We start from the raw sequence: 113,975 nt of genomic DNA on the forward strand, positions 1-113,975 counted from the left end.
ATCATGCTGCTCGGGCACTGGATCGAGATGCGCTCTCTCGCGCAGACGTCCTCGGCGCTGGACTCTCTCGCGGCGCTGCTGCCGGATGAGGCGGAGCGGGTGCGCGAGGGTGAGGTGGAGAAGGTGTCTCCCGCGGACCTGGTGCAGGGGGATGTCGTGGTCGTGCGTCCCGGCGGCCGGGTGCCGGCGGACGGCCGGGTGCTGGAGGGCACCGCGGACGTGGATGAGTCGATGATCACCGGGGAGTCCCGCCCGGTCAGTCGCGGCCCGGGATCGATGGTCGTGGCCGGCACGGTCGCCACGGACACGGCGTTGCGGGTGGAGGTGACGGCCGTCGGAGACGACACCGCTCTCGCCGGCATCCAGCGCCTGGTCACGGAGGCGCAGAACTCGTCCTCCCGGGCGCAGCGCATCGCTGATGTTGCCGCCGGGTGGTTGTTCTGGTTCGCGTTGGGCGCGGGAGTGATCACCGCGATCGTGTGGTCGCTGCTGGGCAGTCCCGACGAGGCGGTGATCCGCACCATCACGGTTCTGGTCATCGCGTGCCCGCACGCGCTGGGACTCGCGATCCCGCTGGTGGTGTCCATCGCGACCGAGCGGGCCGCGAAGGGCGGCGTCCTCGTCAAGGACCGTCTCGCGTTGGAGAGCATGCGCACGGTGACCACGGTCCTGTTCGACAAGACGGGCACCCTGACCAAGGGCGAGCCGACGCTCGCCGCCGTGCACACTGTCGACGGGGTGAACGAGGAGCAGCTGCTCGCGGTCGCTGCGGCGGTCGAGGCGGACAGTGAGCACCCTCTCGCTCGGGCGATCGTGGCAGCCGCGAACAGCCGCGGCGTGCGGGTGCCGGCAGCGACCGGTTTCCAGGCGTCGACCGCTGTCGGCGTCACGGCGCAGGTCGAGGGGCGTGCGGTGAGCGTGGGCGGTCCGTCGATGCTGCGCGCGCACGACGCTGCCGCGCTCGAGCAGACGCGCGCGTGGGAGGCGGAGGGGATGATCATCCTCCACGTCCTCGCCGGCGGTCGGGTCATCGGGGCTCTCGGGCTCGCGGATGAGGTGCGGGAGGAGTCCCGGCAGGCTGTCGACGCGCTGCACGCGATCGGCGTGCAGGTGGTCATGATCACCGGCGACGCGGAAGCGGTCGCCCGCACCGTGGGCGAGGAGCTCGGCATCGACCGGGTGTTCGCCGGCGTGAAGCCGGAGGACAAGGCCGCGAAGGTCATCGAGTTGCAGCGCGAGGGCCGACGGGTCGCGATGGTCGGTGACGGCGTCAACGACGCTCCCGCTCTCGCGCAGGCCGACGTGGGAATCGCGATCGGCGCAGGCACCGATGTCGCGATCGCATCCGCCGGGGTGATCCTGGCCTCCGATGACCCCCGGTCGGTGCTGTCCGTGATCGAGCTGTCCCGGGCCAGCTACCGGAAGATGAAGCAGAACCTGTGGTGGGCGGCCGGCTACAACCTCCTCTCCGTCCCCCTGGCCGCGGGAGTGCTCGCGCCGATCGGGTTCGTGCTGCCGATGTCGGTCGGGGCTCTGCTGATGTCCGCGTCCACGGTCGTCGTCGCCGTGAACGCGCAGCTGCTGCGCCGCCTGGACCTGTCCCCGCAGGCCAGCACCCGCGCCGCGCGCGAACGCGACACCAGCCCAGTCCGTCACGAGGAGGGCCGCAGTACCGTCCAGGTGCGCCCGTAGTCGCCGGAGGCGACCACTCCGCGCTCGTCGGCGGCAAGGACCCACTGTTCTTCGCCGTCGACGAGCGCGAACGCCTCCGGCTGCCCCTCGAGGGTTCCGTGGCTCTGCCAGGAGCCCTCGAGAGTTCCCGTCCACAACGTCCCGTCGACGTCGACACCGACCAGCTTCCCGCCGGCACTGCTGTCCACGAGGAACAGGGCGGGCGTGCCGGACACAGGCCGGAACGTGACCGCGGCGTCCTCGCTGACCTGTAGGCCCGTCTCGGTCGTCGCGAACACCCGGTCGGGCCGCTCGGGATCGGCGGTCAGATCGCGTAGCGGCATCTCTGCGGCCTGGGTCCAAGCGGCGCCGGAGTCGTCGCTGCGGAGGATCACGCCGCGGCTCGCGTCGTACCCGTAGACGCGGGTCGCCGTATCGGTGAGAGCGACGGTTGCGAGGTCGTGGAAATCCGTCTCCCCGCTCAGCGACAACGGTTCCCAGGTCGCGGCCGCGTCGGTGCTGCGGATCAGGCCCAGGTTGGGTCCCGGCGCGGAGCTGTCGGCGGGGTCGGGATGCCCAGAGGCGTAGAACGCTCCCTCCGGGGTGATCGTGAACCCTATCGTGTCCTGCGCCCGACCGGCGATCGGCCCTGCGCCCGCCCCTTCATCCGCAGGTGGGGTGGGGCTGGTGGGGTAGGTGTCCGGGAGGGTGTCGGTGGGGATCACCCACACTCCCGAGTGCGCAGCGGCGTACGTGAGCCCGGTCACCGGGTCCCAGCCCAGCCCGTGCACGTGCTCCAACCCTGTCGGCGCGGCCACGAGCGCTCCCGTCTCCTCGCGGTCTGACCAAGCGCAGCCGGTCAGCAGCGCTACCGTCACGGCGGCGCCGACGATGACGGCAAGACGGCGCGGGCGGTGTCCGGGATGCTCAGCCAAGGCCGACCCCCAGATCACTCATGAAGCCTTCCGGGTCCACCGGGCTGCCGTCCACGCGCGTTTCGAAGTGCAGGTGACAGCCGGAGGACGCGCCGGTCGAGCCCACGAGCGCGATCGGATCCCCGGCGGCGACCGTGTCGCCCACGTCCACGAGCAGGTCGCTGTTGTGCGCGTAGCCGGTCTGGATTCCGTCGCTGCTTGCCAGCAGGATCCAGTTGCCGTAGCTGCCGGCATAGCCGGCTTCCTCGACCGTGCCGCCGGTCGCCGCGACCACGGGAGTTCCGCAGGGGGCGGCGAGGTCGGTGCCCTTGTGGAACGTGCTCACACCCGAGACCGGAGCATCCGGGCGCGGACCGAACGTGCTCGAGATGCGCCCCGCGACCGGCACCCTCCATGCAGCAAATGCGACGTCACTGTCCTCGGTGGAGGCGGCAGATTCCACCGAGGCGTCGTTTACGAGTTCTGTGGCGACGGCGGCGGTCACCAGTACTTCGGGTTTGGCTTCCGCGCCGAACGCGTCGCGGGTGACGGTGCGCTGCACCGCGCCGGCCGCGACGAACGTCTGCGGCTGCACCTCGCTCGCGGCCAGGGTCGCGGTCGTGATCGGGGTGCCTTCGACGGCGAACGCGGGCATGGAGGAGGTCACCGCGATCATCGTGACGAGAGTCATCGCGGACACCCCGGCCAAGCGCGGCCGCCTCGTGGCGGTGCCCGGCGGGATCGCTCGCGGCCGGGCCGCGACGCGGGCCGCCCGCTGCAACGCGTGAGCGTCGGCCCGCAAGGGGGCCGTGTACGTGACCCGGCGTCCGAGCGTCAGCGCAGCCTGCCGCGGGGAGGCCTCACGGGTGCGGGTGCGGTGCACGTCGCGGCGGCGCGGGTCCGTTGTCGGCGTCGACGCGGCGCTCACCGGATAGCTCCCGAACGAATCGGACGCGGGTGAAGAGGAAGGTGGTGCATAGGGGGACGTTTCTGGTTCGAGCGCCCTCGGAGGGCGCGAAGAAGTAGGGGGTGGGGATCGCCAGGTACGGCGACCCCCACCGGAACGCGGCGGTATCGCGCGCGCCCGAGCACGGCGCAGCAGAGCTGCGCCTGCCCAGGAGGGGGAAGAGGCGTCAGGAGGACGGGTCAGCGGGAAGCGAGGAGGTCCTGCATCGTCGCGATCTCCTCGGTCTGCGTCTGCACGATCATCTCCGCCATCTCGATCGCGTCCGCGTTCTGGCCCTCATCGACCTCGGTCTGCGCCATCTCGACGGCGCCCTCGTGGTGCATCATCATCTGCTCGAGGAACAGCTTCTCCGCCTCAGCGCCAGTCGCGCCCTCCAGCGCAGACATGTCCTCGTCGGACATCATCCCGTCCATGCTGTGATCCATGCCCGACATCGACTCCTCAGCCCCCCACACGGTGAGCCACTCCTCGAGCTGAGCGATCTCCGGGCCCTGCGCTTCCTTGATCTGCGTCGCCAGGTCGGTGACCTCGGTGCTGATGCCGTCCTTCGCGAGGATCATGTCGGCCATCTCCACCGCCTGCTCGTGGTGGGGCTTCATCATCTGCGCGAACGTCACATCCTGATCGTTGAAGTCCTCCGCCGACGCAGCGGACGACGAAGACGGTGCGGCAGACGCGGAGGAGCTGCTGTCGCTCATCCCCTCCATGCCGCTCGTCCCAGAGGAGCTGTCCGAGCAGGCGGAGAGAGTGATCGCGGTCGCCAGAGCGAGAGTCGAGGCGAGAAGAGTGCGCTTGGTGTTCATGAGTGTCGTATCCATTCAGTCGGTGCCAGAGAGTCGCCGGAACCGCACCCTGCGGGCACGGTGATGAGGTCGCAGCGGACGCTGCGACGACAGGGCGAATCAGGTGCGACTGATCGACAACACCGTCAACGACGGCAAGTACACGTGGAACCTCGCGCGCGGCACCAGCCGCGCCAGACGAGGACCAGCGTCGAGTACGCGCGCGAACATCGCGGGCACCCGGGCCAGGAGGATCAGGGACGCGAGGACGAAGACGATGACACACGTCGCCGCCATCAGAGCGCACCCCATCAGGCAGCTGTCATCACACGGCACCATCGGTACGACCGCGCCGTGACCAGCGCCAGCCGCGAGAGCCATCCCACCGGACGGGTCGGCCACCGGGTCCACATGATCAGACTGCGTATGCGCATGCCCTGCGGACACAGACGCGTCGGCATGGCTGCCCATCATGGAGTGCATCGCGAACACGCCCAGCAGCAGAGACACCAACGTCAGCACCACGACCACCGCACGCGTCAGCGGCGTGGACAGCGAAGAAACGACCCTGCCGCTCAACATCCACACCTCCGAACCCGCACGTCACTCGTTCGAGGGCATCAGAAGGGACACCCGCGCATACCCCCCTAGAGTATGCAGAGAGCAGCCGGAGCGGCTGAAAACCCTCTCCGTACCCGTCCGCCCCGCGCAGCAGCGGACAAGCTACACCAGCACCCGGGGGACGAGGACACCGTGACCGAGCAGACGAGCGAGCAGGCCGACATCACCGGCGCCCACGGCTACATCTCCGACAAGGACCAGTACCTCCGCCGCCTTCGCCGCATCGAGGGACAGGCTCGCGGCCTGCAGAACATGGTTGAAGACGAGCAGTACTGCATCAAGATCCTCACCCAGATCTCCGCGATGACCAGCGCCCTCGAATCCGTCGCACTCGGCCTCCTGAACGACCACCTGAACCACTGCGTCCTCGAGGCCGCCACAGCCGGCGGCGACGAAGCGAAGATCAAACTGCAAGAAGCCTCCGACGCCATCGCGAGACTCGTCCGCTCCTGACGTTCAAGTGCCAACCCGCCCTAAACGACGCCGGCGGGTCCTCGACGCAGCGGGATACCGGCGCCGTGGCTAAGCCTTCCCGCTAGTCCTTCGACGGCTTCACTGCAGTTCGATCCGCTGCGGTCCGGGGGATGAGGCGAACGAACACGACCGCAGCAGCGCCGCAGCCTGGCGCAGGCGTGCCGAGGTGAGCGATGACATCGGCTTTCGGGGCAGCGGTTCGGTTCGTAGGGTCGGACTCATGGAACCGTCTCGACAGCTGCCCGCCATCGGCGCCCCGGCCTCCCGCGCGCTCGAGGAAGCGGGCGTGCACGATGCGGACGACCTGCGGCGGGTGGGCCTGGACCACCTCGCGACCCTCCATGGAGTAGGACCTAAGGCTCTCCGACTTCTCCAGCACACCCTCGACGCCGACGCGCGCAAGCGGTGACAGCCGATCGATCGGGTGCTCTCCATGCACCCCGAGCATGTGTGTTCCCGCGACATGCTCGCGACTTTGAGCTGTCCGGAGCGGCCCGTCCGGGCTGTTCTGCCGCCAGTGGTGGCGGGGGTCGCTGACATGATGACCGGGTGCTGATCGCGTACCTGGACGAGTCCTACACACAGGACTTCTACTTCATCGGCGCTGCCGTGACGACGCAGGAGAAGTGGGAGCAGCTCGAGCACGGCTACGCCGCTCTCCGGGAGCAGATCGCCGCGGATCACGGGGTGCCGGCGGATGTCGAGTTCCACGGGCACGAGCTGATGGGCGGCGCCGGCGAGTGGGCTCCTCTCCGGGGGAAGCATCGTGAGGCGGCGGGCATCTACGCGGCCGCGCTGCGCATCGCGCAGGAGGCCGAGGTCCGCTACCTGTTCCGTGGCGTGGACGTGAAGCGCCTGAACGCCCGATACCGATACCCGGAGCAGCCGCACAAGATCGTGCTGCAGCACCTGCTCGAGCGGGTGAACGAGTACCGCCGTGACGTCTTCTCCTTCGATACCGAGGAGGTAATCGTCGTAGCCGACGAGATCGCGACGCAGGAGGAACACCGGCGGCAGTTCGAGAGCTACCGGTCACTGGGCACGCCGGGCTACCTGACGAGCCGCCTTGACCTGATTTCCTCCCCGATCCAGTTCGCGTCCTCGAGGAACGCCGCCGGGGTACAGGCGGCCGACCTCGCGATCTACCTGCACCGGCGTCGGCAGACGGTGACGGAGACGCACCCAAAGTCCGCGGCGACGATGGCGCGCCTGGGCGCTCTGATCGACGCGTCGACGTCGCACGACTGGATCTGGACGCCTTAAAAACGAAGACCCCGCTAGGCGGGGTCTTCGGCTGGCAACGTTCCGGGAACCGGCCCGTTGTGACGATCACGATACACGCGGATCCTGGGCGAGTCACGGCGTCACGGGCGCCTTCGCTCGATGAGGATTGTGTCGCGCCAGCGGCCGGCCTCCGGCCCGTACGTCATCTGCGCGATGCGCTCCCGGATGCCCACGCGCCGGAATCCCGCGCGGTCGTGGAGGGCGAGACTGGCGGTGTTCTCGGGGAAGATGCTCGACTGGATCGTCCACAGGTCCGCGTCGTTCGCTGCGGCGATGAGCGCGGCTAGCAGCGTCGAACCGACGCCGCGGCCGCGTGCAGCGGCGGCGATGTAGACGGAGTGCTCGACCACGCCCCGGTAGACGGGGCGGGTCGAGACCTTCGACAACGCGGCCCAGCCGAGGATCTGTTCTCCGTCGACGGCGACCAGGCGCCCGACGTCGAGCTTTCCCGCGTCGAACGCCTCCCGCGTGGGCGGTTCGGCCTCGAAGGTGGCGTGCCCGGTCGCGATGCCCTCGCGGTAGATCGTCTCGACCGCCGCCCAGTCCTCGGGGGTCATCGGCCGGATCGCGGTCATGAGCAGCAGCTTCCTCCGGCGGATCCGATGTCGGTGGAGCAGACGCCGGTTTCGGGGAGCACGAGCTGCACCCGCCGGGCAGCGGCGTGATCGCCCGCGAGCTCGTCCGCGATCGAGCGGACCTGCTCGTAGCCGGTGACGAGCAGGAAGGTCGGCGCCCTGCCGTACGACTTCATCCCCGCGATGAAGAAGTTCGGCTCCGGGTGGGCGAGTTCCGCGACGCCGTGCGGGTCGACGGTGCCGCAGGAGTGCAAATTCGGGTCGATGAGCGAGGCGAGGGCGCGGGGCGCTTCCACAATCTCGTCCAACGAGACACGGATCTCGCGCAGCATGTCGAGGTCGGGGCGGAAGCCGGTGGCCTGAACCACGACGTCGACTTCCACACTCTCGCGCTCCTTCCGCCGCCGCCCCATCACCGTTACGCCCCCGGAGGGGGTCTTCTCGAGGCGGTCGATTTCGAAGCGGTCCAGGAGAGTGATCGCGCCGTCGCGGACGAGCTGGTGCACGGTGCCGCCGAGCTTGCCGCGCTCCTCGAGCTCATCGTCGCCCGAGGCGAAAACGCGCAGCGGGCTGGTGCCGCGAATCGCCCACGTGATCCTCGTCTCCGCTTCCTCGCGAGCGAGACGGGCGAGCTTGATCAGGGTGTTCGCGGCGGAGTGGCCGGCGCCGACGACGAGGACGCTCTTCCCGGCGAACTGGGCACGGTCGGCGCCGAGCACGTCCGGCAGCGCGTGACTGAGGTGCTCAGCGACATCAAGGGCACCGATTGGGTCCAGACCCGCGGAGGCGAGGGCGTTGGGCGTGGAGTACGTACCGGAGGTGTCGATGACAGCGCGGGCGGTGACGTCGACGGCGCCTTCGGGGGTGTCCATTCGCAGCAGGAACGGAGTGCCGGCGCGGCCGGTGGAGCGGGTGCGGTCCATGCCCTCACGGGACACAGCGGTCACGCGGGAGCGGTAGCGGATGACCGGGGCGAGCTGCGGAGTCGCAGCGAGAGGTGCGAGGTAGTCGCGGACGAACTCGTGCCCGGTGGGCAGTTTCTTCGCCGCGGGCGCCTCCCAGCCGGCGGCGTCGAGCAGGCGCCCGGCAGCCGCGTCGACCAGGTACTCCCACGGCGAGAACAGGCGGGTGTGGCCCCACTGCTGCACCGCGGCTCCGGCGCTCTCGCCAGCCTCGTAGACGATGACGTCGAGCCCGCGCTCGAGCAGCTGCGCGGCAGCGGCGAGACCAACGGGCCCGGCGCCGATGACGGCGACGGGCAGGCCGGTGAGGCGGCGCTCGTCGGTGCGGGGCGGGACGGTCAGCAGCATCGTCATCAGGTGCACTCCTCAACATCGACGGTCATCGATGGATTGAGTCTGCCCCGCTATATCGACGGCTGTCAATGTGTGGGAGGGTGGAGGCATGGCGACGACCGAGCTAACTCTCACCGCGGCGGCGGCCGCGTGCTGCGCGCCGCTCGCGCGCGAGCCGCTGAGCGCCGAGGGCGCGGAGCTGCTGGCGCGGGCGTTGAAGGCGATGGCGGATCCGGCGAGGCTCCGCCTGGTGTCGATCGTGGCGTCGAGCAGTTCGGGCGAGGTGTGCGTGTGCGACTTCACGGAGCCGGTTGGGCTGAGTCAGCCGACGGTGTCGCACCACTTGAAGATCCTCGTGGACGCAGGGATCCTGGCCCGCGAGAAGCGCGGCACGTGGGCGTACTTCTCCCTCGTCCCCGGCGCGCTCGACTCACTCGCGGGGATGCTCACCCGCGTCTGATCAGGCGGCCGTGACCCTCGCCGCGAGAGCGTCGACGCGCGCGGCGAGCTCGTCATAGGCCGCATCGAACGCGGCATCCGTGCCGGCAGGTACCGGGTCGGGGATCGACCAGTGCAGCGCGTCCGAGTCGAGTTCCTCGTGCGCGGCGTCGCAGACGGTGATCACGAGGTCTGTGTCGGCGGCGACGTCCGCGAGCTGCTGCGGGGCTCCTTCGGGTAGCGGGAGGCCGTGGCGTTCGGCGGTCGCAATCGCTCCGGCGGCCACCGCGGCGGCCGGGTGGGTGCCGGCGGAGGCGACGGGGATGGGGCTGCGCTGCGCCCAGAGCTGCGCGGCGAGCTGGGAGCGGGCGGAGTTCGCGGTGCACACGAACAGCACTCGCCGCGCTGCGGCGGTGGTCGAGGGCCCGAGCTGGTCGAACGCCCCGGGGATCAGATGGACGTAGCTGCGGCGCCGGTCCGCCTCCGAGCGGCGACGGAGGATCATGCCTTCGCGCTCGAGGACGGCGAGGTGGTGCGCGACGAGGTTCGAGGGCATCCCAAGACGGTCCTGCAGCTCCCGCGGCGCGAGGTCTCCGAGGGTGAGCAGGTCGGTGATCCGCAGGCGCGCGGGGTCGCTGAGGGCGGCGTGCCGGGCGGCGCGCGCTTCGAGTTCGGTTCGCTCGGTGTTCATTGACTCAATCTTGACTGAGTGATCGTGAGCGGTCAAGATGGCCGACGACATGGACACCACTTCCCCTCCTCCGCTCGCTCGTCGGGCCGCGGCCGAGTTCCTCGGCACCGGTCTGCTCGTGGCGATCGTCGTCGGCTCCGGCATCGCCGCTCAGACGCTCTCCCCGGACGACGTCGGTCTGCAACTGCTGGAGAGCTCCCTCGCGACCGCGCTGGGGCTGGCGGTGCTGATCCTCACTCTCGGCCCGGTGTCGGGGGCGCACTTCAATCCGCTCGTCTCCGCCGTGGACGCGGTCCTCGGTCGTCGCGACCGCACCGGCCTGCTGGGGCGGGAGCTGGCGGTGTTCGTGGGCGCGCAGCTGCTCGGAGGCATCGGCGGCGCGGTCCTCGCGAATGCGATGTTCGAAATCCCGTCCTCGATCGCGACGACGGAGCGGGTCACTGCCGGGCACCTGCTCGGGGAGGTCGTCGCCACCGCGGGCCTGGTCCTCGTGATCCTCTCCCTCGCCCGTACGCACCGCGGCCCGCTCGCGGCGGCCGCGGTCGGCGCGTACATCGGTGCCGCGTACTGGTTCACGTCCTCGACCTCGTTCGCGAATCCCGCCGTGACTCTCGGCCGCGTCTTCACCGACACCTTCGCCGGCATCGCCCCCGCCTCCGTCCTGCCGTTCGTCGCTGCGCAGCTCGTCGGCGCCGCGATCGGCGTCGGCATCGCCGTGTTCCTCTTCCCGGGCGCCGCCCGGGCCGCCGGGGACCTTGTGGTCCCGGCCACCTCGACCTCTTCACACGTCTGATTCGAAAGGCCCATCTGATGCATCTCGTCGCTATCGGCGGCAGCGACGCGGGGATCTCCGCCGCGCTGCGCGCCCGCGAGCTCGACCCGTCCGTCGACGTGACCGTCGTCGTCGCCGACTCCTACCCGAACTTCTCCATCTGCGGGATCCCGTACTACTTCTCCCGCGAGGTGCAGCCCTGGCAGTCGCTTGCGCACCGCAGCCACGCCGATCTCGAAGCCACCGGCATGACCCTGCGCCTGGACACCTTCGCGACGGACATCGACGTCGCCGGGCAGCAGCTCACCGTCCGCACCCCCGACGGCACGCTCGACCGGATCGGGTACGACGAGCTGATCGTCGGCACCGGCGCCCTCGCCTCCTCCGCCGGCATCGCCGGAGTGGACGCACTGGGGCCGGAGGACGGCGTGCACGTGCTGCACTCGATGGGCGACACCTTCGCGCTCGAGCGGTTCCTCGACAGTCGAGACCCGCAGACCGCGATCATCGTCGGCGCCGGCTACGTCGGCCTCGAGATGGCCGAAGCCCTCGCCGTCCGCGGCCTGCACGTCACCCAGCTCCAGCGCGGCCCCGAAGTGCTCTCCACCCTCGACCCCGAACTCGGCGCCCTCGTCCACACCGAACTGACCGAGCGCGGCGTCGAGGTGCTCACCCGCACCACCGTCGCCTCGATCGAGAAGACCGCCACCGGCCTCGCCGTGCACGCCGACCACGACGGCACACCTCTCACCCGCACCGCTGACGTCGTCCTCCTCGTCGTCGGCGTGAAGCCGAACACCGACCTGCTCGCCCGCGCCGGAGCGTCTCTCGGCGCCGGCCGCGCGGTCGTCGTCGACGAGGCGATGCGCACGGGCCTGCCGCACGTGTTCGCGGCAGGCGACGGAGTGACCACGCACCACCGTCTGCTCGGCAGCACCTACCTGCCGCTGGGCACCACGGCCCACAAGCAGGGACGGGTGGCCGGCGAGAACGCTCTCGGCGGCGATGCCCGGTTCGCCGGCTCGGTCGGCACGCAGGTCGTGAAGGTCTTCGACCTCGTCGCCTCCCGCACCGGCCTTCGCGAGCACGAGGCCCTCGCCGCGGGCTTCGCGCCGGCGACGACGAGCGCGGTCGCGGACGACCACAAGCGCTACTACCCGGGCGCGCAGCCCATCACGATCCGCATCACCGGCGACACCCGCGACGGACGTCTGCTCGGCGCGCAGCTCGTCGGACGCCTCGGCACCGAGACCGCCAAGCGCGTCGACACGTACGCGACCGCCCTGTTCGCCGGGCTCACCGTCGAGCAGGTCTCCGACCTCGACCTCTCCTACACACCCCCGCTCGGCTCCCCCTGGGACGCCGTGCAGATCGCCACCCAGACCTGGACCCGCACCACCACCGGAAGCAGCATCCCCGCATGACCGAGAAGCCCACCGTCCTCTTCCTCTGCCAGCACAACGCCGGCCGCTCCCAACTCGGCGCAGGCCTGCTCGAAGTCCTCGCCGGCGACCGCTACACCGCCACCTCCGCCGGTCTCTCCCCCGCCGAGACGGTGAACCCCGCGATCGCTGCGACCGTCGCCGAGCTCGGCCTCGACATCAGGAACCACATCCCCCGCGCCGTCACCGTCGAGGACCTCGAGAACGCGGACATCGTCATCACCATGAAGCCCGGCCTCACCCTCCCCGCAACGCCGACCGGCCGATTCCTGGAGTGGAAGTTCCCCGACCCGACCGACTGGAGCACCGAGAACGTCCGCCCCCTCCGCGAGGCCGTCGCCGCCCGGATCCAGACCGAACTCCTCACCTAGACGCGTCAGGCGGCCGCAAGGGCGATGGTGGGTCTGCTCCTCGATGGCGACTCTGGACCGTGCTGCAGAAGCGGGGTGACGGGATCGTTCGGCCGGGGCGGGGTGGGGTTGAAGGTCGTCTGGTCACGGAAGATCGCCCAGATGACGTTCATACGGCGCCGGGCGAGAGCGATCAGAGCCTGCTTGTGCGACTTCCCCTCCTGGCGTTTCCGATCGTAGAACGAGCGCGAGACCGGGCAGTTCCTCGACGCGATGAACGCCGCCTGGAAGCAGGCGTTCAACAGCCGCCGGTCATAGCGACGTGGCCGGTGATGGTTGCCGGAGATCTTCCCGGAGTCCCGCGGCACGGGAGCGAGACCCGCGAAGCTGGCCAACCGGTCGGGCGTCTCGAACGCGGCGAGGTCAGTACCTGTCGCGGCAAGGAAGTCCGCAGCGAGCCGGCGCCCGAACCCCGGAATCGACACCAGAAGATCCGCGGACTTGCTGTCTTGCAGAACGGCTTCGATCTCCGCATCGAGCTCGGCGACCTCGTCCCGTATGCGGAGCAGATCACGCGCGGAGCGGCTCACCAGCCGTGCCGCGGCCCCCTCCCCCACGACGACTGACGTCTGCTCGCGAGCAGCGTCGACCGCTTTCTTCGCGACCGCCGCGGACTTCCAGCAGCCCTGCCCCTTCAACCACGACGCCAGCCGGCTCTCCCCCATCCGCCGGATCGCGGACGGCGTCGCGTATCGGGTGAGTAGCACGAGAGGTCCCCTGGTCGTCGCGTAGTTGAACGCTCCCTCAAGCGACGGGAAGTAGTGGACGAGGATGGCGCGGAGCCGGTTCACGGCGCGGGTGCGATCGTGCACCAGGTCCTCCCGTCGCGCCGAGAGCAGGCGCAGCTCCGCGGTGACCTCGTCGGGCTGGCGCATCAGCGTCACGTCTCGCCGGGTCCGCGCCTGGTCGGCGATGATGACCGCGTCCTTCGCGTCCGTCTTCGCCTCGCCCCGGTAGGCGCCCGAGGCGTGATGCACGACGCGGCCCGAGATGTAGAACAGCGGCTGTTCATGGGAGCTGAGGAGCGACTGCAGCAGTCCGGTCCCGCCGTGGTTGAGGTCCGTCGCCCAGGCGACGTCGGTGCCGCCCGGCAGGGACGCGACATCTCCCATCAGGGTCAGGATCGCCGCTTCTCGGTTCTTGAACCGTTGCGAGAGCAGCTTGGTTCCGTTGCCGTCGATGACGACGCAGTGGTGTTCGGTCTTGCCGGCGTCGATACCGGCCCAGAGTTGGGGCACGCAGGGTCCTTCCGTTGAGGGGTGCGGTGCGCCGTGAACGACCGTGCCGGCATGTCCTTACGGGGCGATCTGGTCGCGTTTCTCAATGAGCGGTCCTGCCGTTGCGGGGTCCCGGGCGGCTAATCACGGCGTGCCATCAGGCGGCTGAAGGCGGTCAGCCATACCCGGGACCCCTGGCGCGTTCCGGAGCCTACAACTGCCCCGAATCCACGGAAATAACGGTAAGGAAGGCGGTTCTCCGCCTTAGCAACCGGAGGGTGTAGTGCAACCCGCAGGGCGGCGGTGGAGAGAGTTTCGGCGCGATGTGAGGGAGCAAAGCTCCCGCGTGCCGAAAGTCTCGGAGGAGCCGGTGGCGCAGCCACTTGAACGGAGCCCGCAGGTAGCTACGACCGCAGCGAAGCGGAGGGAGCCGCCGAAGGCTTCATGGCAAAAAGGGTGTGAGCCCGTAGGGCGACCGACGGCGGCCGGCGCAACCGGGCGACCTTCTGGTGGCGCTCCGTCGCCGCAGCACGAGCTCAGCTCGCGCCTCCCGGAACGGGATTCCCGGGGAGCGTGAGGGGCCCGCCCCTCACGGGCCGGCCCGCAGGCCGGCCCTCGCTCGATCAGCTCGCGGCGGCTGTCTCGGTGGCGGCAGCTCGGGCTGCCTCGACCTCGGCGGCGGTGTGGTGTCCCTGCACGTCGGCGTAGGCGACTTTGTAGGGGCGGGTTCCGTCGTTCCAGTCGAGCGCGACGGTCACGCTCTTGGGGTTCACGCGGGTAACGACGTGCCAGCCGAAGCGGTGCTTGATCATGTCGCCCTTGGCGATCGTGTCGCGGCTGTGGATCGTGACCTGTCCGGCGGCGGCCTGGGCCTCGCGGACGTCCGACCAGTAGTCGCGCTGGTCCTCGAGCTGCGCCCGCTGGGTGAGCAGCCGCTCCCGGTAAGCGCCGGTCGCGGGGGCGGTCGTCTCGACGTAGCCGCCGCCGAAGTTGTGCGAGCTGCCCTCGATCTTCCGCGTGTAGCCGCGAATATCTGTGTCGAGCCGGTCGATCCGGCGGGCGACCATCGCGGGCGCGTAGCGGGATTCGGTGGTGTGGGCGGCGACGTCGGCGCGGGCGCGGGCGCGGGTGGCTTCGCGGTCGGCCTCGACGCTGCGGCCCATCGCGTTGTGGGCCTTCTCGATCGCGTTACGGTGCCGCGTTTCGGAGTGGTGGCCGATCTTGATCGGCTCGCCACCCTCCGGGAGCCGGTCGAACGCGCGGCGCGCGGCCGCGTCGGCGGTGTCGGCGTCCGCGCTGAGGCGGTCGGCCTTCGCGTCGAGCGCGTCGACGCGGGCGGCCTGGCGCTCGATGGTCGCCGCCTCCGCCTCGATGGTCGGGCGGAACGTCTCTTCGGCTTCGATGGTGACCTCGTGTCCGGCGTCGCGCAGGGCGGTCGCGGCGCGGTTGATGGTCCACCACTTCGGCAGGCGGTCGCGGGACTGCGGGACGTACCAGGCGGCGATGGAGCGGCCCCAGCGCCAGCCGGATGCCTTCAGGATCTCGGCGGTGCCGTCACCGCGGCTGGTGCCTTCGATGATCGTTCCGGCTTCGGGGGTGTGGGTGATGGTGAGCATGTCGGTTCTCCTTATCGGTTCGGGGGGTCAGTCGTTGTCGCGGTAGTCGGCGGGCGTCTCGCTGCGGTCGTGCAGCGCGTACGCGGCCGGGAACAGGTCGAGCGCTCGCGCGACGTCGACCGGAACGACGACGTAGGCGCCGGAGGCCATGTAGCCGACGCGATCCGCAGGCAGCGCCTCCACGGGCTCGAAGTGCTGCAAAGTCACCCCGGCAACCCCCGCGCGGCCCTCGCGGGTGATGAGGTGCACGGCGGGGGTCTGCTCGGTCACCGGGTCGCGGCCGCCGGCGCCGACGATGACCACCTGACGGGCGGTCCGGCTGATGCCCTCCGCCCCTGGTCCGTGGTACTCGCTCTTGATGACCTCGGTACGGGTGCCGCGCTGCTGGCTCATGGTGTGTCTCCCTCTGGCTGATCGTTTTTCTTTGCCTCTCCGGCGGGAAAGACCGTTTGAGCGGAGGCGGCGGAGTGACGCCGATCACGAGCGATGTGAGGGAGCGCAGCGACCGCGTTCGGGATCGGTGGCACGCAGCCGATGGAGCGAAATAGGTTGAAACCGCGGAGAGGTGAAGAAAACGCGCCAGAACGGGCCGCGCAGCGGCCTCCGTCCCCCGGCTTCGCCGGTGCCGCATCTAGCGGCCCCGAAACGGGTAGAGGAAGAGCGCGAGCTGCTGACGTACGCCGCCGGCGTTGGGTCTAGCGGCTTCGGTCGCCTCGGTCCGGCACCTGCGCCGGCGTCGTGGGGAAGCTGCGGGTGACGGTCGCTCGTGCTTGCGCGAGGGCCGTGTCGATCAGGGGTTCTCCGAACGCGGTGCGCGACTTGTCGACGTCGAGAGTGCGCGGCTGCCCTTCGGCGGGGGTGCTGTAGCGCCGGTAGCGCATGACCGTCGAGCCGGTGTGGGCCAGCTGCTCGGCGGCGACCTCGGGGAGGGAACGTCCGTCCGGGCCGGCGTAGACGCCGCGGGCGTACTCGCTGGGCACCCATCGGCCGCCGAGCTCGTCGGCGCCGTCGAGGGCGCGTTCGTAGGACTGCTGCCAGCGGCCGGCGATCCGCGACTCCGACAGCTCGAACGGGACCTCCACGTCGATGACCTCGACGCTGTAGCCGACAGACCCGAGTCGCTGCCCCAGCTCGACGGCCTTCTCGGGCGAGGAGAGCACGGTGTCGATGACGACGTTCAGCCCGTCCCGCACCGCTTCGTTGCGGACGCGGATCGCGAGCTGGGAGGACTCCTCGTGCACGAGGGAGGCCAGCTCGAGCGGGAAGAACCGCTCCCCCGCAGCCTCGGCGGCGCGGACCTCGGGCGGCATGATCGCGCGGTCGTAGCTGCCGTCCTTGATCGCCTCGGTGAGCAGGGCGCGCTTGAACTCGTCCGCGTCGACGGTGATCCATGCAACGCGGTCGGCGCCGAGGACGTCCGCGAGGACGGTCGACTTCCCGGCCCCGGGCGGGCCGGCGAGGACGATCGCCTTCCGCTCTGCACGGACGTCGGGGAACTCGTCGCGGTAGGAGGCGACCAGGCGGTCGTGCAGCTGCCGGCGCGCAGCGCGCGGCCGGTCCACGCCGTCAGGGCCGCGGACAAACCAGTCTCGGTTGTTGACCGTCGCCCGCTCGCTGGCAGGGCTCAGCGGGCCGCCCGCCCGAGCCCACTCGCGCACCGTCTCGCGGTGCGCGGCGATCGCTGACGAGTCCTCGCCCGTCACCGACCTTGCTCGCTGTAGCGGGTCAGGATCTCGTCGTACATCTCCGCGTCGATCAGGTGCTCGCTGAAGGCGCGCTCGACGTCCTCGAACTCCCCCGCGTCCGCGGTCGTCCAGTCGAAGCCGTCGCTGGGCGATCCGGGCCGGTAGGACCAGCGGCCGAGCTCGTCGATGGTCTGCTCGCGTGTCAGCTCGCCGGCGTCGTAACGCTGGGCGATTTCGTATGTGGTGGCGCCGGAGAAGCCGGGGCGCACGTCCGGCACTGCGGCCGCGGACTTCAAGGCACTGTTCACGGAGGGCTGAGAGATGCCGATCAGACGCGCAAGCTGCCTCTGCGTGGTGTCCTGCGCGGCCCGGCGCAGCTCCCGCAGGTACGACACTCTCGTCACGACCTGACGGCTGCGTAGCCGGCGAACGGTGTCCCCATCGGGCCTCTGAGCGATCGCCATGGCAACCACCTCCTATAGATCATTCTATCGAAGGACCGTCACGGTCAGTGAAAATACCCGAGCGGAGGGCGTGCTCAAGGATGGTGGCCGTGGACGCCTCCCCCAAGTCTGTTAGTTACAGACCAACAGACTTTCGAATCTCGGCCTCCGACCCGCCCGCGATCTGATCGCTTCTCTCGAGAAGAAGATCGATCGCTACTCGGATGAGGGTGTTCTCCGTGATTCGCTCGGTCCCGGCGGGCCTGGTTCGCGTGAGTCGACGCGCGTGCGCAGTCAGCGCGGTGTACTGATCGTCTCGGATCTTCGCTTCTTTCCTGGCGAAGGACCGGTAGCCGGCTCCCTCAGCCGGGTCCTGTCGAGTTGCAGAGGCGTCGTCTTCCACCCCCGGCGACTTCGACGGTTGAAGAGGCTTCACCACCTCTGGGGATGCTTCGGGGGGAGTGAGAGACAGATCCGCCTGAGGCGGCGTGGACAGCATTGCGCTGAGGTCCTGGCGGGCCATTAGGAGCTCCTCGTGGTCGAGTGCGCCCAGATGGAGGTGAGCTCCAGGGCGACTGCGTTGTAGTCGTAGATCGCATTGGCGGTTTGCCTGGTGTCGGGGTACTGCGTCACAACGTCCCCGGTGAGCGGCGAATCGCTGATCGATTTGTACTGTCGGATGTGCTGCTTGAAGCGAGGGAGCTTGAGGCTTACATCCACGAGATTGACCCAGTCTTCGAGGAGGTTCGGTACACGCATGTCCACCTTGCCGAGCAGGACTCGGTACGGAACATCTCGCGGCTCGATGAGCTTGCTGATCGTGTTGCGCGTCGGATCGACAGCAAGCGCTTCTGGAACCATCGGCACGATCGCGAAGTCGGAGACATCAAGAACGGCACCGAGGATCGCCGTATCAGTCAGGTTTCCTGGTGTATCTACGAAGACCACGTCGTACGGCAGCTCCCGCAGGCGTGTGAGCGTGTTGGGGTCGGTGTTCTCCGCGAAGTCGAAGGGCAGCCGCTCCCCCGCCCGAGCCGCCCACATGGTGGTCGACTGTTGCGGGTCGACGTCGACCACGAGCACTCGCGCGTTCTTGGCGGCGACGGCCGCAAGGTTCATCAGACTCGTCGTCTTCCCGACCCCGCCCTTCTGATTTGCCAGGGACACGATGCGCATGGATGCTCCTCTCACTTCCGTAGTTACAAACTACCAAAGTTCGGCTACAGATCCCCAACTTTGGAAGTCTGTAACTTACGGAGTACGTGGTACCGCTACCCTCAACGACCCGAGTTGCACCTGGTCGCCCTCCGAGCAGCGCTGTGCCATCGACGGCGGAACTTACCCGCTGCCGCTACCGGCAACTTCGGCCGTCAGCGAAGCCTGTAACATACAGAACTACAAAGTCTGTAACTCTGTAGACGGCCCTCTTTCGCCTCTTTGACGCACTGGCTCCCGTCTTACGACGTGACTTACAGAGTTCGTGATTCTGAAACTTACAGACGACGGCGTGGCGACGCGGAAGCAAAGTTACAGACGTTGTAGTTCTGGATCTTCCGAAGTTTGGAACTCGCACCGCAACGTGGTTCACGTTTACGTACGCCTGCAGCTGCGGTCAGTGCGCGAACGCCGTCGCCAGTTCGCCCCAGTGGGTCTTGGAGCGTCGGGAGAACGAGCCGCGCTTCATCGTCCAGACGGGTCCCTTGCAGATCCCGACGAGTCCGAGGCCGACAGCGGAGCGGCCGTGGCGCTTGGTCACGGCATCGATGGTCGTGCCGAGGCCCTTGGTGTCGAAGGCGGTGTCGAAGACGTCGAGGAAGGCGTGGGAGTTCTTGGGGGAGAGGTTGGTGAGGATGACGCTTGCGCTGTTCAGAGCGCACGGTGGAGGTGGTGTAGGCAGACGGTGACGACGCCCCAAATCTGGAGGTCGCTGAGCTCGGGGACGAGGATCGGCGGGTACTCGGAGTTCTCGGCGCGCAGGATCACGCCGCCGGGGGAGAGCTCGAGGCATTTGACGGTGAGTTCGCCGTCGAGGATCGCGACGACGACGTTGCCGTGCTTGGGGAGAGGGAGCGATCGACCACCAGTTCGTCGCCGTCGCTGATGCCGGCGCCGGTCATGCTCTCCCCGGAGACGCGGACGATGAACGTCGACGTCCTGTCCCGGATCAGGTGGTCGTTGAGGTCGAGGGAGCCGTCGAAGTAGTCCTGCGCGGGGGAGGGGAACCCAGCAGCTACCGCCTCGCCGGCGACGCGGAAATCGATCGCCACGGCGTCCAGCACCGGAGTCGAGATCCGCTCCACAATCGTCACAGTCATCTCGATACCTCCTGGCCAGTTCGAACATACGTTCGATGAAGGTCGAGTGTAAGTCGGAGGGTCCGAAAGCGCTCCTGAGCACCAATGGTTCGGCCGCTGGGTGGAGCCGTCTCAGGCGCGTCGAGCTCGTCGGGGATCCGTGTCGACGTCGAGGGTCAGCATCGGAGGCTAGGCAGCGGTGGAGGACCACCAGAGTGAGCCGGGGGCGAGCATGCCGGTGCGTCCCCAGTGCAGCGCCTCGCGGTGATCGCCGCGGCCGGCGGCGTCGCGGGGGTAAAGCGGCCAGACGCGCTCACCGAGTGTGGTGTCCTCGAACAGGGGTCGGCTCGTGACGTGTCGGCGTCGAGGGCGTTGGCTGGGGGAGGAGGAGCGGTGGGTCAGCTCGGCTTGCCACCAGGCCCAGACTTCGCGCTCGACGTCGTAGCGGTGGGCTCGATCTGCGAGCGCTCCGTGAACGCCGAGGGTGCGAGCTGCGGCGGTGCGCAGGTCGCGCTTGGCGCGGGTCCACCCGGTCGTGTGCTTGATGATCAGCCGGTGTGTGCGCAGGCGGGAGAGGGCGGTGGCGGCGGTACGGCTGGTGACTCCGAGCAGCGTGGCGGCGGCGTCGAGGGCGAGGGTCCCTTCGCGGCGCAGCAGCGCGTAGGCCTTTCCTGCCAGGTGTCCCAGGCCGGCGCGGGTGAAGAGGTCGTGCCGGGTGTCGGTGAGGTCCGCTTCGAGCATGGTGAGGAGCATGGTTCGTTCGGTGAAGATCGGCCCGGGGGGGCGGGGGTTATTAGTGGTTGTGACCGGACCTTGCAGTGAGCCTGTGGAAAGGTGCTCGGACAGTCGCCATTCGCTGGCGTTCGAGCCGTCCGCGCGGACGGCGAGCTGCACGTAGCCGTCCTCGCGCAGCGTCCGCAGGGCGCTGGCCGCGGTCGTTCGGCCCAGGCCCGCGAGGAGGGCGAGGTCACGGATAGACGCGGCCACGGTGCGCTTGCCGGTGTGCAGGGTCAGGTAGGCCAGAGCGGTGAGGATCGTCTTCTCCGACGTCGCCCGCTCGGTCCGGCCCCACCGGCCCGGGCTCACCCGGAACCGCTCGAGGAGGGCGCTGACGGCGCCGACGAGACTCTCCAGCTCCACCAGGTCGCCCGGCTCGCGCTCGGACGGGAGAACGGCGTGCAGCGCCGCGTACTGGAGCGCCTTCTGCCACTGCCGCGTCAGGCGCTCCGCCGCTTCGTCGCGCGAGCGCAGACGGCGGTGGCCGCGGCCGGTGTTCTTGGTCCGGAAGTGCTCCATCCCGGGAGCGGTCCGAGCGGCGTGCTCGACGTCGGTCAGGGACCAGCCGGCGTGCGCCGCGGAGAGCAGACACATGAACGCCGTCCACGACGGGTTCGCACCGCCGCCCGCGGCCGCCATGTGTCCGGCGCCGGCAGCGCTGAGCTGGCGGTGTGCCCGATGCGTGGTGGTCGGGGCGGCCGGGGGAGCAGCGTCGATGGCGCGTGGCGGGCGGGAGGCTTGCAGCGCAGCGGTCACGGCCTCGATGGCGGCCGCGGTGACGGTCGCATCCAGCAGCTCCTCTGCGCGACCGCGCAGAACGCTCGAGAAGCTGCCGTCGCGGTGCGGGGACAGGGGAGGTCGAGCGGCGCCGGTGCGGGGGTTGCAGAGCATCCCGTGATCCAGCGTGCGGAAGTTCGCGCGAGCGGCGATCGCCAGCCGAGCCACCAACTCGGCCGGAGCACCCTCGGCGAGTGCGATCCACAGGTGCCGGCCGCCAGACCCGGAGGACTGGCACACGAGATGAGCGACCTGGTGCGCGTCCAGAACGGCGGAGAGAGCGTCACAGTCGTCCGCAGCCTGCTCCATGAGGTCCGCGTCGACGCCGTGGGAGTCCTTGCCGTCGAAGTCGAAGCAGAGCAGCCGGAACGCTCCGGCGTCGTCCGCAAGATAGACGGCCCAGGGAGTGCTCGGGGCGACTGGAGAGATCAGGAACGCCGTGGGATACGCGTTCTCGTCCAAGCGCCCGTAGGCATCGCCGCGCATCGTCCGGACAGTGCCGCGCGGGCTCAGCCGACGCGTCAGGGACCATGCGTCGCCGCCGAGCGTCGACGAGCTGCTACGGCGCGCCGAAAGATCCATCATTGAATCTCTCAGCCCGTCGTGTAATCTTTCGGGCATAGAGAAGCCTCCCGTGAGGGTGGTGACTTGATTAGCTCGGACCCGTTGCTTTGGTCGGTGTCGGGGTACGAGCTACGAAACTTGGTGAGGCCCGCTTCGGCGGGCCTCCTTCGTTTAAGCGGCGGAGATGTGCGCCTCCTGGTCGATATCGAATGTCGGTGCCAGCACGGGCAGGCGCCCGGTGGAGTCGCGGAGCTGATCTGCCAGAAGCTCGAAGTACAGCGAGCGGGAGACGCCTGAGGCCTTGGCGGCGCCGTCGACGTCGTCCTTCAGCACGTGAGGCATCTGAAACTCGACGGGCACGGTGACGGCGCCGTTGCGCGCGCGTCGCTTCTGCTTGATCGGAGCCATGCGTCCAGAGTGGTGATTTAACCCCGGGATTGTGCGCGCCACGCCGCGCGTAGGGCGGATCAATCCCGGGATTAAGCGCGATTGCTGCCGAGGGACAGGGGCGTCAGTCCAAGTCACGCCGTGACGGCCCCCACCCGCCGAGGCATGAGACTCCCGTCGAACAACCATGTCGGCACCCTACCAAAATAGGTGCCACTCCCGTACCGATTCAGGTACACCGCCCAGAGGGTCAGCCAGGACTCTGCAGCCACTCACGAACCGAGGATTCGAATGCGTCCGGCGCGACGTTGTACTCCCAGGCATGCGCAGCGGGCGGGAGCAGGGCTAGCGCGCTCCGCTCGACGTTCACGCTCACGAAGGCCCGTGACAACGAGGCAGGCACCTCCCGATCTCCGACTGAGTGGACGAGGAGGGTCGGAACGGTGAGTCTTGGTCCTCGGGTCCAGTCCAGGGCATCGAAATCGATGGGCCCGGGAAGTCCTACGAGGGTGCTGAGGGGGCGAGTGGAGAGCGCGAACGTCCCAAGCGCACCCACCACCGATGGCAGATGAGCGCGGCGCGCTCCAGCCCGAATGACCTGCCGCCAGTCGGTGGCGGGCGCGATGAGGACGAGGGCTGTGATGAGTTGGCGGTGTCGAGACCGCTCGGTGAGTTGAAGTGCGATGCCGCCACCGAGGGACCAGCCGAACAGAACGATGCTGTGCGCTCCGTGCTCCACGGCGTAGTTGATCGCAGCATCGACGTCAGCCCATTCGGTTTGACCGAGAGTCGACGCCCTGTTCTTCGTTGGTGGCCCATCTCCGTCACCTCGGAACGAAGGAACGAGCGACGTGTAGCCGAGCTTGCGTGCCGCCGGGACTGAGCGCAGCGCGGTGATGCGGGTGGTGCGTATGCCGTGCACGTGGATCGCCCAGGTTGTTTCGCCCTCGCCGCCGGTCGACGGGAAGAGCCACGCCGGACATGGGCCTGTTGGCGTGTCGACGTGGATCTCGCGCACGCGCGGGTCGATGTCCTCAGGACGCGCGAAGACGTGCCCGGTCCATCGGCCTTCGTGAGCGGTGGAGAGATCGCCGCCGGTGACTCGAAGAACCTCGCGCCGAACGGTTTGCTCGATCGCGTCGTGATGAAGGATCCGGCCGACGAGCGCGTGGCCCCGATCGGAGTCGAACCAGAAGCCGTACTCGCCGTCGTGAAGGGTTTCGGGCGTGGCGTGGAGAGTGAGGCTGTCCGGGGTCGCCGAGAGGACCTGCACGGTCCTCTTGCGCCCGGGCATCACGACTCGCCGCCCCAGGACGACACCGACGCCTGCCAGCAGGGAGAGGGCAGCCACAGCGGCTCCCGCTACTCCTACGACAGCTCTCACGCCGACTTGCCGGGCGCTCATCGAGTCCAAGCTCTTGTGGTCGCGGGGGAGGGGAGCTGTTCCATCACGATGGCCTCCGCCGCTGCAACGTGACGAGCGTCGGCTGGTGTCAGACGGCCGCGATGAGCGTTCTCGAAGTCGCGTAGCGCGATGACCAGGTCGTACACGACCGCGATCGATGATTCGTCTCGAGCGCGACTTGACCCGTTCGTAGTCGGCATCACCGCGAGTCTGCCGGCGAGGCGGCGAAGTCGCCGTGCATGCCGACTGAGTCGCGCCTCGCGCATGGCCTTCTGCAGAGTGAATGAGGCGATTCCGGTGACGATGAGGATCACGCCGCAGTAAAACAGGAAGTCGAACGCGTTCCGCAGGAGGACGCGGAAACCGAGGTCGGTGACCTCGAAGTGGTCGAGGGACAAGACGATGATCTCGTCGATGCAGGCGAGGATGACGAGGCTGCTGCCTGCGACGAAGAAGCCGTACGAGCGCGCTTTTCTGCGACGGAGACCGAGCAGGAGCATCGTCGAGATCGCGAGGATCGCCGTCATGTAGATGCTGGCGTAAAGCCAGGTACCTGTCTGGGAGATGTGCTCGGTGATGAAAGTTTTCGAGGTGGGTTCCTTGTCGGTGATGAACAGGAACGGCACGACGAAGGACACGAGCATGGCGGCAAGGATGAGCTTCCTCGTCCAGAATCGCGGGGTGCTGCGGGATTGAAGGAGGGCTGCTCTCATGACCAACCAGAACGCGGTGGTCGCTAGGACGTTCTGGGCGAGGTTGATGTAGTTCTCACCACCGAGAAACCGGTCCAATCCGGGGTGGACTCGGGTGAGGAGCGCGAGGGAGCCGACTCCGCTCGCGAGCCAGGACAACCGGCTCGAGGGCTGGGAGACAGCAGCGGGGATCCGGGCGACGAAGACGACGGCGAGGACCACAAGAGCGATCAGGGCTAGAGCCTGCATCTACCCGAAGACCTCCTCGTCCTCCCGGAAACGAGGACGCAGGAGTGAGCGGGAAAGAAGATGGGCGAGGTGCTCTGCTTCGCCTTCGAGGATGCGCCGGTCCCCATCAACGTTCTCGAGGTCCTCCAAGCCGCCTGCTTCTAGGAGCCGGCCGCGCACGACTCCGTTCGTCCCCCGATAGGAGGCGACGGAAGAGTCGTCCCCGAGGACGTTGCAGCCGGGGTGGCGGAGGGCGATATGAGCGAGTTCGTGCAGGATGCAGTGCATCTGGTAGAGCCGGGTATCGGTCGAGCGGTAGAGAATCTGGGCCTCGTCGGGAAAATCGACCCAGAGAGCTGTGAGCGTCTGCCAGTCATCGTCGTCGATGGCATCGACGTGGATCGGTTTGCCGTGCAGGTCAGAGACATGCTTGAGGAGGGCATCCAGGGTCTGATCGTCCTGGAACCGGTTCTCCTCGAACGTCTGCGTCGTGCGTGCGGCGACGTCGGCGTGTTCGAACCACAGGGCTTCGTTGCTCTGGGTGGTGCTCATTCGGTAGTGCCCTCCTTCGGAGTTCGCTCGATCGACAGAATCGCCTTGGTCACGGCGGCGAGCTGCTTCGCGTTCATGCCCCCCAGCGCTCGAGCACTGATCGAGGTGGCTCCGGTAGCCAGTAGCGCCCGGTGGAAGCGGATCTCCGCTTCGATGAGCTCGCTGGCTTCGTCTTCACGCCTTGCGGTCAGGTACTCGTAGCTGACGCCGAAGAACTCGCTGAGACCGACGAGCAGATCGACCGGGAGCCGCGTGGAGCCCTCCAGCTCAAGCAGCTCATCCCAGTCCTTCGGCTCGAAGCTGATGTCACGACCGCGGATGGACTGAACGAGGGTGTCGAGAGTGAAGATCTGAGCATCCGCACTCGTCGGCCCTTCGGCGAGGAATCGGAGTCGTCGAGCGAACTCCCTGCCGTCGATGCGCTCAGCAGTGAGCTCTCCGCCACCGTCTTCCGGGTTCGGAGAAGACGCGAGCTGCAGCACTTCGTACGGTTCGACGCCGAAGGCTCCAGCGAGCTTCTCGATGTCGTTGGTGGTGAACGGCGCTTCGCCGCGCAGACGGATGTAGAAGTAGTTCGCCGAGATGCCTGCAGCACGGATGAGTTCGGTGTTGGTCAGCCGTGCACGATCGCGGAGCGTCTCGACCGCGCGGACTACGCGTCGCGAAAAGTCGGTCGGTCCCGGCGCCGGTCGTCTAGCCACCTCTGGAATGTACCAAAGATGATATAAGCCCATTTCGGTAACCGAACCGGGTTGCATTAGCTACCGAAATCGGTATTTTTGTCGTGTGCCCGCTTCTTCGTCTCGGTACTCAACCGTCTTGTTCGCCCTCGTCGCCTCCCTCCTCGTGAGCGGCTGCTCGTCGACCTCGCCGAGTGAGGCGTCTCATGAGAACGAGCCACCGAAGACCGCCTCACCTCTCCCCAGCATCCGACTCTTATCGCCGACGCCGACTCCCGAGGACGTACAGCCGGTCGATGCGGAGCCGTCCCCAGAACCGTCTCCGGCGAGCAGACCCGTCGCGATTGCGACGGAAGCGGCGGTGGCGTTCTGCCGTCCAACGATCGGTTACGACACCTGGATCAGCGAGCTCTACCCGTTTTTGAGCCAGCGGGCAGCAGTGGCCTACGAGACGGTCGACCCGGCAAACGTGCCCTGCACGAGCCTCACGGGCGCTGCGACCGTCCGCGACGGTGACGGTGCGTTCACGATGCGCATCCTCGTCCCCACTGACGCGGGGGTGTACTCCGTGTACGTCCACCGCACCACGGAGAGCACTCCCTGGGCCGTGGAACAGATCACCCCTCTGGCCTTGGAGTAGCCGAGTGGAGAAGGGGGGACTGGGGGTGCTGGCGGCGGTCATGGTGCCCGTCGTGGCGGTCGCGACGCTGTTGTGGGTGCTGTTCTTCGGCGGTTCCGCTGCCGCAGCATGCCTGCCGGGCGGGGGACCCGTCAACGTCTCCGCGATCCCGGCGGACGCGAAGGTCGGCGCCTACGGGTATGACCAGCTCGTGAATGCGGCACTGATCGTGAACGCGGGAGCGGCGAAGCGGCTCGGCGCGGACGGGCAGACGCTGGGCGTGCAGACGGCGATCGGGGAGTCATCCCTGGTGAACATCGGCTACGGGGACGGTGCGATCAACCCGGGCGGGTCAGTTGCTGACTCGATCGGACTGTTCCAGCAGCAGTCGAGCTGGGGCACCGTTGAGCAGCGAATGGACCCGACGACCTCGGCGGGCTTCTTCTACGACCGCCTCGTCGCGGTCGAGGGCTGGCAGGCGATGGAGCCCTCGATCGCTATCAACAAGGTCCAGCGCAACGCCGACCCGAACCACTACACGAAGTACCGCGCCGACGCAGTGGCGATCATGACCTACCTCAACAGCCTCGGCAGCAGCACGACCGCACCCACGGCGACGACAGCGCTGATTAGTGTCCCGTCGACGCCGACCGGTACCGCACCCGCGACTCCTGCGCCGGCCAGTGGATGCGTCGCCGTGTCCGGTGACGCGCAGGCCCTCGCAGCCGCACTCGTGACGGCGATGGAGGAGGGCCGGCTGCGCCTGCTCGAGGACAGGTACGCGCAGCAGATCCGCGATATGGCCGCCGGGACCGCCAAGGAGAACTGCGGCATCGACGTGCGGATCCTCCAGATCATCACCATCGCGCTGAACACGTTCGGGAAGGTGGGCGTCTCCGACCTCAACCGCCAGTGCACCGGATCCCTCCTAGGCGCCGGCACCGGCTCTTCGCACTGGATGAACGGCGGCGGGAACGCGGTCGATTTCTTCTCCTTCGACGGCACGGCCACGACCGGCTGCGACGCGAACGCGCTCACGCTCCTCACCGTCCTGGACCCACAGGTTCCGGCGGGCTCGCGTGCCGGGCAGATCCAGTGCCGCTCGACCAGCTACCAGCACATCACCCAGTTCACGGACACCTCGAACCACCTGCACTTCGACGTCGCCTACGCCGACGGCCCCCTTACCACCGGATAGCCGGACCTTTTCGGCGCCCTAACCGGCGGTGCCGAACACCCCGCACCACCACCACACGAAACGGAGAACACCATGTCTGTACTCGCCCTCACCTCCGACCTGATCACAGCCGCTGGCAGCTTCGGGGCCGTCGTCCCCGACCCGGGCCCCGGGGGCATGCCGCCCGGATTCGAGGCCTTCACCACCGTCATGGGCTGGGCCAAGTGGGTCGGCCTCGGCGTCGCCGTCGTCGGCCTGATCATCCTCGGCGTCACCATGACCGTCTCCGCCCGCCGCGGCGAAGGCGGAGAGATCGGCGGCTGGCTCGGCCGACTCCTCGTCGGCGTGATCATCGTGTCCGCCGCGTTCACGATCGTCGGCTTCCTCATGGGCAGCTAGCGCACGAGGACACCGACCGGCATCACCAACGAGAGGCACGACGTCATGAGCGACACGCAGTCCCGCAACCCGTTCACCAGTCGAGGATTCATCTTCGGAGCGATCGTCTTCGGAATTCTCGTCCTGGCCGCGATCCTGCTCGCCGTCACGTCCCTGGACAGTGGTGGCGGGCAGGGCACCGCCGTGCCCGCCACCACTGCAACGCCCACCTCCCAGGCCTCAGAGCTCGACGCCGATGCTGCGAGCATCTGCGGCCTCCCTGGACTCGACGAGAGCGGCAGCCTCGCTGCCGCACCCGACGCGGAATGGACCATCGTCGGGACCATGGCAGCGCCCTCCTCGGACGATGCAGGACCTGGCGTCATCGACGCCGACGGAGTCCGCAGCTGCTACGCGCACACCGTGGAAGGCGCAGCCTTCGCGGTCGCGAACCTCTGGGCGATGGGAACGGACGGCCGTCTGAGCGACCTCGTCACCGAACGCCTCACCGTCCCCGGCCCCGGTCGAGACGCCGCGCTGGCCCGCGAGACCACTCAGAGCAACACCGGCCTGAGCTCCCAGATCGCCGGCGTGAAAGTCCTCGCCTACGACGGCCAGAACGCCACCATCGACATCGCCTTCCAGATCTCCGACGGACGTCTCATCAGCTTCCCCTACGCCCTCAGCTGGTCCGAGGGCGACTGGAAGTTCGTGCTCACCGATGACGGACTCCCCACCTTCCGCCCGGTCGCTCTGCAGAGCCTCGGCGGCTACCTCCCTTGGAGCGGCACCACATGACCCCAGTCCCCGACAAAGAGCCGTGCTCCGTCGTCGACGTTCTCTGCTGGACCGGAGAAGGCATCGGCAACGTCGTCTCGCAGGCGTCGAACGACGCTCTGCAGCAGTTCGTCAACAACATCCTGGAGGGCTTCGGCAAAGCGGTCGTCTCGCTCGGCACCCTCTGGGTGAATGTTCCCTCCCCGGTGACCGTCGTCGACCGGGGAGGCGGCGTTAACGGCGGCGGCACACCGCCTCTTCCCGAAGCGTTCGAGACGATCCTCGGCTACGTGACGTGGGTCGCGGCGGGCCTCGCGGTCATGTCGCTGATCATCGCGGGCGTCATGATGAGCACCCGTCGCCGCCACGGCGACGGCGAGGCTCACATGGGACGCATCGGCGTCATCATCTTCGCCGTCTTCCTGCTCTCCTCCGCCTCCGCGCTCGTGACAGGGTTCCTGCCCCTGGCGCTGCACCTGAACGAGTCCTCGAGCACCGTCGGCTGGGTGCAGGGGCAGCTCGAGTGGTACGCCGGCGGGCTCGCGATCCTCTCGATCCTCATCGCCGCCGGCCGCATGGTGTGGACGCAGCGCGCAGGCGAGCTGCGCACCCTCGCCCGGTCGGTGCTGACGCTGATCGCCGTGGCCGGAGCGGGACTGGTCGCGATCCGCCTCGCCACGCAGGCCGGGGACGCGTTCTCGGTCTGGATCCTCAACAACTCCACCGACTGCGACGTCACCAACGGTGAGAGCAACTGCTTCGGCACCAACGTCTTCGCGATGATCTCTCTCACCGCGACCGCTCCCATCGGCCTGATCGGCCTCTTCCTCCTCGGGATCCTCGCCGTGCTGATGACGTACGTCCAGGTCGCGCTGATGGTGTTCCGCGGCGCGATGCTCGTCGTCCTCGCCGGCATCTTCCCGATCGCCGCGGCCGCGACGAACACCGAGATCGGGCAGCAGTGGTTCAAGAAGACCCTCGCCTGGACCCTCGCCTTCATCCTCTACAAGCCCGCCGCGGCGATCGTCTACGCGATCGCCTTCCGGATGACCGGCACTGACCTGTTCAAGTCGGACGGCACCGGGCTGTTCCAGATCGTCACCGGCCTCGCGCTGATGCTCATCGCGCTCGTCGCACTGCCCGCCCTGATGCGCTTCCTCGTCCCCGCTGTCGCCTCGGTGGGCGGCGGTGGTGGCGGGGCCGGCCTCCTGCTCGGTGCGGCCGCGGCCGGTGGAGCGGCGGAGATTGCCAGCGGAGCGATCCGCTCGCGCAGCGGAGGCGACAGCGGCGGGGGCGGAGGAACGCCCGGCGGCGGCGGCTTCGGCTCCGCACCGTCCGGCAGCAGCGCCTCCGCAGGCAGCAAGGGGTCACCCGCTGCGACTCCGGCCGCCTCCGGCGCAGGCGGCGGCGCCGCTGGCGGAGCTGCGGCCGGCGGCGGCGCAGCTGCGGGCGGCGCGGCGGCAGCCGGTGGTGCCGCGGCCGCGGCGGGCGGCCCGATCGGTGTCGGCCTTGTGGTGGCCGGGAAGGCCGCCGAGGGCGCGAAGCACGCAGCACGAGCGGTCAAGGCCGCCACGGACGACGCCACTGGCGGCAACGGAAGCGGGAACTGATGAGCACGACAACCCCCACGCGAAGTGCTGAGGCGCCGCGCACGTACGGCAATTGGCGTCGCCCGCAGACCGCGGGACTCGGTGGCCTCGGGCAGCTCGCCACGGGCGTGCTGTTCGTCGGCATCCTCTCCTCGATCATCGCGTCGATGTTCTCCGGCCTCGGGGCCGCGCTCGTCGTCGCCGCGATCTTCGGCGGGATCTTGCTGACGGTTTCGGTGAAGGACAAGCACGGGCAGAGCGCCCTTGGAAGGACGGTGAATCGCGTGAACTGGATGCGCACGAAGGCCAAGGGGGCGAACGTCTACCGTTCCGGTCCCGCGGGTCGAGCGAAGTGGGGCACTTTTCAGCTCCCGGGCCTGGCTGCGGCGTCGCAGCTCTCCGAGCACGAGGACTCGCACGGGCGCCGGTTCGCTCTCGTGCACGTCCCCTCGACCAAGCACTACACCGTCGTGATCGCCACGGAGCCGGACGGGGCCGCGCTGGTGGATCAGGAGCAGGTCAACAACCAGGTCGCGGAGTACGGCATCTGGCTTTCCAATCTCGGAGACGAGCCCGGTATCGAGGCGGCCTCCGTCACCGTCGAGACGGCCCCCGATACCGGTACGCGCCTGCGCTCGGAGGTCGAGGGGTCGATGGACCCGGATGCGCCGGAGTTCGCTCGAGCGATGCTCTCGGAGGTCGTGAGCAGCTACCCGGTCGGGTCGGCCACGATCCGCGCCTACGTCGCGATCACCTTCTCTTCCCTGTCTCGCATCGGCGGGAAGCGCCGCAACGCGAAGGAGGTCGCTGCTGACCTCGCCGCCCGCCTGCCTGGCCTGACGACGAGCCTTGCCGCGACCGGGGCCGGCGCTGCGCGGCCGCTCGGTGCTCAGGAGCTGTGCGAGGTGATCCGGATCGCCTACGACCCCGGCGCCGCCGTCCTGATCGATGAGGCCCGCGCCTCGGGTGACGTGCCGGAGCTGTTTTGGACGGACGTCGGCCCCGCGGCCGCGGAGTCCCGGTGGGAGTCGTACCGGCACGACGGCGCCGTGTCCACGTCGTGGACGATGACCTCCCCGCCGCGCGGAGTCGTGCAGTCCGGGATCCTCGCCCGTCTGCTGGCTCCGCACCGTGACGTCGCTCGCAAGCGCGTCACCCTGCTCTACCGCCCCATCGACCCGGCCCGCGCCGCGGCGATCGTGGAGGCGGACCTGAACGCGGCGCAGTTCAACAGCTCCGCGTCGACCAAGCCCACTGCCCGCTCGACCCTCTCTACCCGCTCCGCCCAGGCGACCGCGGCGGAGGAGGCCTCCGGTGCTGGCCTGCTCAACTTCGGCCTGATCGTCACCGCGACGACTACTGACGCTGTGCACGAGGCGGACGCGCGCGCGGCGATCGACTCGCTGACCGCCGCGGCGCGTCTTCGGGTGCGGCCGGCGTTCGGGTCGCAGGACACCGTTTTCGCTGCGGGTCTGCCGCTGGGGCTCGTGCTCCCGCGTCACCTGCGCCTGCCCACCGAAGTGAGGGAGTCCCTGTGAGCCTGATCACCCGCCTGTTCTCCTCGAACAGCGACAACGAGCTCGAGCCCGGCGAGGACGTCCTGCCGGACGGAGCGGTCACCGCCGCCCACGGCGATACGACGGGGGAGGAGCTGACCGGCGACGGCCTGCCCACCGGTGCCGTGTCGTCCTCGGCAGAGCCCGGCACCGACACGGCCACACCCTCGCAGCGAGCAGCGCGCGGGCAGAGCGGACCTCCGGCCGCGGTGGTCGCGCAGCGGCCGACGCTGACTCGGGAGCGCAGGACCCCGCGCACCCGGCGCCGGGAGGGGAAAAAGGTCGAGATCCCGCACGGCGGGAAGAAGAAGGCCCAGGGGACCGCGCTGCGCCGTCCTCTGCGCCCGACGATCCGCGGGTGGCTCGGTCGCGGCGGTGGTGAAGCCGTCAACGTCACGGCCGCCGATGAGTTCCGCGGGACGACCGTGCAGGTGTGCGGGCTGTACCCGTTCTCGGTCGGGACGGGTACGCCGATGATCGGGGTGCCGTTGGGGAAGAACCTCTCCACCGGTGCCTCCGTCTGCTGCGACCCGATCAGCTGGTTCCAGCGTGCGAACCTCATCAGTAACCCGTCGATGTTCGTGCTCGGCAAGCCCGGCCTGGGGAAGTCCTCGCTGACCCGTCGCATGGCCGCCGGCCTCGCCGGGTACGGCACGATCCCCCTCGTACTGGGCGACCTCAAGCCCGACTACGTGGATCTGATCGAAGCCCTCGACGGGCAGGTCATCCCCCTCGGCCGTGGCCGCGGCTACCTGAACATCCTCGATCCCGGCGAGGCGTCGGAGGCAGCGCAGCGCCTCCGTGACGAGGCCGACCGCTCGCTCGAGCGGGCCGACGAGCTCGCGCACCAGGTCGACGCGCTCGGCGTCTCCGACGACACCGCGGCGACGATCGCAAAGGTCGGCCGGCTGCGCAAGCACGCCGCGAAGGTGCAGCGCCTCGCGCACCAGGTCCTCGCGGACGCCCACGGCCGCCGGCACACGATGGTCGCAGCGCTGCTGACGATCCTCCGCTCCCAGCCGCCGAGTGACCGTGAAGAGACGATCATCGACCGGGCACTGAAGTACCTGGACGAGCACCACCAGGGAGTGCCGGTCCTCGCGGACCTGCTGCGCGTGATCCAGGAGGCGCCGGACGAGATTCGTCAGGTCGCGTTGGACCGCGGCGACATCGAGAAGTACAAGGACGTCACCGAGAACCTCGAAGCCTCCCTCATCGGCCTCACCACCGGTGGACGCTTGGGCGAGGTGTTCTCGAAGCAGACCACCACGCCGATGCGCCGGGACCGGCCCGTCGTCTACGACGTGTCCTCGATCGATGACTCCGAAGGTGACCTTCAAGCCGCGATCCTCCTCGCCTGCTGGTCCGCCGGCTTCGGGACCGTCAACGTCGCGGCCGCCCTCGCGGACGCGGAGCTCGAACCGCAGCGGCACTACTTCGTGATCCTGGACGAGCTGTGGCGGGCGCTGCGCGCGGGCAAGGGCATGGTCGATCGCGTCGACGCCCTCACCCGCCTGAACCGTGCGCGCGGCGTCGGCCTGGCGATGATCAGCCACACGATGTCGGACCTCCTCGCACTGGCCTCCTCGGAGGATCAGATGAAGGCGAAGGGCTTCGTGGAGCGCTCAGGCATGGTCATCTGCGGCGGCCTCCCCGGCGCGGAGATGCCGCTGCTGACCTCGGCCGTGCCGATGTCGATCGCGGAACAGGGGATGCTCACCTCCTGGCAGGACCCGCCCGCCTGGGACCCCGTGTCCGGGCACGAGTCAGAGCCGCCCGGACGCGGCCGCTTCCTGATCAAGGTCGGCGGACGTCCCGGGATCCCGGTGCGCGTCGAGCTGACCGCGGCGGAGAAGGAGGTCAACGACACCAACAAGCTCTGGCACGCGACCTCCCGCGCCGGACGCGCAGCGGAGCCGCTGCCCACCGATCCCGTGAACGTCGAGATCCTGCCGTGAGCGTCCTCGTCGCCTTCGGCGCGAGCTGCGTCGCGGCCGGCGCCGCGATCGTCAGCGCGCTCCGCGCCCGTCAGCGGACGGCGGACCGCGACCGGTTCCTGCTTACCCTCTGCTGGGGTGGCGTCGGGCTCCTGGCGGGCTTCGTCGCCTGGGACCAGTGGGACCGGGTGATCGCGTGAGCTGTGCGTCGACGGTCGCGTTCGAGGGCTACCGCTGGACCTGCCAGCGGTCCGCTCCGGGGGAGCACGGCTTCCACACGACGGATCTTCCCGTCTCCTTCGTGGAGCGGGGCCTCGCGGTCCTCTCCTGGGGGACCTCGCACCAAGCACCCGCCGACGACTGCACCCCGCGGTGGGTTGGCCCGATCTACACAGAGGAGTCCGCATGAGCGCCACCGCCAACAACCGCCGCCGCGAGCCCGGCAAGGCAGGCAACGACGCCCTGATGCTCGGCGCAGCCCTCGCGGCGATCGCTGCGATCGGCATCGTCTGGGTGGCCGTCGCGGTCGGATCGCAGCTCGACGGCGTGAACGAGGGCCTGCCGTCCGATCCGTTCGAAATCATCTCGGGCCTGTTCCGCGGCCGAGTGGTGTGGTCGACGTCCGCAACGATGATCGCCGCGGCCGCCGTCGCCGTCATCGTCCTCGTCGGCCTCTGGCTCGTGTGGATGCGCTCGCTCGGACGGAAGAACCGCTCGAGCGTGGACCACGCCGCCCGATACATGGCGACGCCCCGCGATCTGGCACCGATGATGCGCAAGGAGGCGTTGAAGAAGTCCGCCCGCCTCGGCGTCGCTGAGAACCCCGGCGTCCCGGTGGGCCGGCTGCACCTGGGGAAGCAGATGCTCTACGCCTCGTTCGAGGACATGATGCTGCTGATCGCCGGCCCTCGCGTGGGCAAGTCGACCTCGCTCGTCATCCCCGCGATCATGGCCGCGCCCGGCGCCGTAGTCACGACCTCGAACAAGCGGGACGTGCTCGACGCAACCCGCGACGTGCGCGCCGCCAAGGGCCACGTGTGGGTGTTCGACCCGCAGCGGGTCGCGTTCGAGGACGCGACCTGGTGGTGGAACCCCCTCTCCTACGTCACCGACGACACCAAGGCCGCGAAGCTCGCGACGCACTTCGCCTCCGGCACCCGGGCGATGAACGCGAAGACCGACGCCTACTTCGACGGCAAAGGGCAAGAGCTGCTGTCCGATCTGCTGCTCGCGGCCGCGGCCGGGAACCGGCCGATCAGCGACGTGCTGCTCTGGCTGACCTCCGTCGAGGACGAAACCCCCGTCGAGCTCCTGCACGACAACGGCTACCCGACCAACGCGCGAGCTGTCCGCGGCATCATGAACACCGCCGACAAGGCCCGCGACGGGATCTACTCGACCGCGCAGGGCATGGCCGTGTGCTTGAAGAGCGCCGCGACCGCCGACTGGGTGAACGCCCGCCCGAACGACACCCGCCCGCAGTTCGTTCCCGAGACGTTCGTCACGTCGACCCAGACGCTGTACTCGCTGTCGAAGGAGGGCGCCGGCACCGCCGGCCCCCTCGTCACCGCCCTGACCGCCGCGACGATCGAGGCCGCGGAAGAGCACGCCGCGCGCTCACGCGGCGGGCGCCTCGCGACGCCCCTCGTCGCCGTCCTCGATGAGGCCGCGAACGTGTGCCGGTGGAAGGACCTCCCCGACCTGTACTCGCACTACGGCTCGCGCGGGATCCCGATCATGGCCGTGTTCCAGTCCTGGTCCCAGGGCGTCGGCGTGTTCGGCAAGGAGGGCATGCTCAAGCTGTGGTCCGCCGCGAACGTGAAGCTGTACGCCGGCGGAGTCGCGGAAGACGAGTTCCTGCGCACCCTTTCCGAGCTGATCGGCACCTACGACAAGGAGACCACCTCCGCCAGCTACAACAAGGGCGTCCGCTCGACCACCTCGGCGCTGCGCCGAGAGAAGATCCTCGAAGTCGCGGACCTCACCAGCATGGGCCGCGGCCGCGCGATCATGCTCTCCTCCGGCGCCCGCGCTGCCCTGGTCGACACGGTGCCCTGGTACAACGGGCCGAAAGAGCAGGTCGCCGCGATCAACGCCTCCATTGCCGCTCACGACGCCAGCAGCGGACCCGCGAACGCTGCACCCGTCTCGCCTGTCGTGACGGTGATGTCTCCGCTCGAGGAGCAGCCTGCGGCGGACGTCGACGCGGAGCAGAACGCGACTCTCCGGAGCGAGCGATGAGCGACGAGGATCTGTTCGACGTCGACACGGATCCCGTCACGCTGCACCCCGTCGAGGCGGAGGACGTGGACGAGGAGGAGGTGCCGGCGACGTACTTCGGATCCGCCGACGAGTGGGTCAGGGAGTTTCTCCGCCCCTCCTACCGACGCCGGGTGACAGCCAAGGGCCAGAGCGCCGGCGAACGATGGGCGGCCGAGTGGTGGAGCAGCGTCGAAGCGCTGACTCGCATCGAAGCCCTCTGGCGGATGTGGGAAGAGATCCGCACCAGCGCAGGCTCACTCAGCGCCTACTGGATCAACCACCTCGACCCGCACATGCGAGTCCTCCTCTCGCCCGGCGGCCCCTTTGCGACGTCGACGGACGAGAACCGGGCCGGCGACATGCTCCCCTACGCTGCCCCGCCGACAGGGATGTTTCCGCCAGACCGGCTCAGGTGACGAAGTAAGCGGCCGAGCTGAGGCGCTCGAAGGCGGCATCGACCAGCGCGCCGAGGTCGGCATTGTCCTCAACTGCCCAGTACTCCCAGGCGATGTCGACTGCTGCGAGTGCGGCGTTCGCGAGGACTCGTGCGGTGAATGCGTCGGGGATGCGCTCGGCGAGCGCGATGGCGAGCACGACGGCACTTTCTGCTCGGCGCTCCCTCAGCCGGGAGGTGAGCGCGGGCTCGCTCATGATCAAGCGGAGTCGGGCTCGGTACCCGTCGGGGTCCTCAGCGGCGATGACGATGACCGGTTCGATCGCTAGGCGCACCAGCTGCCAACCGGACATTCGAGTGCCGGCGGGCAGAGCCCGTAGCGCCGCCGCATGGTCGAGGCTGCTGCTCTCGACCGCAGCGATGACGACGTCCTCCTTGCTGCCGAAGTAGCGGAAGAAAGTCGCCCGCGACATTCCGGCCTCCCGTGCAGCGTCCTCGACCGTGACGGTGGAGTAGCCGCGCTCGAGGAACACCTCGAGCACCGCCGCGGCGAACTGCGCGCGCAAGAGGTCTCGCGCTCGATCCCTCACCCCCGCAGCCATGTTTCGAGCATAGGATGTGAGACGCGGTATCAGTGTGGATACTAAGTATCAAAGACACCGTTCGAGCCAGGAGAATCGATGACCGCGACCGCTGCCGAGCCACTAGCTACACGGAGGAAGCTCCGTCCAAATCTCGTGATCGCCGTCCTCGCCTTCGCGGGGATGGGGGCGTCGTTCATGCAGACGATCCTGATCCCGATCCAGGCGCAGCTCCCCGAGCTGCTCGACGCGAGCCGCGATGACACGGCCTGGGTGATCACGGTCACGCTGCTGGTGTCGGCGATCTGCACGCCCGTCTCGGGGAAGCTCGGCGACATGTACGGCAAGCGCCGCGTCGCGATCGTGCTGCTCTCCCTCCTGATCGCGGGATCCGTGATCTGCGCGCTCTCGCCGACGGTCGTGCCGCTGATCATCGGCCGAGGCCTCCAGGGCACTGGCATGGGGGTGATCCCGCTGGGCATCTCGATCCTCCGCGACATCCTGCCCAAGGAGCGACTGGGCTCGGCCATCGCCCTGGTCAGTGCGACTCTCGGCGTCGGCGGAGCGCTCGGCCTGCCGATCAGCGCCCTCGTCACCGAGAACTTCGACTGGTACGCCCTCTTCTGGGTGGCCGCCGCGATCGGCGCCGTCGCCCTCGCTCTCTTCGTCATCGTCATCCCGGGAGGCGTCTCGAACGCGCGAGGGAGGTTCGACTTCGGCGGCGCCGTCGGACTCGCGATCGGCCTCGTCGGCCTGCTCCTCGCGGTGTCCCGCGGCAACGAGTGGGGCTGGACGAGCGCGCCGACGCTGATCAGCGCCGGAATCGGAGTCGTGGCCCTGCTGCTGTGGGGCTGGTACGAGCTACGCCGCAGCAACCCGCTGGTCGACCTGCGGGTGAGCGCTCGCGGCCCCGTTCTGATGACGAACCTCGCGTCCGTCGCCATGGGATTCGCGCTGTTCTCCTCGAGCATCGTCTTCCCCCAGCTGCTGCAGCTCCCCGAGACCACGGGCGGCCTGGGCCTGCCCCTGCTCGAGGCGAGCCTGATCCTGATGCCCTCGGGCTTGGCGATGCTCGCGATGTCGCCCGTCGCAGGCCGGGTGGAGAAGCGGGTCGGCCCGAAGCCGCTGCTGGTGGCCGGGGCCGTCATCATCGCCCTCGCCTACCTCGCCGCCGTGGTGCTCGAGCCGACCGTCTGGCTCGTGCTCGTGATCAACGTCGTGATCGGCATCGGGATCGGCCTGGGCTACGCGGCCATGCCGACGCTGATCATGCGCGCGGTCCCGGTGAGCGAGAGCGGCGCGGCGAACGGGCTGAACACGCTGATGCGTGCCCTCGGCACGAGCATCGCCGCGGCCGTCGTCGCCGCCGTGCTCGCGAACTCGGCGGTCAGCGGTTCCGGAGGCTCGGTACCCTCGGAGTCGGGTTTCACCCTCGCGCTCCTCTTCGGCCTCGCTGCCGCGATCCTCTGCGCTGCCCTCGCGGTGTTCATCCCTAAGCCTCAAGTTCTCGCGGAGGAAGAGCCGGCCCTCCCTGGTGAAGTACTACCGGCCCTCGAGCCGGCTCATCGGTGACTTCTACTGCAAACGCAGTAGCTGCACCGCCGCGCCTGGACGACGCCGCCCGGACGGGGATCGGCGATTCTGAGAGAGCGTCGCGCCCCTCGCGGGGAACGACGTTCCCGAGACGAAGGAGAACGACATGCTCACCTCGAAGAACACCCTGCAGGAATGGCTCGATGACGCCGTCGGCGGCCCGCTCCTCCGGGAGATCCTCGCGCAGGGCGGCCAGTCGGCCGAGGACCTGCGCCCCGCGGCCGGCCTGAGCCTGCGAACGCTCGTCGAGCTCGGCGGCGGACGGTTCCCGCAGGAGCTGGTCGACACGCTCGTGAAGCAGGCCAACGGCGGCGTCATTCCCCTCGAGGAGACGCAGGAGGAGTCCGTCGGCGACGGCCGGTTCACCGGTCGGACGGTGATCGTCACCGGCGCCGGCTCGGGAATCGGCCGCGCCACCGCGCGCCGCATCCTCCGCGAGGGCGGCCGCGTGATCGCCGTCGACGTGGTGCCCAAGGGCATCGACGAGCTGGCCGCGTCGTCGCCCGAGGGCACAGTCGTCACCGTGACCGCCGACATCACCTCGACGGACGGGGTCGCCGAGATCCTCTCAGCGGCGGGGGAGCGGGTCGACGGTCTCGCGAACATCGCAGGGATCATGGACGGGATGACGCCCCTGCACGAGACCGAGGACGCCCTCTGGCGCCGAGTGTTCTCGGTGAACGTCGACGGCACCTTCGCGCTCAGCCGCGCGGTCCTGCCGCTGATGCTGGCGCAGGGCCGGGGCTCCGTGGTCAACATCGCGTCGGAGGCGTCACTGCGCGGTAACGCCGCCGGCACCGCCTACACCGCGTCCAAGCACGCGGTCGTCGGCATCACCAAGAGTGCCGCCTTCCTCTACGGACCCTCCGGCATCCGCACCAACGCCGTCGCGCCCGGTCCGACCGCTACGGCGATCGAGGGGAGCATGGCCTCCGACTTCGGACGCGAGCGTCTCGCGCCGTTCTTCACCCTCATCCCGCCGGTGGTGTCGGCGGACACGATGGCGGCCTCGATCACCTGGCTGCTGAGCGACGATTCCGCGAACGTCAACGGCATCGTGCTCGCCTCCGACGGCGGCTGGTCGGTCCAGTAGCGGTCAGGGGCGCGGTCCGCGCAGCTCCCGGCTGATCGCCCGGAGCCCGGTCTCGAGAGCCTCGAGCTCCTCCTGGCTGAGGCGGGAGAGGACATCCTCGCCCAGCTCCGGCCGGGCGGCCATGAGCTCGCGGACCACCGCTCTACCGAGGTCCGTCGCGTGGATGCGGCGAACCCGATGATCCACCTGGTCTTCCGCCCGGACGACCAGACCGGCCGCCGCGAGGCGGTCGACGAGCTTCGACATCGACGGCATCGACACGGCGAACGCCTGAGCGAGTCCGGCTCCGGTCGCGCCCTCCTCGGTCGTGACGACGACGGTCAGCGCCTTGAGCTGCTGAATCGTCAGGTCCGTCGTCATCAGTGGCTCGAGAACCCGCGGGATCGACCGCACGGTGATCGCAATGGACAGCGCCTCGATGCTCGACATCGTGCGTGCGCGGGCGTCATCGGTTCGCATCCGCTCACCGTAGATGTCAGCGGACACCCAGCACAATTACTTAGTTCGACGCTAACCTTTCTGCAGCAAGTGATCGATCCGGAGTCGTGTCGGCGCGTTCGCGGAGAAGACGGGGGAACCCTGCTTCTGCGCGGATGTCCGGGAAGACCGCGGACGTCGCGCCGCACGGCGCGACGAAAGCGAGAGACGATGACCGCCAGCACCGCCAGCACCGCCACCCTCGACCTCGAGGCCGCCCGCGAGAAGTACCGCCACGAACGGGACCGCCGCCTCCGACGCGACGGAGCCGGCCAGTACACACGAGCCGCCGGCGAATTCGGCTACTACGCGAAGGACCCCTACACCGAGCACGTCGGGCGTGAGCCGGTCGAGGACCGCGTGGAGGTCCTCGTGATCGGCGCCGGCTTCGGCGGCCTGCTCACTGCGGCGCGGCTGCGAGAGGCCGGAGTGGAGTCGATCAGGCTGATGGACGAGGCCGGCGACGTCGGCGGCACCTGGTACTGGAACCGCTACCCGGGGGTCCGCTGCGACATCGAGTCCTACGTCTACATGCCGCTGCTCGAAGAGGTCGGCACGATGCCGAGCGAGCGCTACGCACCGGGGGAGGAGATCCGCCGGCACTCCGTCGCGATCGCGGAGCACTACGGGCTCTACCGCGACGCGCTCTTCCAGACCCGGGCGACGTCACTCGATTGGGACGAGGAATGCGACGAGTGGATCGTCGGCACCGATCGCGGTGACCGCTTCCGCGCTCGTTTCGTCGTCACCTCCTCGGGCACGATGACGCAGGCGAAGCTCCCGGGCATTCCCGGGATCGAGAACTTCCGCGGCCATACCTTCCACACCAGCCGCTGGGACTACGGCTACACCGGAGGCTCGGCCGACGGCGGCCTGACGGGGCTCGCCGACAAGCGCGTCGCGGTGGTCGGCACCGGAGCGACAGGCCTCCAGGTCGTTCCGCACGTGGGCGCCGATGCTCGCGAGCTGGTCGTCTTCCAGCGGACTCCGTCGACGGTGGATGTCCGCGACAACCGGCCGACCGACCCCGAGTGGGCCGCGTCCCTCCAGCCCGGCTGGCAGCGCGAGCGGATGGAGAACTTCCTCGCGGTCCTCGCCGGCGAGCCCGTCGCGGAGAGCCTCGTCCAGGACGGCTGGACCGCGACGACGGCCCTGCAGCGGCAGATCCTCACCGGCGCGGTCGACGAGAGCCTCTCGCTCGAGGAGCGCGAGCGGCGCGACGAGCTCGACGACCTCGCGACGATGAACCGCCTCCGCGCGCGCATCGACGAGGTCGTGGAAGACCGCGCGACCGCCGAAGCCCTCAAGCCCTGGTACCGCTACATGTGCAAGCGGCCCGGCTTCAGCGACACGTACCTTCCGGCCTTCAACCGGTCGAACGTGACCCTCGTCGACACGGCGGACGCGGGCGGCATTACCCGGGTGACCGAGACCTCCGTCTTCGTCGGAGACGCCGCGTACGAAGTCGACTGCCTCATCTTCGCCACCGGCTTCGAAGTCGGGATCTCCGGGGTCATGTCGGGCACTCTGCCCGTCACCGGTCGCGGCGGGCGCACTCTGCTGGAGGCGTGGGCGCGAGGCCCGCGGACCCTGCACGGGTTCTCCTCGCACGGCTTCCCGAACCTCTTCCACCTCAGCGGCATCCAGAACGCGAACTCCGTGAACTTCGCGCACATCCTCCTCGAGCAGGCCGAGCACATCGCCGCCGTCATCGCCCGCGGTCGCGAGGTCGGCGCCCGCTACCTCGAGCCGTCGGCCGAGGCCGAGGAGGCGTGGGTGCGCACCGTCCACGAGACCGCCAGCGACACCCGGGCGTTCCAGGCCGAGTGCACGCCCGGCTACTACAACGGCGAGGGCACCCGCTCGATCGCCGGCGCCGCGTACAGCCCGGGACCGATCGCGTTCCACCGACTTCTGCGCGAGTGGCGCGAAGACGGCATGCGGGACGTACTCGTCGGCGCGACGGTCGGAGCCTCCCGATGAGGCGCGCGCTCGTCTCCCTGGCGGTGCCGTCCGTGCTGCTACTCACGGGGTGCACGGCGGCCGCAACCCCGGACGACACCGACGCGCCAATAGCAGCGGAACAGATCGCTGAACGCGTCATGCAGGTGACGGACGTCCATGAGGCAACCGGGATGACCCTCTTGGAGGGGCCGACCTTCGGCCCCGACGGGAGCCTGTATGTCGTTGACGTGGTGGCGCCGGCGGGGGAGGGCAAGGTTCTTCGCGTGGACGTCGAGGACGAGAGCGTCGAGACCGTCTATACCGATGACACGAGCGTGTTGACCTCCGCGCAGTTCGGCCCGGCGGACGGCCGCCTCTACGTGACCGACTTCGTCGGCGGCGCGGTGCGCAGCATGACCACCGATGGCACCGATGTCCGCGAAGTCTTCGCCGGCCCGGTCGACGGGGCGCCCATGCAGCCCGACGACATCGCGTTCGGTCGCGACGGCGCTCTATACGTCACCGATGCGGCAGATGCGACGGCGCCCTACTGGGAGGCGAGCGGTCGTGTCATCCACATCGATCCGGTGACAGCGCAGGCGACCGTGCTGGCCTCGGAGCTGCCCTCGCCGAACGGAATCGGCTTCTCACCCGAGTACGACGCACTCTGGGTGGGGCTGAACACCGGCAACCGCATCGATCGGCTGACACTGTCTCCTGGCGGGTTGGAGGTCGCTACTGCTCACCCCGCGATCTTTGCTTCCGCGGGCGTGGGCCAAGTCGATTCGATCGCGGTGGATTCGGACGGCAACCTCTACGTCGGGGTGCACAACCGTCCGGAGATCCTGATCTACAACATCGACGGAGCCCTCGTGACCACGGTGGTGGTGCCGGCGGAGGAGGCATCAGGCCTCAGCTCCGCGACCAACGTCGCTATCGCGCCCGGCACTACTGATGCCTACGCGTCGGTCAGCGGCTCCGATGGCGGCTTCGTCTACCGCTTCGACGCTCTTGCGGAGGGGATCCCTCAGTCGAACGGAGGCTGAGCAGAGAAAGGCTCATGCAGACCACCGCCGTGGTCGGCCAGCTGGCGCCGGGGTGCATCGACACGTTTCGGTTCGCGAAGGGCTAGTTCGTGGTGGCGTCGGGCGGCCGGCGCATACCCCGAGTAGAAGAAGGGTGACGGACAGGGGTCCCTCGCGCGCTTCAACTCTCCAACCCTCAGCGCTCGGTCTGACGAAGGACTTCGAGCCGACCGGCCCCGATCCGGCTGAGGAGACCAAGGCTCTCAAGCAGCGCTCCACTGATGATCGAGGCCGACGAGATCGCGATCAGGACGTGCTGAAGCGCAGCACGACCAAACGAAAGAGACCGTGCAGGAGCAGCGGGCGACGTGCTGGTGAAGGTGCGAATGACGAAAGGGCTGGAAATGGACATCGTGGCCTCCTGGGCGGCGGGGTCGGGCGCTCCGCGATGCCTTCACCCTCTCGCGGTCCGGCGGCCCGGTCGTCGTTCCGGTAGACCGTTCGCTGTCGTCTCGCTGCAGTAGAGCACGCGGACGGCGATCGACAAGAGGACGGGACTACTTCGGATGTAGTAGAGGTGACGGTCTCAGGGGACGACTCCTGGGAGAGCACTCAGCGGGACTCTGGATGCAGGCGGCGCCTCCGCCATCCTTCCCCGTCCTCTCTTCTCCCAGGAGCCACTATGTCCACATTTCTCGCCCGCCTCGGGCGGTACAGCGCACGTCACCGGTTGGTGGTCGTCGGAACCTGGATCGTGATCTTCGCGGCCCTGATCGGCACCCTGGTCATCGGTTCCCAGAATGGCGGGAGTGAGGCCGCCAAGACATCGGTCCCGAACTCGCCCGCCTCGCAAGCTCTCGACCGGATGAACGAGGAGTTCCCGGCCGCCGGCGACTCATCGGCCGCCGCGCTCCAGCTCGTCTTCCAGCCGGCCGGCGGGAACGTCGCGGACCCGGCGACATCGGCCGAGATCACCGCTTTCCTCGCTGAGGCCCGAACGCTGCCCGGAGTCGTGTCGGTAACAGACCCGTTCGACCCCGCCCAGCCCTACGTCTCCGCCGATCAGACCCTCGCCGTCGCCACGCTGGCCTACCCCGATCTCTCGGAGGACGACCAGAAGACCGACTACGAGGCGGCGCTCGCCCTGCAGGAGAACGCGCCCGCAGAGCTCGGCGTCCAGCTCGGCGGCAATCTCGTCCCGATCGGCGCCCCTGCGCCGGGTCTCGGCGAGCTCGTCGGCGTCGTCATCGCCTTCCTCGTCCTAATCCTGACCTTCGGCTCGCTCCTCGCGGCCGGCGTCAACCTGCTGATCGCGGTGTTCGGTGTCGGAGTCGGCCTCGTCGGCGTCCTCGCCTACGGCTCGCTCTTCCCGATCGGCGACAACGCGATCATCCTGGCCTCCATGCTGGGGCTGGCCGTCGGCATCGACTACACCCTCTTCATCCTCTCGAGGTTCCGGATCGAACTGAGAGCCGGCAAGAACGTGGAGGACTCCGTCGCTCGCGCCACCGGCACCGCAGGCACCGCTGTGGTCTTCGCCGGACTCACCGTCATCGTCGCCCTGGTGGCACTGCTGGTCGCAAATCTCAGCTTCGTCACCGAAATGGGCTTCGCCGCCGCTGCCGCCGTCCTCGTGGCCGTGTTGCTGGCACTGACCCTCCTTCCCGCGCTGATGCGCACGATGGGCCTGCGCGCCCTGTCGAAGAAGCAGCGCGCCGAGGTTCTCGCGGGACACTTCATGGTCGAGGGCGGCGAGCAGAAGCGCGGTGTCATGCGCGGCTGGGGCAGCTTCGTTGTCAACCGCCCGGTCATCTCCGCTCTTGCCGGCATCATCATCCTGGTGATCGTGGCGTTGCCGATGTTCAGCATGAAGACCGCGTTCAACATCCCCGGCGGCTCCAGCCCCGACTCGACCGAGCGCACCGCTTACAACCTGATAGTCGACGAGTTCGGCGGCACCCAGAGCCCGCTCATCGTCCTCGCCGAGGGCGACAACATCGCCGCGAAGACCGACGGCGTTCAGTCCCGCCTCACCGAGCTCGATGGTGTCCTCCAGGTCGCTCCGGCCGAGATCTCGGCCGATGGCACGATGGCGCGCTTCATCGTCATCCCCGACGGCAGCCCGATCGACCAGGAGACCAAGGACATCGTGCACACCCTGCGCGACGACGCCGACACTCTGACAGGCGTCCATCTCGAGGTCACCGGCGAGACCGCGATCGGGATCGATCAGGATGCGGCGCTGATGAGCGCGCTCGTGAAGTACATCATCGTGATCGTCGTCATCTCGCTGCTGCTGCTGATCGTGATGTTCCGCTCGCTCGTCATCCCGCTCATCGCCACCCTCGGCTACCTGCTCTCGGTAGGCGCGTCGTTCGGCGCGAGCACCGCGGTGTTCCAGTGGGGCTGGCTCGACCCCTTCATTGCGGCTCCCCAGGGGGACCCCATGCTGAGCCTGCTGCCGCTGTTGCTGGTCGGCGTGCTCTTCGGTCTCGCAATGGACTACCAGGTGTTCCTGGTCTCGCGGATCAAAGAGATGCACGACAAGGGCATGACACCCCAGGAGGCGATCCGCGAGGGCTTCGCCCGCTCCGGTCCTGTCCTCGTCGCGGCCGCGACGATCATGACCGTCGTGTTCGGAGGATTCGCCACCGGCGAGTTCGCGATCGGCGCCTCGATCGCCTTCGGCCTGATGGTCGGAGTCATGGCGGACGCCTTCATCGTCCGCCTGGTGCTCATGCCGGCCCTGCTGAGCCTGCTCGGCACGTCGGCCTGGTGGCTGCCGAAGTGGCTCGACAAGATCGTTCCCCACGTCGACACCGAAGGCCACGCTCTCGACGCGGAGCCCACCGCGAAAGAGCGCGAGCTCACGAACGCCTGATCCGCTTGATCCGAGGGGCCCGTCACCGAGAAGGTGACGGGCCCCTTCATGATTCGGTGAGAGAACCCCGGACCGCCGAGGGCGGCTTGCTCTCGGAGGTCCGGAATCTCCTCACCGCCCGCTCACTCGTTTGACTGCATTTCCCACTGAACTCCTCTGCGTGCGTCGTGCGCCCGGACCAGAACGAGGGCGACAACGTGAACAGCGACTCGAGCATCTCTCTGGCTCGTCGTTCGCTGAGCGCACCGCGACTCAGTCAACCTCTCCCGCCGCTGAACACCGACATCGACCTGCTGAGGTCGCTCGGGCTCACGTCGTTCCACTCCGGCGTCGAGTACGCGCGAATCGAGCCCACTCGATGTGACTTCCCACGTGCAGAGCCGTGGCACGAGCGCGCAATCATCGAATACTGCCTCGCATAAGGCATCGAACCGGTCGTCACGTTGCACCACTTCTCGAGCACGCTGTCATTCACGAAGTCTGGCGGCTGGACCTCGAAAGCGGCTGTCGGTCGCCTCGGCGAGTACGTCGAGGCTGTCGCACCGGTCCGTGAGAGCGCCACCTACGTCGCCACGACCAAGTAGCCGGACATGTTCGCCACGATGCAACACATGGCGGTACCGCTTCAGTTACCTGGATCCCACGGCCGTAGTGGCGCGCAGGGGAGCGGGCCGCGAGGTCGGCATCAACGCGTTCTCCCTGCCGGAGCCGAAGCGCGAGGCGAGAGACACCATCATCCGCGCGGGTGTCCGCGTCCGCGAGATCCGGCGCGAGAAGACGACCGTCGAAGTCGGCTGGCCCATCACGATCCGAGCCTCCTGCCCGCGAGGGCTGCGAAGACGGGCTCGCCCACTACGAGCGGATCCGGGAGGACACCTACCTCGAGACCTCCCGCGACGACGATTGGGGCGGCGTACAGTCCTACACGCGTCAGCTGGTCGGCCTGGAAGGGGTACCCGAGGGCGCCGAGCTGACGCCGACCGCCTAGGCCTACCGCACTGACGCCCTCAAGATCGCCGTCCGTCGCGCGTGATCCGTGACCGGAAGCACTCCGATACTGATTTCCGAGAGCGGCCTTGCCGCCTCCGACGAGGATCGCCGCTGCATCGCCTACACGGCGGGCGCCCTGCTAGGACTGTCGTAGGCGAGCGCCGACGGGATCGACGTCCGCGGCTACCTGCACTGGACCTTTCTCGACAGCCTCAAGGGGATGCACGTCTTCGACATCACCTTCGGTCTCGTCGCGGTCGGCCGCGAACCAGTTGAGCGCACCCTCAAGGCAGCGCCTCTGGCCCTGCGCCCTGGCGCAGCGCAGCGGTGCCGGGCTGTGACCGCCTCGCTAAATGCGGGGTCATCACCAGCAGAGCCCCGGGGTCGACCCTCGCGCTGAAGGTGCTTGCCAGGCCCTCCGTGTCTCCGTCGAGCTGGTAGGCCATCGGCCGGTCGAGCTCGATGTCGACTTGTCGGCCGCGGAGGCGCCGGAGCGGTGCGTCAGGTGAGTCCTTGCGGGTGATGCTGAGCACCAACCGCAGCAGTCCCCGGAGGCCGCCTTCGCCAGAGGCGACGAGCACGTGCAGCAGTCCATCGTCGGGCTCCGCGGCGGGGAGCAGCGCGAGTCCGCCCTGGAGGTGGCCGACGTTGCCGACGAGCACCATGACCGCGTCGGAGTCGTGGATCTGCTGGTCGTCGATCGTGACCGTCGCTCGGAACGGGCGCATGCGACGCTGCTGCACGGCCGCTACGACGTAGGCGCCGGCCTTGATCACCCTCTTGAGACGGGCATCAGTGTCGCGCATGATCTGCGCATCCAGTCCGACTCCGGCCATCACGGCGAAAGGAGCGTCCACTCCGTCGACGCTCCAGTGGACCATGTCGATCTCGCGGACGCGTCCGTGCAGGGCGACGTCGAGGGCCTCGTCCTCGTCGAGGGAGATCCCAAGGTTGCGACCCAGCAGGTTGCCGGTTCCCGCCGGGATCAGCGCGACCGGAACACCGCTGCCGGCGAGGGCGGCGCAGACAGTCCGCGCCGTGCCGTCGCCACCCGCGACGAGGACACGGTCGACGTTCTGCGAGAGGGCGTACTCAGCCATCGCGCGCCCGGGGTCGTCCTGTCGCGTCTCGATCCAGAGGGGCGGATCCCAGCCGCTGCGGGCGAGGGCAAAGATCACTCGACGGCGGAAGAGGTCGAGGTCGAGGACCTTCGTCGGGTTGAAGATCACGGCGGCCCGGCCACCGGACTCGGGCGGCAGCTCCCGAAGGCGCCAGGCGCGACCGATGGCCTCCACTCCGCTGATCCAGAGCGCACCCGTCGCGATACTGGTGCCGAGCAGAAGTCCGCCGATCAGATCGGTCAGCCGATCCGTCCCCATCGCCCACATGCTTGTGCCGACGAGGGCGACGAACAGCATCCCGAGGAGGCGGCGCTCGCGCTGGGAGCGCCGCGATCGGCGTCGGGCGTTGGCGAGGGTGACGACGACCCACGTGAGGACCGTCGCTCCGACGATGTGGCCTGAGGGGTAGGCCGCCCCCAAAGCCGAGACGGAGTCGTGGTACTCGGAAAGGGGATGAGGGCGGCCGATCAGGTTGCGCTGCAGCTCCCAGAGCACGAGCCCGAGGGCGGCGATCGTCAGCGCCAGCGCAAGTCGGCGCTGACGCTGACGGAGGGACCTCAGTGCGGCCAAGACGGTGACCATTAACACCACGTAGGGGTGGGTCAGGAGCGCGAAGGCCTCGACCGACTGCCCTGCGGCGGAGCGCGGCGGCAGCGACGGCGTCCGCAGCAGGGAGTCCAGAGAGTCGCCGGAGCCGTTCACGACGCCGAAGGTCCACCCGCTGTACAGCGCGAGGGCGCCCAGGAACACGACGAGCTCTGTTGTGCGGCGGGCTCTCGACGTCGTCACCTCGGTGAACTCGTCGGGGAGGAGTGCGGGCGGTTTCGCGGTCACGGCGGTTCTTCCGAGGGAGGAGGCGGGAGGAGTCAGTCGTTCTCGACGACGACCGAGCCAGTGCCGCGGGTGAGAGTGCGATCCCCGAGCGGCTGAGCGGGTCGGGTGTTGCCGGGGTGGGCCTTATCAACCTCTGCCAGCTGCTGGGCCGAGAGCTCGATCGGGGTGGTCAGCACGATCCATTGCACCCCCTCGCTGCAGGGCGGCGTGGTGAGGCTGCCCTCGTAGGCGTAGTGGTCGAGGGTGGCGGGCAGCATCGCGGCCACGTCGACGTCGATCTCGGGGTCGGCGTCCGTTCCCGAGGCCTTGGCAGCGTTCTCGGCGAAGGCGTCGTAGGCGCTCGACTCCGTGCCCTCGACCGCGAGGACGCCAACGACGAGGCGCTCGCCCGTCTCGCTCTGGTGCACAAAGTGGAACTCGGCGTCGGCCGCGACTCCGTCGATGGTGTGCTCGGACGGGGTGTGCACGTGCATCTGCGCGAGCTCATAGGCCATCCCGTCGTACTCGACCTTCGAGGCGTCCTCGGCGCCGACCTGCACCGTGTGCCCGGTGTCCTCGACCTCACCCTCCGTGCGCTCGCTGTCGAGCGTCAGGGGGAGGCCGGCGAGGGCAGTCGAGGACGAGAGGTCGATCGGCGACTGCTGCGTGCCGGTCGCGCAGCTCGCGAAGCCGTCCTCCAGCGCGCCCCAGCCGCTCGGGCCGGAGTCGCCCTCGTACGACCAGTGCGTCGGCTCGGCGGCGGTAGTCGGGGTCGGTGTGGAGGCTGCGGAGCCGGAGCCGGAGGCGCATCCCGCGAGCAGGAGCGCGGCGGCCGCGGAGGCGGTGAGCAGGGGCAGAGTCTTGGAGAGGTTCATGCGCTGGGTCCCGTCTATCGCGCGGTGGTTGAGAGGCCGGCGAAGAAGAGCTCGATGGAGTCGCCGAGATCGATCGACGACGATCCGCGGGGCGAGTTGTCAAGAAGCATCACCGGCAGAGCAGCGGCGATGCGGGGCTCGGAGGGGGCGGTGCGCTGGGGCATGACGTGTCCTTCGGTAGGGCGATGCGGAGTGCGTCGCTGTCCTTCGAGGTTCGCGGAACCGGGAGCCGCGCTCGTCATCCAGCCGGACCGCCGGATCTACTGCGGATGGATGACGTTGACCGCTCTGCGCACTTCAGGCGTCGCGTGATCGGGCGGTGGAGACCCTCGAGCGCGGCGAGTCAGCCGTCGTGTTCGAGATCTCGAGCGACGTCGTCGCGACGACGAGCGAGCTGCTCACCTCGCTGTCGGCGCGCCAGATTGCAGTCGAGACCGTCAATGCGAGCATCTCGGCGCTCTTCGACTAAGCGATGACACCCCGGCCGGGTCATCCCGGCCAAAGTGCGCGTCTATGCGGTTAGGCCGGCGCGGTAGGCGAACGACACCAGCTGCGCTCGATCGCGCGCGCCGACCTTGGCCATCGCCCGGTTCGCGTGTGTCTTCACGGTGAACGGCGAGACGAACAGCTGCTCGGCGATGGCCGAGTTGTCGAGCCCGGTGGCAATTGCTGCGACGATCTCGCGTTCGCGCGGAGTGAGGGCCGAGAAGCGGTCAAGCATCGCGGAGTCGACGGCTGGCGCCGCGGCCTGCGCCGAGACCTGGCCGATGAGCACAGCGCTGGCCGCGCTCGAGAGGGCGCCGCCTCCGGCAGCGACCTCGCGGATGCCGTCGGCGAGGGCCGTGGGCCCCACCCCTTTGCTCAGGAAGCCATTGGCGCCCGCCCGCAGCGCCGCGAGGACGTTCTCGTCGTTGTCAAAGGTCGTCAGCACGACGATACGTAGGTCCTCCGCGGCGTAGCGCTCGCGGAGGCGGCGCGTGGTCTCGACTCCATCGATACCTGGCATGCGGATGTCCATGAGCACGACATCCACCTCGAGTGCATCGATCGCGGTCAGGGCCTCGAGTCCGTCACCGGCCGACCCGACGACGTCGATCCCCTCCTGCTTCGCGAGGATGGCCTGCAGCCCCTCGCGGATCATCTCCTGATCGTCGACGATCATCACTCGCACCATCAGATCCTGCTTCCCTCGATGCGCAGCTGTGCCACGACACGGTAGTCGTCATCGGTCTCCTCGATCCGAAGCGTGCCTCCGGCCGAGTGGGCGCGCTCGCGCATGCCGATCAGGCCAAAGCCTCGTCGCCCGGGTGCCCGATCGGGACGTCTGCGGTTCGAGATCGAAAGAGTGAGGAGCCGCTTCTCGGCACGCACCGAAACCGAGGCGGCGCCGGCTCCGTGCTTCTGCGCGTTCGTCAGCGCCTCCTGGACAATGCGGTACGCCGCTGTCGAGACCTCAGGATCAAGATCCGCCGGCGGGTCAATCAGCTGGGCCTCCACAACGACTCCGGCGGCGCGGTACGACTCAATGAGCGCGGGGATTCGCGCGAAGTCGGGCGTCGGGGCCGAATCGGTCGAGGACCCGGAGTCGGAGCGGAGAACGCGCAGCACCCGCTGCGTCTCGTGTAGGACTGACTGCACGTTGGCTCTGGCCTTCTCGAGCGATGCCCGAGATGTTCCGGCTTCGTCGGGGAGGTTCACCTCGGCGACCCCCAGGTGGATGCCGAGCACCGCGATCTCGTGTCCGACGACGTCGTGCAGGTCGCGGGCGATGCTGAGCCGCTCTTCCGCGACGCGCCGATGGGCGTCGGCGTCCCGCGCGGCGATTGCCTCGACCGCGCGGTTCTCGACCTCCTGCTGAAACTGGGCGTAGCTGCGCAGAGCCGTACCGGCGGAGGCGAAGGCGAACGACATCGCCAGCGCGACGCCCGCCGTCGGGTTCACCCAGCCGAGACCTTCGAAGAGCACGACGGAGGCGTAGCTAACCACGCCAATGAACGCGCCGACTACGGGCCCCGAGAGACCGCGCAGCGCGATCGCGAAGCTCGTGAAGACCGCCAGGTTCCACGGCACCAGCGGATCGGTGCCCAGCATGGCGGAGGAGACGGGTCCAAGGACGAGCACGACCGTGCCTAGCCAGAGGCGCGCGCGGTCGTCGGCGATTCCGATTGGGAGGAGGTCGCGGACGATGGCGACTCCCACGAGGGACACTCCTAGTCCTACATATCCGCCGATCCCCTCCTCAATCCCGCGGCCGTCGACGAAGCCGTTGACCACGAGCGCGACTAGGGCCGTGGCGCTTGCCCCCGCAGTGATGATGAGGCTTGCGAGATCGAGCCAGCGGAGGCGGCGTGTCGAAGCGCGGCCGCGCGCGCCGAGATCGAGGAGGAAAGTGGCCACGTCTCATGCTCACAGGTGCAGGGTCGTCGCCCGTACTCCCAGCGCAGTAGTCGCGGCTACCGCACCACCACCCGTGCGCGCGCAACATTGTCGAGCCGCGCGTGGGGGCTTTCCGCCCGCCCCTCCGTCTGCGCGGTGACGCGGACGGCGAGCAGGTAGATGCCGGGGGTGTCGAATGAGCACTCCTGCACGGTGGCGATCGCGGCGGCTGGAGTCACCGGCTGAACCGGGGAGAGACGTCCCGATCCCATCAGATCGGTAGCCACCTCGACGAGGACACCGTGCTGGGTGGTCGCCTGGGCGCTGATCGCGACCTGGACTACCTGACCGACCGTGACTTGCGCCGACTCGGCGCCGTCGACCAACAGCGAGACGATCGGCTGAACGCCACCGCGCGCAGGGTTGGAGGAGTCGAGGGTGACCTGCCCGTCGACCACCTCGTAGACGGTGGAAGTGCTCGGCGCGACGTCGTCCTCGACCCACGCGCTGAGCTGACGCAACGCGGTCTGCAGCGCGCCTGCGTAGCTGACGGTCCGCGTCTCGTGCTCTTGCACGCCGCTCTCATCGCCGTGCAGCGCGTTGTCGGTGTACCAGAGGCGGAAGCGGTCGTCTGCGGCGTCGCCGAGGAACTCCGCGACGCGGGATCGGTACCAGTCGGCCTGCCAGGGGAAGGCCTCCCGATCGAGGAGGGAGGCGACCACGATCATCCGGCCGCTGATGCGCCCGGTCGGGACGGTGCCGGAGGCGCCCTGCGCGAAGAGCGGACCGAGCAGCAGGGGCCGCTGCGGCAGGATCGGCTCGCCGCCGGCGTCTCGGAACTGGTCCCAGACGAGGTAGTCGGCGGACGGCACCTGGTGGCGGTGGTAGGTCTGGGCGGCGAGGAAGTTCGAGTTGTCGAGGGTCACCGCGTCGCCGACGGCCAGGACGGCGTCGCCCTCGCCGGGTTCGAGGAGCACCTCGTCTCCGTCGACGCCGGCGACGCGCAGCACGCGACCGGTCGAGGGGCCGGAGCGGATCACGAGCTCGGCGCCCAGGGTCCAGCCGCGGGGGACGTCCGCGAGCCGGACGCCGATGACCGAGCGCCCACCGGAGACGGTGGCCTTGTACGACTCGTCGACACCTCCCGTGACCGCCGCCGCGTCGGGGTCGGCGGTGAGCAGCTCGACGACGGTGGTGTCGAGCCGGATGCGGTCGCGGTGCACGGAGGCGTCCGGGTCGCTGCCGAGGTAGCCCTCCGCGCTCCAGAAATCGGTGGCGTAGCTTGGGTCGGCGGCCATGATCCCGGGGTAGAGCACGCTGAACGCGTGCATTCCCATGGTCTCCCAGCCGAACCAGGAGCGGAGCGGGAAGCCCATGCGGGTCACCTCGTCCAGCGTCGCGCGCTCCTCGTCGGTGAGCTCCAGCGCGGCGGGGTCTCCGCCGGCGTCGAACGCGTCGACGATCCGGGGGAGCACGTCGCGGAGGATCCGCTGGGCGTGCATCCGGACGGCGAAGACGTTGGGGATCGCCATCGGGCTGCCGATGACGTAGGGCACGAAGCCGTCCCAGACGCCGTCGGTGTTCTCGGAGGCGCCGATCGTGCGGTAACCGCCGCCGCTCCCGCCGTAGAGGTAGCCGAAGACGCGCTGCTCGCCGAAGACCGCGCTCGCGAGCCGGCGCGAGAGCCGGGCGACGGCCGCATTGGCGCGATAGGCGCCGATCGTCGGGTCGACGCCGGACATCGGGCCGCCCGAGGCCGCGGGACCGCCGCTGTTGGTCTCGAGGTAGTAGCCGCCGCTGGCGAGGGTGAAGGGGATCGGGTTCTCGTCGTCGAAGCGCTGCTGCGCGAGGTTCTCGCTCTGTGGAACGGGGGTGACGTGCTGGAAGAACCTGCCCTCGAACTGCTCGACGGTCGGGAGGTAGAGCGAGAAGCGGGTGTCGCTGTCGTGGAAGCCGCCGTGCAGGTAGCGGTGGCGCACCGGCTCGTCGCGCCACTCGTCGATGTCGATGTAGGGCTGGGCGAAGGCGTCGTCCGCGGGGTCGCGGTCGAGCGGCTGTCCGGCGAGCGAGTCGGTCGTGGCGGGGGAGGGGCGGGTCATCGGGCGTCCTTCGGTTCGGGGGTGACCACGGCGAGGCCGGCGGTGATGGCGGGGAGCATCTTCTCGAAGCTCCGGTAGGAGCGCATGGCGAGGGCGACGCCGATCCAGAGGACCGCGGGGAAGGCGCCGGCGAGCAGGACGATGCCGGTGAGCGCCTCCGGGGTCTGGGTCGCGGCTGTGCCGTCGTAGCCGACGATCCCGAGGACCCAGCCTGTGGCTGCGCCGCCGAGCCCACCGCCGAGCCGGACCGCGAAGGCCGTGATCGCGCCCATCGTGCTCTCGAGCCGTCGGCGGCCGCTCCACTGGTTGTAGCTCGCGTTGTCGATGACCAGCACCTGGAGGAGGAAGGTGATGGGGAGGATCCCGAGCCCGCTCAGCGCGCTGGAGATCAGGATGACCGCCAGGTTCCCGTTGGCGATGATCATCAGGACTCCGGCGAGGACTCCGCAGAAGGCGCCGGCGGTGATGATCGTGCTGACGGCGAAGCGCTTCATCAGCCGGGGGAAGAAGAGCATCAGCGGGAGGATCAGCACGGGCACGAGGCCGGTGAGGCTCATCAGGGAGATGTCGCCGACGACGTACTTGAAGTAGTAGACGGCGATCCCGGTGCCGCCGGCGAGGGCGCCGACGAAGCTGATCCCGGCGACGATCCAAATGTAGCGGTTCGAGACGAGGACCTCGCGGATATCGCGGAAGGTGACCTTGGGAGCGTCCGCGGCCTCCGTCTGGTACTTCTCCTTGAAGAAGAGGAAGCGGCCCAGCCCGATGAGGGCCAGCGGGATCGCGAGGAAGAGCGCGAGCATCGACCACGCCGAGCTGCTCGTGCCCGCCTGGGCGATGAAGAGCGGCAGGGCGACGTTGAAGGCGACGACTCCCACGGTCGTGAAGAAGCCGGTGCGGGTGGCGACCTTGGCGACGAGGACGCGGGAGTTGAACGTGCGGGCGAGGTAGAGGTAGTCGTTCGCTCCGAGGAGGGAGGTGAAGACGACGTTGGCCAGGAGGAGCCAGACGAAGAGCCACGCCGTCTTACCGGCATCGGGGAGATCGGGCGTGGAGAAGAGGAACCAGGTCGAGACCCAGACCCCGATGATCGCCAGCTCGTACGGCCGGGCCTTGCCCCAGCGAGTCTCGGGGGTGCGGTCGACGAGCCAGCCGGCGAGGACGACGACCGCCGCCTCGAGGAGCTTGCTCACCAGGGCGAGCGTGCCGAGGACGGCCGGATTCAGGCCGAGGACGTCGGTGCCGTAGAACACCCACATCGCGAGGAACAGGTAGTTAACCGCTCCGGAGAGCCCGGTGGTGGTCCACGCCAGGCCCGCTGCGGCGGAGAGGCGGTCGGGGTCGCTGCGCCGGTCGGCCTTGCGGGCGGCGCGGGCGCTGGCGGGTCGTGACGTCGTCGTCATCGGGGGGTCCTTTGGAGGAGGAGCGCGGAGATCTGGAGGGCGGCGTCTCTCGGCGCCGGATCTGAAACCAGAGTGAAGCACAAAGTTCAGGACGTCCACAAGAACAACACTGCTCCTTCGCGAATCGAATTTCGAGTGCTCGGGTAACTTCACTCGCTTAGGCTGGTCGCGTGACAACGACTGCACCGACGAAGCGCGGACCGTACGCCTCGACGCGGAAGCGCCGCGAGACGATCGTCGCCGCGGTGGTGGGGCTCGTCGACGAGCTCGGCCACGAGGGCGTGACCACGTCGCTGGTCTCGCAGCGCTCGGGGGTGAGCGAGACGACGGTGCTCTACCACTTCCCCTCGAAGGACCACCTGCTCGTCGCCGCTCTGGGAGCGATCGAGGACGAGCGGGGCGCCGAGTCGCAGCTGGACCTGGACGACACCGTCATCGACGCCCGCGCCTTCCGCCGGCTGCCGAACCCCGATTCCGCCGATCCTCGCTTCCGGCTCCTCACGGTGCTGCGGGGCGCAGCGGCGTCGCCGGAGCATCCGGCCGCCGAGTACTTCGCCGCGCGCAACGCCCGCCTCGTCGAGGTGTTCGCGCGCCTCATCGAGCACAGCCAGCAGAAGGGGCTCGCTCACCCCGCTGTGGATCCACGCATCACCGCACGTCAGGTCATCGCGGTCTGGGACGGGCTCATGCAGTTCTGGATCTCCGACCCGACGTTCGACCTCGGTGCCGCGGTCGAGGACGCGATCCGCCGATTGACGGGTCAGAATCTGATGGAGGTCCAGCAGCTGCTCGGAGCTTCGTTCGACACGCCTCCCTCGCGGTGACGCCGAGGAACCCCTGATCCGTCGACACGCTCTCTCGTGTCGGCTGTCGCGACGGTCCAGGGGGACCGCGAGGCAGTCGGCGTGGCCGGCAGCGAACATCAGATCGGCACGGGCGCATCGCCCTGAGCCGCCCATGGCGACCGGAAGCTCGCCCTTCATGCTGACCATCGCCACTGGTGAGCTCGTTGCAGCTACTGCGGATGGACTACACAGGCCGCTCCTGAAGCACGACGGCAGCGCGATGGCGAGCCGGGAGAGTGGACCTACATCGCCCGGCGACAAGCGCAGGGCCTGATCGAGGAGCACTTCATGAGCGCAACAGCCCCCACCCGAACCATCCTCGCCGCGACCTTCGCTACGCCGGACGGCGCAGCGCGAGCCGCCGCGGCCGTCGTCGGCGCCGCCCCTGAGAAGATCGCCAACACCGCAGTCCTCCATGTCAAGGCCGACGGTACGCCCACGTTCACCGAGACCAAGGACTGGGGTGCGGGGCGCGGCGCTCTCGTCGGCGGGGCCATCGGCCTCATCGGCGGACCGCTCGGTGTCCTGGCGGGAAGTGGTGTCGGGATCCTGGCCAGTCGCCTCCGTGACGTCGGCTTCAAGAATTCGCAGCTCCAGGAGCTCGGTGAGACGCTTCAGCTCGGCGAGTCCGCCGTGGTGTTCGAGATCTCGAGCGACGCCGTATCCCAGGCGACCGAGCTTCTCGGCTCGCTCTCGGCGCGTCAGGTGGTCGTCGAGCCGGTCGATGCCGACGTGTCGGCGCTCTTCGATTGACCGTCAGCGTCGACCTGAACCTGGCCGGGGTCCGCTGATCCCGGTGCATCACCGTCTGAAGGAGAGAACCGATGGATCAGAACCCTGCGGGCGGTGATGAAGTGGTCCAGGCCGCGCAAGGCGGCTCGATCGATGTCGACACCGCTGCCGCCCGCGCCCAGGCCTACATCTACGGCAACATCGTCGTCCTGGGCACCCTGGCGGTCATCGGTCCCGCCGAAGCAGGCACCGCCGAGAACCTGCTCTTGCTGATCGGCACAGTGGTTTCGACGTTCGTCGCTCATGCCGTCGCGGAGTCGTACGCGACACGGATCCGGACGAATCATCGGCCTGACCGGGCGGCACTCCGGCACTCGCTGCGCGACGGTCTGCCCGTGCTCAGCTCGGGCGCGATACCCGTGGTGCTCCTGATTGCCGCAGCCACCGGGCTTCTCGGCAGTACTGCGGCTTTCTCGCTCGCCGCGCTCTCCGTTGTGGCGAGGTTCCTGCTTCTCGGCTTCACGATCGGCCACCTCCGCGGCACTCAGAGTTCGTGGCGCACGGTGGGCACCGGAGTAGCACTGGCGGCGGCGGGAGTCGCGACCGCGGGGTTCAAGCTCGTCGTCGGGCACTGAACGCAGTCCGTCAAAGTCGCCCGGTCAGGTCGTCCCGCCGACCACCAGCTCGAGCTCGAGAGCGTTGACCGGGCCATCGGGCGCCGGTGTTTCACCGAGGACCGACAGGAAGTTGGCGATCATGTTCTTCGTCGGCGCGGTGACGTCGTAGGAGATCGTCGTCAGCCGGGGCACGGTGACCTGCGAAAGAGGCGTGCGGTCCATGCCGATAATCGCGACCTGCCCGGGCACCTCGAACGAACGGATCCGGGCGGCCGAGAGCAGGCAGGTCGCGATGTCGTCGTTATAGCAGGCGATCCCGATCCCGGGAGGATTCAGGCTGTCGAGCGCCCCCACAGCCTGGTCCAGATCCACACCGAGGTGCACCACATCCGGATCGGCGAGGCCGGCTCGGCGGCACTCCTCACGAACGCCCTCCTCGCGGCCCTGACCGAACGGGTCCTGCCGCGCGTCCTGGAGGCGAGCCACTGCCAGGCGGATGCTGCCCCGCTCGATCAAGTGGCGCGCCTGGAGGCGGCCGATCTCCCGGTCGAACTGATCCTCGGAAGAGAGGTGGGGCTCGAACGCGCGCACCCCTCGGCGCTCGAGAAGCTCCCTCTCCTCGTCGGAGAACGGCGTCAGCGAGAGGATCGCCCGCGGGGCCATACTGCCCACCAACCGCCCCAGCGCGGCGGTCGTCGTCGTTGCGAGCCGGAGGACGAGGGTGAGACCCTGCTCCGCGAGCTGCTCGGTCGCGGCGCCGAAGATGTCCTGCAGGTTGCCGCCGAACGTGGTGTTCGGAATGAGCGCGATCACGAAGTCGCTCGAACCCATGGCGAGGGCACGGCCGGCGGCTGAGGGCTGGTAGTCGAGCTCGAGGGCCGCCTCCTTGACGCGCTCGATCGTCGAGGCGGAGAACCGCTCGCCCCGCCCGTTCAGGATCTGACTCACGGCGCCACGCGACACTCCGGCCAGGCGGGCGACGTCCTCGCTCTTCACGATCACGCGGCTCCCCTTTCCACTCCGGCGACTGATCTTGCTCAGCAATTCTAGAACGGGTGTTGACGCGCGTTACCTGCTGTGTTTAGCTCTGTAACGCGCGATACCGGCGTGTCTTTCCCGCAATGAAGTGGAGTTCTCGATGACGAGCCTGACCGATCCCGCTACCCGCGACGACGATCGCGTCGCCACGCAGCGAATCACCGCACGTCCGAATCGGTCGCTCTTCAATCAGGGATGGTCCTTCCGCACGAAGGTCACGGCGTTCGCGGAGCTCGGCGGCTCCAGCGGTGCCGAGTGGACCGACGTGCACCTCCCGCACGACGCCCTGATCGGGCAGACCCGCCACCCGGACGCCCCGCGCGGCGAGACCAACGGCTACTTCCCCGGCGGCGCCTTCGAATACCGTCGCACGTTCGCGGCGCTCGAACAGGACGCCGGGTCGCTCGTCCTCCTCGAGTTCGACGGCGTCTACCGGGACGCAGCCATCTTCGTGAACGGGAATCTGGCCGGCACGCACGCCTACGGCTACTCACGCTTCACCGTCCGGATCGACCCGTTCCTCCAGTTCGGCGCCGACAATGAGATCCGCGTCGAATGCCGCACCTCTCTCGACAGCCGCTGGTACGCCGGCGCCGGCATCTATCGCGATGTGCACCTCGTCGTGAAGCGACCCGGGCGCATCGTGCACGACGGTGTGCGCATCACGACGCCCGAGGTCACCGCGGGCGAGGCGCTCGTCGAGGTCGAGGCGCTCGTCGAGAACGCGGGCCCGCTCACCCGCACCTACCGGCTGGAGGTCGCCCTCCGCGACGACGCCGGCGTCCCGGTCGGCAGCAGCGGCTCGCCGATCACCCTGCTCCCCGGGACGACCGGCACCGTCCGCCGCCGCCTCCACATCGAGGACCCCGCCCTCTGGAGTGTCGACAGCCCGGCACTGCACCACGCCCGTGTCACCCTGCACGACGGCGACGAGATCGTCGACACCGAGCAGGTGACCTTCGGCATCCGCTCGCTGCAGCTGGACCCGGCGCACGGCCTGCGCATCAACGGCGAGAGCGTGAAACTCCGTGGGGCCTGCATCCACCTCGACAACGGCCCGCTCGGGGTGGTGTCGATGCGGCCCGCGGAGGAGCGGAAGATCGCGATCCTCAAGGAAGCAGGCTTCAACGCCGTCCGTAGCTCGCACGCCCCGATGAGCACGGCGCTGCTCGATGCCTGCGACCGGCTCGGGATGCTCGTGATGGACGAGACCTTCGACGTGTGGACCCAGGCGAAGTCCGACAACGACTACGCCTTCGACTTCCCCACCTGGTGGGAGCGCGACGTCGAGGCGATGGTCGCGAAGGACCGCCACCACCCCAGCGTGATCTTCTACTCCATCGGCAACGAGATCCCCGAGACCGGTTCCCCGATCGGCTCGATCTGGGGACGCCGTCTCGCCGAGAAGGTCCGCTCGCTCGATCCGACCCGCTACGTCACCAACGGGGTGAACCCCTTCGTCTCGATGATCGACACGATCGTGCCGCAGATGAAGGCGCAGCGCTCCGCGGCCGCCGAGCAGCCCGGCGGCGGCGTGAACACGATGATGGCCGGCTTCGGCGCCATGATGGGCCGGATCCAGGCCTCTGAGCAGGCCACCCAGCGCACTGAGGAGTCGTTCGCCGTCCTCGACGTCGCCGGCATGAACTACGCCGACGCCCGCTACGAGCTCGACCGCGAGCTGTTCCCCGACCGGATCGTCGTCGGCAGCGAGACCTGGCCGTCCTCGATCGTCGCCAACTGGGCGCTCGTCGAGGCCGACTCGCGCGTCATCGGCGACTTCACCTGGACGGGCTGGGACTACCTCGGCGAGGTCGGCATCGGCGTCAACCGCTACGTCGAGCCGGGTGCGGAGGCTGTCTCCGGCTTCAGCGGCGCGTACCCCGCACTCACCGCAGGCTGCGGCGACATTGACATCATCGGCGAGCGACTCTCGGTCTCGTACTTCCGCGAGATCGTCTTTGGACTCACTTCGACGCCGTACATCGCCGTGAGCCGCCCTGAACGCCACGGGCAGGAGCTCGCCGTCGCCACCCCATGGGCGTGGACCGACTCCCTGGGCAGCTGGTCCTGGCCCGGCTTCGAGGGCCGGCCGATCCGCGTCGAGGTCTACAGCGACGCTGAGCAGGTCGAACTGCTGCTCGACGGCTCCTCGCTGGGAGTCGCGGAGGTCGGCGCAGAGCTGCCGTTCCGCGCGGTGTTCGAGACCTCCTTCGCGCCCGGTGAGCTCGTCGCCGTGGCTTCCGCCGGCGGAGCGGAGGTCGGCCGTTCCGCTCTCCGCTCCGCCGGCACGCAGGTCGGGTTGAACATCGTCGCGGATCGCGCGGAGGTGCGCGCCGATGGCTCCGACCTCGCCTTCCTCGCGATCACCCTCGTCGACGACTCCGGGACGGTGCACAACGCGAAGTCCCACGTCGTGACGCTGGCCGTGGACGGCCCTGCCGTCCTCGAAGCACTCGGCACCGGAGCCACCTCGACCAGCGAGCCGTTCACAGCCAATTACTGCACGACCTCCGACGGCCGCGCTCTCGCGATCGTTCGGCCGACCGGCCCCGGTGTCGTGACCGTCACCGTCTCAGCCAAGGGCCTCGCTCCTGCGGTCACGGCGATCGTCGCCGGCTGACCGATGGTGTCGACGACACGATGGCCGGCGTCCGCCGCGCTTCACGACAAGTCCGGCGTCGACCGGAGAACGCACCCGACCCGCATCGCCTCGAGGAGGATCACGTGAGTGACCGACCGGCACTGGCGGACGACGTTTCTGCGCCGACTGCCTTCGAGGCCGCGACGACGCGCGTAGTGGCCGGCGCTTCGCTCTACGACGCGACCGAGGCCTTGGTCGATGAGCTCTCCGACGAGGAGATGCTCGGTCTCCTGGACGGCGACGGCGAGTTCTGGTCGGGCATGAGCGAGATGGGTCGGCAGTACAACGCCACCCCTGTCGTGATGGGCGAGGTCGCACGCTTGGGTGTTCCCGGCCTGCGCTTCAGCGACGGACCGCGCGGTGTCGTGATGGGCAAATCGACCGCGTTCCCGGTGTCCATGGCTCGCGGAGCGACCTGGAACCTCACCCTCGAGGAGGAGATCGGCCGGGCGATCGGTGCTGAGATGCGGGCGCAGGGTGGCAACTTCTTCGGCGGGGTCTGCATCAATCTGCCGCGCCACCCCGCGTGGGGTCGGTCGCAGGAGACCTACGGCGAGGACCCCGTCCTCCTCGGCGAGTTCGGCGCCGCCCTCGTACGCGGGGTGCAGCGCCACGGAATGGCGGTCGCCAAGCACTACGCCCTCAACTCCATGGAGAACGCGCGGTTCGCAGTCGACGTGACCGCCGATGACGCCACGCTGCACGAGGTCTACCTGCCGCACTTCAAGCGTGTCGTCGAGGAGGGGGTCGCCGGGATCATGACCTCCTACAACAGCGTGAACGGCGAGTGGGCCGGCCAGAACGAGGCACTTCTCGAGGGCGTGCTGCGCGAGCAGTGGGGCTTCGAGGGCATCACCCTCTCGGACTTCATCTTCGGGCTCCGCGACCCCGCGATGTCCCTCCGGGCCGGTCTGGACGTCGAAGCGCCGTTCCGGCAGCAGCGGGCCAGAGCCCTCCCCGGGGACCTCGAAGCGGGTCGCGCATCGTGGAATGACGTCCGACGAGCGGCACGACGGATCATCGCGACGCAGCTGCGCTTCGCCGCCTCCGATCTCGACCCGCAACCCGAGCTCTCGGTCGTCTTCTCGCGAGCGCACCGCGCGCTGTCCCGCCGCACCGCCGCCGAGTCGATGGTCCTTTTGCAGAACGACGCACTCAATGAGGTCCCTCTCCTGCCGATCGACCGCACAGCGGTCTCGTCGATCGCCGTGATCGGACGCCTTTCCGACCTGGCCAACACGGGTGACAAGGGCTCCTCGAACGTGCATTCACCGCGGGTGATCACCCCCCTCGAGGGTGTTCGCAGTGCCTTCCCCACTGCGATGGTCCTCAGCAGCGTCGAGGACGATCCGGTCGCCGCCGCGCACATCGCCGCGGATGCGGACATCGCCGTCGTGGTCGTCGGCTACACGGCCGCCGACGAGGGCGAGTACCTCGGCGACACCATGCTCTCGGCTCCAGGCCTCCTCAAGGTCTTCCCCCCGCTGCCACCCGGGGTCACGATGCCGACCGGCGACGACCGCAACGAGAACCTCATGGGCTCGGCGGCTGGAGGTGACCGGGCGTCGCTCAGGATCCGTCCCGTCGACGTGGAGATCATCCGAGCGACCGCCGCGGCGAACCCACGGACGGTGGTCGTGATCGTGACCGCCGGCGCCGTGATCATCGAGGAGTGGAAGGACCTCGTCCCCGCGATCCTCGTCAGTTGGTACGCGGGCAGCGAAGGCGGGGATGCGCTCGCTGACGTGCTGCTCGGCGAGGTGGATGCCTCCGGTCGGCTTCCCTACTCGATACCGCGGGACGAGTCGCACCTCCCCTTCTTCGACGTCGCCGCCACGTCCATCGTGTACGACCGCTGGCACGGTCAGCGGCTCCTTGATCGCGATGGCATCGAGGCCGCCTACCCCTTGGGTTTCGGACTCTCCTACACACGATTCGACATCCGAAACCTCGAAGTGGGAGCCATCGACGAAGAGTCGGGCTCGTTCGAGGCGACGGTCGATGTCGTCAACATCGGCGATCGGGCGGGGCGGCATGTGGTGCAGCTCTACGGAGTGATCGACGCCGACGAGTTCCCCGCGCGATTACTCCTCGGATTCGAACCCATCGCCGTCCGTGCGGGGGAGACGCATCGCGTCCGCATCACCGGGTCGACTGCGCCGCTGCGCCGGTGGACGTCGACCGGATGGAGTCTCGCGGCACCCCGCGTACTCGTCGAGGCCGCAGCGTTCTCGGGTGATCCCGCCGCAGCGACCGTCCCGCTCGACCTCGCTTGACCCACCACACCACGACCACTGATCACTGAACCAACGACGAAGGAGTCACCATGAGAGACCAGGACGCCCAGCACCCCCTTCCGAGCGGAGGAGCTTTCCCGATCCCGGGAGCCCTCGCCCCGGAAGACGCCGCTCAGCAGAAGGCGGCGGCCGACCTCGGAAGCACACCCGAGCCGCCGAAAGTCAGCGCGGGGTGGATCACCCTGCTCGCGCTCGGTCTCTTCGGCGCCTACCTGGCGTTCGTCACCCCGATCGCGATCTCGCTCGCCATCCAGGTGCAGGCGCTCGCGCCCGGGAACGAGGAGTACCTGGGCGTCCTCCTCGGCGTCGGCTCGCTCGCCGCACTGCTCGTCGGGCCCCTCGGCGGTCAGCTCAGCGATCGCACGCGAACCCGTCTCGGGCGCCGGAGGCCGTGGATCCTGATCGGCACGTTCATCGGCCTCGTCGGCCTGACCGTGATGGCAGCAGCACCGAACGTGCTGGTCCTCGGTATCGGCTGGGTCATCGCGCAGATCGGCTGGAGCCAGACGGTCAACAACTTCACCACCCTCCAGGCCGACAAGCTCCCCGAGAGCCAGCGCGGCAAGGTCGGAGCGATCACCGGCTTCGCGACGATGGTCGCACCCGTCTTCGGCGCCGTCATCGGAGGAACGCTCGCGAGCCAGCCGTTCCTGCTCTTCCTGGTACCCGGCGCGATCGCCCTGGTCCTCGTCCTGGTCTTCGTCGCTTTCATGAGGGAGGACGACAGCCGGAACGCCCCGACCGAGCAGACACTCACCGCTGGGATCGTGCTCTCGAAGTACGTCTTCAACCCGCGCAAGTACCCGGACTTCTCCTGGAACTGGCTCGGCCGCTTCTTCTTCTTCTTCGGCCTCACGCTGAACACCTCCTACACCGCGTTCTTCTTCTCCTCGAGACTCGACATCCCCGTCGACGAGATCGGCGGCACCGTCGCCACGGTCGGACTGCTCGGCATCGTCGGCACCATCATCGGAGTCTTCGCGGGCGGCTTCCTCAGCGACAAGCTGCGCCGGCGCAAGGCCTTCGTCCTCGGCTCCGGCATCCTCTTCGCCGCCGGTTCTCTGGTAATGCTCCTGGCCAACGATCTGCCGCTCCTCATCGTGGGCGCATTCATGGGCAACCTCGCGATAGGCGTCTTCTCTGCCGTCGACCAGGCGCTGTTCCTCGACGTGCTCCCCGAGCGGGCGACCGAGGCGGGCCGCTTCGTGAACCTCACGCAGTTCGCGACCACCATCCCGCAGGCGCTCGCTCCCCTGCTGGCCTCGGTGATCCTCGCGATCGGCGCGGGTTCGGACGGTGCTCGCGACTACTCGATGCTCTACATCCTCGCGGCGGTGTTCACGCTCCTCGGCGGGCTCGTGGTCCTTCGCGTCCGCTCTGTGCGCTGAGCCGTACCCGCTCGAATCCGACTCAAAGGAAGCGCGAAATGAGAGCACTCCGTCCCGGCTTCCTCTGGGGCGCCTCCACCGCCCCGCACCAGACCGAGGGAGGCAACGTGAACAGCGACTGGTGGGTGTACGAGCAGCGCTCTGCGCACTTCGCCGCGAGCGGGGACGGGGTCGACTCGTACCACCGCTACGAGGAGGACATGCGTCTGCTCGCCGACGCAGGGCTCACCGCCTACCGCTTCGGGGTGGAGTGGTCGCGGATCGAGCCGCTTCCCGGGCAGTTCTCGCGGGCCGAGCTCGCGCACTACCGGCGGATGATCGACACCGCTCTGGGTCTCGGGCTCACACCGGTCGTCACCCTGCACCACTTCACGAGCCCGCGCTGGTTCGTCGAGGAGGGCGGCTGGCTGGGTGAGACCGCGATCAACCGCTTCACCGCCTACGTGCGCGAGGTGTGCGGGATCCTCGACGGAGTCGAGTGGGTCTGCACGATCAACGAGCCCAACATGTTCTCGTTCATGATCCTGATGAGCCGGATGATCAATTCCACTGCGGTGCCGCCCCTGGAGACGCCGACCATCCAGCCGGAAGGCGGCTTCACGCTGCCGTCCCCGTCATCTGAGACGACGGCGCGGCTGGTCGAGGCGCATCACGCCGCCCGGGCGATCGTGCGGGAGCTGACCGGCGCGAAGGTCGGCTGGACCGTCGCGAACCTCGCGCTCTACCCGCTGCCCGGCGGTGAGTCGAGACACGCCGAGGAGCAGCAGGTCCGAGAAGACGTGTTCCTCGAAGCGGCGCGCGGCGACGGCTTCCTCGGCGTGCAGGCCTACTCGACCCAGGGCGTCGACGCGAACGGCCTCGTGCCCAACCCGCCGAGCCCCGATAACACCATGGTCGGCACTCCGTACCGCCCCGACGCGCTCGGCATCGCCCTGCGGCACGCCTGGGAGGTGAGCGGAGGCGTCCCGCTCCTCGTCACCGAGAACGGCATCGCCACGCCCGACGACGCCCGGCGCATCGCCTACACGGAGGAGGCGCTCCGGCACCTCCGCGAGGCCGTCGACGACGGGATCGACGTTCGCGGTTATCTGCATTGGAGCCTGCTCGACAACTTCGAATGGGGCCACTGGGAGCCGACCTTTGGCCTGATCTCAGTCGATCGCGACACCTTCGAGCGGCATCCCAAGCCCAGCCTCGCCTGGCTCGGCCGGACCGCCACCTCGCTCGGCTCCTGAGGGTTCACGAGTCCGACATCCTCCGACCTCGACAGTGAAGAGCACAGCATGACCGACGACAAGATCGCCCTGACCGCCAACAGCACGATTGGCGCGTGGCTCGATCACCCCGCGGGTGCCGCGATCGTCCGCGGCATTGCGGAACAGGCTGGTATGGATGAGCACGCGCTCACGGTGCTCCGCAAGGTGACCCTCGGTCGCCTGATCGCATCGTCGCCGAACGCGCCGGCCGGACTTGCCGATTCGCTCGTCGCAAAGGCCAACGGCGGGCGCGTGCCCTCAGACGAGGAGGCGGCAGGTCTTGCCTGGGTCGAGAAGATCACTCCCGGGCGCTTCGAGGGCTCTACCGTGATCGTGACGGGCGCGGCCTCCGGAATCGGTCGGGCCGTCGCCTCGCGAGTGGCCCGCGAAGGCGGGCGGGTCATCGCCGTCGACATCTCAGCCGACCGGCTCGCCGGTCTCACGGACGAGCTCACCGGTCACGATGTCGTCCCCGTCGCCGGCGACATCACTTCGGAGGAGGGCGTCGCCGCGATCATCGCTGCAGCCGACGGGCGCGTGGACGCGCTTGCCAACGTCGCCGGGCTGAGCGACGACTTCGCTCCGCTGCACGAGGTGAGCGATGCCGTGCTCGAGCGGGTCTTCGCTGTCAACGTGTTCGGAGTCATCCGCCTCACCCGCGCAGTACTGCCGCTGATGATGGCGGCCGGCCGCGGATCCATCGTAAACATCGCCTCGGAGGCGGCGCTTCGCGGCTCCTCGTCCGGGCTCGTCTACACCGCGTCCAAGAACGCGGTCGTCGGCATCACGAAGAGCACCGCCTTCATGTACGAGCCGCACGGGATCCGCACGAACAGCGTCGCTCCCGGCGGCACGCTCACCGGGATGCGGCCGGTGAACACGAGCACGTTCGGCCAGCAGCGGATCGACAGCCAGCGAGCCGATGTACCCATCTCGGTCCCGGAGGCGCTGGCGGCGTCGATCACATTCCTCCTGAGCGACGACAGCGTCAACATCAACGGCGCGATCCTGCCGTCCGACGGCGGCGAGTCCGTGTACTAGGGCACGTCACGCCTCACGCCTCCGTCGCTCTTCACCCGCAGAATCGGCCGCAATCGGCCGGAAGGACCCATGCCATGACCACGCACACTGAACCCGCCGCCTTCGTCGGAGCCGACCGCCCGTCAGAAGAGGGCGACCCCGCGGTGTACTTCCGCCGAGGTTTCACCGTCGGTGGCGGGCTCCGCCGAGCCGAGCTCGTCGTCACGGCGCTCGGAGTCGTCGAGGCGTACGTCAACGGCACTCGTCTCGGCGACGAGGTGCTCGCACCCGGCTGGACCTCGTACCGGCACCGGGTGGTGGCCCGTCGCCATGACGTGACGGAGCTTCTGGTTGCAGGGGAGAACGTGCTCGGCGCGATCGTCGGCGAAGGCTGGGCGGTCGGCGCGCTGACCTGGGAGAACAACCGACACAACTACGCCGATCGTCCTGCGCTCTTCGCGCGAGTCGAGTTGACCTACGACGACCGAGTAGAGGTGATCGGCACCGACGGTGATGTGCGAGTCGGCACGGGCGCGGTGCTGTCTTCCGGGATCTACGGCGGCGAGTCGTACGACGCGCGTGCCGAGCCGATCGGCTGGGCCGAGCCCGGTTTCGACACGTCGTCGTGGTCGCCGGCGGTCGAGGTGCCGTGGGATCTCGCGACGGTCACGGAGGACGCCACTCCGCCGATCCGTCGTTCCGAGGAGCTCGCTCCCGTCGCGGTCACCATCAGTCCATCCGGCCGAACCATCGTCGACTTCGGTCAGAACATCTCGGGCTGGGTGCGCTTGGCCGTGTCCGGTGAGGCCGGCACGACGATCACTCTCCGTCATGCCGAGCTGCTGACCCCGGAGGGGGAACTCGAGATCGAGACGCTGCGCAGTGCCGCCGCGACCGATCGGTACACCCTCGGTGGCGGCGGGCCGGAGTCGTGGGAGCCGCGGTTCACCTTCCACGGCTTCCGTTACGCGGAGGTCGACGGCTGGCCGGGTGAGTTCGCGCCCGACGCTCTGCGAGCGGTGGTCGTGCACAGCGAGATGACCCGCACCGGCTGGTTCGAGACCTCGAACCCGCTGGTGACGAAGCTGCACGAGAACACGGTCTGGTCGATGCGCGACAACTTCGTCGGAGTGCCCACCGACTGCCCGCAGCGCGACGAGCGTCTCGGCTGGACGGGCGATCTCAACGCGTTCGCGCCGACCGCGACCTTCCTCTACGACGTCCAAGGGGTGCTCGGCTCGTGGCTGCAGGACCTCGCGGTCGAGCAGGCGGACACCGGGACCGTCCCGTGGACGGTGCCGGACGTGCTGCCGACGGGCTCCTCCGCGACCGCGCTGTGGAGCGACGTCGCGGTGAGCCTGCCGTGGGAGCTGTACCAGGAGTACGGCGACCTCGCGATCCTGCGCACCGCGTACCCCTCGATGACAGCGTTCGTCCGCGAGGTCGAGGCCGCGCTCGACGAGAACGACCTGTGGGGGAGCGGCTTCCAGTTCGGCGACTGGCTCGACCCCGACGCGCCCGCGGACAACCCCGCCGGCGGGAAGACCGACCGCTACCTCGTCGCCTGCGCCTACCTCTGCCGGACCACCCGCCAGATGGCCGAGACCGCCCGACTGCTGGGTGAGGGTGCCGACGCCGAGCACTTCGTCGCGCTGGCGAAGCGGGTCCGCGCGGCGTTCCGGCGCGAGTTCGTCACCGAGACCGGGCGAGTCGTCAGCGAGTCGGCTACCGGCTACGCGCTCCCGATCATGTTCGACCTGCTCGACCCGTCCCAGAAGCGGAAGGCCGGCGCGAAGCTCGCCGGGATCGTCGCGCAGTCCGGCTTCACCATCTCGACCGGATTCGCCGGCACCCCGCTGATCACCGACGCCCTCAGCAGCACCGGCCACCTCGAAGAGGCCTACGAGCTGCTGCTGCAGACGAAGAGCCCGTCCTTCCTCTACCCGGTGACGATGGGCGCGACCACGATCTGGGAGCGCTGGGACTCCGTCCTCCCCGATGGCACGATCAACGCCACCGGCATGACCTCGCTGAACCACTACGCCCTCGGCGCCGTCGCCGATTGGATGCACCGCGTCATCGGCGGCCTCACCCGCACCTCCGCGGGCTGGCGCACCCTGACGATCGCCCCGCAGCCCGGGGGAGACCTGACCTCCGCCCGCGCCGTGCACGACACCGTGCTCGGCCGCGCCGAATCGCACTGGCGCGCCGAGGGCAGCGAGATGCTCTTCGACGTCGTCGTGCCCGATGGCGCGACCGCGACGGTCGTGCCCCCGCTGCACCCGGACCGCCTCAGCATCGAGGTCGGCCCCGGCGCCCACTCCTGGCGCTACCCGCTGCCCACCGGCTTCGGCGAGGAAGCGGTGCTCTCGCTCGAGACCCCGATCAAGGACGTGATGAAGCACGACGCCCTCTGGCAGGCCGTGCTCGACGTGATGCGCGCCTACTTCCCCGGCGTTCCCGTCGAGGCCGCCGGCAGACACATGGGCGACCTCCCGCTCGGGATGCTCGCCTCGCGCCTGCCGCAGAACGGCGAGGCGATGGAGCGCGACCTCCTCGCTGTCCTGGAGACCGCACGATGACCGCCGAACCGACGGACGACACCGCGATGACCCAGACCTACGACTCCTTCCACCCCGGCCGGGTATGGCTCGACACGAAGGGCGAGCGGATCCAGGCCCACGGCGGCTCGATCCACTACGAGGACGGCGTCTACTACTGGTACGGCGAGAACAAGGAGAGGACCGTCCCCGGCAGCGGAATCTGGCACTGGGGCATGCGCGCCTACTCCTCGACCGACCTCTACAACTGGGAGGACCGCGGACTGATCGTGCCTCCCGTCCTCGACGATCCCGAATCGCCGCTGCACCCCTCGAAGGGCGCCGACCGGCCGCACATCCTCTTCAACGAGAAGACGAGCAAGTACGTCTGCTGGATCAAGGTCATGGACGAGGAGGCGAAGACCCAGTCCTCCGCCGTCCTCACCGCCGACGCCTTCCTCGGCCCCTACGAGATCGTGCGCACCGGACTCCGGCCGCTCGGCATGGACGCCGGCGACTTCGACCTCGTCGTCGACCCCGCCACCAAGAAGGCCTACTACTACTTCGAGAAGGTCCACACGGAGCTCATCTGCGCCGAGCTGACCGACGACTACACCGACGTCACCGGCGAGCACACCAGCCACTTCCCCCACCCCGGCCCGCCCTACACCCGCGAGGCGCCCGCCCACTTCGAGCGGAACGGCAGCCACTACCTCATCACCTCCGGCACCACCGGGTACTTCCCGAACTTCTCCGAGACTGCGAGCGCACCCGGCTTCCACGGACCGTGGACCGTCCTCGGCGACACCCACCCGACGGACGCCTCGCGCACCTCGTTCCGTTCGCAGATCACCTCTGTCTTCCGGCACCCGACCATCGACGACCTCTACATCGCCCTCGGCGACCGCTGGCTTCCGCAGCTGCCCGAGGACATGCCGAATGTCTACGACTCCGTCGCCGCGATGACCGCGGGCGGTGGCGAGGCGCGCGCCGGGGACGCTCGCGAGACGACCCCGGAGGACCGGGAGCGGATGGGTGCCCTCATGGCCGCCGGCCGTGGCGAGAACACGGCGATCGCTGACTACGTCTGGCTACCGATCAGCTTTGACGGGCCGTATCCCGTCATCCAGTGGCACGACGAGTGGCGCCTGGACACGAAACGCTGACGCCAGCGCGTGGTGCGGCTCGCTCTGGGTTCGCCGGTCCAGCGTGAGCGTCGCTGCGCTGGAGCCGACCGTCAGGCGTGGCGGACGTGGAAGACCGTCTTGAGGAGGTCCTCGTCTCGAGAGCTGCGTCCGACGAGGAGATCGAACGCGCCGAGTTCGACACGGCGGTCGCCGTCGGCGTCGACGAGCGAGCAGTCGGAGGCGGCGATCTCCAGCACGGTATCGACTGATTCCCCGGGCGGGACTGTCATCTGCACGAAGCTCTTGAGCTCCCGCTCGGCCCAGGTGACGCTGGTGATCTGATCGGCGATGTACGCCTGAACTGTCTCGAGCGCCGGCCGGTCTCCGGTGTTCGTCAGCGTCACGGTCGCCCGGATCAGTCCGTCGACGGGGACGGAGTCGCTCTCGAGCCGCAGATCGGAGTACTCGACAGTCGTGTAGCTGAGCCCTTCACCGAACGCGAAGAGAGGGTCCTGGGTGAGGTCGGCGTAGCGATCGCCGTGCTGCCCGCGGATCTGGTTGTAGTAAACGGGCAGCTGCCCGACGTGGCGGGCGAACGTGATCGGCAGGCGGCCGGAGGGTTCGATCAGGCCGAGGAGGAGTTCGGCGATCGCGGTCCCGCCCTGCATGCCGGGGTTGAAGGCTTCGACGATCGCGGCCGACCCGAGGACGGAGTTCGGCAGGGTCGACGGCTTGCCCTGAATGAGGACGACGATCACGGGAGTGCCGGTGGCGACGAGTGCGTCGACGAGCGCGACCTGGCCGCCCTGAAGCTCCAGGGTCGCGGTCGATTTCCCCTCTCCCGTGAGCGCGACGGTGTCGCCGATGACCGCGACGACGTAGTCCGCCTGCTCGGCGGCGGCGACGGCCTCGGCGATCAGATCCGCGTCAGGTGCTGCCGCTCGGAAGAGCGGCGGACGCGGCTGCCCGTCGGGGTAGGTCGCGCCGGCGGGGTCGGGGACGAGGTCGCCGACGTCCGCGCCGCGGGTGTGAGTGATGGTCCAGCTCTCGGGCGCGATGTCGCGGAGACCGTCGAAGACAGTCCGCGTCATCTCCCGCGGGTGGCCGTCGCCCATCCAGTCCACTTGGCCGGAGAGGCCGGCCCAGTCGCCGAGCTGCGCATGCACGTCGTCGGCGTTCGGGCCGACGACCGCGACACGGGTCGGCCTCGTCGGATCCAGGGGGAGCGTGCCGTCGTTGCGGAGGAGGACGAGAGAACGGCGGGCGGTCTCGAGGTTGATCGTCGTGTGCTCGTCGGAGCCGATCACGGCGGCTTGGCGCGCCGTGTCGGGGGAGCGGGGGTCCTCGAAGAGTCCGAGCTCGAACTTCAGCGCGAGGATGCGACGGACCGCGTCGTCGATGAGCGCCTCGTCGAGGTCGCCACGGTCGACGGCCTCCTGAGCTGCGTCGAAGAACTGCGGGGTGTTCATGATCAGGTCGTTCCCGGCGCCGACCGCGACGGTCGCCGCTTCGACGTCGTCTGCGGCGACCTTCTGCTCCCAGACCATGCGGCCGACGTTGTCCCAGTCGGTGACGAGGGTGCCGGCGAAGCCCCATTCGCCCTTGAGGACCTCGTTGAGCAGCCACCGGTTCGTGGTGATGGGGACGCCATCGATGGCCTGGTAGCCGAGCATGAACGTCGCGACGCCCTCGCGGGCGGCCTTCTCGAACGGGGGCAGGAACCAGGAGCGGAGCTTGCGGCGGCTGAGGTCCGCCTCGGAAGCATCGCGGCCGCCCTGGGTCTCGGAGTAGCCGGCGAAATGCTTTGCCGTCGCGAGCACCGCGGTGCGGTCCGTCAGCCCGTCACCTTGGTAGCCGCGGATCATCGCTGCTCCCAGCTCACCGATGAGGTGCGGGTCTTCTCCGAACGTCTCATCGACTCGCCCCCACCGCAGGTCGCGGGTGATGCAGAGAACGGGGGAGAACGTCCAGTGCAGGCCGGTGGCGGCGATCTCAATCGCTGCGGCGCGGGCACCTCGTTCGAGCAGTCCCGGATCCCAGGTGCAGGCCATGCCGAGCTGGGTGGGAAAGATCGTCGCGCCGGGCCAGAACGAATGGCCGTGGATAGCGTCATCGGCCATGAGCAGCGGGATGCGCAGTCGCGTGGTTGCGACGAGATCGCGGGCCTGCAGCATCCGCTCGGGAGAGGCGTGCAGCAGCGACCCGCCGAGTTTGCCGGTGACGAGGTCGGCGAGATCGCCTCTCGCGTCGAGCTGCAGCATCTGCCCGACCTTCTCGGCGAGCGTCATCTGCGCGAGGAGGTCGTCGACGCGCTCGCCGACGGGCAGTGCAGGGTCGAGATAGGGGGCGCTCATGTCGATTCCGTTCGGGGTGTCAGAGGGCGCTGAGCCGGTCGGCGATACCGTCGAGTACGCCGGCGGGAACGCCGTCGAGCTCGGTGCGGAGGGTGCGCTGAGGGACCCACCGGGTGCGGTGACGGATCCGATGTACTGACTCCGGCGCGTGGGTGGTCAGCTCTTCGACGAGGACGTCGTAGGCGCCCGGACGGTCGATCACGTCTGAGAGGGCGCTGTCGGGGGAGACGGACGGTACCGGTGAGGACTGTCCGGCGGCGATGCGCCAGGCGTGGAATCCGGAACCGACCTCTTCCGACTCCAAGCCGGGAACGTCGACCTCAGCGACGCAGTTCGCCGGGACGGTCACCTCGAGGATGACGTCGCCGCCGTCACGGCGCCACGAGACCTCGGCGCGACCGTAAGGGGTGTCGTGGACGGCCGCGGCGTGGTCGAAGCTCGCGAGCAGGACCGGGGCGATGCGCAAGCGCCGGTATCCGGGCGCTGCAGGGGCGAGGCCGGCGAGGCGGCGGTGCAGCCAATCGGCGACGGCGCCGAAGGCGTAGTGGTTGAACGAGGTCATCTCGCCCGGGTTCACGCTGCCGTCTTCGAGGAGCGAGTCCCAGCGCTCCCACACCGTCGTCGCGCCCATGGTCACGGCGTACAGCCAGGACGGGTTCTCGGTCTGCAGGAGCAACCGCTCGGCGACGTCCGCGCGGCCGGTGTCGACGAGGGCGTCCTGAACGAGGGGGGTGCCGACGAAGCCGGTCGCCATGCGATAGCCCTCACGGCGCAGCAGCTCGGCGAGGCGCCGACCCAGTGCGGCCCTGATCGAGGGGTCGCGGACGATGTCGTAGCGCAATGCGACGGCGTAGGCGGTGGGCGCATCGGACATCATGCGGCCGGAGGGGGTGAGGTATTCGGCGCAGAACGCATCACGGGCGCGCTGGGCGAGGGCGCAGTAGCGGTCGGAGTCGTCGAGGTGTCCGAGGATGTCGGCGGCGGACGCGACCAGGTCGAGCGCACGGATGAGAGCGGCGGAGGCGACGAGGTCAGGGTCGGCGCGGACGTCCTCGGGGTGCTCGGGAGGCGCGGCCGGGTCGAGCCAGTCGCCGAACTGGAACATGCCTTCCCACAGCATCCGGTCTCCGGCGACTCGCAGCAGTGCGTCGGCCCAGGCTCGCATCGACTCGTACTGCTCGGCCAGGGCGCGTCGATCGCCGAAGCGCTCGTGGAGCACGCTCGGGACGACGACGGCAGCGTCTCCCCAGGCAGCGGCGGGGTAGGGGTCTCCGGGGAGGACCCAGGGGACGACGACAGGGCAGACGCCGTCATGGGCGGTCTGCTCCGCGGCGACGTCGCGCAGCCAGGAAGCGAGGAAGGCGTCGCTGTCGTAGAGGAAGGAAGCAGTGGGGCTGAACACCTGGACATCCCCGGTCCAGCCCAGGCGCTCGTCGCGCTGGGGGCAGTCGGTGGGGATGGCGAGGAAGTTGCCTCGCATGCCCCAGACGATGTTCTCGTGCAGCCGGTTCACGAGCGGGTTGGAGGAGTCGAACCAGCCGGTGCGGCGCATGTCGCTGCCGATGACGACCGCGATGACGTCGGTGGGATCGAAGTCACCCGGCCAGTCGTCGATCTGGGCGTAGCGGAAGCCGTGGAAGGTGAACTCCGGCTCCCACATCTCCGCGGCGTCGCCGGCGAGGACGTAGCGGTCAGTGGCGGCCGCGAAGCGGAGCGGCCGGACACCGAGCTCGTCGTTCTCGAGGACTTCAGCGTGACGGAGGGTGATCACGTGTCCTTCCGCTCCGGAGACGGTGATCCGGAGGCGGCCGACCAGGTTCTGACCGAAGTCGAGGATCAAGCGGCCGGTGGGGGAGGTGAGCACCTCCTTCACGGAGACCTCTCCGGTGCGGCGGACGGGTTCCGCGAGCATCGCCTCCGGAGCCCGGCCGACGCCGGAGCTGGCCACCTCGGTCCACGCGGAGTCGTCGAACCCCGCGGTGCTCCAGCCGTCGATTCGGCGGCGGGCGTCGTAGTGCTCGCCCGCGTAGATCCCGCTCGAGACGATCGGCCCGTCAGCGGTCGCGCGCCAATGAGTTCCGGTGGTGACGACACTGGTCGAGCCGTCCGCGTGCACGAGCAGCAGCTGCGCCGCGACGGAGGGCTGCTCGCCGTAGACGCGTCGGCCCTCGCCCGCGAAGCCGTACTCCTCGGTCCACCAGCCGCCGGCCAGGCGGATGCCGATGGCGTTGCGTCCAGGGGTGAGGAGCGCGCTGACGTCCACGCTATCGTGCACTGTCCGGTACTGGTAGGACGACCAGCCTGGTTTGAGTACGGAGTCATCGACGTCGGCTCCGTTGAGCTCGATCTGGAAGACGCCTTCGGCGGTCGACGAGAGGTAGGCCGCGGTGATGTCCGGCTCTGCGTCGAACTCGGCCCGCAGCAGTGCCGGCGTCGCCGGGGCTGACGGGTCGGTCAGGGCGATCCGCTCGGCGATCCATTCCCCGTTCGCGAGGAACGTCGTGCGGAAGGTGAGGGGGTCGCTCCACGGTGTCGTCTCGCCGGTCGTGCTGGTCGCCTGCACCTCGAGGGTGTGGACGGTGTGCGGGAGAAGCTTCGCGAAGGGCCAGTCGAGGAAGGAGGACTCGTCGCTGTCGATCTCTGCGACGTCTTCTCCGTTGAGTCGGATCCTGGCCGAGGCCTGCCACCAGTTCGGAGCATCGGCCACGGTCCAGCTCACCTGCGGGAGAGGGGAGTCGGCGTAGGCGCCGTCGGTGCGGCGGTCGATGCGGACGGTGTCGATGCGGGCGGTGGTTGCGGACATGGTTCTCCTCGGGGAGGACGAGCGACGGCGGCGTCGCTGTGCGGTGAGCGGCGAGTCAGCCCTTGACGGCGCCCGAGGTCATTCCCTCGGTGATCTGACGGTTGAAGAACACGTACATGACCAGCGGAGGGATGGTGATCAGCAGGATGTCCATGAACAGCAGGTTGAATGCGCTCTGGGTCTGGCTCTGGAAGTTGTAGAGGGTGAGCTGCACGGTCGCGTTCTCATCTCCCGGCAGGAAGTAGAGGGGGTTGGTGAAGTCGTTGAAGACGGCGACGGACTGCACGACGATGACGGTGACGACGACGGGCTTGAGCAGCGGGAGCACGACGGTGAAGAACAGCCGCAGCGGGCCGGCTCCGTCGATGATCGCCGCCTCGTCGAGCTCTTTCGGGATGGTGGCGACGAAGGCGCGGAACAGGAGGACGCAGAAGGAGAGGCCGAAGGTCGCCTCGATCAGGATCAGGCCTGGCAGGGTGCCGAAGAGCTCCATGCCCTGCAGGACCCAGATCGTGGGGACGACTGCGGGCGGGACGATGAGGCCGGCGAGGACGAAGAAGTTGATGACCGAGTTCAGCTTGGAGGGACGTCGCTGGAGCACGTATCCGACCATCGCCGCGAGGACGACCATCACCAGGACGCTGGTCACGGTGAGCACGGTGCTGTTGAGGAATGCGCGGACGATCAGGCCGTCGCGGGTGGTGAGCACCGCGATGAGGTTGTCGAAGAAGACCCATTCCTCGGGCCAGGAGAACTGCAGCGCCGACGCGTCGGTGGAGGTCTTCGACGAAGTGAGGACGATGAAGATGAAGGGGACGATGAAGACGGCGAAGGAGACGACGATGGCGATGCCGCCGACGGTCCAGCGCTGGAGGGTGGCGCGTTTCACTGGTTCGCCTCGCTGCGGTTGAGCAGGCGGGAGATCGGGATCATGATCGCCGTGACGACGACGAAGAGGATCACGTTGCCTGCGGTGGACAGGCCGTAGAAACCGGCCTGGTACTGCTTGTAGATGACGGAGGCGATCACGTCGCTGGTGAAGCCGGGGCCGCCCTTGGTCATCGCCCAGATCAGGTCGAAGGACCGCAGCCCGCCGATGAGGGACAGGATGATCACGGTGCCGGTCGCCGGCGCGGCGAGTGGCAGGGTGATGTTGCGGAATCGCTTCCAGGAGGAGGCTCCGTCCATCTCTGCGGCTTCGTAGTACTCGCCGGGGATCGCGACGATGCCGGCGATGAAGATGAGCGTCGCGATGCCGACGCCCTTCCAGACGTCGACTGCGGCGACCGAGAGCAGTGCGAGCGACGGGTCGGTCAGCCAGCCCGGTCCCTCGATGCCGAAGACGCCGAGCGCGCCGTTGACGAGTCCGTCGAAGGGGTCCAGCAGTGCCTTGAAGGTGAGTCCGACGCCGATGGTCGAGACGAGCACGGGGAAGAACACCACGGCGCGCAGGTATCCGCGGCCGATGAGCTTCGAGGTGAGCAGCACGGCCAGGGCGAGGCCGAGGACGACCTTCGCGGCGGAGGTGAGGAAGCCGTAGACGAAGGTGTTGATGAAGCCCTGGACGAGCTGAGGCTCCTGGAAGAACTGGACGAAGTTCCCGAAACCGATGAACTCGATGTCGAACAGGGTCCAGCGGGTGAGGGAGAAGTACAGCGACGCGAACGTCGGCACTGCGAAGAAGACGATGAACAGCGCCGCGGCCGGGATGTAGAACCAGGACGGGTAGATGCTCTTCATCTTGCGGGGCGGGCGGTTGCGCTTTCCTTGCTTCGCAGTCGCCTCGAAGGGCACCAGCGGCGTCGTTGTCGTGGTCATTGTTCTCCAAAGAGGCCGGAGGCGGGCGATGGAGCGCCCGCCTCCGGGGTTCGAGGGGAGGGGAGGTGGTGAGCCGAGCGGGTCGTCCGCTCAACTCACCGGCCGGGTCACCAGCCTTCGAGGCCGAGCTGCTCGGCCTGCTTCTTCACGTCGTCGTCGTACGTCGCGGCGCCCTTGGCGGCGTCGCTGATGCCGGAGCCGACCTCGACCGCGATGTTCTCGAGGTTCGGTCCCTTGATGGGCGAGAGGAACTCGAGCGCGGTTCCGGTGTTCTCGGCGTCGACATAGGTCTGGATGTCGGAGACGATCGTGGGCACGTCGTCCGGCAGCGCGCAGGCGCTGGTCGAGAACGGTCCGTTGATGCCGAGGTTCTCGCCCTGGAGGGTGCAGCCCTCGGGGGAGTTGATGAACGCGACGAACTTCTTCGTCGCCTCGAGCTCTGCGCCCTCGACGCCCTTGGGGACGTAGACGGCGGCCGGCTCGAAGAGGGTCAGGGTGGTGTCGTCGGCGTTGTCGGCGGGGATCGCGAAGAAGCCGATGTCGTCCACGGTGTCGGGGTTGAGCGCCGTCAGGTTCGCGACGATGAAGGACAGAGTCGGGTACTGGGCACCGGATCCGTCGGAGAGCATCGCGGCGGCGTCATCGAACGTGGCGGAGGCGAAGTCCTCGTTGAAGAGACCGGCGTCGGCGACGTCCTGCAGGTGCTGCCAGCTGGCGAAGGCGGGCTCGTCGGCGTACTTCGCCTCGTTGTCGGTGTACTTCTGGGCCCAGTCGGAGTCCACGGCGGTCACGTTCGCGAAGTCCGCGAGGATCATCAGCTGGCTGGTCCAGGTGTCACCGTAGCTCTGGATGACGGGAGCGGCAGTGCCGGCGGCCTTGATGGCCTCGCTGTTGCTGACGAACTCGTCCCACGAGGTCGGGACCGAGAGGCCCAGCTCCTCGTAGATCTTCTTGCTGTAGGCGATGCCGCCCGCGTTGCCGGTACCGATCGGCGCCCCGTAGAGGCCGTTCTCGCCGGAGGCGACGGTCTTGAAGCCGTCGGTCAGGTCGCCCACCCAGGCCTCGTCCGACAGGTCGGTGAGGGTCTGGTCGGGGTTCAGGGCCTGCAGCAGCGAGCCGGTGTTGTAGCTGAACAGGTCGGGGATGTCGCCGGTGGAGAGGCGGGTCTTGATCAGGTTGTCACCCTCGGTGCCGCCAGGTCGCGTGTCGACCTTCACGGTGATGTCCGGGTTCTCCTTCTGGAACGCAGCGATGGTCGCGTCGGCCATCGACTGCGGCTGGTCGCCACCCTCGATCAGCCAGGTGATCTCGGTCGAACCGCCGGACGTTTCGCTGGAACCGGAGCAGCCGGTCAGGGCGAGAGCAGATGCGACGCCGAGAGCGACGGCGGCGCTGATTCGGATGCTCGTGGTGCGCTTGCTGGGCATTCTTTACCTCCTCGTAAAGACACTGAAGTGTGCTGTGTAAACCGGTTGACGTTCGGGGTGAACCTCAGCGGCGGAACTCAAAGTAGCTGTCGCCTCGACGGCGTGTCAACTGGTTTACGAAACTGTGATCAGGCCACGGCGAACCTGTTAACCAGTTCACGTCCTCGGTACTCTTGATCCGCCGGCATCGACGTCGGCGGAGAAGGAGTGGGTGATGACTCTCGACCAGCAGGAGCGCGCAAGCTCCTTCCGCCGACCCTCGATGGACGACGTCGCGGCGGAAGCGGGCGTCTCCAAGGGTGCGGTGTCGAAGGTGATCCGCAACGCTTACGGAGTGTCTCCCGCGATGCGCGAGCGGGTCGAAGGGGCGATCGCCCGTCTGGGATACCGTCCCCGGATCGCGGCCCGATCGATGCGCGGTCCGAGCTTCACGATCGGCTTCGAGCTTCCGCAGCTCGGCAACGACTTCTTCAACCAGGTGATGCAGGGCGTCGGCGACACGCTCGCCGGCTCGCAGTACCAGCTGATCATGGCGCCGGGGATCGGAGAGCTCAGGGGTGCACCGGTGCTCGACGCCCTCGCGGACCGGCAGGTGGACGGGATCCTCGCGATCTCGCCGGAGGTGACACCCGAGTGGCTCGAGAACCTCGCCCGCACCATTCCCCTCGTTCTGATCGGACGCCACGACGCCTCTGCCGCGTACGACACCGTGACGAACAACGACGCTGCTGGGGTCGGCCTGGTGATGGACCACCTCCGCTCCCTCGCCCACACCAGAATCGCCCATCTGACCGTCCGGCCGGCGATCGATCAGGAGGGCGCTCGAGCGCCGCACGCGATCCGCTTGACGACCTATCTGGATCGGATGCACGAGGACGGCCTGTCGCCTGACGTCGTCTACTGCGACGCCTTCGAGATGGACGCCTACCGAGCGGCGAAGATTCTCATCGAGAAGCCCGATCCTCCGACCGCGATCGTCGCCGGGAACGACACTCTGGCAGTGGGAGCGCTGCGCGCTGTGGCGGAGGCTTCGGGAACTCGTCGAGCGATCTCCGTCGTCGGCTACGACGACATCGACCTCGCCAGTCATCCCTTCTTCTCCTTGACGACGGTGGATCAGTTCGGCGTCGAGGCAGGTCGGGCGGCGATGACGATGCTGCTCGAGCGGATCCAGGGCGGCCGCAGTGAAGCGCGCCACTTCCAGCTCGAACCGGAACTGCGGATACGGACGTCCTCGCGCGTCGCCTCTTCCTGATCGGTCCTCGGCGCTGCCGCGCACTCTCGAGCGGGGTCGAAGGGGTTGCAGTTCCGCCCCGGCCGTTCGGCGGATTGGCGGGGGGATGGGTGAAGGGGGTGGTGAGCACTGGCTCGCCACCCCCTTCGGGTCTTACGTCGTCCGGTTAGCGTCTGACGACGATGACCGAGACGCCCTTCGCTGATGCGACGGTGTCACTTCCTCCGTAGGAGAGGGTGATCTTCTTCGTGCCCGGGCTGAACTTCCCGATCGGGATGGAGACCTTTCCGTTGGAGAGCGTCCCGGTGAAGGTCTTGCCGTCCACCTTGACGGTGACGGTTCCTTCTGCGGTGACGTTCTTCGCGAGCGGCTGGACCCTCACGGCGAGCGTGAAGGACGTGGAGGTCGTCCCTGTGAGCTTGTTCGGCACGCCGATGACCAGTGCGGCCGACTTCACGAACACTGCCGCGCTCGTCGCTGTGCCGGCGGGCCCTGAAGCAGGAGTCGCCGTCACGGAGACGGTGAGGGACTTGCCCTGATCGGCCAAGAGCACACGGTAGGTGGACTTGATCGCACCGGGGATCGCCGTGCCGTCTCGCAGCCACTGGTAGGAGTAGCTCAGACCACTCTGGTTCCACTCGCCGGGGTTCGCGGTGAGGGTCTTCCCGACCTGGGGGTCGCCGGAGATCGAGGGCGCCGTAGTGGCGACCGGAGCGGTCTGCGGTGCAGCCGTGAAGCTCATCGACTTCTGCAGCGGCAGGTCACGGGAGGACGATCCGACGGAGAGGGTGTACTCACCGTCGACCGTGGTCCACGAGTCGGTGTCCACGTCCCAGATCGAGAGGGGGTGGTTGCTCGCCTCGGAGTCCACGACCACTTCCACCGTGCGCTGCTCGCCGGGGGCGAGCTCGAGACGGTCGAAGCCGATCAGGCGCTTGCCGGGTTCGTCGGCCGCCTCGGGGAAGGTGAGGTAGACCTGCGGGATCTCCGCTCCGGCGACGCCGCCCGTGTTCTTCACGGTGAAGCTGACGGTGGCGCGAGCGGTGCCGGCGGTCTTGTCGACCTCCGCCTTCGCGCTCAGGTTCGAGTAGGCGAAGTCCGTGTAGGACAGGCCGTGACCGAATTCGAACAGGGGATCGATGCCCTGCTCGTCGTACCACTTGTAGCCGACTTCGAGACCCTCGGTGTAGTCGACCTGACGGATCTCGTCCGAGCCTTCTGCGCGGGTGGTCGAGCCGTCCGCGAAGACTCCCGGGTACTGCGCGTTGTCGCCGGTGCCGGTGGGCAGGTCGGTGAGGGCCTTCGGGAAGGTCACGGGCAGTTTGCCGGAGGGGTTCACGTCGCCGAAGAGCAAACCGGCGATGGCGTCGCCGCCACGGTCTCCTGCCCACCAGGTCTCCAGGACCGACGGGACGCTGTCGAGCCAGGGCATGAGGACCGGTCCTGCGGTCTGCAGCACGACGGCGGTGTTCGGGTTCGCGGCGGAGACGGCTTCGATGAGCGCGTCGCCGTCCTTGAACAGGTTCAGCGAGTCGAGGTCGAAGAACTCGCCCGCGACGTTGAAGCCGAAGACGATGACGACATCGGCGTCCGCAGCCACAGCTGCCGCGGCAGCCGGGTCGCTGCCGTTGTTGTAGACGACAGTGCTGCCGTTCTCGGCTGCCCGGGCCTTGATGGCGTCGAGGGGAGCGACCTGGTGGCAGTCGATGACCGTGGAGGCGAAGGTGTTCCCGTAGAGCGGGGACGTGCACGTCGTGCGAGCGCTCACGCCGCCCTGCGCGTAGGCCGGGTCCGCAGTGATCTCGTTCGAGGCTGTCGGGCCGATCACGGCGATGGTCTGCGGCTCGTTGCTCAGCGGAAGGAACTCGTCGTCGTTCTTGAGGAGAACGGAGCCCTTCTCCGCCATCTCGAGTGCGACCTCGCTGGAGCGGGCGGTGCGGACGTCGCTGTACCGGCCGGAGTCGGGAAGCTGGAAGTCCTGGATTCCGCTGGCGAACTTCGCGCGGACCACCCGGAACGCCGCGGTGCGGATCTGCTCCGCCGTGATCTCACCGGAGGCGAGCGCGGCGTCGAGAGCGGGGGGAGCGAAGTACTTAGGCAGGCTGAGCTCCTGGTCCAGGCCCGCGTCGAGGGCGGCGACGGTCGACTTCTGAGCTCCGTTGTCGGTGACGGCGAAGCCCTTGAAGTCGAGCTGGTCGCGCAGGATCGTGGTCAGCAGCTCCGGGTCCTCGCAGGCGTAGACGCCGTTGAGCTGATTGAAGGAACACATGACACCGGCGGGATCGGCGTCGAAGGCGATCTCGTAGGGCTGCAGGTAGAGCTGGTGCAGCGTGCGCTCGTCGATGTTCGACGAGCTGGTTCCCCGGTCGAGTTCCTGCTGGTTGCCGACGAAGTGCTTGAGCACGGAGGCGACGGGCTGACCGGGGTTGCTCTCGCGAAGGGAGGTGACCCATTCGGCGGCGAGGGAGCCGGCGAGCAGCGGGTCCTCGCCCAGGTACTCGGCGTTGCGGCCACCCCAGGGGGTGCGCACGATGTCGATGCCGGGCGCGAAGATCGTGTTGTACTGCTGCTTCCAGGCCTCGTCGGCCATCACGGCGCCCTTGTCGGCGGTGAGACCGAGATCCCAGCTCGAAGCCTGCGAGACGGGAACGGGGAACGCGGTCGTTCCAGTGCCGTAGGCAATGCCCCAGGGCCCGTCGATGTCGGCGTTGAACTGCACGCAGTCGGGGTGCTCGGGGTAGGTGACCGGGGGTCCGGGCGGCTGCCCGAGACCGCCGGCGGTGTTGAACTCCGTGAAGCCCACGTCGTTCGCCGAGGCCTCGTTGAGCCACCGGTACTGCTGCTGGATCGTCGATGCGTCCAGGAGCAGGTTGGCGCGGTCCTCGGGGGAGCGAGTCGGGTCCGTCCACGGGCAGTTCGGGTCGACGGCGACGGGAGTCGCGCCCTGCGCCGGGGCCGCGAGGAGCGACTGTCCGGAGAGCAGCACGACGGCGGTGGCCACGATGGCGGCACCACGGGTGAGCGCGGAGCGACGGGCGGATGCCCGGAGGGAGCGGGATCGCCGCGAGGGCGGTGGGGAGTCGGCGGCGAACGCCGACTTTCGGGGAGCACGGAACATGGGTATTACCTCCTTGTAATGACCACCAGAATTAAGACGCCGCCAGGGTGCGGGCGCGCCGAGGGAGCGTCGCGGGCTGGCGACGGGGAGAGAGCGAGCGGACCGTCGGGGTTTTACGGCGCTCGGCTGGGGTAGCAGGCCATACCGTACGGACCTGAGCATCTCCTCGTCAACTGATTTACACTTTTAGTGTGAACTGGTTGACGCTCGGGTCCTCGGCGAGAAGAGTGGGACCTGTTCGGCGGGGGTGCCGTTCGACGGATGTCGAGACAGAGCCTCCGACGTGCTCATCCGATCAAGGAGGATCATGAGGAAGTATCTATTCCCCGCCGCGCTCGCTGCGGCCGCGCTGGTCGTGGGCTCGGTGGCGGCAGTGTCGCCGGCGTCCGCCGCCTCACTCACCTCGGCGGACTTCATCAAAGCCAGTGGGAACGTGCTGAAGACCGGCTCCGGGGCCGGAGACACCATCAATCTGCGCGGCACGAACGTCGGCGGATGGCTCACCCAGGAGGACTGGATGTCCCCCCTCGGAGAGTTCGCGACCGATCGCACAGGTTGGTCGGTGAGCGCCTCCACAGGAAGCGGCTCCGAGGCGATCGACGGATCGGGGTCCTCCGAATGGACGACCGCCTCGGGCAAGCGCAACCCGGACTGGCTTCTCCTTGATCTGGGCGCGCCCACCCGCTTCAACCGGCTGACTCTCGACTCGAGCTCAGCAAGCCAGTATCCCCACGCGTTGAGGGTCGAGACGTCCTCGGATGCGACCACGTGGCGCAACGTCGCCGAACAGCCCGGCACGAGCGGGCGCACCACCGTCAAGTTCGTTCAGCAGGACGCGCGGTATCTTCGGCTCACGCAGACGGCCTCCGACGGAGCGGTGTGGTCGGTCGGAGAGCTGAATCTCTTCTTCGATGCGGTTCTCGCGAATCGCCCGTTCACGGCGACGGCCAGCTCTGCGAGTTCCTCTGCTCCACGAGGTGTCGACGGCGATCTGGCGACGACCTGGCAGAGCGGGACACCTCAATCACCGGGGCAGAGCTACACCGTCGACTTCGGCCGCACAGTGGAGATGGACCGGGTCTTCCTCGACTCAGGCGCCGCAGCCTCGAACGACTTCCCTCGACAGTGGGAGATGGCCACCTCCGACGACAACGTGAACTTCACCCCGATCGCCAGCGGGTACGGCACCAACCGCATCGTGGAGGCCGACTTCAAGGCATGGAAGTACGGCCGCTACCTCAAGATCACCTCGAACGGGACTGCCGCCCAGTGGTGGACGATCGCCGACCTCTCGATCGCCGCAGGCAGCAACCTCGACCGCAACGGCTGGTCCGTGACCTCCTCCGTCGGCAGTGACATCAAGAACGCAGTCGACGGGAATCCCGCCACGCGATGGAGCACAGGAGTCGCGCAGGCGCCAGGTCAGTCCGTCCGGATCGACCTCGGATCCCTGCAGACCCTGAACAACCTCTCGATCGACACGGCTAAGAACACCACCGACGAGGGTGACTGGGCGCGTGGATACCGGCTGGAGCTCTCGCGAGACGGCGCCAACTGGAAGAGCGTCGCAACGGGAGCCGGCGATGTGAAGGTGACCACGATCGGATTCCCCGCTCAGGCCACCCGCTACCTCCGCCTCACGCAAACCGGTTCGGCCCTGCAGTGGTGGTCGATCGGCGAACTGACCGCCGGCCTCTACAGCGACGACTACTCCCTGAACAACACCCTGACCTCGCGCTTTGGCACCGCCGGCGCACAGAAGGTGCTCGACGCCCACCAGGATGCCTGGATCACGGAGAGCGACCTCGACGCCATCGCCGCTACCGGTCTGAACTTCATCCGCGTCCCCATGGGCTGGAGCACCTTCCTCAACCTCGACGGCACCTGGAAGGCAGACCCCTGGAAGAAGGTCGACTGGATCACCCAGGAAGCCTCCGAGAGAGGGATGTACGTCCTCCTGGACCTGCACACCGTCCCCGGCGGCGGATGCCCCTGGGGAAGCTGCGGACGCATCGGCCCCGCACCCAACGGCTTCTGGGGCAACGCGACCTACCAGGACTGGGTCGAGGACATCTGGACCGCCATCGCGAACCGCTACCGCGGCAACCCCGCGGTCGCCGGCTACGACCTCATCAACGAGCCGCTGATCGACGCGTACGAGGACGCCGACGACCTCAAGAAGAAGAACGACTACTTCGACCGCCTCTACGACGCCGTCCGCGCGGTCGACCCCGACCACCTGATCGTGCTCGCGGCCTTCCTCGGCATGGACTCCATCGCCGACCCGGAAACCTACGGCTGGACCAACGTGATGTACCAGCTCCACCCCTACGACATGTCCAGCCCGAGAGACTGGAATGCGCAGAACCGGCTGGTCGAGAACGAGCTCGCCGCTGCACCCTCACGCCTCGCCGATCCAGGAGTCCCGCTGCTCAACGGCGAGTACTCCCTGTACTACAACGACGATCTCTGGGCGAAATGGATGGCCGGCATGAACGCGTCGAACATCTCCTGGTCGAACTGGACCTACAAGGTCCGAGGAGCGGCGAAAGACGCCTTCGGCTACTGGGGCATGTACTACGACAATCAGGCCCCCGTCCCGGTCATCAACAGCGACGATCCTGCGACGTTCATCGCGAAACTCAAGCAATTCACGACCGACCACTTCACGAAGAACACCGGCTTCGTCCAGACGGTCAAGAAGTACGCCGGCGGCTTGTCCACCTTCTCGCCGGTCGCCATCAGCCACAGCGGCTGGACGGCGACAGCGTCGACATCCGCGAACGGGACGCCGCCCTCGGCAGGCATCGATGGCCTGAACGGCTCGGCCTGGTACAGCGGTCGTTCGCAGAGCGGAGCGGAGTGGTACCGGATCGACATGGGATCCTCCAAGCGGCTCGCCATGGTGACCCTCGAAACCGCCGCTGGGTCACCCGACGACTACCCGCGCAGCTTCACCATCGAGGTATCGACCGACGGGACGAACTGGAGAACGGCCACAAGCGGCGTGGGCTACGGCTACAAGCGCCCCATTTCGATTCCGCCGACGACGGCCCGGTTCATCCGCATCACCCAGACGGGAGCTGCCACCAACTGGTGGAGCATCGACGAGGTGACGGCGTACTCGTCCTACTGAGACACGTAAGAGGGGGTTCTGCGTCCTCCGCGGGGCAGGGCCCTCTCAGCGTGGTACACCAAGCCATCTGGGGGCGAAAAGGTACTGAAGCTGTGGCAAAAAGATCCGTAGTCGCCCGGGAGTGTAATTGCTCGCAGCTTCGATTGGTGAGGAACATTAAGCGCTCACCCGCGACAGAAGTTGTCGACCACCGAGCATCGCGGACGACATCGCGCTGCTTGTGCGGGGCCGCCATATTCAGCGGCCGAGGAATTGGACGACGCGAGTTGAGGATTCCGCGTAGGACTGGAAGATACTGCCGTGCCCGGAGTCCAGGTAGCAGACGGGCTCGGAGTCGGTGATCCGTCTGCACGAATCGGTGAACAGCACTGAGGGCACCATGCGGTGGTAATCGCCGTCGGCGATCAGCATGGGCAGGGTGAAGACCAGGAGGTGAGTTAAGCCGCCCATAATGATGTTGACGAGGACGATGACGTGCCAGCGTTCGGTGATCAGGTCGATATGCGGGGGTCATTCTTCACAGGCGTCCCTGTAACGTCACGAGGAAGACCACGAGGAGGCCGCTCCTCGGACTGAGCTCTCGGTAGGCAGAAGAGTCGCTGCCTGTTGACGGTGCTGTCCGTTGCTATGGGATTCAGGCTCAGCGTTTCAACTCGGGGTAGAGGGCCTCGACGGGGGCACTCAGGGCGGCCTTGACCGAGGCCGTGATCTCGTCCGCGATCACCTCGTACTCGCCTGCTTCGACAGCGTCGAACACCTGGGCAACGAGGTCGGCGGGGAACATCTTCGGGCCGTTGGCGTGGGCGGCCATGGCGGTGTCGACATAGCCGACATGCACGCCGACGACGAGAGCGCCCTTTGGTTCGAGTTCCAGACGCAACGAGTTCGTCGCCGACCAGAACGCGGCCTTCGAAGCGCTGTAGGCGCCGCCGAAGGCATACCAGCTCGCGACCGAGTGCATGTTGATCAGCACCGACTCTCGATTCCCGGTCAGCACCGGGACGAAGGCTTTCGTAAGCAGCACGGGGGCGAAGAAGTTGGTCTCCATCGTGGCCCGGAGGTCATCGACCGAGAGGTCGAGAAGATTCGCCGTCGGCGGCAGCATGCCGGCGTTGTTGATCAGCACGGTGACATCGCGAGCAGCAGCAACCGCCGCGTCTACAGAGCGCGGGTCGGCGACGTCGAGCGCGAGCGGCACGACCCGGTCGTCGTCCCACTTGCGCGGGTTGCGGGCGGTGGCATAGACCTTGGCGGCGCCGCGGGCGAGGGCGCCGGCAACGAACTCGGATCCGATCCCGCCGTTGGCTCCGGTCACCAGAACGACGGCTCCGAGAAGTGAGTGCATGAACTGCTCCTTGACGAGGGATGGGATGTGACGAGGTGGGGACGGACTGGGCGGAAGTGACTGGTTTGATCAGTCGTCCATGGCGATGACGATCTTGCCGCGCAGGCCCCCGCGCTCGAGGGCGGTGAGCGCAGCGGGGGTCTGCGCGAAGGGGAACACGCGGCCGACAACGGGATGCAGCACTCCCGCCTCGACCAGCGCCGCGATTTCGGCAAGTTGGCGGCCGTCGGCGTGCATGAACAGGAAGGTGTACTTCACGCCGAGTCGCCGCGCCTGCCAACGAATGGACGCGCTGAGGCCCCCGATCGCAAGCCGAAGGCCTGGATTGAGGCCGAGCGCGCGAGCGAACGCCGGGTCTGGGGGTCCGGCGATGCCGATCGCGCGCCCGCCCGGGCGCAGCACCCGCAGCGACTTCTCTAGGTTCTCCCCTCCGATACCGTCGACCACGAGGTCGTAGCCCTGAAGGACCTGCTCGAATCGCTGCGAGCGGTAGTCGATCACCTCGTCGGCACCGAGCTCGCGGAGCCACTCGGCGTTCGAGCCGCTCGCAGTCGTGGCGACGTACGCTCCAAGGCCCTTCGCGAGCTGGATGGCGATTGAACCGAAGCCGCCTGCGCCGCCGTGGATCAGCACACGACTGCCCGCAGTGACGTCACCGCTTTCCACCAGCGCCTGCCATGCGGTGAGAGCGACCAGCGGCAACGATGCGGCGTCGACCATGGACAGCGACGCGGGCTTGAGTGCTACGTCGGCATCGGCGATCGCGATGCGCTCAGCGAAGGTTCCAATGCGAAAATCGGTAGGACGGGCGAAGACCTCGTCACCGACCGCGAACTGGGTGACGGCCGGGCCGATGGATTCGACCACTCCGGCGACGTCGTGGCCGAGAGTCAACGGCAGCTCATAGCGGAGCATCGCCTTGAACTCACCCTCAGCGAGCTTCACGTCGAGGTGGTTCACGCCAGCAGCGTGTACGCGTACCAGCAGATCGTGCTCGCCCAGGATCGGCTCGGGAACATCCGTTTCTGTGACCTCACCCTTGTACCGGGTAATCGTGTAGGCCTTCATCGGGTTCATCTCCTCAGTTTTTATGAGCGTACTCATTTACGAGTGCGATCGCAAGTGACTGAGGTGGGTCAGCGCTGTAGAATGGACTCCTGATGACCTCCCCCGCCAGCTCAGCTCCCGGCCGCCGCGAACGCAACAAACAGCAGAAGCTCGACCGCATCACCGCGGCCGCCGACGAGCTGTTCAGTCGTCGCGGCGTCGACGACGTGACAACGCAGCAGATCGCCGACGCGGCCGACATCGGCACCGGCACCCTTTTCCTCTACGCCCGCAACAAAGCCGAGCTGCTGCTGCTGGTACAGAACACCCACTACGCCCAAGCGATCGAAGTCGGCGTTCGAGCCTCCGCAGCGGCTTCATGTCCACTCGACGCCGTCATGGCCCTCGTCGAGCCCGTCGTCGAATGCAACCGTAGGCAAATCGAGAACGGTCGTACCTACCTCCGCGAGATCGTCTTCGGCGACGCTGAAGAACCACACCACCGCGTCGGGCTCGAACTCATGCAGCGGGTCGATACCGCCTACGCCGACATCCTTCAGCGCGACGGCCGACTGACAGCAGAAGATGCGGCGCTGCTCGCTCGTACCATCTCGGCCACCGCCTTCGTGAGCCTGGCATCGCCGATGCACGTGCACTCCACCAACCAGGAGATCTGCGACGACATCCGCGAGCAGATGCGAGTCGTCCTTCGCACGTGACTGACAGTGCGGAGGAATTGGTCTCTGCATGACCCTCCACAGCGCCGAGGTAATACAGCTGCGAAGGACGTCGCGGTCGCAGCGGGCCGGAGCCGTGCAGCTACACCCAGGTCTCGGCGCGGTACTCCGCCTTGACTCGGCGCACCGTGCCGGAGCGGCCTCGGAGGATGATGCTCTCCGTCTGGATCAGCGATCCCTTGCTGCGGACGCCACGGAGAAGGCCTCCGTCAGTGACCCCCGTCGCGACGAAATAGGTGTTGTCGCTGCGAACGAGGTCGTTCGCGTGGAGCACCTGGCCGAGGTCGTGTCCTGCGGCGAGGGCTCGCTGGCGTTCCTCGTCGTCCTTGGGCAGGAGGAGGGCCTGGATCACTCCGCCGAGCGCCTTGATCGCGCAGGCGGTGATGATGCCCTCGGGAGTGCCGCCGGTGCCGACGCACATGTCGATCCGGGAGTCGTGGCGGGCGGCGTTGATGCCGCCGGCGACGTCTCCGTCGAGGAGGAGGCGCGTGCTCGCCCCGGCGGCACGGATGTCGTCGATCAGCTGGGCGTGGCGGGGCCTGTCGAGCACGGCGATGCGCATCTCCTCGACGGGCTTGCGCTTGGCGCGAGCGAGCGCCCGGATGTTCTCGCCGATGGGACGGCGGATGTCGACGACTCCCACTCCTTCGGGGCCGGTGACGAGCTTGTCCATGTAGAAGACGGCGGACGGGTCGAACATCGATCCGCGGTCGGCGACCGCGATCATCGAGAGCGCGTCCTGCCGTCCGGCTGCGGTCAGGGACGTTCCGTCGATGGGGTCCACGGCGATGTCGCAGGCGGGGCCTGATCCTGATCCGACGATCTCGCCGTTGAAGAGCATCGGCGCGTCGTCCTTCTCGCCCTCTCCGATCACCACGAGGCCGGAGAAGTCGACGGTGCCGAGGAACGCGCGCATCGCGTCGACGGCGGCGCCGTCCGCAGCGTTCTTGTCGCCCTTGCCGATCCAGGGGCTCGAGCGGATCGCTGCTGCTTCGGTCGCTCGCACCAGCTCCATTCCCAGGTTGCGGTCGGGGTGCTGGTAGACGGGGGCGCTGTCGGAGGTCACGTCGTCGGTCCTTTCGAGGTGGCTGAGGTACGAGCGGCGGCCGATCCGAACGCGTCGTTTTGTATCACCAGTCCTCATGGTACTGTCTGTACGTACAGACCGTATGTTGCTGGCAAGCGCATCGGTGACGACGCCGGCGGGACCACCCGCGGCCGGGTGCTCTGCTGCGCAGGCGTCCACTTCCCCCTTCCACGCATTCGTGACCAAAGGATTCGTATGTCAGCGACGACGAGCATCCGCGCTCAAGGACCCGAGCCGCATTCGTTCATCGAGAAGATCGGCCTGCCCAAGCCCCTGGTCTGGGGATTCGTCGGCCTGCTCCTGTTCATGATCGGAGACGGCGTCGAGTCGGGCTACATCGCCCCCTACCTCGCCGACAACGGCGCAGGATCCGAGACCAACGCCGCGGTCATCATCACCGTCTACGGCCTCATGGTCACTCTCGGATCCTGGCTCTCCGGTGCCCTGTCCGACGTCTGGGGACCTCGGCGGGTGATGATCATCGGCCTCGTCCTCTGGGCCGGTCTTCAGGTCGTCTTCCTCGCGGTCGCGCTGCCGTCGGAGAACTTCACGCTGATGCTGATCGTCTACGGACTCCGCGGCATCGCCTATCCGTTCTTCGCCTACGGGTTCCTCGTCTGGGTCCTCGGCGCCAGCCCCGCGCACCGCCTCGGCTCGGCCGTCGGCTGGTTCTACTTCGCGTTCACCGGCGGCCTGCCGACCCTCGGCTCCCTCGTCGCCTCCGGCACCGTTCCTCTTCTCGGCGCCTATGAGACTTTCTGGATCTCGCTCGGCCTCGTCGTCCTCGGTGGGCTCGTCTCCCTCGTGGGGCTGCGCAAGGCTCGCGGCGGCGGCCGTCTCGCCGCCCCCGGCGTGAGCACGGGTCGCAGTCTCGTGAACAGCGTCGCGATCGCCTTCACTCAGCCCCGCGTCGGCCTCGGCTGCCTGGTCAGAGTGGTCAACACCGCCCCGCAGTTCGGGCTGTTCGTGTTCTTCCCCACCGTCTTCGCCGTCGACCTCGGTTTCGGCACTGCCGGCTGGCTGCAGCTCGTCTTCATCCTCGGAGCGGCGAACATCTTCGCGAACCTCTTCTTCGGCGTCCTCAGCGACCGGCTCGGATGGCACCGCACGCTGCGCTGGTTCGGCTGCATCGGCTCGGCCGTGAGCGTGCTCGCCTTCTACTTCCTCCCCATGTACGTCAGTGACCAGTACTGGGTCTCCGCCCTGTGCGCAGCACTGTTCGGGATCACCCTCGCCGGGTTCACCCCGATCTCCGTCCTGATGTCGCTGATGGCCCCCGGCCAGAAGGGCAACTCGATCGCGGTGCTCAACCTCGGCGCCGGAGCGGCCACGTTCATCGGACCGCTGATCGTCGCGCTGTTCCTCGCACCCCTGGGTGCCGGCGGCGTGACCATCATCTTCGCGGCGCTCTACGTCCTCGCCGGAGTGTCCGTCCGCTGGCTCCGAGTCCCGGAGGAGGCGCAGCGCGTCGTCGCCGAGGGCAGGACCCTCGACGACATCGCCGAGACCAGCACCCCTCCCGCCGGTCGATAGCAGGACCAGGGGCAGGCGGCACTCGCTCCTGCCCGATCACAGGACCGCCGTCACGGCGGCATCCCACCTTTCGCCGCACCCGGCGCCACATCGTGAAAGGACACCTTCATGCCTCTCGTCAGCGGTATCGACGTCATCAACGAATGCACCTCCCGAGGCCTCGTCGCCGGTGCGTTCAACACCACCAACATCGAGACCACGATGGGGATCGTCGACGCCATCGAGCGCGTGGGCGTTCCCACCTTCATCCAGGTCGCCCCGACCAACGTCGCCCTCTCCGGCTACGAGTACATCTACGACATGGTCAGCCGCCGCCTCGCGACGACCGACGTCCCGGTCGCGCTTCACCTCGACCACGGCAAGGAGCTCTCCGCCGTCGAGGGCGCTCTCGCCGCCGACTTCACCTCGGTCATGATCGACTACTCCGAGTACCCCTACGAGGAGAACGTCGCCGTCTCCGCCGAGGCGCGCGCACTGTGCGCTCCCGAGATCGCTCTCGAGGCGGAGCTGGGCAGCATCGGCGGGAAGGAGGACGACGTCGCACCGGAGCACGCGAGCACGACCGACCCCGACCAGGTGAAGCACTTCATCGACGCCGTCGGCTGCGACATGCTCGCCGTGTCCGTCGGCAACCAGCACGGCTACGTCCCCCACGCGAAGATCGACTTCGACCTGCTTGCTCAGGTCCGCGCCGCCAGCAGCGTCCCCCTCGTCATCCACGGCGGCTCGGGCCTCCCCGACGAGCAGCTCGCGCGGCTGCACGAGTTCGGTGTCGTCAAGGTCAACGTGGCCAGCGACCTCCGCAACGCGATGATCCGCACCTTCGGCGAGGCGTACAACGCCAACAACAGGGAAGCCTCCCTCATCCGGGTATCCACGAACGCCGTCACCGCCATCTCGGACGTCGTCGAGCGCCGCATCCGCACCCTCAACCCCTCCGTCGCGTAACGAGGTACCGAAGTGCTTCCCACGATCACGGTCGACGTCGGAACGACGAGCGTCAAGCTGTGCCTGTTCGACGCCGCGAGTGCGCTGATCGCCTCCGCGCGACACAGCACACCCACGACGAAGGACACGTGGGGAGAGATCTACGACGTCGAGGCCCTGAAGGGCATCGTCTGCGCCTTCATCAGCGAACTCGATCCCTCCGACCGCGCGAGCGTCGCCCGCATCGCGATCACCGGGGTGGGGGAGTCCGGGGGGCTCGTCCTCCCGGACTGCTCCCTCGCCTCACCGATGATCCTCTGGCACGACCACCGCGGCGCCGACCGCCTCAGCAGGCTCACCGATTCCGACCGGACCCTCGTCTACCGGGCGACAGGTCTGCCGGTCAACGCGAACTACGGCTTGTCCAAGGTCGCGTGGGCGGTGGAGGAGGCGGGCGAGAACGCCTCGACCGCTCACTGGCTCAACGTCGCCGAATTCCTCGCCGCGACTCTGACCGGGCAGCGCTGGTCGGAGTACTCGCTCGCCAGCCGCACCATGGCCCTCGACCTGACGGAGAAGACGTGGTCGCCGGAGATCGCGGCGCTGCTGAACCTCGACGTGGACGTGTTCCCGGAACTGCGCACCGCTGCCCACGGCTCGCCCCTGACCGCTCGCGCCGCTCGGGACCTCGATCTCGCGGAGAGCGTCGTCGTGCACGTCGCCGGCCACGACCACATGGTCGGGGCGATCGGGGCCGACCTGCGCGAGAACGAGCTGCTGAACTCCACCGGCACCACCGAAGGACTGCTCTTCCACCGGAGCGTCCCCGATCTCGACGACGCGGCTGCGCTCGCCAAGCTCGCCAACGGCATCTCCTGCACGGGTGCCGAGTACACCCTCTTCGCCTCCATCCCCACGGGAGGCTCCGCGTTCGCGACGCTGCAGTCGATGCTCGCGATCGACGCCGCCGACCTGACGGCAGGCATCGACGCCGCCCACCGCCGCTACCTCGCCGGCGACGTGGACCTCGACAGGATCCCCCTCGTCCTCCCTCGGTTCCGGGGGAGCCCCCCGCCCACCAAGGACGCGGCCGCGCGCGGGATCATCGCCGGCCTCCGCACCGATACGACTCGCGACGAACTCGTCCTCGGCTGCTTCCTCGGGATGGTCCGGCAGTTCCAGGACGTCCTCTCCCTCTTCCCGCTGCGACCCGAGCGCATCAAGGTCATCGGCCCGGCCGGCCGCAACCCGCTCTGGCTCCAGCTCAAGGCCGACCTGCTCGACACGACCCTCAGCGTCTCGCAGTTCCCCGAGGTCGTCTCCCTCGGCGCCCAGGCGCTGGCCTCCGGGACCACCGCCCGGTGGGAGGACTGCGACCCCCGGGACGTGCTCCCCGACTCGCCTCGGCACGACCTGCTCGCCCAGTGGTGCGAGCGGACCGCCCCCCAGTGGGAGCACCTCAAGGGAACCCCCGCATGAGCCCGCGCACGCTTGCGCGCCGTGCACTCCGTTCGACGACCCAGAAGCGAGGCGACGATGCTGATCGCGGGAATTGACTCCTCCACGCAGGCCTGCAAGGTCACGGTGCGCGATCTCGCGACCGGGATGCGCGTGCGTGAGGGGAAGGCCTCTCATCCGCCGCAGACCCTCGTCCACCCCGACGCCTGGTGGACCGCGCTTCTGACCGCGGTGCGTCGCGCAGGAGGGCTGGACGACGTCCTCGCGATCTCGGTCAGCGGCCAGCAGCACACCCCGGTCTTCCTGGACTCGACCGGAGCGGTCGTCTGCGACTCACCGCTGTGGAACGACACCGGCTCGCACGCCCAGATGGTCACCCTCAACGCCGAAGTCGGCCGAGACGAGTGGATCCGGCGCACCGGCCTGCCGATCACGCTCTCCGACACCGTCGTCAAGCTGCGGTGGCTGCGAGACACGGATCCCGACGCCGTTCGCCGCACCGCGGCCGTGGCGATCGTGCACGACTGGCTGACCTGGCGTCTCCGCGGCTTCGGCGCCGGAACCGGCGGGCTCGATGCGCTGGTCACCGACCGCTCCGAAGCGAGCGGGACGGCGTACTGGTCCGGAGCCACGAACGAGTACGACATGGGGCTCTTCGAGCACGCGTTCGGGAAGACCGCGCTGCTGCCCGAGGTCCTGCACCCCCTCGCCACCGCCGGCGTCACCGGTCCCGGCATTCCCGGCATCCCCGCCGGACTGCCCATCGGCGTCGGCAGCGGCGACAACGCTGCCGCCGCCCTCGCTCTCGGACTGGACGACGGCGACGCCGTCCTCTCCCTGGGCACCTCCGGCGTCGTCTACACCCGCTCCGCCGTGCCCGTCCACGACTACGCCGGCTACGTCTGCAACTACGCCGACGCGACCGGCGAGCACCTCCCGCTCGTCGCCACGCTCAACGCCGCCAGGAACTTCGAACTCGCAGGAGGACTGCTGGGCTGCACGTACACCGAGCTCTCCGATCTCGCTCTGGAAGCGGAACCCGGCGCGGGAGGGCTCACTCTCCTGCCGTACTTCGAAGGCGAGCGCACACCGGACCTCCCTCACGCTCGAGGGTCTCTGCATCAAGCCTCACTGACCAATCTCACCCGGCCCAACTTCGCTCGAGCGGTCATCGAGGGGACACTCGCCAGCCAGGTCGAGATGCTCGACGCCCTGCGCGACTGCGGCATCCGGCCCCAGCGCCTCCTGCTCATCGGAGGCGCCGCACAGAGCCCGGCCGTGCAGCAGATCCTCACCCAGATGGTCGACGTTCCCGTCGTCGTGCCGGACCTCGACGAGTACGTCACCAAGGGCGCCGCGATGCAGGCCGTCGCAGCGCTGTCCGGCTCCTTCCCGACCTGGGCTGCCGTCTCGGCGGAGCTCGCTCCCTCCGTTCTGCATCCGCGGATCGTCGAGCAGCACAACGCCGCGAAAGCCGCCCTCGGCTACGACGACACCGCTCCCGCCGCCAGCCTGACCGGAGGCGTGCCGCGGTGACGTCCCCGCTCTCGTCGCCGCGACGACCGGCATGACGCCTGGAACGAGCGCGCCGGTTCCGGGCCCTCGCCGCGGAGGCCCTGTCGCGCGCTCCGAGCAGGGAGCGGGAAGAATGGGGACAGGAGAAGGGGAGGTGGCGCCTGTGCGCAGCACGGGGCGGACAGCCGTGGCCTGCGGTGTCGACATCGGCAGCACCAACATCAAGATCGTCGCGATGGACGCGGACGGTCATGTCGTGGCACGCGCGAGCCGTCCCACTCCGCGCGGTGCCCGGACGCCGTCCATCGATGCCGCGGCCCTCTTCCGGTCGATCGAGCAGATGATCGTCGCCCTCTGCGCGGAGACGCTCGAGGTGCACGCGATCTGTGCCGCGGGAGTGGGGGAGGACGGTGTCCTCGTCGACTCGGCACTGGCTCCCCTGACCGAGGCGCTGGCCTGGTTCGACCCTCGCCGGCAGAGCGTCTTCCGCTCGCTGCGACCGCGTCTTCACGCCGATGACACGTTCGATGCCGAGACCGACCCCGTCCGAACGCTCGTCGGATGGAGATGGGCGCGGGCACAACCGTCGGGCGGCGACGCCGCGCACTGGATCGCCCTCGCCGATTACGCCGGCGTCGTCTGGAGCGGTCGACCGTACCTCAGCGACACCCTGGCCTCCCGGACTGCGGCGTGGCGCTCACGGGACCGGACCTGGGCGAGCGATCGAGTCGATCTGACACTCGGATCAGCGGATCTGCTGCCGGTCGTCGTCCGCACCGGCGACGTCGTCGGGGATCTGCGGTCCCCGCTGCTGCGCGACTCCGGGGCGCTCGCTCGCGATGCGATCGTGGTCGCCGGCGGCCACGATCACCCTATCGGAGGATGGGGCGTGGATCAGATCGCCCCCGGTGCCGTGCTCGACTCGATGGGGACGGCGGAGGTCGTCGTGATCCAGTCGCCCCGGAAGGGCGCGAAGCGCCACGACTACGTCGACGTCGCGCCGGGGATCCGCTCGACCGGCACGACGCTCCTCCGGGTCGAGGAGCTCGCCCGGAACGTCGCGTGGGCCTCTCAGGATCCCGCGGTCGCCGCTCAGATCCACGCGATCCTCACCGACGAGCTCCGCCCGCTCGCCGTCCTGGACTCGGGGTACTTCGTTCCTGGACGACGAGGGGGAGGGCGGCCGTCCTATTCGCTCGACGCTCCTCGCGACCCACGCGCTCGCGCTTCGGCCGTGCTCGGTGCCCTCGCCCTCGCTGGGCGGGACGCCGTCGACGCCGTCCGCAAGGACGCCTCCGAGCCGACGGAGGTCCGACTCGCCGGAGGGTGGGTCCACTCTCCGGGCTGGGTGAGGATCAAGACCGACGTCAACGGGTACAGCACGACACCGGTCTACGAGCCGGAGGTCACCGCCGTCGCCGCGGCTCTACTGGGTGCGCACGCGCGGGGATGGACCCCGAATCCGTCGATCGTCTTCGGCGGGTCGGCCGTCCGGTTCTGACCGGTCCGCGGCCTGCTCGTCAGCTCGCGGAGACCATCACCTCGAGCGGGACGACGTCGGTGAGGACCCAGGTCTCGTAGTAGTCGAACCGGAACTCGTTCTGATCCCAGGACCAGGAGCGGACGCGCAGCACGGGGTCGTCGGCGCCGATCCGCAGATGCGAGGCCACGTGCTGCGGGGCCCTCATCGAACGGATGACCCGGTGCGCGCCGCTGGTCGTGAACCCCGCCCGGCGCAGAGTGCTGTCGACGGAGCCGGTGCCGTCGAGGACGTCGTCCGCGTTCGAGATCGTCCGGGCCACCTCGTCCGGGAACCAGTTCGTGCTGAACATCGCGAGAGTGCCGTCCAGAGAGCGCACCCGCTCGAGCGCGAAGACCGGAGTGCCGGCGTCGATCTGCAGCGCCTCGGCGGCGTGCTCCGGCGGGACCAGGAAGCGTGCGTCCACCACCTCGGTCGTGATCCCCGTGCGGCCGTGACGCAGCTGCGAATCGAGGAATCCCTGAGTGTCCTGCACGGTCCACCCCGAGGTCTTCTCCGGCGCGGCCGCGAAGACCCCTCTCCGCGCGACCCTCCGCGCGAAGCCCTCGTTCTCCAGCTTCGTCAGGGTCTGGCGGACGGTCGCGCGCGACAGCCCGAACTCCCGGCCCAGCTCGAGCTCGCTCGGCAAGCGCTCGTCGGTCGGGATCTCACCAGCGGTGATGCGTCGTTTCAGGATGCTGAACAGCTGCTCGTAGTAGGGCACCGGCGATGCGCGCTCGATGATCTGCGCCATCACGTTCTCCAATCGGCGTCGACGGCCCGCTGAACGCGGTCCTCGGACAGTAACGCACGGACAGTCTCAACATGCCATACAAAAAGCTTTTCCTGTCTGCACGAGGAGGCGCGGGAGCTGTTTCCGCGTCCCTCGCGGAACAGATGGCGTCGGACTGTTGACGCTGTGAATGTACTGACCGTATGATTCGATCCGTTCGGCCAGTACGTCCTGTACGTACCAACTCCTGAAGCACCGTCGCTCATCTGGAAGGTTCAATGATGCACACCCGACCACAGCACCGGAGGGCAGCGTTCCGATTCCTCGGAATCGCCGCCGCCGGCTCCCTCCTCGCCGGAGGACTCGCCGCCTGCTCCACCGACAACGCGGGCACCAGCGCCGACGGTGACGTGACGATCAACGTCGCCCTGGCCGCCAACCCGCAGATGAAGACCGCGGAGTCGCTCATCAGCGATTTCGAGGAGAAGAACCCGGGCATCACGGTGAAGTTCACCACGCTGCCCGAGAACGACCTCCGCCCCACTGTCACCAAGGACGTGGCCACGAAGGCCGGGCAGTTCGACGTCGCCATGATCGGCTCCTACGAGGTCCCCATCTGGGCTCAGAACGGCTGGATCGTTCCGCTCGACGACTACGCGAGCGAGGACGCGGCGTGGAACGAGGCCGACCTCACCGCGCCGATCAAGGACATCGTCTCCGACGACGGCACCCTGTACGCCGCACCGTTCTACGGCTCGTCCTCCTTCCTGTTCTACCGCAAGGACCTCGCCGAGAAGGCCGGCGTCACCATTCCCGAGAAGCCCACGTGGGACGAGGTCGCCGCTGCGGCGGCCGCGATGGACGACGACGCGGCCGGTGTCTCCGGCATCTGCCTGCGCGGGCTCGCGGGCTGGGGCCAGAACCTCGCCTCGCTCACCACCGTGATCAACACCTACGGCGGCAGCTGGTTCAACGAGGACTGGGAGCCCCAGCTCACTTCTCCCGAGACCAAGGAAGCTGTGCAGTTCTACGTCGACCTGCTCCGTGAGCACGGCCAGCCCGACGCCGCCAAGGACGGCTGGGAAGGCTGCCTGCAGCAGATGAGCCAGGGCACCACCGCCATGTGGTACGACGACACCGTCTTCGCAGGGTCCGTCCTCGACCAGGCCACGCCCGAGGTCGAGCCGAACATCGGCTTCGCGATGGCACCCACCGGACCCTCCGGTCTCGCCTCCGGCTGGCTCTGGTCCTGGGGCCTCGGCGTCACCTCGAGCAGCAAGAACCCCGACGCGGCCTGGAAGTTCATCTCCTGGGTGACCAGCGAGGACTACATCGAGCTCGCGGGAGAGAAAGCCGGCTGGGACTCGATCCCGCCCGGATCCCGCACCTCGACGTACGAGATCCCCGAGTACACCGAGGCCGCCTCGCGCTACGCGGACCTCACTCTCGCCTCCATCGAGGCTGCCAACCCCAACCAGCCCACGGTCGACCCGGTTCCGTACACGGGAGTGCAGTACGTGCAGATCCCCGAGTTCGTGGACATCGGCGACTTCGTCTCGCAGCAGGTCGCCGGTGCGATCAGCGGCTCCCAGACGGTCGACGAAGCCCTGCAGAAGAGCCAGGACTACGCCACCGAAGCCGTGACCTCCGCCGGCTACCTCAAGTAGCACACCCCTGCTCCGCCCGCGGGTCCTCTCACCGGACCCGCGGGCGGGGCCCTCCTGATCGGACCCTCATGGCCTCCACCACGATCTCTCCCGCCCCGCCCGTCGTCCGTCCGCCCACCGTCTCCCGACGCGAGCGCTGGAATCTGCGCGGACCGCTGCTGCCGGCGCTGATCTTCACCCTCGTCATCACCCAGATCCCCTTCGTGATGACCCTGATCTACAGCTTCCAGGACTGGAACCTGCTCGGCGGCCGCCCCGCCACCTTCAATGCCGGCGCCAACTTCCTCTCCACCTTCAAGGACGAGATCTTCTGGAAGTCGATCGGCAACACCACCCTGATGACCGGCATCTCCACGATCGCCTGCATCGTCTTCGGCCTGCTCCTGGCCCTCCTGCTCAACCACTCCTTCCCCGGCCGCGGCCTGGCCCGCACCCTCGCCATCACGCCTTTCTTCGTCATGCCCGTGGCCGTCACCCTCTTCTGGCGCTCCGCGATGTTCGACCCCGGCTTCGGCCTGTTCGGCTGGATCTCCCGCAGCCTCGGCCTCCCCCCGATCTCCTGGCTCAGCGAGTACCCGCTCGCCGCGCTGATCATCCTGCTCACCTGGCGCTTCACACCCTTCGCGCTGCTGATCCTCATCGCCGGACTCCAGTCCGCGCCTCAGGAGCAGCTCGAGGCGGCCCGAGTGGACGGCGCAGGACCCCTGCGCCAGTTCTCGGCGATCCTCGTCCCGCACCTGCGGCCCTACATCGAGCTCACCGCGCTCCTGCTGGCCATGAACCTCATCCAGACGTTCGGCGAGATCGCACTGCTGACCGCCGGCGGCCCCGCCTACGCGACCACCAACATCACGTACTACATCTATCTGAAGGGGTTCAACTCCTTCGACTTCGGAGCGGCGTCCGCCTTCGGCGTCGTCACGCTCGTCCTCACCATCGCGCTCATCCTGCCCGCACTGCGCCTGCTGTCCGGCATCTTCCAGAAGGAGGGGCGACGATGACCGCCACCCTGATCACCCCGCCCAGCACCGTCACCGAGACCGAGCGGAAGCCCCGGCCCCGCAGCGCGATCCGCGTGCACCGCACACCGTCCAAGCGCATCGCGAGCGCGCTCATCGGACTCGGCGGCTGGATCGGCAGCCTGATCCTCTTCCTCCCCATCGCCTACATGGTGCTGAAGAGCTTCCAGACGGAGCCCGACGCGGCCGCCGCGGCTCCCAAGCTGATCTTCACCCCGACGATGGAGAACTACGCGGGCGTCTTCGAAGCGGGATTCTGGCCCTACGCGATCAACTCCCTCGTCGTCGTCGGCGTCTCCACACTGCTCGTCATCGTCCTCGCGGTCCCCGCCGCCTACGCGCTCTCCGTGCGCCCCGTGGAGAAGTCGCAGGACGTCCTCTTCTTCTTCATCTCCACCAAGATGATGCCCATCGCGGCAGCGATCATCCCCGTCTACGTCGTCGCGACGGCGCTGGGCGTCCTCAACACACTCGGACTGCTCATCGTGATGCACCTCGGGATGAACCTCCCGCTGGGCATCTGGATGATCCGGTCCTTCATGCAGGAGCTCCCCGGCGAGATCATGGAGGCCGCCGCCGTCGACGGCGCCTCCCGCTGGAGGGCGCTGCGCTCGATCATCCTGCCGCTCTGCCGACCCGGCATCGTCTCCACCGCGCTCCTGTGCGCCGTGTTCTCGTGGAACGAGTACTTCTTCGCCCTGAACCTCACGAACTCGAACTCGACCCTTCCGCTGTTCCTGCAGAAGTTCTTGAGTTTCGGAGAGCTCTACACCGCCCACGTCGCCGCAGTCGCGACCCTCGTCAGCATCCCCGTCGTCATCGCCGGATGGATCGCCCAGAAGTCCCTCGTCCGCGGCCTCCTCTTCGGCGCGGTCAAGTAGATCCGGCGGAGGGGGCGCTCGACCCCTCCGCCTCGCGCATCAGGTCTCGTGATCCGGTGCGTCTGGACAGTACGTACAAGAAGAAGTAGAGTCGCCTCTGGCACTCACCACTCGCCTGATCCGGGCGGCGCGGCGAGTCCTCAGGGCCGAGGATTCTCTTCAGCCACGACCGATGAAAGGTATTCACATGCGCGCAGTGGTTCTCGACGGCAAGGGCTCGATCGACGTCACGGAGCTGCCCGACCCGGTAGCCGGCTCCGGTGAGGTCGTCATCGCCCCCGAGGTCGTCGGTATCTGCGGAACCGACATCCACCTCGCCTCCGGCGACTATCCGACCGGCACGTTCCCGGTCGTTCCGGGACACGAGTTCGCGGGGACCATCGTCCAGGTCGGACCCGACGTCGACGGCTTCTCCGTCGGCGATCGCGTCTGCGTCGACCCGAACGTCGCCTGCGGCCACTGCGACCAGTGCGTCGCCGGTGCCACCAACCTGTGCCGCAACCTCGTTCCCATCGGCGTCACCTCCAACGGCGCCGTCGCCGAACTCGTCAGCGTCCCCGTCGGAGTCGTCTTCGCCCTTCCCGAGGGCATCGACTGGACCACCGGCGCCCTGATCGAGCCCCTCGCCTGCGTCCTGCACGCCCTAGACCGGGTCGACTCCGTCTCCGGACAGCGCGTCCTCATCTACGGCGCCGGCTCGATCGGCCTGCTCGCCGCCGCCCTCGTCCGCGCCCGCGGAGCGTCCACCATCGATGTCGTCGAGCCCAGCCCGGTCCGGCGCCAGGCCGCCCTGGAGTTCGGCGTCGATGCCGTCTTCGCGCCGGGCGAGCGGGCGACCGAGTGCGACATCGACCTCGTCATCGAAGCCAGCGGACATCCCACCGCCGTCTCGGATGCTCTCGTGCGCCTCGCCGAGCGGGGCACGCTCCTGCAGATGGGCGTCGTCAGCCCGACCGCCTCCATCGACCTCTTCCCCTACGACCTCTTCGATCGAGAACTGAAGATCATCGGATCGCAGTCCCTCGCGACCTCCTACCCGGCGGCGGTCGAGGACATCACGTCCCTCCCCGAGCTCGCCGAGCGCATGGTCACCCACACCTTCGGCCTGGCCGAGTACGCGGAAGCGCTCGCGGCCGCCAGCTCGGAGTCCGCGCGGAAGGTTCACATCTTCCCGCAGCGCTGACGGAAGCCTGCGTCGTCAGCGCGCGGGACACCCGCGAGAAAGGAACGGCCCGAGTCCTCACGAGGGCCGTTCCACTCACCAATTCACGTCCCTCCGTGAACTGAGCACATCGCGAGCCGCCGTGCTCGGAAACCCTGCAGGTCTCGGGTCCCCGTCGATCGCGGCGACGGCGACGGCGTCGGTGATGGTGCTGCACGAGCAGTTCGCCGAGCTGGGCCTGCCCTCAGCCCAGGGATGGGTCGGCCAAGCACGGCCGGCGCGAAGCATGCGACCCCAAGGACTGCATGTCAGTGAACTGAAACACTCTCGATGAGGAGCGGCGATGGGCGCGCCCGGGGGAGCGCGCAAGCCCTACCCCGCCCTCGACGGGCCTGGGTACCGTCGCTGACGACCCGCACCACTCCTCGAGGCACCGGACCGGTGCAGAACAGGTGACAGCACATGACTCGCGAGCAGAACATCGCCGCCCAGCAGGCCTTCGGTGAGGCGGTCAACGCCGGCGACTTCGCCGCGTTCGACGCACTCGTCGCGCCCGACTCGGTCGATCACGACCCAGCGCCCGGCCAGGCACCCGGCCCGGAGGGATACGCCGCGTTCTTCGGCGACCTGCGGACCGCGTTCCCCGACATGGCGCTCGAGGTCGAGAAGCTCGTCGCGGACGACGACAGCGTCGCGTTCGCCTACACGCTGACCGGCACGCAGACCGGTGTGTTCCAGGGCCACGCGCCGACGGGCAAGTCCGTGAAGATCCGCGGGATGCAGATCAGCACCTTCGTCGACGGCAAGCTCGCCGAGCGCTGGGGAAGCAGCGACGAGCTCGGCATCCTCACGCAGCTCGGCCTCGCACCCGGCGCCTAGCCGGCGGGACTCCGGCGGGTTCCGAGGCTCGTGTGCAACCCACACCTCGGAGCCCGTCGCGCGCAGGCCCTACGGGCAAACTGACATAATCTCGATTATCGGAGAAGTTGAACTCTCGAGTTGGCGCGCAAGCTCGACCAGGCGCCCTCTGTAAATGCGGTGTCAACCCCAGACCTCAAGTCCATGTCGGAGGGTCGCGCTACGATCCACAGATGCGACGAGGAGGCAGGCGAGGAAGCGACTCGCGCTGCTGCCTGCCGGTCGATCCTCCGATGACATGGCTGGACCACGTCGACGACGCGCATCCAAGCATGAGGGACCTCGAGCAGTGGCTTTCGAGCCTGACGCCCTGGTCGCGTGCTCACGAGCTTGGCCGGGTAGACGACCTTCTCGAGGCCGCGGCCGCTGGCGATCTTTACGACACCGGCGACGAGCGGACGCCCATTAAACCAATCCGGCGTGACCCAGAAGTCTTCGAGTTGCGACATACCTCGTTGTCGAAGAAACTTCGCTTTTACCACGGGGAACCACCAGAACTCCCCTCGTCTCTCGTCGCCCTACACCGACACATCAAGTCGACCGCAGCCGACCAAGAGGCTCAGATCGAGCACGCCGCGGAGCGATACGAGGGTGGCCGCAGCTCGACATGGGGCGCGGCCTAGCACGGTTCGAGGGTATCCACTGGGGGCCTAACAACCTTAGAGTTGTTGTGCTTAGATACGGTGCATGTTCAGCGCCAGCGATGCCACGTTTCGTCAGGTACGAGCCCGGGCGAAGGTGCTCGCCCGCGAGGATCGGGAGATGCGCGCCGCACTCGTCCGCCTCCGCCACGACACGGGCCTCCGCCAACGCGAGGTCGCTGAGCGCATGGGAGTGAGCCAGCAAGCGGTGAACAAGCTCGAGCGGTACGACGCCGATCCGAAACTGTCTACCCTCCAGCGTTACGCCAACGCCGTCGGAGCCATCATCGAACATCGAGTGGAGCCAGACAGAGGTCAGTCCCTCAGGCTGGCGGACCGCACGTCCTGGTCGCCGGCAGACTCGCGATCGCCTCGTTCAGTTCCCGCCTCTCGTCCAACGGCGATTTTTAGAGTTGTTGAGGGATGGGTCGCTTCGCCGGTCCGCGACCGCGAGCTTGTTTCGTGACCGACGAAGCAGTCCTCGATCAGGTCCGCAATCTGATCGCAAGATCATCTCTTGCGAGCGTCGATATTGACGAACTGTCAGCCCGGAGGGCGACGGCGTTTGCAGAAGCGTCTGAGACTGCGGACGTCGACATCAATCTCCAACATCGAATCAGTGATGAAGGATTTGGGTTCCGGATGATTGGAAGTGTCGAAAATGAATCTGGTAGCGTACGGGCCGCGGTCGCAATTTCCTACACTTATGAGGGAGAAGAGCCTACAACTGAGGTTCTCTTCACATTCGGGAACGAAGTCGCCATTATGGCGCTGTTCCCTTACCTTCGAGAAGCAATCAGCTCGATTACCTCGAAGGTCTTCAATGAGCCACTACTCCTTCCCGTTCTTGAGCGTGGATCATTGACGTTCGATATCGAAGAGAAGAATCCTGATCAAAATTTACCGAAGGCCTCTGCTAAGCAAAGGTCAGATAGAAAAACCGTAAAGTAGCGTCTAGAGGCTCAAGACGCCTGGCGTTAAGTAGCCCGGCGACCGCCGTCTACTCTGAAGCGTGGCTTCCGAAATTCGCACGCTCCCCGATGACTACACCGCTGTCCTGGCCGAGCTGAAGGGCCGTGTGCGCTCAGCTCAACTGACGGCTCAGCGAAGGGTGAACACGGCGCTGGTCGAGCTGTACTGGGAGCTCGGCCACACGATCCTGCAGCGTCAGGCGAACGCGTCCTGGGGCGGCTTCGCCGTCACGCGTCTCGCCGAGGACCTACGTGCTGAGTTCCCGCAGATGAAGGGCTTCTCGAGGTCCAACCTCTTCAGCATGCGCGCCTTCGCGCAGGCTTGGCCAACATACGAGGAAGTAGTCCAACAGGCTGTTGGACTACTTCCGTGGGGTCACATCGTCCTGCTGCTGCAGAAGCTCGACGACCCTGAGGCCCGATCCTGGTACGCAACGGCCGCCGCTGAGCACGGCTGGTCCCGCAACGTGCTCGCGAACCAGATCATGAACCGCACCCGCGAGCGGATCGGCTCCGCACCCTCTCACTTCGCCGGCCAGCTCGCGCCCGCCGACTCCGACCTCGCGCGCCAGCTCGCGAAGGACCCCTACGTCTTCGACTTCCTCGAACTGACGGGAGACGTCGCGGAACGCGAACTCGAGCAGGCCCTAATGGATCGGATCGTCGACACCCTCCGCGAGCTCGGCGCCGGCTTCGCTTTCGTCGGCCGGCAGGTGCACTTCGACGTCGACGGTGACGACTTTTACGCCGACCTGATCTTCTTCCACACGGAGCAGCTGCGGTACGTGGTAATCGAGCTGAAGACCGGCCGCTTCGAGCCGGCGTTTACCGGCCAGCTGGGCTTCTACGTTGCGGTCGTCGACGACCGGATGCGACGCGACTTCCACCGGCCCACTGTCGGGATCCTCATCTGCGGCGGCCAGAACGAGCACACCGTCCGCTATGCCCTCAGCCAGACCGGCTCCCCCATGGCCGTCTCCAGCTACACCTACGAGTCCCTCCCGCCGGCAGAGCAAGCTGCGCTACCGACGGCCGAACAGATCGCCGCAGCGCTCGATTGGCCGGACAGCAGCAGCAGCTGACGGGACGAACCCCTCACCACCGGCGTCGCATGGACCTAGATAGCTAGATACCTATCTAGCTCCTCAGAAATCGGGTGGTGTCCGAGGCTCGACCTCACTGTGTCAGCGGCCCGGCTTGGATCGTTCGATCTGAGCTCCCTGGCCACGGCTGCCGCGTGTCGAGGGGACGCGTGTGCGCTTCGTGGGTTCCGCGCCGCGGGCGGGAGTGGCGAAGGATGCGTCGACGGTCATGCGGGCGTTCACCTGCTCCTCCGGGACGTTCTGCGCCTGCATCGTCGCTGCCGTGTGCGCGCGGCGCTCGGCGCTGTCGTACGCAAGTTCCCCTTCGGATCGAGCCGCGACTGCACGCCCCTCATCAGTCGACACCGGAACGTCGTCCGGGTCGCGCGAAGCACTGCTGTCGTCGCGGTAGAGGGCGACCTGGGCCCTGGCGTCCTCAGCGAGGCTACGCAGCTCCTCCGAGCTCTGCGTGGGCGTGCCACCCGCATCCGCGTCGCGGTCGTACTGAGCGGCCTGCTGCTCGAGCGCGTCGGCACGTCGTGCGGAGTCGATAGGGATCTCGGACGACGCGACCGAAGAGGAGTCGTCGTTGGCGCGGTCGAGGCGGTCGGCTTCCGCGATCATCACCTGGGCCTCGGTGACGTCGCGCCGGGATTGTGCCCGCTCGGCGTCCGCCGCGGCGACGGTAGGGCCGCCGGCCTGGTCGGTGCGCCACTCCTGCACGAGGGCCGCGCGGGCGGCTTCAGCCACCGCCGGGTCCGCCGGCTGCACGCGGCCATGGTCGTCAAAGGCGACGGCAGTCTCGACGCGGTAGTCCTGGTAGCCGACCGGATCGCTGACGCGCTTCCACTCCTCCGCAACACTCAGCTCGAGTGCGGGGACGTCGCCGGCGACCGCCGCGCGGTAGTCCGCGATGAGCGTCCGCTCTGCCGAAGGGTTGGGCTCGCGGATGTCGCCGACGGGCATGGTGAGCCGGTCGTCGTCGTGTCGGTGGTATCCATCGGGCGCGGCAGTGGAGGCCCACTGCTTCGCGAGGTCTAGCTCGGTCGGGGTGTCGCGGGCGATGCCCTGCAGCGTGGCGACGTCGACGCCGTAGCGCTCTGTCGCCTCCGCCGCGATCAGTGAGCTGGCGGACGCGATCTGCGGGTCCGTGTCCTTCCACGCGGTCGCCGTCTCCGCGACGCGGGCGACGTCGCGCACGCTCGCCTGATCCCACCACTGGGGATCGTTGACGACCGACACTGCCTGTCGCGCAGCTGCCCGTTCGCCCTCGTAGCGGGCTGCGAGCTCGCGCGCCTCGATCGCGCTGCGCTGCTGCGCTTCGCGCATCGCTTCCTGATATGCGCGGGCCAGCTTCTCGCCGAGCTGGATCGCGATGGTGAGCGCGATCCGTGCGGACGAGTTGATGGACTCTTCCACGCCTCCGTCGTCGTCAGCCATAGTGATTCCTCCCCTTCACTGGTGTCGGTCTAGCGGTCGTGTCCGTCGCGCTCGCGCGGCTCGGTGCCGCGCTGCGGTGCAGCGGTCGTGGTGACGTTCGGTTCCGCCTTGGTGAGCTTCGTCGGGACGGGGGTCCCGGTCGCGAAGCTCGCCTGCACCGTCTCGCGCGCGCGGCGGGTGTCCTCGGGCAGCGCGTCCCAGGCGTTCTTCTGGATCTGGGCGTTGTAGCCCTCGTGGACCGTCTTCAGTTGGTTTCGGATCGTCCCGGCGAGCTCGCGCGTACGGCGCGCATCGCCGGCGGCGTTGTGGGCGTCCATGATCGCGCGCGTGGTGCGCACGATCTGGCGCAGCAGCATGGCCTCCTCGGCGGCCTTGTTCCGCTTCCCGGCGGTCGCGAGGATCAGCATCGTCGTGCCGGCCATGGACGGCATCCCCGCCGGTCGCGGCGTCGACTCGTGCGCACGTAGATGCGCGGAGCGGGCGAGGATCCGTGATGCTTCAGCGAGCGGCCCGGGTGTCGGCTCGAGGCGCCTTGACCATGCGGCGTAGGCGCCGGATGCTTCGCGGGCTGCGTGTGCCCAGGTCGCGCGATCGGAGGGGTCCACTCGACTGAGGTAGTCGTGCAGCCGTCCCATGTCCTCCGCGTAGGAGGAGTAGAGGTCACTGGAGAGCTCGGTCGCTTCGCGGCCGGGCGCGACGGGCTCGTAGCGCCACGGGTTCTTCGCTGTCGCGCGCCACTCATCGACTGCGGTCTGCGCGGACTGTGGTGAGTCCGGCCAACCTTTCCGCAGCTCCGGGAGAGTGAGATCTCGGGCGAGCTTCCCGCCGCCGTGCCACACCAAGGGCGCGCCCTTCTCGGGACGTAAGGCGACCGAGTAGCCGGCGACGACGTCGTCGCGGCCTGCTGCGTAGCGCGGGCGGATGAGTACGCCGGCCTGGCGCATCCGGCGCACGAACTCCGCCTCGTCCGCGGATGCGGATGCCGACGAGCGGACCGCGCGCTCGAGCCGGTGAGCGTCGACCTCGACGGCGCCGCGGCGCTGCGCGGACTCGCGCGCGCCCGGCTGCACGCCGCGCTCCCCCAGCTCACGCTCGGGGGCGTGCAACGGCTCGAGCCCGTACTCCATCTCCAGCTGCCGACTGACCCTTTGCGAGAGCGCCTTGTCGTAAGCGACGTGCGCTTTCGTCCCGTCGGCTCGCACCGCGGAGACAGCGATGTGGATGTGATCGTTGCCGTTTTTCGAGAGCCCGTGCCGCACGGCGATCCACCGGCAGTCGGCCTTTCCGGAGGACTCGCCGGCGAACCCCATCCGGTCCACGAAATCGGTCGCGATCCGTCCCCACTGCTCATCGGTGAGCTGCCCCTCCTCCGCACGCAGCGAGAGGGAGCAGTGCCAGACGTCAGCGGCGACGCGCTTGCTGCCTGTCTGCTCGCCGGAGTCCTTGTCGAACACCTTCTCCTGGCGGGTCACCTCGACGCCGAAGAAGTTCTTGTACTCGTTCAACTCCGCCGCGATCGCGGCGGCCTCGGCCTGATCGAGGACGCTCTCACCGTGCATCGCCATGATCGCCGGGTCGCCCGCGATCAAGTGCTGCTCGGTGTGCTCGTTCGCGCGCCCCTCCCCTGAGAGGTAGCGCACGAGACCGCCCATGTCCCCGCCGTACGTGACGTTCGGGATCACTGGCCGGCCAGTCGTCGCAGCGTCTCGTTCACCCGCGGCACCAGCGCCCGGTACTCCGCCGCCACCTGCACTGCTTCCTCAGGGAAACGGCCCTCGGTGTTCGCGAAGCGAGCGAGCTGATTCATGTTGCTCGAAAGCCGCCCCATCAGCGTCCGCAGCTGCATCAGCTCCGAACCGACCGACTTCCACTCCACGTCTGACCTCACCTGCGGATCGATCGCCGCCTCGAACATCAACCGCGGCACCGTCACATCCAAAACCTCGGCCCGAGCACGCAACATCGCATCCTCATCCGGGGACACCCGCACGACGTACTTCTTCTCCCGACGCTGCTCCGGCGGAACGTTCGGACGACGCTTCCGACCGAACAACCGGCTCGACTCCGTCATCACATCCCCGTCCTTCGGCCCAGCGCAGCGAACCCGCCAACCAGCGGGGACCATACGACCAGTATGCGTACCAGCCCAGCCCAGCGCCAGGACTGTAAGCAAGTTAGGGCACCTAAGTTGACAGCTTGCTCTGCAAACGGTTCTTTGTAGAGCGCAGCTCGAGTGCAACTCGGGGTCCGAAGGACACCCGAGCGTCTCGGCTGGCGAAGCCGAAGCCGAAACGCTGATTCCGCGCCTTCCGGATGACGGTGGCGGCGGCTAGCCTTTCCGCATGAGCGACCACACGAGGAACCCTGACGACGCCGCCGACACCGCCCGCCGACTGCTCGAACAGAGCGTCGAGAAGCGCGTCGAAGCGGTCCGCACGATCGTCTCCGCAGCCAACGACACCGACACCGCACGCGCCGCCCTCAGCGACGCGCAGAACCGGCACAGCAAGGCATGGGCGGACGCCCTCGCCGCCGGATGGTCGGAGAAGGAACTCCGCGCAGCAGGAGTGCCGCGACCCGAGCAGACTCGCGCCCGCGTCACCCGCTCGCGACGCACGACCTCGGCAGAGGGAACCACCACTGAGTCAACCGAGAGCGACAGCTCCGCGTCCATCGAGAACGCTGCATGACTGACGCCGACTCCGCCGCGCTCCACGGTCAAGTCCGCGCCTGGGCGGACGGGTCCAACCCGCTCACGGCCGCCGTCGAACTGCTGATCCGGTCGGGCCTCGTGTACGCCGGCGCTCCGTGGGTGAAGACCGACAACGCCTGGAAGACGAGCGCGGTCGACTTCGACCGCCTCGGCTACGAAATCGGAGCGTTCAGCGGAGGCGAACAGCGCGTCGCGCGGATCGCATCGTCGCTCGGTCAGGGCGTTCCCGTCGACCTCCGCGAAGACGTCTCCGGGCTCGACTTAGAACACGCCCGGCTGGTGCTCGCAGCGATCGCACACGCCGCCGGACTCGGAGAGCCCGGCGCAACGATCCAGACCGTCGACGGAGTAGCGACGATCGTCCCCCATGACGCCCTGGCGTCGTGGCCGAACGAGTAAGTTAATCGCGCACGACGACCGCCCTCGTCGCGTAGGAAGCCCCCGCTCGAGCAGTCATGCTCGCGGGGGCTTCTCCAGTCCAACGACGTGATCGCAGGCTGCGGTCCGGCCGTCCATCCGACGCTTCACTCTTGCCTGCGCCGGCCGACCGTCAAGAGCGCTGCGCGTCCCTCCGGGATGCCCCTTCGGGGCACTCCTGACAGCCACCCGCCTCCGGCATCGCGCCGCTTATCGGATGGATGGCCTCAGAAGATGCTCACCTCAAGAAGCGTTCCGATCAGCCGGCTCCTGCCGGACGCTCACCGGAGCGGTACATCGCGTAGGTGATGACGACAGATGGGAGGGCTAGTGTCAGCAGGGCCAGCCCGGACCCCGCTGGAGGGGGCAGGCCGTTGGCATTCCGCTGGCGGCCTGTCGTCAGTCGATTAGGTTGCAAGCGAGGCTGAAGGCAGTCAGGAACCGCCTGACAGGATGCAGCACGGGCGGTTCGCCCTCTCGGTCTCGGCGCACTTCGAACGCGGTTCACCGCGGATGGAAGCGGGCTGCGAAAATCGGTGAATGCAGCAGATGACTCATGCTTCCGCGACGTTCACGACCACCGACGACGTGTGCACAGCCCTCCTCGCCTTCGTCGGTTCGATCGCCGCCGGCGGACACTCCGAGTCGATCGCTATTCCCGCGCTGCGCGTGGACGGGCAGGTCATGGAAGTACGGATGACGGTGAACGCCAACAGCGCGTTCGTCGTCGTCCCAGTCGATGCCGCCGCGCAAGACGAGCGCGCCCTTCTGGCAGCCTCACAGTCGGTAGTTAGCGAGCTGCGCAAGCGAAGCGCGACCAGCCATCAGGATGCCGAGCGGCGCTGACAGGAGTTGCTCGACCCACTCCCCTGACGCTCACCGTCTCGGCACTTCGTGTCTAAAGTGGCGGTGCGGTTGAGAAGTGGGGACCTCGACGCCGCGCGCGGCAGACCGACGCGGGGTCGTCGGTGTCGCTCTGCTCTCGGCCGCATCACACAGCGCGGCCGAGAGCACCATTCGCCGGCTGCTGCTCAGGGCCGTCAACCCTCCTCCCATGGGCACAGTCGGCACCTATGGTCGGGCATGTACGGAGTGCCGTTCGCTCCGGCCCCAGTGCTCCCGGCTCGGATGCGGCTCGGCCCCCGAGACGGGAGTAGCGGCCCGGCCCCGCGTCGGGGGATGCCGGGTCGGGCCGCTTCCCAGGGGAAGAAGCCGCACCCGAGCGAAACGACACCAGGCGTAACGAGCGGTGGTTATGCTCCGCGCATGAACGACTTCAGCTCCGCCGAGACGGCGACGGTCGAGTACGTCGGGGACCAGTGGCGCCTCACGATCCTTGACGAGACCGGCACGACGTTAGACGAGACCGGGCTTCCGCTTTTCGGCCCCGAGAACTTCTTCGTTCGCGCCAGCTCCGACCAGCCGGCGGGCCTGGATTATGTGGGGCCGTTCTTGAACAAGCGCGGCCTGTACTACACCCAGTGGACCGGTCGCGGTCAAGACGGGTGGAGCACGCAGCTCCACTACTGACGAGTACGTGCTGCACGGACACGCGTCCGGGATGATAAGGACATGTCGCGCAACACGGAGCCGTTGGCCGGTCAGTTGGTCTGGTTCGTCCGCTGGATCCAATCGCGTGACGGCTGGTCACACGAGACCATCAGCGGCACAGTCGAGGAGCGCACCGACACGTGCTGGCGGGTCTGGGTGAACGAGGAGCTGCGCGAACTGCCCTCACACGAGTGGTCCCCCTGCAAGCCGTGACGCTGACGGTCGTCCACGCTCCGCTGTAGTCAGTGGCGGATCGCGGAAGCGTGCCAGCCTTCGTCCTGAACCCAGCGGAAACCGATCCAGCAGGTCTGCTGCTCCGACGCATTGGCGGCCGCGTCCAGAGCGACCCGGAACGTGCCGGGTGTCGCGCCGTCGATGATCGTGACCTCGGCATCGCGGCCCGCGAGAGCCCCGCAGGCATCGCGCACGCCTGCGCTGTCCGACTCGGTGTTCGCGGGAAGAAGCTTCGCGATCGCCGGGCCCTCGTCTAACACCGGCACGAGCTCGTACACCAGCTCCTGGCCACTCCCCGCCGGCGGCACCGCCCCCGGAGCCGAGTCACCTAACGACCCGACCGCAAACAGGAAGACAGCGACGACGCCGGC

Annotated in this window: 104 protein-coding genes and 2 pseudogenes (1 of these 106 running past the window's edge); 57 read left to right on the top strand and 49 right to left on the bottom strand. The window is 68.3% G+C overall.

Translation table 11 applies throughout. The annotated features are described in order from the left end of the window. On the top strand, window positions 1–1,692 hold a 1,692-nt coding region (locus EDF36_RS18390), incomplete at its 5' end, for a heavy metal translocating P-type ATPase (protein ID WP_123734117.1). Here the strand turns inward: EDF36_RS18390 and EDF36_RS18395 are convergent. Both EDF36_RS18395 and EDF36_RS18400 read right to left on the bottom strand, forming a co-directional pair. Next, the gene (locus EDF36_RS18395; RefSeq protein ID WP_123734118.1) at window positions 1,653–2,624 is read right to left on the bottom strand and encodes a F510_1955 family glycosylhydrolase; all 972 of its coding nucleotides are present in this window, start codon (window positions 2,622–2,624) and stop codon (window positions 1,653–1,655) included. The two genes, EDF36_RS18390 and EDF36_RS18395, sit on opposite strands and share 40 nt — an antisense overlap. After that, on the bottom strand, window positions 2,599–3,252 hold the full coding sequence (locus tag EDF36_RS18400; RefSeq protein ID WP_221181694.1) for a M23 family metallopeptidase: 654 nt from the start codon (window positions 3,250–3,252) through the stop codon (window positions 2,599–2,601). The genes EDF36_RS18395 and EDF36_RS18400 overlap by 26 nt, the downstream gene beginning before the upstream one ends. Here EDF36_RS18400 and EDF36_RS21910 point away from each other — a divergent pair. Beyond that, complete coding sequence (locus tag EDF36_RS21910) at window positions 3,239–3,373, top strand: hypothetical protein (RefSeq protein WP_260300792.1); 135 nt, start codon at window positions 3,239–3,241, stop codon at window positions 3,371–3,373. The two genes, EDF36_RS18400 and EDF36_RS21910, sit on opposite strands and share 14 nt — an antisense overlap. Before the next feature lie 358 nt (window positions 3,374–3,731). Here the strand turns inward: EDF36_RS21910 and EDF36_RS18405 are convergent, their stop codons facing one another. Further along, window positions 3,732–4,259 carry a DUF305 domain-containing protein gene (locus tag EDF36_RS18405; RefSeq protein ID WP_311316384.1) on the bottom strand — a complete coding sequence of 176 codons (528 nt, stop codon included), beginning with the start codon at window positions 4,257–4,259 and terminating at the stop codon, window positions 3,732–3,734. Window positions 4,260–4,454: 195 nt separating this feature from the next. After that, window positions 4,455–4,916, bottom strand: a complete 462-nt coding sequence (locus tag EDF36_RS18410) for a hypothetical protein (protein WP_123734121.1) — start codon at window positions 4,914–4,916, stop codon at window positions 4,455–4,457. Between the two features lie 171 nt (window positions 4,917–5,087). On the opposite strand from EDF36_RS18410, the gene EDF36_RS18415 reads away from it, so the two are divergent. The 3 genes from EDF36_RS18415 to EDF36_RS18425 all read left to right on the top strand — a co-directional run bounded on the left by EDF36_RS18415 (window position 5,088) and on the right by EDF36_RS18425 (window position 6,692). Further along, a complete protein-coding gene (locus tag EDF36_RS18415) occupies window positions 5,088–5,408 on the top strand; it encodes a metal-sensitive transcriptional regulator (protein WP_311316385.1) in 321 nt (106 codons plus the stop codon). Window positions 5,409–5,649: 241 nt separating this feature from the next. Continuing rightward, window positions 5,650–5,838 carry a DNA-binding protein gene (locus EDF36_RS18420; RefSeq protein ID WP_123734123.1) on the top strand — a complete coding sequence of 63 codons (189 nt, stop codon included), beginning with the start codon at window positions 5,650–5,652 and terminating at the stop codon, window positions 5,836–5,838. 140 nt (window positions 5,839–5,978) lie between these two features. Continuing rightward, a complete protein-coding gene (locus EDF36_RS18425; RefSeq protein ID WP_185020547.1) occupies window positions 5,979–6,692 on the top strand; it encodes a DUF3800 domain-containing protein in 714 nt (237 codons plus the stop codon). Between the two features lie 101 nt (window positions 6,693–6,793). On the opposite strand, the gene EDF36_RS18430 is transcribed toward EDF36_RS18425, so the two are convergent. Next, window positions 6,794–7,288 (bottom strand): GNAT family N-acetyltransferase, encoded by a 495-nt coding sequence (locus EDF36_RS18430; RefSeq protein WP_123734124.1) that lies wholly within the window; start codon window positions 7,286–7,288, stop codon window positions 6,794–6,796. After that, the gene (locus tag EDF36_RS18435; protein ID WP_123734125.1) at window positions 7,285–8,604 is read right to left on the bottom strand and encodes an FAD-dependent oxidoreductase; all 1,320 of its coding nucleotides are present in this window, start codon (window positions 8,602–8,604) and stop codon (window positions 7,285–7,287) included. Before EDF36_RS18435 ends, EDF36_RS18430 begins: the two co-directional genes overlap by 4 nt. An 88-nt stretch (window positions 8,605–8,692) precedes the next feature. Here EDF36_RS18435 and EDF36_RS18440 point away from each other — a divergent pair, with 88 nt between their 5' ends. Further along, complete coding sequence (locus EDF36_RS18440; protein ID WP_055794488.1) at window positions 8,693–9,043, top strand: helix-turn-helix transcriptional regulator; 351 nt, start codon at window positions 8,693–8,695, stop codon at window positions 9,041–9,043. On the opposite strand, the gene EDF36_RS18445 is transcribed toward EDF36_RS18440, so the two are convergent. Beyond that, entirely contained in the window at window positions 9,044–9,712 is a 669-nt protein-coding gene (locus EDF36_RS18445) for a helix-turn-helix domain-containing protein (RefSeq protein WP_123734126.1), read from the bottom strand. Window positions 9,713–9,761: 49 nt separating this feature from the next. On the opposite strand from EDF36_RS18445, the gene EDF36_RS18450 reads away from it, so the two are divergent. The 3 genes from EDF36_RS18450 to EDF36_RS18460 are packed head-to-tail and all read left to right on the top strand — an operon-like array spanning window position 9,762 to window position 12,297. Next, on the top strand, window positions 9,762–10,505 hold the full coding sequence (locus EDF36_RS18450) for an MIP/aquaporin family protein (protein ID WP_185020548.1): 744 nt from the start codon (window positions 9,762–9,764) through the stop codon (window positions 10,503–10,505). 17 nt (window positions 10,506–10,522) lie between these two features. Further along, the gene (locus EDF36_RS18455; protein WP_123734128.1) at window positions 10,523–11,908 is read left to right on the top strand and encodes an FAD-dependent oxidoreductase; all 1,386 of its coding nucleotides are present in this window, start codon (window positions 10,523–10,525) and stop codon (window positions 11,906–11,908) included. After that, window positions 11,905–12,297, top strand: a complete 393-nt coding sequence (locus EDF36_RS18460) for a low molecular weight phosphatase family protein (protein WP_055794495.1) — start codon at window positions 11,905–11,907, stop codon at window positions 12,295–12,297. Before EDF36_RS18455 ends, EDF36_RS18460 begins: the two co-directional genes overlap by 4 nt. A 5-nt stretch (window positions 12,298–12,302) precedes the next feature. On the opposite strand, the gene EDF36_RS18465 is transcribed toward EDF36_RS18460, so the two are convergent. The 15 genes and pseudogenes from EDF36_RS18465 to EDF36_RS18535 form a co-directional block, all read right to left on the bottom strand. Continuing rightward, window positions 12,303–13,574 carry an IS110 family transposase gene (locus tag EDF36_RS18465; RefSeq protein ID WP_260300793.1) on the bottom strand — a complete coding sequence of 424 codons (1,272 nt, stop codon included), beginning with the start codon at window positions 13,572–13,574 and terminating at the stop codon, window positions 12,303–12,305. Window positions 13,575–14,176: 602 nt separating this feature from the next. Then, window positions 14,177–15,169, bottom strand: a complete 993-nt coding sequence (locus EDF36_RS18470; protein ID WP_123734129.1) for a DUF3560 domain-containing protein — start codon at window positions 15,167–15,169, stop codon at window positions 14,177–14,179. A 27-nt stretch (window positions 15,170–15,196) separates the two neighbouring features. After that, the gene (locus EDF36_RS18475; protein ID WP_123734130.1) at window positions 15,197–15,562 is read right to left on the bottom strand and encodes a hypothetical protein; all 366 of its coding nucleotides are present in this window, start codon (window positions 15,560–15,562) and stop codon (window positions 15,197–15,199) included. 302 nt (window positions 15,563–15,864) lie between these two features. Then, a complete protein-coding gene (locus EDF36_RS18480; protein ID WP_123734131.1) occupies window positions 15,865–16,872 on the bottom strand; it encodes a zeta toxin family protein in 1,008 nt (335 codons plus the stop codon). Next, complete coding sequence (locus EDF36_RS18485) at window positions 16,869–17,318, bottom strand: helix-turn-helix domain-containing protein (RefSeq protein WP_123734132.1); 450 nt, start codon at window positions 17,316–17,318, stop codon at window positions 16,869–16,871. Before EDF36_RS18485 ends, EDF36_RS18480 begins: the two co-directional genes overlap by 4 nt. A 115-nt stretch (window positions 17,319–17,433) precedes the next feature. Further along, window positions 17,434–17,820, bottom strand: a complete 387-nt coding sequence (locus EDF36_RS21645) for a hypothetical protein (RefSeq protein ID WP_221181695.1) — start codon at window positions 17,818–17,820, stop codon at window positions 17,434–17,436. Further along, the gene (locus EDF36_RS18495) at window positions 17,820–18,473 is read right to left on the bottom strand and encodes a ParA family protein (RefSeq protein ID WP_056045660.1); all 654 of its coding nucleotides are present in this window, start codon (window positions 18,471–18,473) and stop codon (window positions 17,820–17,822) included. Before EDF36_RS18495 ends, EDF36_RS21645 begins: the two co-directional genes overlap by 1 nt. Window positions 18,474–18,909: 436 nt before the next feature. Then, complete coding sequence (locus EDF36_RS21915; RefSeq protein ID WP_123734133.1) at window positions 18,910–19,212, bottom strand: DUF4113 domain-containing protein; 303 nt, start codon at window positions 19,210–19,212, stop codon at window positions 18,910–18,912. Further along, window positions 19,164–19,612 (bottom strand): annotated as a pseudogene (locus EDF36_RS18505) (LexA family protein). Before EDF36_RS18505 ends, EDF36_RS21915 begins: the two are co-directional and overlap by 49 nt. Window positions 19,613–19,780: 168 nt before the next feature. Continuing rightward, window positions 19,781–21,631 carry a hypothetical protein gene (locus tag EDF36_RS18510; RefSeq protein WP_148060094.1) on the bottom strand — a complete coding sequence of 617 codons (1,851 nt, stop codon included), beginning with the start codon at window positions 21,629–21,631 and terminating at the stop codon, window positions 19,781–19,783. 249 nt (window positions 21,632–21,880) lie between these two features. After that, window positions 21,881–22,117, bottom strand: coding sequence for a hypothetical protein (locus EDF36_RS18515; RefSeq protein ID WP_056045669.1), 237 nt, complete (start codon window positions 22,115–22,117; stop codon window positions 21,881–21,883). 229 nt (window positions 22,118–22,346) lie between these two features. Then, a complete protein-coding gene (locus tag EDF36_RS18520) occupies window positions 22,347–23,447 on the bottom strand; it encodes a S9 family peptidase (RefSeq protein WP_185020550.1) in 1,101 nt (366 codons plus the stop codon). A 50-nt stretch (window positions 23,448–23,497) separates the two neighbouring features. Then, window positions 23,498–24,442: a hypothetical protein gene (locus EDF36_RS18525; RefSeq protein ID WP_123734136.1), complete on the bottom strand. Its 945-nt coding sequence runs from the start codon at window positions 24,440–24,442 to the stop codon at window positions 23,498–23,500. Further along, window positions 24,443–24,973 (bottom strand): hypothetical protein, encoded by a 531-nt coding sequence (locus tag EDF36_RS18530; RefSeq protein ID WP_056045680.1) that lies wholly within the window; start codon window positions 24,971–24,973, stop codon window positions 24,443–24,445. Continuing rightward, window positions 24,970–25,674 carry a helix-turn-helix transcriptional regulator gene (locus EDF36_RS18535; protein WP_146082460.1) on the bottom strand — a complete coding sequence of 235 codons (705 nt, stop codon included), beginning with the start codon at window positions 25,672–25,674 and terminating at the stop codon, window positions 24,970–24,972. Before EDF36_RS18535 ends, EDF36_RS18530 begins: the two co-directional genes overlap by 4 nt. Window positions 25,675–25,792: 118 nt before the next feature. On the opposite strand from EDF36_RS18535, the gene EDF36_RS21010 reads away from it, so the two are divergent. From EDF36_RS21010 to EDF36_RS18595, 10 genes are all read left to right on the top strand, one after another. Then, the gene (locus EDF36_RS21010) at window positions 25,793–26,293 is read left to right on the top strand and encodes a hypothetical protein (RefSeq protein ID WP_148060095.1); all 501 of its coding nucleotides are present in this window, start codon (window positions 25,793–25,795) and stop codon (window positions 26,291–26,293) included. A 4-nt stretch (window positions 26,294–26,297) separates the two neighbouring features. Further along, the gene (locus EDF36_RS18545; protein WP_123734139.1) at window positions 26,298–27,470 is read left to right on the top strand and encodes a hypothetical protein; all 1,173 of its coding nucleotides are present in this window, start codon (window positions 26,298–26,300) and stop codon (window positions 27,468–27,470) included. A 72-nt stretch (window positions 27,471–27,542) separates the two neighbouring features. After that, entirely contained in the window at window positions 27,543–27,848 is a 306-nt protein-coding gene (locus tag EDF36_RS18550; RefSeq protein ID WP_056045694.1) for a hypothetical protein, read from the top strand. Window positions 27,849–27,893: 45 nt separating this feature from the next. After that, entirely contained in the window at window positions 27,894–28,625 is a 732-nt protein-coding gene (locus EDF36_RS18555; protein ID WP_123734140.1) for a hypothetical protein, read from the top strand. After that, window positions 28,622–30,214, top strand: a complete 1,593-nt coding sequence (locus EDF36_RS21435; RefSeq protein ID WP_185020551.1) for a hypothetical protein — start codon at window positions 28,622–28,624, stop codon at window positions 30,212–30,214. The genes EDF36_RS18555 and EDF36_RS21435 overlap by 4 nt, the downstream gene beginning before the upstream one ends. Beyond that, window positions 30,214–31,731: an SCO6880 family protein gene (locus EDF36_RS18565; RefSeq protein WP_185020552.1), complete on the top strand. Its 1,518-nt coding sequence runs from the start codon at window positions 30,214–30,216 to the stop codon at window positions 31,729–31,731. Before EDF36_RS21435 ends, EDF36_RS18565 begins: the two co-directional genes overlap by 1 nt. A gap of 305 nt (window positions 31,732–32,036) precedes the next feature. Beyond that, complete coding sequence (locus EDF36_RS21920; RefSeq protein WP_397459918.1) at window positions 32,037–33,707, top strand: ATP/GTP-binding protein; 1,671 nt, start codon at window positions 32,037–32,039, stop codon at window positions 33,705–33,707. Further along, the gene (locus EDF36_RS18580; protein ID WP_123734142.1) at window positions 33,704–33,886 is read left to right on the top strand and encodes a hypothetical protein; all 183 of its coding nucleotides are present in this window, start codon (window positions 33,704–33,706) and stop codon (window positions 33,884–33,886) included. Before EDF36_RS21920 ends, EDF36_RS18580 begins: the two co-directional genes overlap by 4 nt. A gap of 205 nt (window positions 33,887–34,091) precedes the next feature. Then, a complete protein-coding gene (locus tag EDF36_RS18590) occupies window positions 34,092–35,927 on the top strand; it encodes a type IV secretory system conjugative DNA transfer family protein (protein ID WP_123734144.1) in 1,836 nt (611 codons plus the stop codon). Continuing rightward, entirely contained in the window at window positions 35,924–36,364 is a 441-nt protein-coding gene (locus tag EDF36_RS18595) for a DUF4913 domain-containing protein (protein WP_123734145.1), read from the top strand. Before EDF36_RS18590 ends, EDF36_RS18595 begins: the two co-directional genes overlap by 4 nt. Here EDF36_RS18595 and EDF36_RS18600 read toward each other — a convergent pair. Beyond that, complete coding sequence (locus EDF36_RS18600) at window positions 36,357–36,908, bottom strand: TetR family transcriptional regulator (protein ID WP_185020553.1); 552 nt, start codon at window positions 36,906–36,908, stop codon at window positions 36,357–36,359. The genes EDF36_RS18595 and EDF36_RS18600 overlap by 8 nt on opposite strands. Before the next feature lie 114 nt (window positions 36,909–37,022). On the opposite strand from EDF36_RS18600, the gene EDF36_RS18605 reads away from it, so the two are divergent. Together EDF36_RS18605 and EDF36_RS18610 are read left to right on the top strand one after the other, a co-directional pair. After that, window positions 37,023–38,495, top strand: coding sequence for an MFS transporter (locus tag EDF36_RS18605; protein ID WP_123734147.1), 1,473 nt, complete (start codon window positions 37,023–37,025; stop codon window positions 38,493–38,495). Window positions 38,496–38,622: 127 nt separating this feature from the next. After that, window positions 38,623–39,609: an SDR family NAD(P)-dependent oxidoreductase gene (locus EDF36_RS18610; RefSeq protein WP_123734148.1), complete on the top strand. Its 987-nt coding sequence runs from the start codon at window positions 38,623–38,625 to the stop codon at window positions 39,607–39,609. Between the two features lie 3 nt (window positions 39,610–39,612). Here EDF36_RS18610 and EDF36_RS18615 read toward each other — a convergent pair whose 3' ends face one another. Beyond that, complete coding sequence (locus EDF36_RS18615; RefSeq protein ID WP_148060096.1) at window positions 39,613–40,068, bottom strand: MarR family winged helix-turn-helix transcriptional regulator; 456 nt, start codon at window positions 40,066–40,068, stop codon at window positions 39,613–39,615. 189 nt (window positions 40,069–40,257) lie between these two features. Between EDF36_RS18615 and EDF36_RS18620 the strand changes: the two genes are divergently transcribed. Beyond that, window positions 40,258–42,069 carry an NAD(P)/FAD-dependent oxidoreductase gene (locus EDF36_RS18620; RefSeq protein WP_123734150.1) on the top strand — a complete coding sequence of 604 codons (1,812 nt, stop codon included), beginning with the start codon at window positions 40,258–40,260 and terminating at the stop codon, window positions 42,067–42,069. Next, window positions 42,066–43,076, top strand: coding sequence for an SMP-30/gluconolactonase/LRE family protein (locus EDF36_RS18625; RefSeq protein WP_123734151.1), 1,011 nt, complete (start codon window positions 42,066–42,068; stop codon window positions 43,074–43,076). The genes EDF36_RS18620 and EDF36_RS18625 overlap by 4 nt, the downstream gene beginning before the upstream one ends. Before the next feature lie 175 nt (window positions 43,077–43,251). On the opposite strand, the gene EDF36_RS18630 is transcribed toward EDF36_RS18625, so the two are convergent. Continuing rightward, window positions 43,252–43,467, bottom strand: coding sequence for a hypothetical protein (locus EDF36_RS18630; RefSeq protein WP_123734152.1), 216 nt, complete (start codon window positions 43,465–43,467; stop codon window positions 43,252–43,254). A 270-nt stretch (window positions 43,468–43,737) separates the two neighbouring features. Here EDF36_RS18630 and EDF36_RS18635 point away from each other — a divergent pair, with 270 nt between their 5' ends. After that, entirely contained in the window at window positions 43,738–45,936 is a 2,199-nt protein-coding gene (locus EDF36_RS18635) for an MMPL family transporter (protein ID WP_123734153.1), read from the top strand. Window positions 45,937–47,210: 1,274 nt separating this feature from the next. On the opposite strand, the gene EDF36_RS18645 is transcribed toward EDF36_RS18635, so the two are convergent. From EDF36_RS18645 to EDF36_RS21440, 3 genes are read right to left on the bottom strand one after another with little or no spacing between them, the layout of a single operon-like run. Then, window positions 47,211–48,881, bottom strand: coding sequence for a diacylglycerol kinase family protein (locus tag EDF36_RS18645; RefSeq protein ID WP_123734155.1), 1,671 nt, complete (start codon window positions 48,879–48,881; stop codon window positions 47,211–47,213). Window positions 48,882–48,913: 32 nt separating this feature from the next. Beyond that, window positions 48,914–49,735, bottom strand: a complete 822-nt coding sequence (locus EDF36_RS18650; RefSeq protein WP_123734156.1) for a carbonic anhydrase — start codon at window positions 49,733–49,735, stop codon at window positions 48,914–48,916. Between the two features lie 14 nt (window positions 49,736–49,749). Continuing rightward, window positions 49,750–49,899 carry a hypothetical protein gene (locus EDF36_RS21440; RefSeq protein WP_165909073.1) on the bottom strand — a complete coding sequence of 50 codons (150 nt, stop codon included), beginning with the start codon at window positions 49,897–49,899 and terminating at the stop codon, window positions 49,750–49,752. A 155-nt stretch (window positions 49,900–50,054) separates the two neighbouring features. Between EDF36_RS21440 and EDF36_RS21445 the strand changes: the two genes are divergently transcribed. Beyond that, window positions 50,055–50,204 (top strand): hypothetical protein, encoded by a 150-nt coding sequence (locus tag EDF36_RS21445; RefSeq protein ID WP_185020554.1) that lies wholly within the window; start codon window positions 50,055–50,057, stop codon window positions 50,202–50,204. A 42-nt stretch (window positions 50,205–50,246) separates the two neighbouring features. Here the strand turns inward: EDF36_RS21445 and EDF36_RS18655 are convergent, their stop codons facing one another. The 4 genes from EDF36_RS18655 to EDF36_RS18670 are packed head-to-tail and all read right to left on the bottom strand — an operon-like array spanning window position 50,247 to window position 55,613. Further along, window positions 50,247–50,897, bottom strand: a complete 651-nt coding sequence (locus EDF36_RS18655; RefSeq protein WP_260300797.1) for a response regulator transcription factor — start codon at window positions 50,895–50,897, stop codon at window positions 50,247–50,249. Between the two features lie 11 nt (window positions 50,898–50,908). Continuing rightward, the gene (locus EDF36_RS18660) at window positions 50,909–52,132 is read right to left on the bottom strand and encodes a sensor histidine kinase (RefSeq protein ID WP_123734158.1); all 1,224 of its coding nucleotides are present in this window, start codon (window positions 52,130–52,132) and stop codon (window positions 50,909–50,911) included. Between the two features lie 56 nt (window positions 52,133–52,188). Continuing rightward, a complete protein-coding gene (locus EDF36_RS18665) occupies window positions 52,189–54,210 on the bottom strand; it encodes a hypothetical protein (RefSeq protein ID WP_185020555.1) in 2,022 nt (673 codons plus the stop codon). After that, window positions 54,207–55,613 (bottom strand): MFS transporter, encoded by a 1,407-nt coding sequence (locus EDF36_RS18670; protein ID WP_123734159.1) that lies wholly within the window; start codon window positions 55,611–55,613, stop codon window positions 54,207–54,209. The genes EDF36_RS18665 and EDF36_RS18670 overlap by 4 nt, the downstream gene beginning before the upstream one ends. Before the next feature lie 170 nt (window positions 55,614–55,783). Between EDF36_RS18670 and EDF36_RS18675 the strand changes: the two genes are divergently transcribed. From EDF36_RS18675 to EDF36_RS18685, 3 genes are all read left to right on the top strand, one after another. Next, window positions 55,784–56,437 (top strand): TetR/AcrR family transcriptional regulator, encoded by a 654-nt coding sequence (locus EDF36_RS18675; protein WP_123734160.1) that lies wholly within the window; start codon window positions 55,784–55,786, stop codon window positions 56,435–56,437. A 309-nt stretch (window positions 56,438–56,746) separates the two neighbouring features. Next, on the top strand, window positions 56,747–57,211 hold the full coding sequence (locus tag EDF36_RS18680) for a DUF1269 domain-containing protein (protein WP_123734161.1): 465 nt from the start codon (window positions 56,747–56,749) through the stop codon (window positions 57,209–57,211). Between the two features lie 71 nt (window positions 57,212–57,282). Next, the gene (locus EDF36_RS18685) at window positions 57,283–57,825 is read left to right on the top strand and encodes a hypothetical protein (RefSeq protein WP_123734162.1); all 543 of its coding nucleotides are present in this window, start codon (window positions 57,283–57,285) and stop codon (window positions 57,823–57,825) included. Window positions 57,826–57,849: 24 nt separating this feature from the next. Here the strand turns inward: EDF36_RS18685 and EDF36_RS18690 are convergent, their stop codons facing one another. After that, window positions 57,850–58,620: a substrate-binding domain-containing protein gene (locus EDF36_RS18690; protein WP_260300799.1), complete on the bottom strand. Its 771-nt coding sequence runs from the start codon at window positions 58,618–58,620 to the stop codon at window positions 57,850–57,852. Window positions 58,621–58,671: 51 nt separating this feature from the next. Continuing rightward, window positions 58,672–58,809, bottom strand: a pseudogene (locus tag EDF36_RS22010) (LacI family DNA-binding transcriptional regulator); the annotation flags it as partial. A 136-nt stretch (window positions 58,810–58,945) separates the two neighbouring features. Here EDF36_RS22010 and EDF36_RS18695 point away from each other — a divergent pair. The 7 genes from EDF36_RS18695 (at window position 58,946) to EDF36_RS18725 (ending at window position 71,156) form a co-directional block, all read left to right on the top strand. Continuing rightward, window positions 58,946–61,468: a glycoside hydrolase family 2 TIM barrel-domain containing protein gene (locus EDF36_RS18695; RefSeq protein ID WP_123734230.1), complete on the top strand. Its 2,523-nt coding sequence runs from the start codon at window positions 58,946–58,948 to the stop codon at window positions 61,466–61,468. A gap of 104 nt (window positions 61,469–61,572) precedes the next feature. Further along, window positions 61,573–63,765, top strand: a complete 2,193-nt coding sequence (locus EDF36_RS18700) for a glycoside hydrolase family 3 C-terminal domain-containing protein (protein WP_260300800.1) — start codon at window positions 61,573–61,575, stop codon at window positions 63,763–63,765. A gap of 50 nt (window positions 63,766–63,815) precedes the next feature. Further along, window positions 63,816–65,174 (top strand): MFS transporter, encoded by a 1,359-nt coding sequence (locus EDF36_RS18705; RefSeq protein WP_123734165.1) that lies wholly within the window; start codon window positions 63,816–63,818, stop codon window positions 65,172–65,174. A gap of 38 nt (window positions 65,175–65,212) precedes the next feature. Then, complete coding sequence (locus EDF36_RS18710) at window positions 65,213–66,409, top strand: glycoside hydrolase family 1 protein (RefSeq protein ID WP_123734166.1); 1,197 nt, start codon at window positions 65,213–65,215, stop codon at window positions 66,407–66,409. A gap of 48 nt (window positions 66,410–66,457) precedes the next feature. Continuing rightward, entirely contained in the window at window positions 66,458–67,471 is a 1,014-nt protein-coding gene (locus EDF36_RS18715; RefSeq protein WP_123734167.1) for an SDR family NAD(P)-dependent oxidoreductase, read from the top strand. 74 nt (window positions 67,472–67,545) lie between these two features. Continuing rightward, entirely contained in the window at window positions 67,546–70,032 is a 2,487-nt protein-coding gene (locus tag EDF36_RS18720) for an alpha-L-rhamnosidase (protein ID WP_123734168.1), read from the top strand. Continuing rightward, complete coding sequence (locus EDF36_RS18725) at window positions 70,029–71,156, top strand: family 43 glycosylhydrolase (RefSeq protein ID WP_260300801.1); 1,128 nt, start codon at window positions 70,029–70,031, stop codon at window positions 71,154–71,156. Before EDF36_RS18720 ends, EDF36_RS18725 begins: the two co-directional genes overlap by 4 nt. A gap of 71 nt (window positions 71,157–71,227) precedes the next feature. Here EDF36_RS18725 and EDF36_RS18730 read toward each other — a convergent pair whose 3' ends face one another. The 5 genes from EDF36_RS18730 to EDF36_RS18750 all read right to left on the bottom strand — a co-directional run bounded on the left by EDF36_RS18730 (window position 71,228) and on the right by EDF36_RS18750 (window position 79,519). Continuing rightward, a complete protein-coding gene (locus EDF36_RS18730) occupies window positions 71,228–73,471 on the bottom strand; it encodes a glycoside hydrolase family 3 N-terminal domain-containing protein (protein ID WP_123734169.1) in 2,244 nt (747 codons plus the stop codon). A gap of 19 nt (window positions 73,472–73,490) precedes the next feature. Continuing rightward, the gene (locus EDF36_RS18735) at window positions 73,491–76,274 is read right to left on the bottom strand and encodes an alpha-L-rhamnosidase (RefSeq protein WP_123734170.1); all 2,784 of its coding nucleotides are present in this window, start codon (window positions 76,272–76,274) and stop codon (window positions 73,491–73,493) included. Between the two features lie 55 nt (window positions 76,275–76,329). Continuing rightward, entirely contained in the window at window positions 76,330–77,163 is an 834-nt protein-coding gene (locus EDF36_RS18740) for a carbohydrate ABC transporter permease (RefSeq protein WP_123734171.1), read from the bottom strand. Further along, window positions 77,160–78,092: a carbohydrate ABC transporter permease gene (locus EDF36_RS18745; protein ID WP_397459917.1), complete on the bottom strand. Its 933-nt coding sequence runs from the start codon at window positions 78,090–78,092 to the stop codon at window positions 77,160–77,162. Before EDF36_RS18745 ends, EDF36_RS18740 begins: the two co-directional genes overlap by 4 nt. 107 nt (window positions 78,093–78,199) lie before the next feature. Continuing rightward, window positions 78,200–79,519, bottom strand: coding sequence for an ABC transporter substrate-binding protein (locus tag EDF36_RS18750; RefSeq protein ID WP_123734173.1), 1,320 nt, complete (start codon window positions 79,517–79,519; stop codon window positions 78,200–78,202). A gap of 214 nt (window positions 79,520–79,733) precedes the next feature. Here EDF36_RS18750 and EDF36_RS18755 point away from each other — a divergent pair, with 214 nt between their 5' ends. After that, complete coding sequence (locus tag EDF36_RS18755) at window positions 79,734–80,774, top strand: LacI family DNA-binding transcriptional regulator (RefSeq protein WP_123734174.1); 1,041 nt, start codon at window positions 79,734–79,736, stop codon at window positions 80,772–80,774. A 145-nt stretch (window positions 80,775–80,919) separates the two neighbouring features. Here the strand turns inward: EDF36_RS18755 and EDF36_RS18760 are convergent, their stop codons facing one another. Then, window positions 80,920–83,754 (bottom strand): glycoside hydrolase family 3 C-terminal domain-containing protein, encoded by a 2,835-nt coding sequence (locus EDF36_RS18760; protein WP_185020557.1) that lies wholly within the window; start codon window positions 83,752–83,754, stop codon window positions 80,920–80,922. A gap of 424 nt (window positions 83,755–84,178) precedes the next feature. Here EDF36_RS18760 and EDF36_RS18765 point away from each other — a divergent pair, with 424 nt between their 5' ends. Then, window positions 84,179–87,007 carry a discoidin domain-containing protein gene (locus tag EDF36_RS18765; protein ID WP_123734176.1) on the top strand — a complete coding sequence of 943 codons (2,829 nt, stop codon included), beginning with the start codon at window positions 84,179–84,181 and terminating at the stop codon, window positions 87,005–87,007. A gap of 237 nt (window positions 87,008–87,244) precedes the next feature. Here EDF36_RS18765 and EDF36_RS21450 read toward each other — a convergent pair whose 3' ends face one another. The 3 genes from EDF36_RS21450 to EDF36_RS18780 all read right to left on the bottom strand — a co-directional run bounded on the left by EDF36_RS21450 (window position 87,245) and on the right by EDF36_RS18780 (window position 89,420). Continuing rightward, window positions 87,245–87,418, bottom strand: coding sequence for a hypothetical protein (locus tag EDF36_RS21450; protein WP_185020558.1), 174 nt, complete (start codon window positions 87,416–87,418; stop codon window positions 87,245–87,247). A 229-nt stretch (window positions 87,419–87,647) separates the two neighbouring features. Further along, window positions 87,648–88,352: an SDR family oxidoreductase gene (locus EDF36_RS18775; protein WP_123734178.1), complete on the bottom strand. Its 705-nt coding sequence runs from the start codon at window positions 88,350–88,352 to the stop codon at window positions 87,648–87,650. 69 nt (window positions 88,353–88,421) lie between these two features. Further along, the gene (locus EDF36_RS18780; protein ID WP_123734179.1) at window positions 88,422–89,420 is read right to left on the bottom strand and encodes an NADP-dependent oxidoreductase; all 999 of its coding nucleotides are present in this window, start codon (window positions 89,418–89,420) and stop codon (window positions 88,422–88,424) included. Window positions 89,421–89,512: 92 nt separating this feature from the next. Between EDF36_RS18780 and EDF36_RS18785 the strand changes: the two genes are divergently transcribed. After that, window positions 89,513–90,118: a TetR/AcrR family transcriptional regulator gene (locus EDF36_RS18785; RefSeq protein ID WP_123734180.1), complete on the top strand. Its 606-nt coding sequence runs from the start codon at window positions 89,513–89,515 to the stop codon at window positions 90,116–90,118. A 100-nt stretch (window positions 90,119–90,218) separates the two neighbouring features. Here EDF36_RS18785 and glpX read toward each other — a convergent pair whose 3' ends face one another. Further along, entirely contained in the window at window positions 90,219–91,151 is a 933-nt protein-coding gene (glpX, locus tag EDF36_RS18790; protein WP_397459919.1) for a class II fructose-bisphosphatase, read from the bottom strand. A gap of 267 nt (window positions 91,152–91,418) precedes the next feature. Here glpX and EDF36_RS18795 point away from each other — a divergent pair, with 267 nt between their 5' ends. The 5 genes from EDF36_RS18795 (at window position 91,419) to EDF36_RS18815 (ending at window position 98,157) form a co-directional block, all read left to right on the top strand. Continuing rightward, the gene (locus EDF36_RS18795; RefSeq protein ID WP_123734182.1) at window positions 91,419–92,756 is read left to right on the top strand and encodes an MFS transporter; all 1,338 of its coding nucleotides are present in this window, start codon (window positions 91,419–91,421) and stop codon (window positions 92,754–92,756) included. Window positions 92,757–92,864: 108 nt separating this feature from the next. Continuing rightward, entirely contained in the window at window positions 92,865–93,704 is an 840-nt protein-coding gene (locus EDF36_RS18800; RefSeq protein WP_123734183.1) for a class II fructose-bisphosphate aldolase, read from the top strand. A 12-nt stretch (window positions 93,705–93,716) separates the two neighbouring features. Beyond that, a complete protein-coding gene (locus EDF36_RS18805) occupies window positions 93,717–95,162 on the top strand; it encodes an L-fuculokinase (protein ID WP_123734184.1) in 1,446 nt (481 codons plus the stop codon). A gap of 57 nt (window positions 95,163–95,219) precedes the next feature. Then, window positions 95,220–96,677, top strand: coding sequence for an FGGY family carbohydrate kinase (locus EDF36_RS18810; RefSeq protein WP_123734185.1), 1,458 nt, complete (start codon window positions 95,220–95,222; stop codon window positions 96,675–96,677). 142 nt (window positions 96,678–96,819) lie between these two features. Beyond that, window positions 96,820–98,157, top strand: a complete 1,338-nt coding sequence (locus tag EDF36_RS18815; RefSeq protein WP_185020559.1) for an L-fuculokinase — start codon at window positions 96,820–96,822, stop codon at window positions 98,155–98,157. A 19-nt stretch (window positions 98,158–98,176) separates the two neighbouring features. Here EDF36_RS18815 and EDF36_RS18820 read toward each other — a convergent pair whose 3' ends face one another. Beyond that, entirely contained in the window at window positions 98,177–98,929 is a 753-nt protein-coding gene (locus EDF36_RS18820) for a GntR family transcriptional regulator (protein WP_123734187.1), read from the bottom strand. A gap of 260 nt (window positions 98,930–99,189) precedes the next feature. Here EDF36_RS18820 and EDF36_RS18825 point away from each other — a divergent pair, with 260 nt between their 5' ends. The 9 genes from EDF36_RS18825 to EDF36_RS18860 all read left to right on the top strand — a co-directional run bounded on the left by EDF36_RS18825 (window position 99,190) and on the right by EDF36_RS18860 (window position 107,249). Further along, a complete protein-coding gene (locus EDF36_RS18825; protein ID WP_123734232.1) occupies window positions 99,190–100,575 on the top strand; it encodes a sugar ABC transporter substrate-binding protein in 1,386 nt (461 codons plus the stop codon). A 68-nt stretch (window positions 100,576–100,643) separates the two neighbouring features. After that, entirely contained in the window at window positions 100,644–101,576 is a 933-nt protein-coding gene (locus tag EDF36_RS18830; RefSeq protein WP_123734188.1) for a carbohydrate ABC transporter permease, read from the top strand. After that, a complete protein-coding gene (locus EDF36_RS18835) occupies window positions 101,573–102,475 on the top strand; it encodes a carbohydrate ABC transporter permease (protein WP_123734189.1) in 903 nt (300 codons plus the stop codon). The genes EDF36_RS18830 and EDF36_RS18835 overlap by 4 nt, the downstream gene beginning before the upstream one ends. A gap of 187 nt (window positions 102,476–102,662) precedes the next feature. Then, window positions 102,663–103,658, top strand: coding sequence for an alcohol dehydrogenase catalytic domain-containing protein (locus EDF36_RS18840; RefSeq protein ID WP_185020560.1), 996 nt, complete (start codon window positions 102,663–102,665; stop codon window positions 103,656–103,658). 441 nt (window positions 103,659–104,099) lie between these two features. Beyond that, window positions 104,100–104,516, top strand: coding sequence for an ester cyclase (locus EDF36_RS18845; protein WP_123734191.1), 417 nt, complete (start codon window positions 104,100–104,102; stop codon window positions 104,514–104,516). 272 nt (window positions 104,517–104,788) lie between these two features. Then, window positions 104,789–105,178, top strand: a complete 390-nt coding sequence (locus EDF36_RS18850) for a hypothetical protein (RefSeq protein WP_260300803.1) — start codon at window positions 104,789–104,791, stop codon at window positions 105,176–105,178. 64 nt (window positions 105,179–105,242) lie between these two features. Further along, the gene (locus EDF36_RS18855) at window positions 105,243–105,662 is read left to right on the top strand and encodes a helix-turn-helix domain-containing protein (RefSeq protein ID WP_123734193.1); all 420 of its coding nucleotides are present in this window, start codon (window positions 105,243–105,245) and stop codon (window positions 105,660–105,662) included. Continuing rightward, window positions 105,659–106,147 carry a hypothetical protein gene (locus EDF36_RS21015; protein ID WP_148060097.1) on the top strand — a complete coding sequence of 163 codons (489 nt, stop codon included), beginning with the start codon at window positions 105,659–105,661 and terminating at the stop codon, window positions 106,145–106,147. The genes EDF36_RS18855 and EDF36_RS21015 overlap by 4 nt, the downstream gene beginning before the upstream one ends. Window positions 106,148–106,208: 61 nt before the next feature. Further along, a complete protein-coding gene (locus EDF36_RS18860) occupies window positions 106,209–107,249 on the top strand; it encodes a YhcG family protein (protein WP_260300804.1) in 1,041 nt (346 codons plus the stop codon). A 102-nt stretch (window positions 107,250–107,351) separates the two neighbouring features. Here EDF36_RS18860 and EDF36_RS18865 read toward each other — a convergent pair whose 3' ends face one another. From EDF36_RS18865 to EDF36_RS18875, 3 genes are read right to left on the bottom strand one after another with little or no spacing between them, the layout of a single operon-like run. Next, window positions 107,352–108,689: a hypothetical protein gene (locus EDF36_RS18865; protein WP_123734194.1), complete on the bottom strand. Its 1,338-nt coding sequence runs from the start codon at window positions 108,687–108,689 to the stop codon at window positions 107,352–107,354. A gap of 29 nt (window positions 108,690–108,718) precedes the next feature. After that, window positions 108,719–110,341, bottom strand: a complete 1,623-nt coding sequence (locus tag EDF36_RS18870) for a relaxase/mobilization nuclease domain-containing protein (protein WP_148060098.1) — start codon at window positions 110,339–110,341, stop codon at window positions 108,719–108,721. Window positions 110,342–110,367: 26 nt separating this feature from the next. After that, window positions 110,368–110,760 carry a plasmid mobilization protein gene (locus tag EDF36_RS18875; RefSeq protein WP_104292870.1) on the bottom strand — a complete coding sequence of 131 codons (393 nt, stop codon included), beginning with the start codon at window positions 110,758–110,760 and terminating at the stop codon, window positions 110,368–110,370. Window positions 110,761–111,031: 271 nt separating this feature from the next. Here EDF36_RS18875 and EDF36_RS18880 point away from each other — a divergent pair, with 271 nt between their 5' ends. From EDF36_RS18880 to EDF36_RS18900, 5 genes are all read left to right on the top strand, one after another. Beyond that, window positions 111,032–111,379: a hypothetical protein gene (locus EDF36_RS18880; RefSeq protein WP_123734196.1), complete on the top strand. Its 348-nt coding sequence runs from the start codon at window positions 111,032–111,034 to the stop codon at window positions 111,377–111,379. After that, window positions 111,376–111,801 carry a hypothetical protein gene (locus EDF36_RS18885; protein ID WP_123734197.1) on the top strand — a complete coding sequence of 142 codons (426 nt, stop codon included), beginning with the start codon at window positions 111,376–111,378 and terminating at the stop codon, window positions 111,799–111,801. Before EDF36_RS18880 ends, EDF36_RS18885 begins: the two co-directional genes overlap by 4 nt. A gap of 558 nt (window positions 111,802–112,359) precedes the next feature. Continuing rightward, window positions 112,360–112,665: a hypothetical protein gene (locus EDF36_RS18890; RefSeq protein ID WP_123734198.1), complete on the top strand. Its 306-nt coding sequence runs from the start codon at window positions 112,360–112,362 to the stop codon at window positions 112,663–112,665. A 420-nt stretch (window positions 112,666–113,085) separates the two neighbouring features. Next, entirely contained in the window at window positions 113,086–113,349 is a 264-nt protein-coding gene (locus EDF36_RS18895; protein WP_123734199.1) for a hypothetical protein, read from the top strand. A 42-nt stretch (window positions 113,350–113,391) separates the two neighbouring features. After that, window positions 113,392–113,583 carry a hypothetical protein gene (locus tag EDF36_RS18900; protein WP_123734200.1) on the top strand — a complete coding sequence of 64 codons (192 nt, stop codon included), beginning with the start codon at window positions 113,392–113,394 and terminating at the stop codon, window positions 113,581–113,583. 29 nt (window positions 113,584–113,612) lie between these two features. On the opposite strand, the gene EDF36_RS18905 is transcribed toward EDF36_RS18900, so the two are convergent. Further along, window positions 113,613–113,975 carry the 3' portion of a hypothetical protein gene (locus tag EDF36_RS18905; RefSeq protein WP_148060099.1) on the bottom strand. The gene runs 96 nt beyond the window's last position, so only the last 363 of its 459 coding nucleotides appear in the window; its start codon lies beyond the right edge, outside the window — the gene reads right to left on this strand; the stop codon is at window positions 113,613–113,615.

This window comes from Rathayibacter sp. PhB152, assembly GCF_003751395.1.
In the GTDB taxonomy this organism is placed as follows: domain Bacteria; phylum Actinomycetota; class Actinomycetes; order Actinomycetales; family Microbacteriaceae; genus Rathayibacter; species Rathayibacter festucae.

Excerpts from the sequence above, each read along its gene's own strand:
- EDF36_RS21910 (WP_260300792.1), top strand. The coding sequence starts at position 3,239 with ATGGAGGAGGTCACCGCGATCATCGTGACGAGAGTCATCGCGGACACC.
- EDF36_RS18405 (WP_311316384.1), bottom strand. The coding sequence starts at position 4,259 with ATGGAGGGGATGAGCGACAGCAGCTCCTCCGCGTCTGCCGCACCGTCT.
- EDF36_RS18410 (WP_123734121.1), bottom strand. The coding sequence starts at position 4,916 with ATGTTGAGCGGCAGGGTCGTTTCTTCGCTGTCCACGCCGCTGACGCGT.
- EDF36_RS18420 (WP_123734123.1), top strand. The coding sequence starts at position 5,650 with ATGGAACCGTCTCGACAGCTGCCCGCCATCGGCGCCCCGGCCTCCCGC.
- EDF36_RS18430 (WP_123734124.1), bottom strand. The coding sequence starts at position 7,288 with ATGACCGCGATCCGGCCGATGACCCCCGAGGACTGGGCGGCGGTCGAG.
- EDF36_RS18435 (WP_123734125.1), bottom strand. The coding sequence starts at position 8,604 with ATGACGATGCTGCTGACCGTCCCGCCCCGCACCGACGAGCGCCGCCTC.
- EDF36_RS18440 (WP_055794488.1), top strand. The coding sequence starts at position 8,693 with ATGGCGACGACCGAGCTAACTCTCACCGCGGCGGCGGCCGCGTGCTGC.
- EDF36_RS18445 (WP_123734126.1), bottom strand. The coding sequence starts at position 9,712 with ATGAACACCGAGCGAACCGAACTCGAAGCGCGCGCCGCCCGGCACGCC.
- EDF36_RS18450 (WP_185020548.1), top strand. The coding sequence starts at position 9,762 with ATGGACACCACTTCCCCTCCTCCGCTCGCTCGTCGGGCCGCGGCCGAG.
- EDF36_RS18455 (WP_123734128.1), top strand. The coding sequence starts at position 10,523 with ATGCATCTCGTCGCTATCGGCGGCAGCGACGCGGGGATCTCCGCCGCG.
- EDF36_RS18460 (WP_055794495.1), top strand. The coding sequence starts at position 11,905 with ATGACCGAGAAGCCCACCGTCCTCTTCCTCTGCCAGCACAACGCCGGC.
- EDF36_RS18470 (WP_123734129.1), bottom strand. The coding sequence starts at position 15,169 with ATGCTCACCATCACCCACACCCCCGAAGCCGGAACGATCATCGAAGGC.
- EDF36_RS18475 (WP_123734130.1), bottom strand. The coding sequence starts at position 15,562 with ATGAGCCAGCAGCGCGGCACCCGTACCGAGGTCATCAAGAGCGAGTAC.
- EDF36_RS18485 (WP_123734132.1), bottom strand. The coding sequence starts at position 17,318 with ATGGCGATCGCTCAGAGGCCCGATGGGGACACCGTTCGCCGGCTACGC.
- EDF36_RS21645 (WP_221181695.1), bottom strand. The coding sequence starts at position 17,820 with ATGGCCCGCCAGGACCTCAGCGCAATGCTGTCCACGCCGCCTCAGGCG.
- EDF36_RS18495 (WP_056045660.1), bottom strand. The coding sequence starts at position 18,473 with ATGCGCATCGTGTCCCTGGCAAATCAGAAGGGCGGGGTCGGGAAGACG.
- EDF36_RS18510 (WP_148060094.1), bottom strand. The coding sequence starts at position 21,631 with ATGCGCGGCGATGCCTACGGGCGCTTGGACGAGAACGCGTATCCCACG.
- EDF36_RS18515 (WP_056045669.1), bottom strand. The coding sequence starts at position 22,117 with ATGGCTCCGATCAAGCAGAAGCGACGCGCGCGCAACGGCGCCGTCACC.
- EDF36_RS18525 (WP_123734136.1), bottom strand. The coding sequence starts at position 24,442 with ATGCAGGCTCTAGCCCTGATCGCTCTTGTGGTCCTCGCCGTCGTCTTC.
- EDF36_RS18530 (WP_056045680.1), bottom strand. The coding sequence starts at position 24,973 with ATGAGCACCACCCAGAGCAACGAAGCCCTGTGGTTCGAACACGCCGAC.
- EDF36_RS18550 (WP_056045694.1), top strand. The coding sequence starts at position 27,543 with ATGTCTGTACTCGCCCTCACCTCCGACCTGATCACAGCCGCTGGCAGC.
- EDF36_RS18555 (WP_123734140.1), top strand. The coding sequence starts at position 27,894 with ATGAGCGACACGCAGTCCCGCAACCCGTTCACCAGTCGAGGATTCATC.
- EDF36_RS21435 (WP_185020551.1), top strand. The coding sequence starts at position 28,622 with ATGACCCCAGTCCCCGACAAAGAGCCGTGCTCCGTCGTCGACGTTCTC.
- EDF36_RS18565 (WP_185020552.1), top strand. The coding sequence starts at position 30,214 with ATGAGCACGACAACCCCCACGCGAAGTGCTGAGGCGCCGCGCACGTAC.
- EDF36_RS18590 (WP_123734144.1), top strand. The coding sequence starts at position 34,092 with ATGAGCGCCACCGCCAACAACCGCCGCCGCGAGCCCGGCAAGGCAGGC.
- EDF36_RS18595 (WP_123734145.1), top strand. The coding sequence starts at position 35,924 with ATGAGCGACGAGGATCTGTTCGACGTCGACACGGATCCCGTCACGCTG.
- EDF36_RS18605 (WP_123734147.1), top strand. The coding sequence starts at position 37,023 with ATGACCGCGACCGCTGCCGAGCCACTAGCTACACGGAGGAAGCTCCGT.
- EDF36_RS18610 (WP_123734148.1), top strand. The coding sequence starts at position 38,623 with ATGCTCACCTCGAAGAACACCCTGCAGGAATGGCTCGATGACGCCGTC.
- EDF36_RS18615 (WP_148060096.1), bottom strand. The coding sequence starts at position 40,068 with ATGCGAACCGATGACGCCCGCGCACGCACGATGTCGAGCATCGAGGCG.
- EDF36_RS18620 (WP_123734150.1), top strand. The coding sequence starts at position 40,258 with ATGACCGCCAGCACCGCCAGCACCGCCACCCTCGACCTCGAGGCCGCC.
- EDF36_RS18625 (WP_123734151.1), top strand. The coding sequence starts at position 42,066 with ATGAGGCGCGCGCTCGTCTCCCTGGCGGTGCCGTCCGTGCTGCTACTC.
- EDF36_RS18630 (WP_123734152.1), bottom strand. The coding sequence starts at position 43,467 with ATGTCCATTTCCAGCCCTTTCGTCATTCGCACCTTCACCAGCACGTCG.
- EDF36_RS18635 (WP_123734153.1), top strand. The coding sequence starts at position 43,738 with ATGTCCACATTTCTCGCCCGCCTCGGGCGGTACAGCGCACGTCACCGG.
- EDF36_RS18650 (WP_123734156.1), bottom strand. The coding sequence starts at position 49,735 with ATGAACCTCTCCAAGACTCTGCCCCTGCTCACCGCCTCCGCGGCCGCC.
- EDF36_RS21440 (WP_165909073.1), bottom strand. The coding sequence starts at position 49,899 with ATGCCCCAGCGCACCGCCCCCTCCGAGCCCCGCATCGCCGCTGCTCTG.
- EDF36_RS18655 (WP_260300797.1), bottom strand. The coding sequence starts at position 50,897 with ATGATCGTCGACGATCAGGAGATGATCCGCGAGGGGCTGCAGGCCATC.
- EDF36_RS18665 (WP_185020555.1), bottom strand. The coding sequence starts at position 54,210 with ATGACCCGCCCCTCCCCCGCCACGACCGACTCGCTCGCCGGACAGCCG.
- EDF36_RS18670 (WP_123734159.1), bottom strand. The coding sequence starts at position 55,613 with ATGACGACGACGTCACGACCCGCCAGCGCCCGCGCCGCCCGCAAGGCC.
- EDF36_RS18680 (WP_123734161.1), top strand. The coding sequence starts at position 56,747 with ATGAGCGCAACAGCCCCCACCCGAACCATCCTCGCCGCGACCTTCGCT.
- EDF36_RS18685 (WP_123734162.1), top strand. The coding sequence starts at position 57,283 with ATGGATCAGAACCCTGCGGGCGGTGATGAAGTGGTCCAGGCCGCGCAA.
- EDF36_RS18695 (WP_123734230.1), top strand. The coding sequence starts at position 58,946 with ATGACGAGCCTGACCGATCCCGCTACCCGCGACGACGATCGCGTCGCC.
- EDF36_RS18705 (WP_123734165.1), top strand. The coding sequence starts at position 63,816 with ATGAGAGACCAGGACGCCCAGCACCCCCTTCCGAGCGGAGGAGCTTTC.
- EDF36_RS18710 (WP_123734166.1), top strand. The coding sequence starts at position 65,213 with ATGAGAGCACTCCGTCCCGGCTTCCTCTGGGGCGCCTCCACCGCCCCG.
- EDF36_RS18715 (WP_123734167.1), top strand. The coding sequence starts at position 66,458 with ATGACCGACGACAAGATCGCCCTGACCGCCAACAGCACGATTGGCGCG.
- EDF36_RS18720 (WP_123734168.1), top strand. The coding sequence starts at position 67,546 with ATGACCACGCACACTGAACCCGCCGCCTTCGTCGGAGCCGACCGCCCG.
- EDF36_RS18725 (WP_260300801.1), top strand. The coding sequence starts at position 70,029 with ATGACCGCCGAACCGACGGACGACACCGCGATGACCCAGACCTACGAC.
- EDF36_RS18730 (WP_123734169.1), bottom strand. The coding sequence starts at position 73,471 with ATGAGCGCCCCCTATCTCGACCCTGCACTGCCCGTCGGCGAGCGCGTC.
- EDF36_RS18735 (WP_123734170.1), bottom strand. The coding sequence starts at position 76,274 with ATGTCCGCAACCACCGCCCGCATCGACACCGTCCGCATCGACCGCCGC.
- EDF36_RS18745 (WP_397459917.1), bottom strand. The coding sequence starts at position 78,092 with ATGACCACGACAACGACGCCGCTGGTGCCCTTCGAGGCGACTGCGAAG.
- EDF36_RS18750 (WP_123734173.1), bottom strand. The coding sequence starts at position 79,519 with ATGCCCAGCAAGCGCACCACGAGCATCCGAATCAGCGCCGCCGTCGCT.
- EDF36_RS18755 (WP_123734174.1), top strand. The coding sequence starts at position 79,734 with ATGACTCTCGACCAGCAGGAGCGCGCAAGCTCCTTCCGCCGACCCTCG.
- EDF36_RS18765 (WP_123734176.1), top strand. The coding sequence starts at position 84,179 with ATGAGGAAGTATCTATTCCCCGCCGCGCTCGCTGCGGCCGCGCTGGTC.
- EDF36_RS21450 (WP_185020558.1), bottom strand. The coding sequence starts at position 87,418 with ATGCTGATCGCCGACGGCGATTACCACCGCATGGTGCCCTCAGTGCTG.
- EDF36_RS18775 (WP_123734178.1), bottom strand. The coding sequence starts at position 88,352 with ATGCACTCACTTCTCGGAGCCGTCGTTCTGGTGACCGGAGCCAACGGC.
- EDF36_RS18780 (WP_123734179.1), bottom strand. The coding sequence starts at position 89,420 with ATGAAGGCCTACACGATTACCCGGTACAAGGGTGAGGTCACAGAAACG.
- EDF36_RS18785 (WP_123734180.1), top strand. The coding sequence starts at position 89,513 with ATGACCTCCCCCGCCAGCTCAGCTCCCGGCCGCCGCGAACGCAACAAA.
- glpX (WP_397459919.1), bottom strand. The coding sequence starts at position 91,151 with ATGGAGCTGGTGCGAGCGACCGAAGCAGCAGCGATCCGCTCGAGCCCC.
- EDF36_RS18795 (WP_123734182.1), top strand. The coding sequence starts at position 91,419 with ATGTCAGCGACGACGAGCATCCGCGCTCAAGGACCCGAGCCGCATTCG.
- EDF36_RS18800 (WP_123734183.1), top strand. The coding sequence starts at position 92,865 with ATGCCTCTCGTCAGCGGTATCGACGTCATCAACGAATGCACCTCCCGA.
- EDF36_RS18810 (WP_123734185.1), top strand. The coding sequence starts at position 95,220 with ATGCTGATCGCGGGAATTGACTCCTCCACGCAGGCCTGCAAGGTCACG.
- EDF36_RS18820 (WP_123734187.1), bottom strand. The coding sequence starts at position 98,929 with ATGGCGCAGATCATCGAGCGCGCATCGCCGGTGCCCTACTACGAGCAG.
- EDF36_RS18825 (WP_123734232.1), top strand. The coding sequence starts at position 99,190 with ATGCACACCCGACCACAGCACCGGAGGGCAGCGTTCCGATTCCTCGGA.
- EDF36_RS18830 (WP_123734188.1), top strand. The coding sequence starts at position 100,644 with ATGGCCTCCACCACGATCTCTCCCGCCCCGCCCGTCGTCCGTCCGCCC.
- EDF36_RS18835 (WP_123734189.1), top strand. The coding sequence starts at position 101,573 with ATGACCGCCACCCTGATCACCCCGCCCAGCACCGTCACCGAGACCGAG.
- EDF36_RS18840 (WP_185020560.1), top strand. The coding sequence starts at position 102,663 with ATGCGCGCAGTGGTTCTCGACGGCAAGGGCTCGATCGACGTCACGGAG.
- EDF36_RS18845 (WP_123734191.1), top strand. The coding sequence starts at position 104,100 with ATGACTCGCGAGCAGAACATCGCCGCCCAGCAGGCCTTCGGTGAGGCG.
- EDF36_RS18850 (WP_260300803.1), top strand. The coding sequence starts at position 104,789 with ATGACATGGCTGGACCACGTCGACGACGCGCATCCAAGCATGAGGGAC.
- EDF36_RS18855 (WP_123734193.1), top strand. The coding sequence starts at position 105,243 with ATGTTCAGCGCCAGCGATGCCACGTTTCGTCAGGTACGAGCCCGGGCG.
- EDF36_RS18865 (WP_123734194.1), bottom strand. The coding sequence starts at position 108,689 with ATGGCTGACGACGACGGAGGCGTGGAAGAGTCCATCAACTCGTCCGCA.
- EDF36_RS18870 (WP_148060098.1), bottom strand. The coding sequence starts at position 110,341 with ATGGGCGGTCTCGTGCGCTACCTCTCAGGGGAGGGGCGCGCGAACGAG.
- EDF36_RS18875 (WP_104292870.1), bottom strand. The coding sequence starts at position 110,760 with ATGACGGAGTCGAGCCGGTTGTTCGGTCGGAAGCGTCGTCCGAACGTT.
- EDF36_RS18880 (WP_123734196.1), top strand. The coding sequence starts at position 111,032 with ATGAGCGACCACACGAGGAACCCTGACGACGCCGCCGACACCGCCCGC.
- EDF36_RS18885 (WP_123734197.1), top strand. The coding sequence starts at position 111,376 with ATGACTGACGCCGACTCCGCCGCGCTCCACGGTCAAGTCCGCGCCTGG.
- EDF36_RS18890 (WP_123734198.1), top strand. The coding sequence starts at position 112,360 with ATGCAGCAGATGACTCATGCTTCCGCGACGTTCACGACCACCGACGAC.
- EDF36_RS18895 (WP_123734199.1), top strand. The coding sequence starts at position 113,086 with ATGAACGACTTCAGCTCCGCCGAGACGGCGACGGTCGAGTACGTCGGG.
- EDF36_RS18900 (WP_123734200.1), top strand. The coding sequence starts at position 113,392 with ATGTCGCGCAACACGGAGCCGTTGGCCGGTCAGTTGGTCTGGTTCGTC.